At 62.7% G+C, this 111,378-nt stretch carries 105 protein-coding genes, 2 pseudogenes and 1 riboswitch (1 of these 108 cut by a window edge); of the genes and pseudogenes, 59 read left to right on the plus strand and 48 right to left on the minus strand.

Features of this window, described 5'->3' with window-relative positions; translation table 11 throughout:
* On the plus strand, positions 1 to 712 hold a 712-nt coding region (locus AB5Y98_RS15705; protein ID WP_368232240.1), incomplete at its 5' end, for an FIST signal transduction protein.
* Positions 713 to 730: 18 nt separating this feature from the next.
* A complete protein-coding gene (locus AB5Y98_RS15710) occupies positions 731 to 2,827 on the plus strand; it encodes an ATP-binding protein (protein ID WP_368232241.1) in 2,097 nt (698 codons plus the stop codon).
* Positions 2,828 to 3,057: 230 nt separating this feature from the next.
* On the opposite strand, the gene AB5Y98_RS15715 is transcribed toward AB5Y98_RS15710, so the two are convergent.
* From AB5Y98_RS15715 to narQ, 3 genes are all read right to left on the minus strand, one after another.
* Positions 3,058 to 3,633 (minus strand): LON peptidase substrate-binding domain-containing protein, encoded by a 576-nt coding sequence (locus AB5Y98_RS15715; protein ID WP_005299312.1) that lies wholly within the window; start codon positions 3,631 to 3,633, stop codon positions 3,058 to 3,060.
* 104 nt (positions 3,634 to 3,737) lie between these two features.
* The gene (gene narL, locus AB5Y98_RS15720) at positions 3,738 to 4,376 is read right to left on the minus strand and encodes a two-component system response regulator NarL (protein ID WP_005299317.1); all 639 of its coding nucleotides are present in this window, start codon (positions 4,374 to 4,376) and stop codon (positions 3,738 to 3,740) included.
* Positions 4,376 to 6,088 (minus strand): nitrate/nitrite two-component system sensor histidine kinase NarQ, encoded by a 1,713-nt coding sequence (gene narQ / locus AB5Y98_RS15725; RefSeq protein WP_005299320.1) that lies wholly within the window; start codon positions 6,086 to 6,088, stop codon positions 4,376 to 4,378. The genes narL and narQ overlap by 1 nt, the downstream gene beginning before the upstream one ends.
* A gap of 79 nt (positions 6,089 to 6,167) precedes the next feature.
* A riboswitch (molybdenum cofactor riboswitch) is annotated at positions 6,168 to 6,307 on the plus strand.
* Between narQ and moaA the strand changes: the two genes are divergently transcribed.
* From moaA to AB5Y98_RS15825, 20 genes are all read left to right on the plus strand, one after another.
* Positions 6,295 to 7,290, plus strand: coding sequence for a GTP 3',8-cyclase MoaA (moaA, locus tag AB5Y98_RS15730; RefSeq protein WP_041203111.1), 996 nt, complete (start codon positions 6,295 to 6,297; stop codon positions 7,288 to 7,290). (Overlaps the previous riboswitch by 13 nt.)
* Positions 7,291 to 7,538: 248 nt before the next feature.
* The gene (gene napF, locus AB5Y98_RS15735) at positions 7,539 to 8,048 is read left to right on the plus strand and encodes a ferredoxin-type protein NapF (RefSeq protein ID WP_005299325.1); all 510 of its coding nucleotides are present in this window, start codon (positions 7,539 to 7,541) and stop codon (positions 8,046 to 8,048) included.
* A gap of 29 nt (positions 8,049 to 8,077) precedes the next feature.
* Positions 8,078 to 8,341, plus strand: a complete 264-nt coding sequence (locus tag AB5Y98_RS15740; RefSeq protein ID WP_017779249.1) for a chaperone NapD — start codon at positions 8,078 to 8,080, stop codon at positions 8,339 to 8,341.
* 147 nt (positions 8,342 to 8,488) lie between these two features.
* Positions 8,489 to 10,978: a nitrate reductase catalytic subunit NapA gene (gene napA, locus AB5Y98_RS15745; protein WP_368232242.1), complete on the plus strand. Its 2,490-nt coding sequence runs from the start codon at positions 8,489 to 8,491 to the stop codon at positions 10,976 to 10,978.
* A 15-nt stretch (positions 10,979 to 10,993) separates the two neighbouring features.
* Positions 10,994 to 11,728 carry a ferredoxin-type protein NapG gene (gene napG, locus AB5Y98_RS15750; protein ID WP_005299334.1) on the plus strand — a complete coding sequence of 245 codons (735 nt, stop codon included), beginning with the start codon at positions 10,994 to 10,996 and terminating at the stop codon, positions 11,726 to 11,728.
* A complete protein-coding gene (napH, locus tag AB5Y98_RS15755) occupies positions 11,725 to 12,600 on the plus strand; it encodes a quinol dehydrogenase ferredoxin subunit NapH (RefSeq protein ID WP_368232243.1) in 876 nt (291 codons plus the stop codon). Before napG ends, napH begins: the two co-directional genes overlap by 4 nt.
* A complete protein-coding gene (locus AB5Y98_RS15760) occupies positions 12,600 to 13,055 on the plus strand; it encodes a nitrate reductase cytochrome c-type subunit (protein ID WP_005299342.1) in 456 nt (151 codons plus the stop codon). The genes napH and AB5Y98_RS15760 overlap by 1 nt, the downstream gene beginning before the upstream one ends.
* 11 nt (positions 13,056 to 13,066) lie before the next feature.
* A complete protein-coding gene (locus tag AB5Y98_RS15765; protein ID WP_274182443.1) occupies positions 13,067 to 13,657 on the plus strand; it encodes a cytochrome c3 family protein in 591 nt (196 codons plus the stop codon).
* 268 nt (positions 13,658 to 13,925) lie between these two features.
* Positions 13,926 to 14,432, plus strand: coding sequence for a molybdenum cofactor biosynthesis protein B (gene moaB, locus AB5Y98_RS15770; RefSeq protein ID WP_368232244.1), 507 nt, complete (start codon positions 13,926 to 13,928; stop codon positions 14,430 to 14,432).
* A gap of 9 nt (positions 14,433 to 14,441) precedes the next feature.
* Positions 14,442 to 14,966, plus strand: coding sequence for a cyclic pyranopterin monophosphate synthase MoaC (gene moaC, locus AB5Y98_RS15775; protein WP_005299350.1), 525 nt, complete (start codon positions 14,442 to 14,444; stop codon positions 14,964 to 14,966).
* Complete coding sequence (gene moaD / locus AB5Y98_RS15780; RefSeq protein WP_324039041.1) at positions 14,963 to 15,208, plus strand: molybdopterin synthase sulfur carrier subunit; 246 nt, start codon at positions 14,963 to 14,965, stop codon at positions 15,206 to 15,208. Before moaC ends, moaD begins: the two co-directional genes overlap by 4 nt.
* A 2-nt stretch (positions 15,209 to 15,210) precedes the next feature.
* Positions 15,211 to 15,684: a molybdopterin synthase catalytic subunit MoaE gene (gene moaE / locus AB5Y98_RS15785; protein WP_368232316.1), complete on the plus strand. Its 474-nt coding sequence runs from the start codon at positions 15,211 to 15,213 to the stop codon at positions 15,682 to 15,684.
* Positions 15,685 to 15,786: 102 nt separating this feature from the next.
* Entirely contained in the window at positions 15,787 to 16,515 is a 729-nt protein-coding gene (modA, locus tag AB5Y98_RS15790) for a molybdate ABC transporter substrate-binding protein (RefSeq protein WP_201899201.1), read from the plus strand.
* A 153-nt stretch (positions 16,516 to 16,668) separates the two neighbouring features.
* The gene (modB, locus tag AB5Y98_RS15795; protein WP_368232245.1) at positions 16,669 to 17,349 is read left to right on the plus strand and encodes a molybdate ABC transporter permease subunit; all 681 of its coding nucleotides are present in this window, start codon (positions 16,669 to 16,671) and stop codon (positions 17,347 to 17,349) included.
* Positions 17,346 to 18,422 (plus strand): molybdenum ABC transporter ATP-binding protein, encoded by a 1,077-nt coding sequence (modC, locus tag AB5Y98_RS15800; protein WP_368232246.1) that lies wholly within the window; start codon positions 17,346 to 17,348, stop codon positions 18,420 to 18,422. Before modB ends, modC begins: the two co-directional genes overlap by 4 nt.
* Before the next feature lie 64 nt (positions 18,423 to 18,486).
* The gene (locus AB5Y98_RS15805) at positions 18,487 to 19,263 is read left to right on the plus strand and encodes an alpha/beta fold hydrolase (protein WP_005299368.1); all 777 of its coding nucleotides are present in this window, start codon (positions 18,487 to 18,489) and stop codon (positions 19,261 to 19,263) included.
* A gap of 102 nt (positions 19,264 to 19,365) precedes the next feature.
* On the plus strand, positions 19,366 to 20,409 hold the full coding sequence (gene parM / locus AB5Y98_RS15810; protein ID WP_236672607.1) for a plasmid segregation protein ParM domain-containing protein: 1,044 nt from the start codon (positions 19,366 to 19,368) through the stop codon (positions 20,407 to 20,409).
* Complete coding sequence (locus tag AB5Y98_RS15815; RefSeq protein ID WP_241658651.1) at positions 20,399 to 21,220, plus strand: hypothetical protein; 822 nt, start codon at positions 20,399 to 20,401, stop codon at positions 21,218 to 21,220. Before parM ends, AB5Y98_RS15815 begins: the two co-directional genes overlap by 11 nt.
* 33 nt (positions 21,221 to 21,253) lie before the next feature.
* Positions 21,254 to 21,547, plus strand: coding sequence for a Bor family protein (locus tag AB5Y98_RS15820; protein ID WP_021470286.1), 294 nt, complete (start codon positions 21,254 to 21,256; stop codon positions 21,545 to 21,547).
* A 173-nt stretch (positions 21,548 to 21,720) separates the two neighbouring features.
* Positions 21,721 to 22,011: a Bor family protein gene (locus AB5Y98_RS15825; RefSeq protein ID WP_005299381.1), complete on the plus strand. Its 291-nt coding sequence runs from the start codon at positions 21,721 to 21,723 to the stop codon at positions 22,009 to 22,011.
* Positions 22,012 to 22,088: 77 nt separating this feature from the next.
* Here the strand turns inward: AB5Y98_RS15825 and moeB are convergent, their stop codons facing one another.
* The gene (moeB, locus tag AB5Y98_RS15830; protein WP_368232247.1) at positions 22,089 to 22,844 is read right to left on the minus strand and encodes a molybdopterin-synthase adenylyltransferase MoeB; all 756 of its coding nucleotides are present in this window, start codon (positions 22,842 to 22,844) and stop codon (positions 22,089 to 22,091) included.
* The gene (moeA, locus tag AB5Y98_RS15835) at positions 22,841 to 24,067 is read right to left on the minus strand and encodes a molybdopterin molybdotransferase MoeA (RefSeq protein ID WP_368232248.1); all 1,227 of its coding nucleotides are present in this window, start codon (positions 24,065 to 24,067) and stop codon (positions 22,841 to 22,843) included. Before moeA ends, moeB begins: the two co-directional genes overlap by 4 nt.
* Before the next feature lie 304 nt (positions 24,068 to 24,371).
* On the opposite strand from moeA, the gene folE reads away from it, so the two are divergent.
* The gene (gene folE / locus AB5Y98_RS15840) at positions 24,372 to 25,028 is read left to right on the plus strand and encodes a GTP cyclohydrolase I FolE (RefSeq protein ID WP_005299391.1); all 657 of its coding nucleotides are present in this window, start codon (positions 24,372 to 24,374) and stop codon (positions 25,026 to 25,028) included.
* Positions 25,029 to 25,422: 394 nt separating this feature from the next.
* Positions 25,423 to 27,078: a methyl-accepting chemotaxis protein gene (locus tag AB5Y98_RS15845; protein WP_010634431.1), complete on the plus strand. Its 1,656-nt coding sequence runs from the start codon at positions 25,423 to 25,425 to the stop codon at positions 27,076 to 27,078.
* 96 nt (positions 27,079 to 27,174) lie between these two features.
* Here AB5Y98_RS15845 and AB5Y98_RS15850 read toward each other — a convergent pair whose 3' ends face one another.
* Entirely contained in the window at positions 27,175 to 28,905 is a 1,731-nt protein-coding gene (locus tag AB5Y98_RS15850) for a formate--tetrahydrofolate ligase (protein ID WP_368232249.1), read from the minus strand.
* Between the two features lie 66 nt (positions 28,906 to 28,971).
* Here AB5Y98_RS15850 and AB5Y98_RS15855 point away from each other — a divergent pair, with 66 nt between their 5' ends.
* A complete protein-coding gene (locus tag AB5Y98_RS15855) occupies positions 28,972 to 29,388 on the plus strand; it encodes a hypothetical protein (protein WP_368159352.1) in 417 nt (138 codons plus the stop codon).
* A 25-nt stretch (positions 29,389 to 29,413) separates the two neighbouring features.
* Here the strand turns inward: AB5Y98_RS15855 and AB5Y98_RS15860 are convergent, their stop codons facing one another.
* Positions 29,414 to 30,316, minus strand: a complete 903-nt coding sequence (locus tag AB5Y98_RS15860) for a LysR family transcriptional regulator (RefSeq protein WP_010634428.1) — start codon at positions 30,314 to 30,316, stop codon at positions 29,414 to 29,416.
* A 111-nt stretch (positions 30,317 to 30,427) separates the two neighbouring features.
* Here AB5Y98_RS15860 and AB5Y98_RS15865 point away from each other — a divergent pair, with 111 nt between their 5' ends.
* From AB5Y98_RS15865 to AB5Y98_RS15880, 4 genes are all read left to right on the plus strand, one after another.
* Positions 30,428 to 30,988, plus strand: a complete 561-nt coding sequence (locus AB5Y98_RS15865; RefSeq protein WP_017781777.1) for a YceI family protein — start codon at positions 30,428 to 30,430, stop codon at positions 30,986 to 30,988.
* The gene (locus AB5Y98_RS15870) at positions 30,988 to 31,725 is read left to right on the plus strand and encodes a hypothetical protein (protein ID WP_368232250.1); all 738 of its coding nucleotides are present in this window, start codon (positions 30,988 to 30,990) and stop codon (positions 31,723 to 31,725) included. Before AB5Y98_RS15865 ends, AB5Y98_RS15870 begins: the two co-directional genes overlap by 1 nt.
* Positions 31,726 to 31,911: 186 nt before the next feature.
* Positions 31,912 to 33,033, plus strand: a complete 1,122-nt coding sequence (locus AB5Y98_RS15875) for an adenosylhomocysteinase (RefSeq protein ID WP_016350268.1) — start codon at positions 31,912 to 31,914, stop codon at positions 33,031 to 33,033.
* Positions 33,034 to 33,070: 37 nt separating this feature from the next.
* Positions 33,071 to 33,382: a SelT/SelW/SelH family protein gene (locus AB5Y98_RS15880; RefSeq protein WP_368232251.1), complete on the plus strand. Its 312-nt coding sequence runs from the start codon at positions 33,071 to 33,073 to the stop codon at positions 33,380 to 33,382.
* Between the two features lie 62 nt (positions 33,383 to 33,444).
* Here the strand turns inward: AB5Y98_RS15880 and AB5Y98_RS15885 are convergent, their stop codons facing one another.
* Positions 33,445 to 35,169: a lysophospholipid acyltransferase family protein gene (locus AB5Y98_RS15885; protein ID WP_368232252.1), complete on the minus strand. Its 1,725-nt coding sequence runs from the start codon at positions 35,167 to 35,169 to the stop codon at positions 33,445 to 33,447.
* 146 nt (positions 35,170 to 35,315) lie between these two features.
* Positions 35,316 to 36,539, minus strand: a complete 1,224-nt coding sequence (gene pepT, locus AB5Y98_RS15890) for a peptidase T (protein WP_368232253.1) — start codon at positions 36,537 to 36,539, stop codon at positions 35,316 to 35,318.
* A gap of 33 nt (positions 36,540 to 36,572) precedes the next feature.
* On the opposite strand from pepT, the gene AB5Y98_RS15895 reads away from it, so the two are divergent.
* Positions 36,573 to 36,872 carry a hypothetical protein gene (locus tag AB5Y98_RS15895; RefSeq protein ID WP_123245907.1) on the plus strand — a complete coding sequence of 100 codons (300 nt, stop codon included), beginning with the start codon at positions 36,573 to 36,575 and terminating at the stop codon, positions 36,870 to 36,872.
* A gap of 735 nt (positions 36,873 to 37,607) precedes the next feature.
* Complete coding sequence (gene speA, locus AB5Y98_RS15900) at positions 37,608 to 39,509, plus strand: biosynthetic arginine decarboxylase (RefSeq protein ID WP_368232254.1); 1,902 nt, start codon at positions 37,608 to 37,610, stop codon at positions 39,507 to 39,509.
* Between the two features lie 78 nt (positions 39,510 to 39,587).
* Here speA and AB5Y98_RS15905 read toward each other — a convergent pair whose 3' ends face one another.
* From AB5Y98_RS15905 to AB5Y98_RS15915, 3 genes and pseudogenes are all read right to left on the minus strand, one after another.
* Positions 39,588 to 40,106: a hypothetical protein gene (locus AB5Y98_RS15905; protein ID WP_368232255.1), complete on the minus strand. Its 519-nt coding sequence runs from the start codon at positions 40,104 to 40,106 to the stop codon at positions 39,588 to 39,590.
* A pseudogene (locus AB5Y98_RS15910) lies at positions 40,103 to 42,086 on the minus strand (alkyl/aryl-sulfatase). Before AB5Y98_RS15910 ends, AB5Y98_RS15905 begins: the two are co-directional and overlap by 4 nt.
* Positions 42,087 to 42,395: 309 nt before the next feature.
* On the minus strand, positions 42,396 to 43,316 hold the full coding sequence (locus AB5Y98_RS15915) for a LysR substrate-binding domain-containing protein (RefSeq protein ID WP_244365375.1): 921 nt from the start codon (positions 43,314 to 43,316) through the stop codon (positions 42,396 to 42,398).
* A gap of 313 nt (positions 43,317 to 43,629) precedes the next feature.
* Here AB5Y98_RS15915 and AB5Y98_RS15920 point away from each other — a divergent pair, with 313 nt between their 5' ends.
* A complete protein-coding gene (locus AB5Y98_RS15920; protein WP_010634417.1) occupies positions 43,630 to 43,818 on the plus strand; it encodes a hypothetical protein in 189 nt (62 codons plus the stop codon).
* 55 nt (positions 43,819 to 43,873) lie between these two features.
* On the opposite strand, the gene AB5Y98_RS15925 is transcribed toward AB5Y98_RS15920, so the two are convergent.
* From AB5Y98_RS15925 to AB5Y98_RS15935, 3 genes are all read right to left on the minus strand, one after another.
* A complete protein-coding gene (locus tag AB5Y98_RS15925; protein ID WP_368232256.1) occupies positions 43,874 to 44,164 on the minus strand; it encodes a hypothetical protein in 291 nt (96 codons plus the stop codon).
* 277 nt (positions 44,165 to 44,441) lie between these two features.
* Positions 44,442 to 46,448, minus strand: a complete 2,007-nt coding sequence (locus AB5Y98_RS15930) for a methyl-accepting chemotaxis protein (RefSeq protein WP_368232257.1) — start codon at positions 46,446 to 46,448, stop codon at positions 44,442 to 44,444.
* 193 nt (positions 46,449 to 46,641) lie between these two features.
* Positions 46,642 to 47,937 (minus strand): amino acid permease, encoded by a 1,296-nt coding sequence (locus tag AB5Y98_RS15935; protein ID WP_005299451.1) that lies wholly within the window; start codon positions 47,935 to 47,937, stop codon positions 46,642 to 46,644.
* A gap of 258 nt (positions 47,938 to 48,195) precedes the next feature.
* On the opposite strand from AB5Y98_RS15935, the gene AB5Y98_RS15940 reads away from it, so the two are divergent.
* The 4 genes from AB5Y98_RS15940 (at position 48,196) to AB5Y98_RS15955 (ending at position 51,333) form a co-directional block, all read left to right on the plus strand.
* Positions 48,196 to 48,579: a Rid family detoxifying hydrolase gene (locus AB5Y98_RS15940; protein ID WP_005299455.1), complete on the plus strand. Its 384-nt coding sequence runs from the start codon at positions 48,196 to 48,198 to the stop codon at positions 48,577 to 48,579.
* A 22-nt stretch (positions 48,580 to 48,601) separates the two neighbouring features.
* Complete coding sequence (locus AB5Y98_RS15945; RefSeq protein ID WP_368232258.1) at positions 48,602 to 49,891, plus strand: serine dehydratase subunit alpha family protein; 1,290 nt, start codon at positions 48,602 to 48,604, stop codon at positions 49,889 to 49,891.
* A gap of 58 nt (positions 49,892 to 49,949) precedes the next feature.
* Positions 49,950 to 50,603, plus strand: a complete 654-nt coding sequence (locus tag AB5Y98_RS15950) for a transcriptional regulator (protein WP_017779224.1) — start codon at positions 49,950 to 49,952, stop codon at positions 50,601 to 50,603.
* A 142-nt stretch (positions 50,604 to 50,745) separates the two neighbouring features.
* Positions 50,746 to 51,333, plus strand: coding sequence for a histidine phosphatase family protein (locus tag AB5Y98_RS15955; protein WP_368232259.1), 588 nt, complete (start codon positions 50,746 to 50,748; stop codon positions 51,331 to 51,333).
* A 57-nt stretch (positions 51,334 to 51,390) separates the two neighbouring features.
* Here AB5Y98_RS15955 and AB5Y98_RS15960 read toward each other — a convergent pair whose 3' ends face one another.
* Entirely contained in the window at positions 51,391 to 52,068 is a 678-nt protein-coding gene (locus AB5Y98_RS15960) for an HNH endonuclease signature motif containing protein (protein WP_274182463.1), read from the minus strand.
* A 349-nt stretch (positions 52,069 to 52,417) separates the two neighbouring features.
* Here AB5Y98_RS15960 and AB5Y98_RS15965 point away from each other — a divergent pair, with 349 nt between their 5' ends.
* Positions 52,418 to 52,786, plus strand: coding sequence for a VOC family protein (locus AB5Y98_RS15965; protein ID WP_368232260.1), 369 nt, complete (start codon positions 52,418 to 52,420; stop codon positions 52,784 to 52,786).
* Positions 52,787 to 52,909: 123 nt separating this feature from the next.
* Here the strand turns inward: AB5Y98_RS15965 and AB5Y98_RS15970 are convergent, their stop codons facing one another.
* Positions 52,910 to 54,493 (minus strand): alpha/beta hydrolase, encoded by a 1,584-nt coding sequence (locus AB5Y98_RS15970; protein WP_368232261.1) that lies wholly within the window; start codon positions 54,491 to 54,493, stop codon positions 52,910 to 52,912.
* Positions 54,494 to 54,963: 470 nt separating this feature from the next.
* On the opposite strand from AB5Y98_RS15970, the gene rluF reads away from it, so the two are divergent.
* Complete coding sequence (gene rluF / locus AB5Y98_RS15975; protein WP_324051937.1) at positions 54,964 to 56,013, plus strand: 23S rRNA pseudouridine(2604) synthase RluF; 1,050 nt, start codon at positions 54,964 to 54,966, stop codon at positions 56,011 to 56,013.
* Positions 56,014 to 56,090: 77 nt separating this feature from the next.
* Here rluF and AB5Y98_RS15980 read toward each other — a convergent pair whose 3' ends face one another.
* From AB5Y98_RS15980 to AB5Y98_RS15990, 3 genes are all read right to left on the minus strand, one after another.
* The gene (locus AB5Y98_RS15980) at positions 56,091 to 57,971 is read right to left on the minus strand and encodes an exotoxin A binding domain-containing protein (RefSeq protein WP_368232317.1); all 1,881 of its coding nucleotides are present in this window, start codon (positions 57,969 to 57,971) and stop codon (positions 56,091 to 56,093) included.
* A 344-nt stretch (positions 57,972 to 58,315) separates the two neighbouring features.
* Positions 58,316 to 59,536: a cyanate transporter gene (locus AB5Y98_RS15985; protein WP_368232262.1), complete on the minus strand. Its 1,221-nt coding sequence runs from the start codon at positions 59,534 to 59,536 to the stop codon at positions 58,316 to 58,318.
* Complete coding sequence (locus AB5Y98_RS15990) at positions 59,529 to 60,032, minus strand: nucleoside deaminase (RefSeq protein ID WP_368232263.1); 504 nt, start codon at positions 60,030 to 60,032, stop codon at positions 59,529 to 59,531. The genes AB5Y98_RS15985 and AB5Y98_RS15990 overlap by 8 nt, the downstream gene beginning before the upstream one ends.
* A gap of 110 nt (positions 60,033 to 60,142) precedes the next feature.
* On the opposite strand from AB5Y98_RS15990, the gene AB5Y98_RS15995 reads away from it, so the two are divergent.
* On the plus strand, positions 60,143 to 60,991 hold the full coding sequence (locus tag AB5Y98_RS15995; RefSeq protein WP_368232264.1) for a LysR family transcriptional regulator: 849 nt from the start codon (positions 60,143 to 60,145) through the stop codon (positions 60,989 to 60,991).
* Positions 60,992 to 61,013: 22 nt separating this feature from the next.
* Here the strand turns inward: AB5Y98_RS15995 and AB5Y98_RS16000 are convergent.
* From AB5Y98_RS16000 to AB5Y98_RS16025, 6 genes and pseudogenes are all read right to left on the minus strand, one after another.
* A pseudogene (locus AB5Y98_RS16000) lies at positions 61,014 to 62,212 on the minus strand (MFS transporter).
* A 111-nt stretch (positions 62,213 to 62,323) separates the two neighbouring features.
* Positions 62,324 to 62,791 (minus strand): GyrI-like domain-containing protein, encoded by a 468-nt coding sequence (locus tag AB5Y98_RS16005; RefSeq protein WP_368232265.1) that lies wholly within the window; start codon positions 62,789 to 62,791, stop codon positions 62,324 to 62,326.
* Between the two features lie 39 nt (positions 62,792 to 62,830).
* The gene (rsmS, locus tag AB5Y98_RS16010) at positions 62,831 to 62,986 is read right to left on the minus strand and encodes a pleiotropic regulatory protein RsmS (RefSeq protein ID WP_010634402.1); all 156 of its coding nucleotides are present in this window, start codon (positions 62,984 to 62,986) and stop codon (positions 62,831 to 62,833) included.
* Positions 62,987 to 63,068: 82 nt separating this feature from the next.
* A complete protein-coding gene (locus AB5Y98_RS16015; RefSeq protein ID WP_017781751.1) occupies positions 63,069 to 63,539 on the minus strand; it encodes an acyl-CoA thioesterase in 471 nt (156 codons plus the stop codon).
* 20 nt (positions 63,540 to 63,559) lie between these two features.
* Positions 63,560 to 63,859 carry a hypothetical protein gene (locus tag AB5Y98_RS16020; RefSeq protein WP_368232266.1) on the minus strand — a complete coding sequence of 100 codons (300 nt, stop codon included), beginning with the start codon at positions 63,857 to 63,859 and terminating at the stop codon, positions 63,560 to 63,562.
* Positions 63,856 to 64,707: a DMT family transporter gene (locus AB5Y98_RS16025; protein WP_258116424.1), complete on the minus strand. Its 852-nt coding sequence runs from the start codon at positions 64,705 to 64,707 to the stop codon at positions 63,856 to 63,858. The genes AB5Y98_RS16020 and AB5Y98_RS16025 overlap by 4 nt, the downstream gene beginning before the upstream one ends.
* 62 nt (positions 64,708 to 64,769) lie before the next feature.
* Between AB5Y98_RS16025 and AB5Y98_RS16030 the strand changes: the two genes are divergently transcribed.
* Both AB5Y98_RS16030 and AB5Y98_RS16035 read left to right on the plus strand, forming a co-directional pair.
* Positions 64,770 to 65,420, plus strand: coding sequence for a tellurite resistance TerB family protein (locus AB5Y98_RS16030; protein WP_368232267.1), 651 nt, complete (start codon positions 64,770 to 64,772; stop codon positions 65,418 to 65,420).
* 137 nt (positions 65,421 to 65,557) lie between these two features.
* Positions 65,558 to 66,076 carry a GNAT family N-acetyltransferase gene (locus tag AB5Y98_RS16035; protein WP_081852301.1) on the plus strand — a complete coding sequence of 173 codons (519 nt, stop codon included), beginning with the start codon at positions 65,558 to 65,560 and terminating at the stop codon, positions 66,074 to 66,076.
* 40 nt (positions 66,077 to 66,116) lie between these two features.
* Here AB5Y98_RS16035 and AB5Y98_RS16040 read toward each other — a convergent pair whose 3' ends face one another.
* Positions 66,117 to 67,556: a PLP-dependent aminotransferase family protein gene (locus AB5Y98_RS16040; protein WP_368232268.1), complete on the minus strand. Its 1,440-nt coding sequence runs from the start codon at positions 67,554 to 67,556 to the stop codon at positions 66,117 to 66,119.
* Positions 67,557 to 67,678: 122 nt separating this feature from the next.
* Between AB5Y98_RS16040 and AB5Y98_RS16045 the strand changes: the two genes are divergently transcribed.
* From AB5Y98_RS16045 to AB5Y98_RS16080, 8 genes are all read left to right on the plus strand, one after another.
* A complete protein-coding gene (locus AB5Y98_RS16045; RefSeq protein ID WP_279974394.1) occupies positions 67,679 to 69,250 on the plus strand; it encodes a cytochrome ubiquinol oxidase subunit I in 1,572 nt (523 codons plus the stop codon).
* Complete coding sequence (gene cydB / locus AB5Y98_RS16050; protein ID WP_368232269.1) at positions 69,250 to 70,389, plus strand: cytochrome d ubiquinol oxidase subunit II; 1,140 nt, start codon at positions 69,250 to 69,252, stop codon at positions 70,387 to 70,389. Before AB5Y98_RS16045 ends, cydB begins: the two co-directional genes overlap by 1 nt.
* Before the next feature lie 16 nt (positions 70,390 to 70,405).
* Positions 70,406 to 70,528 carry a cytochrome bd-I oxidase subunit CydX gene (cydX, locus tag AB5Y98_RS16055; protein WP_017766001.1) on the plus strand — a complete coding sequence of 41 codons (123 nt, stop codon included), beginning with the start codon at positions 70,406 to 70,408 and terminating at the stop codon, positions 70,526 to 70,528.
* Positions 70,529 to 70,606: 78 nt separating this feature from the next.
* The gene (locus AB5Y98_RS16060; RefSeq protein WP_139753777.1) at positions 70,607 to 71,566 is read left to right on the plus strand and encodes an MBL fold metallo-hydrolase; all 960 of its coding nucleotides are present in this window, start codon (positions 70,607 to 70,609) and stop codon (positions 71,564 to 71,566) included.
* On the plus strand, positions 71,559 to 71,888 hold the full coding sequence (locus AB5Y98_RS16065; RefSeq protein WP_010634393.1) for a hypothetical protein: 330 nt from the start codon (positions 71,559 to 71,561) through the stop codon (positions 71,886 to 71,888). The genes AB5Y98_RS16060 and AB5Y98_RS16065 overlap by 8 nt, the downstream gene beginning before the upstream one ends.
* Positions 71,876 to 72,736, plus strand: coding sequence for a DUF692 domain-containing protein (locus tag AB5Y98_RS16070; RefSeq protein ID WP_368232270.1), 861 nt, complete (start codon positions 71,876 to 71,878; stop codon positions 72,734 to 72,736). The genes AB5Y98_RS16065 and AB5Y98_RS16070 overlap by 13 nt, the downstream gene beginning before the upstream one ends.
* A 43-nt stretch (positions 72,737 to 72,779) precedes the next feature.
* Positions 72,780 to 73,523, plus strand: coding sequence for a putative DNA-binding domain-containing protein (locus AB5Y98_RS16075; protein WP_024942205.1), 744 nt, complete (start codon positions 72,780 to 72,782; stop codon positions 73,521 to 73,523).
* A complete protein-coding gene (locus AB5Y98_RS16080) occupies positions 73,520 to 74,125 on the plus strand; it encodes a DoxX family protein (RefSeq protein WP_010634390.1) in 606 nt (201 codons plus the stop codon). The genes AB5Y98_RS16075 and AB5Y98_RS16080 overlap by 4 nt, the downstream gene beginning before the upstream one ends.
* A gap of 83 nt (positions 74,126 to 74,208) precedes the next feature.
* Here the strand turns inward: AB5Y98_RS16080 and AB5Y98_RS16085 are convergent, their stop codons facing one another.
* From AB5Y98_RS16085 to AB5Y98_RS16110, 6 genes are all read right to left on the minus strand, one after another.
* On the minus strand, positions 74,209 to 75,390 hold the full coding sequence (locus tag AB5Y98_RS16085) for an MFS transporter (protein WP_005299532.1): 1,182 nt from the start codon (positions 75,388 to 75,390) through the stop codon (positions 74,209 to 74,211).
* A gap of 565 nt (positions 75,391 to 75,955) precedes the next feature.
* Positions 75,956 to 76,759 carry a 2,5-didehydrogluconate reductase DkgB gene (gene dkgB, locus AB5Y98_RS16090; protein WP_368232271.1) on the minus strand — a complete coding sequence of 268 codons (804 nt, stop codon included), beginning with the start codon at positions 76,757 to 76,759 and terminating at the stop codon, positions 75,956 to 75,958.
* A gap of 46 nt (positions 76,760 to 76,805) precedes the next feature.
* A complete protein-coding gene (locus AB5Y98_RS16095; RefSeq protein WP_368232272.1) occupies positions 76,806 to 77,102 on the minus strand; it encodes a putative quinol monooxygenase in 297 nt (98 codons plus the stop codon).
* A 130-nt stretch (positions 77,103 to 77,232) separates the two neighbouring features.
* Positions 77,233 to 78,204 (minus strand): hypothetical protein, encoded by a 972-nt coding sequence (locus AB5Y98_RS16100; protein ID WP_157835336.1) that lies wholly within the window; start codon positions 78,202 to 78,204, stop codon positions 77,233 to 77,235.
* A 282-nt stretch (positions 78,205 to 78,486) separates the two neighbouring features.
* The gene (locus tag AB5Y98_RS16105; RefSeq protein ID WP_368232273.1) at positions 78,487 to 78,852 is read right to left on the minus strand and encodes a VOC family protein; all 366 of its coding nucleotides are present in this window, start codon (positions 78,850 to 78,852) and stop codon (positions 78,487 to 78,489) included.
* A 20-nt stretch (positions 78,853 to 78,872) separates the two neighbouring features.
* Positions 78,873 to 79,259 (minus strand): DUF6404 family protein, encoded by a 387-nt coding sequence (locus tag AB5Y98_RS16110; RefSeq protein ID WP_010634385.1) that lies wholly within the window; start codon positions 79,257 to 79,259, stop codon positions 78,873 to 78,875.
* A gap of 168 nt (positions 79,260 to 79,427) precedes the next feature.
* Here AB5Y98_RS16110 and AB5Y98_RS16115 point away from each other — a divergent pair, with 168 nt between their 5' ends.
* Complete coding sequence (locus tag AB5Y98_RS16115) at positions 79,428 to 80,330, plus strand: LysR substrate-binding domain-containing protein (protein ID WP_139725641.1); 903 nt, start codon at positions 79,428 to 79,430, stop codon at positions 80,328 to 80,330.
* 92 nt (positions 80,331 to 80,422) lie between these two features.
* Here AB5Y98_RS16115 and AB5Y98_RS16120 read toward each other — a convergent pair whose 3' ends face one another.
* The 4 genes from AB5Y98_RS16120 to AB5Y98_RS16135 form a co-directional block, all read right to left on the minus strand.
* Entirely contained in the window at positions 80,423 to 80,659 is a 237-nt protein-coding gene (locus tag AB5Y98_RS16120; protein WP_042050833.1) for a hypothetical protein, read from the minus strand.
* A 186-nt stretch (positions 80,660 to 80,845) separates the two neighbouring features.
* A complete protein-coding gene (locus AB5Y98_RS16125; RefSeq protein ID WP_054545139.1) occupies positions 80,846 to 82,822 on the minus strand; it encodes a methyl-accepting chemotaxis protein in 1,977 nt (658 codons plus the stop codon).
* A gap of 197 nt (positions 82,823 to 83,019) precedes the next feature.
* Positions 83,020 to 84,522 (minus strand): glycerol kinase GlpK, encoded by a 1,503-nt coding sequence (gene glpK / locus AB5Y98_RS16130; protein WP_005299552.1) that lies wholly within the window; start codon positions 84,520 to 84,522, stop codon positions 83,020 to 83,022.
* A 54-nt stretch (positions 84,523 to 84,576) separates the two neighbouring features.
* Entirely contained in the window at positions 84,577 to 85,425 is an 849-nt protein-coding gene (locus tag AB5Y98_RS16135; RefSeq protein WP_005299554.1) for an MIP/aquaporin family protein, read from the minus strand.
* A 487-nt stretch (positions 85,426 to 85,912) separates the two neighbouring features.
* Between AB5Y98_RS16135 and glpT the strand changes: the two genes are divergently transcribed.
* Together glpT and AB5Y98_RS16145 are read left to right on the plus strand one after the other, a co-directional pair.
* Entirely contained in the window at positions 85,913 to 87,268 is a 1,356-nt protein-coding gene (gene glpT / locus AB5Y98_RS16140; RefSeq protein WP_005299556.1) for a glycerol-3-phosphate transporter, read from the plus strand.
* Positions 87,269 to 87,369: 101 nt separating this feature from the next.
* Positions 87,370 to 88,128: a DeoR/GlpR family transcriptional regulator gene (locus tag AB5Y98_RS16145; RefSeq protein WP_005299558.1), complete on the plus strand. Its 759-nt coding sequence runs from the start codon at positions 87,370 to 87,372 to the stop codon at positions 88,126 to 88,128.
* 79 nt (positions 88,129 to 88,207) lie between these two features.
* On the opposite strand, the gene AB5Y98_RS16150 is transcribed toward AB5Y98_RS16145, so the two are convergent.
* On the minus strand, positions 88,208 to 88,345 hold the full coding sequence (locus tag AB5Y98_RS16150) for a hypothetical protein (protein ID WP_017765987.1): 138 nt from the start codon (positions 88,343 to 88,345) through the stop codon (positions 88,208 to 88,210).
* A 104-nt stretch (positions 88,346 to 88,449) separates the two neighbouring features.
* Here AB5Y98_RS16150 and glpD point away from each other — a divergent pair, with 104 nt between their 5' ends.
* From glpD to tyrA, 4 genes are all read left to right on the plus strand, one after another.
* Positions 88,450 to 89,937, plus strand: a complete 1,488-nt coding sequence (gene glpD, locus AB5Y98_RS16155; RefSeq protein WP_017765986.1) for a glycerol-3-phosphate dehydrogenase — start codon at positions 88,450 to 88,452, stop codon at positions 89,935 to 89,937.
* Between the two features lie 99 nt (positions 89,938 to 90,036).
* On the plus strand, positions 90,037 to 91,116 hold the full coding sequence (gene glpQ / locus AB5Y98_RS16160) for a glycerophosphodiester phosphodiesterase (protein WP_201892142.1): 1,080 nt from the start codon (positions 90,037 to 90,039) through the stop codon (positions 91,114 to 91,116).
* 319 nt (positions 91,117 to 91,435) lie between these two features.
* Entirely contained in the window at positions 91,436 to 92,509 is a 1,074-nt protein-coding gene (locus tag AB5Y98_RS16165; RefSeq protein ID WP_017779394.1) for a 3-deoxy-7-phosphoheptulonate synthase, read from the plus strand.
* Positions 92,510 to 92,627: 118 nt separating this feature from the next.
* Positions 92,628 to 93,767, plus strand: coding sequence for a bifunctional chorismate mutase/prephenate dehydrogenase (gene tyrA / locus AB5Y98_RS16170; RefSeq protein ID WP_206865417.1), 1,140 nt, complete (start codon positions 92,628 to 92,630; stop codon positions 93,765 to 93,767).
* Between the two features lie 70 nt (positions 93,768 to 93,837).
* Here tyrA and hdfR read toward each other — a convergent pair whose 3' ends face one another.
* The 10 genes from hdfR to AB5Y98_RS16220 all read right to left on the minus strand — a co-directional run bounded on the left by hdfR (position 93,838) and on the right by AB5Y98_RS16220 (position 107,181).
* Positions 93,838 to 94,713 (minus strand): HTH-type transcriptional regulator HdfR, encoded by an 876-nt coding sequence (hdfR, locus tag AB5Y98_RS16175; RefSeq protein ID WP_005299567.1) that lies wholly within the window; start codon positions 94,711 to 94,713, stop codon positions 93,838 to 93,840.
* A complete protein-coding gene (locus AB5Y98_RS16180) occupies positions 94,713 to 95,069 on the minus strand; it encodes a DUF413 domain-containing protein (protein WP_010634377.1) in 357 nt (118 codons plus the stop codon). The genes hdfR and AB5Y98_RS16180 overlap by 1 nt, the downstream gene beginning before the upstream one ends.
* A 302-nt stretch (positions 95,070 to 95,371) precedes the next feature.
* Positions 95,372 to 95,854, minus strand: coding sequence for a serine protease inhibitor ecotin (gene eco / locus AB5Y98_RS16185; RefSeq protein ID WP_148113239.1), 483 nt, complete (start codon positions 95,852 to 95,854; stop codon positions 95,372 to 95,374).
* A gap of 230 nt (positions 95,855 to 96,084) precedes the next feature.
* Complete coding sequence (locus tag AB5Y98_RS16190) at positions 96,085 to 96,642, minus strand: DUF1566 domain-containing protein (protein ID WP_005299575.1); 558 nt, start codon at positions 96,640 to 96,642, stop codon at positions 96,085 to 96,087.
* Positions 96,639 to 98,018 (minus strand): DUF1566 domain-containing protein, encoded by a 1,380-nt coding sequence (locus tag AB5Y98_RS16195; RefSeq protein WP_368232274.1) that lies wholly within the window; start codon positions 98,016 to 98,018, stop codon positions 96,639 to 96,641. The genes AB5Y98_RS16190 and AB5Y98_RS16195 overlap by 4 nt, the downstream gene beginning before the upstream one ends.
* Positions 98,019 to 98,076: 58 nt before the next feature.
* Positions 98,077 to 100,491 carry a proprotein convertase P-domain-containing protein gene (locus AB5Y98_RS16200; protein WP_368232275.1) on the minus strand — a complete coding sequence of 805 codons (2,415 nt, stop codon included), beginning with the start codon at positions 100,489 to 100,491 and terminating at the stop codon, positions 98,077 to 98,079.
* A gap of 32 nt (positions 100,492 to 100,523) precedes the next feature.
* Positions 100,524 to 102,590, minus strand: a complete 2,067-nt coding sequence (locus tag AB5Y98_RS16205; RefSeq protein WP_368232276.1) for a prolyl oligopeptidase family serine peptidase — start codon at positions 102,588 to 102,590, stop codon at positions 100,524 to 100,526.
* A complete protein-coding gene (locus AB5Y98_RS16210; RefSeq protein WP_368232277.1) occupies positions 102,590 to 104,752 on the minus strand; it encodes a TonB-dependent hemoglobin/transferrin/lactoferrin family receptor in 2,163 nt (720 codons plus the stop codon). Before AB5Y98_RS16210 ends, AB5Y98_RS16205 begins: the two co-directional genes overlap by 1 nt.
* A gap of 307 nt (positions 104,753 to 105,059) precedes the next feature.
* A complete protein-coding gene (locus tag AB5Y98_RS16215; RefSeq protein WP_368232278.1) occupies positions 105,060 to 106,910 on the minus strand; it encodes a DUF3413 domain-containing protein in 1,851 nt (616 codons plus the stop codon).
* A 43-nt stretch (positions 106,911 to 106,953) separates the two neighbouring features.
* On the minus strand, positions 106,954 to 107,181 hold the full coding sequence (locus tag AB5Y98_RS16220) for a YejL family protein (protein WP_005299589.1): 228 nt from the start codon (positions 107,179 to 107,181) through the stop codon (positions 106,954 to 106,956).
* A gap of 73 nt (positions 107,182 to 107,254) precedes the next feature.
* Between AB5Y98_RS16220 and yejK the strand changes: the two genes are divergently transcribed.
* From yejK to malF, 3 genes are all read left to right on the plus strand, one after another.
* Positions 107,255 to 108,316: a nucleoid-associated protein YejK gene (yejK, locus tag AB5Y98_RS16225; RefSeq protein WP_026140927.1), complete on the plus strand. Its 1,062-nt coding sequence runs from the start codon at positions 107,255 to 107,257 to the stop codon at positions 108,314 to 108,316.
* A 395-nt stretch (positions 108,317 to 108,711) separates the two neighbouring features.
* A complete protein-coding gene (gene malE / locus AB5Y98_RS16230) occupies positions 108,712 to 109,893 on the plus strand; it encodes a maltose/maltodextrin ABC transporter substrate-binding protein MalE (RefSeq protein WP_368232279.1) in 1,182 nt (393 codons plus the stop codon).
* Between the two features lie 75 nt (positions 109,894 to 109,968).
* On the plus strand, positions 109,969 to 111,378 hold the 5' portion of the coding sequence (gene malF / locus AB5Y98_RS16235; RefSeq protein WP_368232280.1) for a maltose ABC transporter permease MalF. 243 nt of this gene lie beyond the right edge of the window; only the first 1,410 of its 1,653 coding nucleotides appear in the window; the start codon lies at positions 109,969 to 109,971; its stop codon lies beyond the right edge, outside the window.

Raw genomic sequence — 111,378 nt, forward strand, 5'->3', positions numbered from 1 at the left:
CGGCGGCTCCGCCGCCGACAACAGCGTGAGCGGGGAGTGGCAGTTGTGCTGGGACGAGGGCAGTACTCGCGAGGGGGTGGTGCTGGCGGTGCTCTATCCCGATTGCCAGCTGGCGTTCCAGTTCCACTCCGGCTATGTCCCCACCGAACAGCGCGGCATCATCACGGCGTTGGCAGGACGTGAGATCCTCACCATTGACGATGAAGCGGCCGCCGCCGTCTATGCCCGCTGGACCGGACGCACGACGCCCTGGCCGGTGGGGCCCATCCTGCGAGAAACCACCTTGTCTCCGCTGGCCAGGCAGGTTGGCACCCTGGATGACATGCCCTATTACAAGCTCTCCCACCCCGAAGCCGTGACAGAAGGTGGCGGATTGCGCCTCTTTACCGATACTGAGGTCGGGGAGCGGTTGCTGCTGATGTACAGCAGCCAGGAGGGCCTGTTGCAGCGCTGTCTGAATGCGACCCGTATCGAGCCCGAGTACGGCATGGCCACCGAGATGCAGCCGTTTGGTGCCCTCGTGATCTTTTGTGCTGGTTGCCGCTTGGCTCTTGGTGATAGCTTATGCCAATTTGTCGATCAATTTCATACCCGGCTGGGGGACATTCCCTTCATCACCCCGTTCACCTTCGGCGAGCAGGGACGTCTGCCACACGGTGAGCTGGCACACGGCAACCTGATGATATCGAGCGTGATCTTTCTCGACAGCTGACACTGCGCTGGAAACAAGATGATTGGTAATACGGAACTGGAAGCCCTTGGCGACAAGCTGCAGACCACCCTGGTGGAGTTGGTGCGCTGTCGGGAGCGCGAGGCCAAATACCGGCAGGAGTCGCAAACCCTGCTGTGCGGGGTGGCCACCCTGGCCGATGCCCAGACGCTGGAGCAGGTGCTGGACAGCCTCATCCAGGTGCTGAAACCCTTCATCGGCTTTGAACACGCGGATGTGGTGGCCTGGGAGGGCGAGGGGGGGCTGACCCACCTCAGCACCCAGGAGGGGGAGGTGGGCCGTCCCTGGCAGCTGACACCTATCTTCTCCCGGGCCATCGAGGGTGAGACCCTGGTTATCTATGACCCGACCCAGTTGCCCGAGCTGGCGCCGCTGGCCGATGTGACGGGCTGGGCCAGCGTCATGATGACGGGGCTGCGGGCCCCCGGTTTCTCCGGCGTGCTCATCTGCCGCCACTCCCTGATGGGTACCTTCGATCTCAAGAGCAAGGCCGCCATGCAGCGCTGCCGGCCACTCATCTCCCAGGCATTGGTCAACATCGCCTATCGGGCCCGCTTGCAGGAGCAGGTTGAACTCAAGACCCTGGCGTTGCAGGCGGGTGAGCAGCGTTTTCGCAGCTTTGCCGGCATGGCTTCCGACTGGTTCTGGGAGACGGATACCGAGCACAGGCTGAGCTACGTCTCGGCCCCTGGCCAGCAGGAAGAGATGCTGGTGCATCAGACTGGCCAGAGTCTCTACGACTACGCCTATGACAGGCGGGATCCCGAATGGGGCAAGTACCGCCGGCTCATCGGCCTGCACCTGCCGGTACGGGCGGTGCGGGTGCAGGTCAGCCTGGCGCGGGGGCCGCACTGGATGGAGATCAACGCCGAACCCTGTTTCGACGGGGCCGGTGTTTTCATCGGCTATCGGGGCACGGCGCGGGATGTGGGCAACCAGATCCGCCGTGAGCAGGAGCTGGCCAGGGCGCGGGACGAAGCGGAGGCGGCCAACCGCGCCAAGTCGCAGTTTCTGGCCATGATGACCCATGAGATCCGCTCCCCCATGAACGCGGTGCTGGGCATGCTTGATCTGCTGCAACACGCCCAGCTCGAACCCCAGCAGCAGACGCTGCTTGGCCATGCCACCCATGCGGCGCGCCTGCTGCAGACCATCATCGACGACGTACTCGATTTTTCGAAGATTGAGTCCCACACCCTGGAGTTTCACTGCGAGACGCTGCAGCCGGCCCAGCTCTGCCAGTCCCTCATCGAGCCTTTGCTGGCGCGGGCTGTCGCCAAGGGCATCGATCTGCGCTGGCAGGTCGATGAGGCTGTGCCGGCCCAGTTGCAAGGGGATCCGGTGCGCCTCTCCCAGGTGATCAGCAACCTGCTTGGCAACGCGGTGAAATTCACCAGCGCGGGTCGGGTGTTGTTGCAGCTGGAGTGGCATGATCAGCAGTTGCGGGTGACGGTGACCGACACCGGGATCGGCATCTCGGCCGAGGATCAGGCCCTGCTGTTTGAGCCCTTCTCCCAGGTGGACAGCTCGGCGACCCGCCGTTTCTCCGGCACCGGACTGGGGCTGGCCATCAGCAAGCGGCTGGTGGAATTGATGGGGGGCAGCATCCATCTGCGCAGTGCCCCCGGCGAGGGCAGCTGTTTCTGGTTTGATTTGCCGGGCATGGCGCTGCCATGCGAGTGCAGCAGCCGACCCGAGCCGGATCAGCAGCCCATTCAGGCACTGGATGTGCTGGTGGTGGAAGACAGCCCGGTCAATCAGCTGGTGGTCTCGCTCATGCTGCAGAAGCTGGTGAGCCGGGTCAGGGTGGCCGCCAACGGACTGGAGGCGCTGGCGCAGGTCGCGCAGCAACAGCCGGACCTCATTCTGATGGACATGCGAATGCCGCAGATGGATGGACTGGAGGCGACCCGCCGCTTGCGGGAGCTGGGTTACCGCATGCCCATAGTGGCGCTGACGGCCAACGCCATGGCGGAAGACAGGGCCCGTTGCCTGGCGCAGGGCATGGATGATTTTCTGGCCAAGCCCATCAGTCTGATGCGGCTGCGAGAGTGCCTGCAACGCCATTTTCATCCCGCATCAGCGAATCGCAGCTAAAAAAAATGGTCAACCTGGGTGGTTGACCAATTCTTCAGCAAATACTGAAGAGAGCACGGGATAAATCGGGTTGTACGATTCTATATGAAAAAGTCGTGCCAACTTTTCAGAACCGGTTTTACAGGGCTTGCAGCGCGATTATCGGTTTTTATTGCGTCCTGCAATTTGCAAAATGCGAAATTGATATTTTCATTATCGGAATATTTGCATTTTGCAAAGCCCGAATTGACTCACTGTGCGATCAGTCGGCGCAAGAATTGACGAGCCGCTTCGCTATTTTGTTTGGCAATCAACATCTGCTTCTCATAGATCGGCATTGGCAGGATCTCGAGCCAACGTTGGCAGAGCCAGGCTGCATCGTCAAACCGCTTGTCCGGATAGAGCTCGTCGAGCTCCGGATATTGTTCGAACACTTCCTGCAACCGGGTGACCAGCGGCTTGTCGCTGAAATTGGAGTGGGTGCTCGGCCAGTTGGGCAGGGCCTCGACCTTGGCCCGGCGCAGACCCAGCTCGTCCGTCTCCATCTCGTGGATGCAGAACCGTTCCATGCCGAGCACGGTGACACCGAGCAGGCCGTCATTCAGGGTGTAAAAGTCGGTGACTTTGACCCGGGTGCCGACCGGCAGGATCCGACCCGACTTGCCCGAGGTGGTTGCCTCTTCCATCACGATGCCAAACCCCTGGTCATTGATGAATGACTCTTTGAGCATCTGCAGGTGTCGCGGCTCAAACAAACGCAGAGGAAGCTTGCCACCAGGCAGGATGTGGGAAGGCAAGGGGAACAGTGCCAAAGGTTGAAGTTTCATGTTCCATCCTCCATTCAGTTGTTACTGAACAGGACAATGCAGCGACTGTGCCAGAGGATAAAAAAAGCCACCGGACGGTGGCTTTGGCTGGGTAAAAAGGGGGCTTAGTTGCGCTGCTCCAGGTACATGACAGCCGCTTCCACGCGGCTTTGCGCCTCGAGTTTCTTGAGCAGGCTCTTGACGTGTACCTTGACCGTGCCTTCGGAAATATGGAGCACGGAGGCGACCTGTTTGTTGGAGAGGCCCTTTGCAATTTCACGCAGGATTTGCATTTCGCGACGCGTTAAGCTCTCCAGCTTCTGCTGCAGGTGATCCAGCTCGTAGATGTTCTCGAGGTAGGGGCGCAGCGGTTCGCTCAGGATCTGCTTGCCGGTCATCACGTCTGCCAGCTGGGCCAGCAGCATATCGGGCTCGGTGTCCTTGAGCAGGTAGCCGTCGGCGCCGGCCTTGAGCAGGGCCACCACATCCTGACGGGCATCGGAGACGGTCAGGATCACCACCCGGGAGGTCACCTCCTCGGCACGCAGCGCCTTGAGGGTGTCCAGGCCCGAGAGACCTTTCATGTTGAGGTCGAGCAGGATCAGGTCCGGTTCGGACTCCTTGGCCATGGCGACGGCGTCGGTACCATTGGAAGCTTCACCGACGACCTCGATGTTCTCTTCCAGTGCCAGCAGTTGCACAATCCCTTTGCGCATGAGGGGATGGTCATCCACGACCAGAACACTATATTTCATCTCGTCCATCAGGCGTCTCTTGTTAGGCTGGTGGGAAAGGTCAGATGTACGCAGGTGCCTCTGGGCGGCCTTTCGCTGATGGTCAGCAGGCCATGCAGCTTGTTGGCACGCTCGTTCATGATGCTAAGGCCGTAGTGGTTGACCGCCGAGCTTGCGATCCCTATTCCGACACCATCATCTGAAATCTGAACCTGGATGTTACCATCGGCGAGGGTCTCACAGCTAACATCAATCACTTGTGCGCTGGCATGTTTGATGGCATTGAGGACTGCCTCACGGATCAGCTGCAAAATGTGAATGTGCTGACCCGCCTCGAGGTCGGTATCGGCCAGACCGTAATGGAGCCTGATCTCGGCCTGGGTCTGCGGCTTGAGCTGCTCCAGCATCACCTTGATGGCTTCGCCGAGATTGGCGTCACCAATGCTGAGGCGGAAGGTGCCGAGCAGCTCGCGCAGCTGGGTGTAGGCGCTGCCAAGCCCCTCGTCGATCTGCTGCATGGCGGCTTCGGCCTTAGCGGTATCCCCCTTGGCAAACGAACGCTTGAGCAGGGTAGCCTGGATCTTGAGATAGGAGAGTGCCTGGGCCAGAGAGTCGTGCAGCTCGCGGGCGATGACGGCCCGCTCTTCCATCAGCAGCAGGCGCTGGTGTTGCAGCAGGGTCTGATCCTTGTGCAGCACCTGGGCCAGCAGCATGGAGAAGTTCTTCATCAGCCGCTCGTCGATGGGGTGGCTGCTGATGACGTCGAGCCGGCCATACTCCTGCTCGTCCATCTGCAGATAGAAGCTGACCACCGCCTCCAGATCGCCGGGCCAACCCTTGCGACCAGTGATGTAGTCCGGCATGGCATTGTGCTCGAAACGGGTCAGCCGGATGTAGTCGATGTGCTGGTGGGCCGCCGCCCGCTCCAGCAGCTTGAGCAGGGTGCGCCGGCTCAGCGGCGCTGCGTGCAGCTTCTGGGCTGTGCTGTAGAGGAAGGAGAGGGTGTCGTTGGCCTGCTGCAGCTTGGCAGTCTTCTCTTCCACCTTGCTCTCCAGCTCCCGGTAGAGCTTGCCGAGCTCATCGGCCATGGTGACGAAGGCCCCTGACAGCTCCCCCAGTTCGTTTTCGCAGCGGGGGGGCAGGGTCAGATCGAACTCCTGGCGCTGGATCTGGCGGGCGCAATAGACCAGCTGGTTGAGCGGTGCCACCACCTGCTGGCGGGTAAAGCGCACCGTGAACCAGGCGATGGTGATGATGGAAAGCAGCCCGAGCCCCTCGGCCAGCGCCAGCATGCGCACCTTGAACTCCACGTGATACTGCATCTGGTTGACGAAATCATCGATGGCGGCGACGAACTGCTCTGTGTTGTCGGTGTAGCGCCGCGGGGTGGCATTCTCGATGTGTTCGCGCATCACCTGCCACTGCTGCAGCACCTCGCCATAGGTGCGACGCAGGGAGGCGGGGGTGATCCAGCGCTGGGTCTCCTGCAACTCGGCGGCGTGCAGGGTCTGCTCGAACTGATCGAGCCGGCTCAGCACCTGCTGGCCCTGCTCAATCTCGTAGGCCATCCGGTAGGCCTGCATCCGCAGGGAGCCGGAGAGGTTGATCGCCTTGGCATCGGGCACCGAATAGAACAGGGTCACCATGGCCACCACGGCGATAAGGCTCGCCATGAACAGGATGAGCACCATGGAGCGCCCGATGGCGCTGCTGACCGAATGTACTTTGAACCACTTTCCCATGCCGGCTCTCTTCCTTCACTGCAGACAATAACCCCACAAAGTAGCATGGGAGTGTACTCCAACTTGTGCTAGCATCGAAAAACTAGATGAACTCCGAGCGGTTTTGCCTAAGTCCTCATGATAGGGGGAAACCGCCGTCAGCCGATGTTCGAGCTGTAAGGGTCAGGAAAGAAATGCCCTGGCCTCCCGTATTTGGAAAGGTGTTTATGTCGCCACTGCAAGATGGTTTTTCCCGTCGTTTTTACTATTTGCGCCTGTCGGTCACCGACGTGTGCAATTTTCGCTGTACCTACTGTTTGCCGGATGGCTATCGGCCACCGGCCGGTGGCAAGGCGGGGCGTCAGCCCTTTCTCTCTCTCGAAGAGATCCGCCGCGTCGTCGGTGGCTTTGCCGCCATGGGCACTCGCAAGGTGCGTCTGACCGGCGGGGAACCCTCCCTGCGCCGGGACTTCACCGCCATCATAGAGACGGTGGCCAATACCCCCGGCATCGAGAAGGTGGCCATGACCACCAATGGGTATCGTTTGAAAGAGCGTGCCAAAGAGTGGTTTGATGCGGGCCTGACCGCCCTCAACGTCAGCGTCGACAGCCTGGATCCGCGTCAGTTTCACCAGATCACCGGCGAGAACAAGCTGGCTGAGGTGATGGAGGGGATCGAAGCTGCGCTGGCTGCCGGCTTCAAGTCGGTCAAGATCAACGCCGTGTTGCTCAAGGGTCTCAACGACCATCAGCTGGATGCCTTCCTGGCCTGGATCCGGCACCAGCCCATCGAGCTGCGTTTCATCGAGCTGATGCAGACCGGCGAGATGGATACCCTGTTTCGCGATCACCACGCCAGCGGGGCGCTCATCAAACAGCGTCTGCTCGATGCCGGTTGGTTGCAGCAGCTGCGTGGCGACGACGATGGCCCCGCCCAGGTATTCATGCATCCGGAGTCGATGGGGGGGGTCGGACTCATCATGCCCTACAGCAAGGATTTCTGTGCCGGCTGCAACCGGCTGCGGGTCTCTTCCCTCGGCAAGTTGCACCTCTGCCTGTTCGGCGACCACGGGGTGGAACTGCGGGATCTGTTGACGGATGACGGCCAGCAGGATGAATTGCAGCAGCGGATCCGCAGCGCCCTTGCCGGCAAGGCGGCGACCCACAGGCTGCACGAAGGCAATGCCGGCATGACCCCGCATCTGGCCTCCATCGGTGGCTGAGCGGCCTCGCTCGAAAAAATAGCCATCGATTAATAAGCAATCCTCAAATGGGGGTATTTTGTCTTGCCCCCGTTGTTCATTCCTGCGCCAAGGGTTTGATCCAGCGCAAGAATCCCCCCTGTTTATCTCCCTGGTGGTATATCCCTGAACTTGTCAGGGCCGCAATATACACCCACTCTTATAATAGGTATTGAAAATACCTGTCATGGGACTCACTCGTGCGCCATCACCAGCAACAAGGAGCCGTTATGCCGGATGGGGTCAACCTGTCGCGTCGCAGTCTGTTTCGGGGTCGTCTGACATCGAATGAACCTCGGGTACAACTGCCCTGGTCTGTCGCCTGGTCCGACTTTGCCGCCGACTGCACCCGCTGCGGTGACTGTCTCACGGCCTGCCCAGAGCAGATCCTGGTAAAGGGCGATGGCGGTTTCCCGACCGTGGATTTTCTGCGCGGCGAGTGCACCTTCTGCGGGGAATGTGTCGCCGCTTGCAAAGTGCCGATATTTCGTCCGACCACGGAGGCGCCCTGGCAATACATCGCCCATATTGAAGCCAGCTGTCTGGCTCAGGGTCAGGTGTTCTGCCAGCGCTGCCAGGACAGCTGCGAGCCCAGGGCAATCCATTTCTCCCCCGTGCTGGGCCGGGTGCCGACCCCCAGCATCGAGGCTGCAGCCTGCACCGGTTGCGGTGCCTGTGTGAAGGATTGTCCGGTCGGCAGCATCCGGGTGGGAGCCCCCGCCAGCGAGGAGTCCAGATGAAGCAGGATGTGTGTGAAGCAGGAGCCACAATGAAACAAGAGTTCCATGTATCGAGCCTGGTGGTGCTGACCCAGCCCTCCTTGCGTCACCGGCTCGCAGAGCAGATTGCCACCCTCGAGGGGGCCGAGATCCATGCAGTCAGTGATGAGGGCAAGCTGGTGGTGACCCTGGAAGGCCCGAGCCAGCGGCCCATCATGACGGCCATCGACGCCATCAATGCGATGCCGGGCGTGCTGTCCGCCGCCCTGATTTACCACCAGTTCGATGAGCTCGATGCCCAGTGCAAGGAGTAGTGCCATAAGGCCGAGCCTGCGTGACTCATCATGATGGCCGCCATGGATGCACAGAAAAACGACGCCAGGGTTCTAGTTCGCCGCCCTGAGCCAAAACCAGTTCGATACACTCGACAACTTACGCGATAAGCAATGTGAGGATATGCCATGAAGCTGAGTCGACGCGACTTTATGAAGGCCAACGCGGTGGCGGCAGCCGCTGCCGTGGCTGGTGTCAGTGCCCCCACGCTGGCGGCCAATCTGATCACCAGTACCGACAAGACTGCCATCACCTGGGACAAGGCGCCGTGCCGTTTCTGCGGTACCGGCTGTTCCGTGCTGGTGGGTTCCCAGGATGGGCGCGTCGTGGCGACCCAGGGCGATCCCGATGCACCGGTCAACCGCGGTCTTAACTGCATCAAGGGTTACTTCCTGTCCAAGATCATGTATGGCCAGGACAGGCTGACCCAGCCCATGCTGCGCATGACCAACGGCAAGTTCGACAAGAACGGCAACTTCGCCCCCATCAGCTGGGATCAGGCCTTCGACATCATGGCCGAGAAGTTCAAGGCCACCCTGAAAGAGAAGGGCCCGACCGCGGTCGGCATGTTCGGCTCCGGCCAGTGGACCGTGTGGGAAGGCTATGCCGCCGCCAAGCTGATGAAGGCCGGTCTGCGTACCAACAACCTAGATCCCAATGCCCGTCACTGCATGGCGTCCGCGGTAGTGGGCTTCATGCGTACCTTCGGCATGGATGAACCCATGGGCTGCTACGACGATATCGAGCAGGCCGACGCCTTCGTGCTGTGGGGCTCCAACATGGCCGAGATGCACCCCATCCTCTGGTCGCGCATCTCCGATCGCCGTCTTTCCCACCATGACGTGCAGGTGCACGTGCTCTCCACCTTCGAGCACCGCAGCTTCGAGCTGGCGGACAACGGAATGGTGTTCACCCCGCAGACCGACTTGGCGATCCTCAACTACATCGCCAACTACATCATCCAGAATGACAAGGTGAACTGGGAGTTCGTCAACAAGCATACCCAGTTCCGCAAAGGCACCACGGACATCGGCTACGGCCTGCGTCCCACCAACCCGCTGCAGCAGAAGGCCAAGAACCCGGACAACGGCGATTCCACCCCGATGAGCTTCGACGACTTCGCCAAGTTCGTGGCGGATTACGATCTGGAGTCCGTCTCCAAGCTCTCCGGCGTCTCCAAGGACAAGCTCGAGAAGCTGGCCCAGCTCTATGCCGATCCGAGCAAGAAGGTGGTCTCTTACTGGACCATGGGGTTCAACCAGCACACCCGCGGTGTCTGGGCCAACAACCTCTGCTACAACATTCACCTGCTGACCGGCAAGATCTCCCAGCCGGGCTCCGGTCCCTTCTCCCTGACCGGTCAGCCCTCCGCCTGCGGTACCGCCCGTGAAGTGGGTACCTTCGCCCACCGTCTGCCGGCCGACATGGTGGTGACCGAGCCCAAGCACCGTGCCATCGCCGAGAAGATCTGGAAGCTGCCGGAAGGGACCATCCAGGAGCAGGTGGGCTACCACGCCGTGCTGCAAAACCGCATGCTCAAGGACGGCAAGCTCAACGCCTACTGGGTGATGTGCAACAACAACATGCAGGCCGGCCCGAACATGAACGAAGAGGGGCTGCCCGGTTACCGCAATCCGGCCAACTTCATCGTGGTCTCCGACCCTTATCCGACCGTGACCGCCCAGGCGGCCGACCTCATACTGCCGACCGCCATGTGGGTGGAGAAAGAGGGGGCCTACGGCAACGCCGAGCGTCGCACCCAGTTCTGGCACCAGCAGGTGAAGGCACCGGAAGGGGCCAAGTCCGACCTGTGGCAGCTGATGGAGTTCTCCAAGCGCTTCACCGTGGAAGAGGTGTGGCCGGCCGAGCTCATCGCCAAGATGCCGGAAGTGAAGGGCAAGACCCTGTTCGACGTGCTCTATGCCAACGGTCAGGTCAACCAGTTCCCGAAAGAGCAGAGCAAGGGGGCGCTCAACGACGAGGCAGAGCACTTCGGTTTCTACGTCCAGAAGGGGCTGTTCGAAGAGTACGCCACCTTCGGTCGCGGCCATGGCCACGATCTGGCGCCGTTCGATCAGTATCACGAAGCCCGTGGCCTGCGCTGGCCTGTGGTGGATGGCAAAGAGACCCTGTGGCGCTATCGCGAAGGGTTCGACCCTTACGTGAAAGCGGGCGAGGGGGTGCGTTTCTACGGCAAGCCCGACGGCAAGGCGGTGATCTTCGCGCTGCCCTATGAGCCGGCCGCCGAGGCACCGGACAAAGAGTACGACATGTGGCTCTCCACCGGTCGCGTACTGGAGCACTGGCACACCGGCACCATGACTCGCCGGGTCCCCGAGCTCTATCGCGCCTTCCCGGATGCGGTGCTGTTCATGCACCCGGAAGATGCCAAGGCTCGCGGCGTGCGCCGTGGCGAAGAGGTGATCGTCTCCTCCCGCCGGGGCGAGGTGAAGACTCGGGTCGAGACCCGCGGTCGCAACCGTCCGCCCAAGGGACTGGTGTTCATGCCCTTCTTCGACGCGAGCCAGCTGGTCAACAAGTTGACCCTGGACGCCACCGATCCGCTCTCCAAAGAGACGGATTACAAGAAGTGTGCCGTCAAGGTCGTCAAGGCATAAGGCGGGGAGCGCGAGATGAGTCGTAGTCGGCGCCAGTTTCTGGCCGACATGGCCAAGGGGGCCTGTGGTGTGGGCCTGCTTGGCGTGGGGCTCGGCGGCATGGCGCGCCAGCAGGTGCAGGCCGTGCCTGCCCAGGCGCTGCGCCCGCCGGCCGCCCTCGACGAGGCCGAGTTCCTCGGCGCCTGCGTGCGTTGCGGGCTCTGTGTCGAGGCTTGCCCCTACGACACCCTCAAGCTCGCCCGGTTGTTTGAACCCGTGACCACCGGCACTCCCTACTTCAAGGCGCGTGCCGTGCCGTGCGAGATGTGTGACGACATCCCCTGCGTGGCGGCCTGCCCGAGCGGGGCGCTGGATCAGGCCATGACCGACATCGATCAGGCGCGGATGGGGGTGGCGGTGCTCATCGATCACGAGACCTGCCTCAACTACCTGGGGCTGCGTTGCGACGTCTGCTACCGGGTCTGCCCGCTGATTGACAAGGCGATCACCCTGGAGCTGCAGCACAACCAGCGCACCGGCAAGCACGCCATGTTCCTGCCCACGGTGCACAGCGATGTCTGTACCGGCTGCGGCAAGTGCGAGCATGCTTGCGTGCTGGAGGAGGCGGCCATCAAGGTGGTGCCTCGTCAGCTCGCCAAGGGAGAGCTGGGCCACCACTACCGGCTCGGCTGGGAAGAGAAGGCGAAGGCGGGCAAGTCGCTCATCGGCGACAGGCTCACCCTGCCAACCCGCAAACCGGAGGGGCTATGAGTCGTTATCCGGGAGCCGAAGCCACGGCTAGGCTCGGCTGGTGGCGGTCACACCGCTTCCTGCTGTTGCGCCGGCTCAGCCAGTTTGGCGTGCTGGGGTTGTTCCTGCTGGGACCGCTGGCGGGCATCTGGATCCTCGAGGGCAACCTCTCCAGCTCACTGTTGCTGGAGACGGTGCCGCTCACGGATCCGCTGACCCTGCTGCAGTCGTTGGCGGCGGGACATTGGCCTATCCCCACCCTCTGGCTGGGGGCCGGGCTGGTGCTCGCGGGTTACTGGCTGGTCGGGGGGCGGGTGTTCTGCTCCTGGGTCTGTCCGGTCAACCTGGTCACGGATGCCGCCGCCTGGCTCAGGGGAAGGCTAGGTCTCAAGGGCAACGGTCAGTTCAACCGCTCCACCCGCTACTGGCTGCTGGCCATGGTGCTGGTGGCGCCGGCCATCACCGGTGTGCTGGTGTGGGAGCTGGTCAATCCGGTGTCGCTCACCCTGCGCGGCCTGCTGTTCGGCATGGGGGCGGGCTGGGCCTTGCTGGCGGTGCTGTTCCTGTTCGACCTCTTCGTGGTGGAGCGGGGCTGGTGCGGTCATCTCTGTCCGGTGGGGGCCTTCTATGCCCTGGTCAACCGGGTCGGGTTCATCAAGATTTCTGCCAAGGGGCGCGAGCGGTGCAGCAACTGCATGGATTGTTATGCGGTCTGCCCGGAACGTCCCATCCTGCGCGGCCCCGTTCACGGTGCCAAGCGTGGTCACGGGCCCTTGATTGCGGCTCAGGAGTGTACCAACTGCGGCCGTTGCATCGATGTCTGCGCGGAGCAAGTTTTTGAAATCACTGTAGGTTTTGCCGTCAAGGCAGAGAAAACGTCGGAGAACAAATAATGAAGAAGCTGATTGGAGCAATGCTGGCCTGTCTGATGGCAGGTTCCTTGATGGCGGCAGTCCCCGAGATCACCAACAGCACGGGGGGCATCAAGTCGGAACGGGGGAGCACGGATCTGGTGACGGATGCCGACGCGGCCCCCATGAAGAACTTTCGCAAGGATGGTGATCTCTACGATCGCCAGTACATGCATCAGCCCCCGCTGATCCCCCACGACACCCGCAACTATGAAGTGGACAACAAGGTCAACAAGTGCCTAGCCTGTCACAGCTTCAAGAACGCCAGCGCCATGAAGGCCCCCAAGATCAGCCCGACTCACTTCGAGACCCGTGACGGCATGACGTTGGGAGAAGTATCCCCCCGCCGCTACTTCTGCCTGCAGTGCCACGTGCCGCAAGCGGATGCCAAGCCGCTGGTGGAAAATACGTTTAAACCAGTTGAAGCCTTGAACTGAGGAACCCATAGATGAAATTACCCGGCTTTATCCAGCGTCTGTGGACCACCTTCAAGTCCCCCTCGAAGGCAGCCCTCTGGGTACTGCTGCTGATGGGCTTCTTTGGCGGGGTCATCTTCTGGGGCGGTTTCAACACCGCCATGGAAGCCTCCAACACCGAAAAGTTCTGCACCAGCTGCCACGAGATGAAGGACAACGTGTTCGTGGAGTACCGCGACACCATCCACTATGCCAACCGTTCCGGCGTGCGGGCCAGCTGCCCGGATTGCCACGTGCCGCACGAGTGGACCTACAAGATCATCCGCAAGGTGCAGGCCTCCAAGGAGTTGTGGGGCATGATCACCGGCAAGGTGGACACCCGCGAGAAGTTCGAGTCGCACCGGCGCGAGATGGCCGAGCGGGAGTGGAAGCGGATGAAGGACACGGATTCGAGGGAGTGTCGCAACTGCCACAACTTCGAGTACATGGACTTCTCCCTGCAAGGCAAACGGGGTGCCCAGATGCACTCCACCAGCCTCGCCAACGGCGAGAGCACCTGTATCGACTGCCACAAGGGCATTGCTCACCAGCTGCCCGACATGACAGGGGTGAAGGGCTTCTAAGCCAGTACCAGCAACGAGGCCGGGTTCACCCGGCCTCGTTCATATTTCGCCCGGCCAGGGCAAAAGCACCACTGTGCCTCCTTTAAATCCCCCCTCTGGTGCGAGTTTTGATAGAATCGGCCCGCCGTGAGTCGCAGCGCATGACAGCAAGGTCAAAGGTTCAGCCCGGGCGGGCATGGACCGTGCCACCAGCGAGCGCTGTCAGCCGGGATCCTGGCCGCTTTTCTTCTTCTCTTTGCTCACGGTCCTTTGCCATCAGGAGCTGCCCATGGGACAGAAACACAACGCATTCATTCCCCTCAAGATCGCCGTGCTGACGGTCTCCGACAGCCGCACCGTTGCCGATGACAGCTCGGGCGACTATCTGATTTCCGCCCTCGCTGAATCGGGCCATCAGCTGGCCGACCGGGCGCTCTGCCCCGACAATCTGTTTCGTATTCGCGCCCAGGTGAGCGACTGGATCGCCGATGAGGGAGTGCAGGTGGTGCTCATCAATGGCGGCACCGGCTTCAACGAACAGAACCGGGTGCCCGAGGCGGTCGGGGTATTGTTCGAGCGCACCGTGCAGGGCTTTGGCGAACTGTTTCGCCAGCTCTCCTTCGCCGACATCAAGGGTGCCGCCATGCAGAGCCGCGCGCTGGCGGGTCTCGCCAATCGCACCCTGATCTGCTGCCTGCCTGGCTCTACCGGTGCCTGCCAGCTGGGGTGGGAGAAGCTTATCCGTGATCAGCTCGATGCCCGCACCAAGCCGTGCAACTTTGTCTCCCATCTTTGAGGGCCTCTGATGAACCCGACCGAATCCAAGCAGCCTCAGCCCGGCCTGACCCATCTCAACCAGAGCGGCGAAGCCCACATGGTGGATGTGACCGACAAGCTGGTGACCGAGCGTGAAGCCCGCGCCGAGGCGTTTGTCGCCATGGCTCCCGACACCCTGGCCCTGATCCTGAGCGGTCAGCACCACAAGGGGGACGTGTTCGCCACCGCCCGCATCGCCGGCATCATGGCGGCCAAGAAGACCTCGGATCTCATTCCCCTCTGCCATCCGCTGGCATTGACCCGGGTGGAGGTAGAGATAGAACCCCAGGCGGCGCAAAATAGGGTCCATATTCGCACCCTCTGCAAGCTCTCGGGCAAGACAGGGGTTGAAATGGAAGCGCTGACCGCCGCGTCGGTGGCGGCACTGACCATCTACGACATGTGCAAGGCGGTGCAAAAGGACATGGTGATCGAACAGGTGCGGCTGGTGGAGAAAAAGGGCGGCAAGTCCGGTCACTTCCAGTTGAATGCCGGTGCAGGAGAAAACGCATGATCAAGGTACTATTTTTTGCGCAAGTCAGAGAGCTGGTGGCCTGCGACGAGCTGAGCCTGCCCTGTGACTACGCCAGTGCCGAGGCGCTTCGCGCCGCCTTGTGCGAGCGCGGCGACAAGTGGGCGCTGGCGCTGGAAGCGGGCAAACTGCTGGTGGCGGTCAACCAGACCCTGGTGCCGCTGGGTACGCCCCTTCATGATGGCGATGAGGTCGCCTTCTTCCCGCCGGTGACCGGAGGCTGATGATGAGCGAGGCAACCATGACCGATCGCATTCTGGTGCAGCGGGATGACTTCTCGCTGGCCGACGAATATGCCCGTCTCGCCGCCCGGCAGGACACCGGTGCCGTGGTCAGTTTTGTCGGCAAGGTACGCGACTTCAATCAGGGAGAGCACGTGAAGGGGCTGGCCCTCGAGCACTACCCCGGCATGACCGAGAAGGCGCTGGCCACCATCGTGCAGGAGGCCCGCAGCCGCTGGCCCCTGCAGGAGTGCACCCTGATCCACCGCATCGGCGAGCTGCTGCTCGGCGATCAGATCGTGCTGGTGGTGGTGAGCAGTGCCCACCGCGAGGCGGCCTTCGAGGCCTGCCACTTCATCATGGATTTCTTGAAAACCCGGGCGCCGTTCTGGAAAAAAGAGCTGACCGCCGAAGGAGTACAACGCTGGGTCGAGGCCAAGGAGAGCGACAACACTGCCGCCGCCCGCTGGCAAGCTTGACCTGTTCAAGGGGCCGGCTCATCGGGAGCCGCGGCCCCTGTTTTCGGGGCCGCCCCCTTGGCTGGGGATTGATAGAAGCGGCCCCAGTCAGGAGGTAAAGGAATGAAACCGCTGTTATCCGTTGTCATCGCCGGGGTCTGCGCCAGTGCGCTGCAGGCAGGTGCCGTGCAGGCCGACGAGGTCAAGGTGGCCGTGGCCGCCAACTTCAAGGGCACTATAGAGCGCATCGGCAAGGCGTTCACCGCCAAGACCGGCCACACCCTGGCCATCTCCTCCGCCGCGACCGGGGTGCTCTACACCCAGATAAGCCACGGCGCCCCGTTCGACCTCTTCCTCTCCGCCGACGTGAAAACCCCGCAGAAGCTGGAGCAGGAGGGCAAGGGCAGCGAGCGTTTCACCTACGCCATCGGCCAGCTGGGTCTGTGGCAGAAGGGGGGGCCGGCTCCTGACGAGGCAACCCTGCGCAGCTGGAAGGGCAACCTCGCCATCGCCAACCCGAAAACCGCTCCCTACGGCACCGCCGCCATGGCGACTCTCGATCATCTCAAGATCGATCCCAAGCAGTACCGCCTGCTGACCGGCACCAACATCGGCCAGACCTGGCAGTTCGTCGACACCGGCAACGCCGAGCTGGGCTTCGTCGCCTGGGCCAACCTGGTGGAGGCGGGCAAGACCGGTGAAGCCTGGGCCGTGCCGGCCGACTTCTATCCGCCCATCGAACAGCAAGGGCTGGTATTGAAGAAAGGGGCTGCGGTCGAGGCGCTGGTGGCCTGGCTCAAGGGGCCGGGTCAGGCAGAGATCAAGGCGGCGGGTTATGCGCTGCCCCAGTGATGGCGCAACCATACACCTGACTGATGAGTGGCCGGCCCTCGGGTCGGACCACTCTTGCGATAAGGATGCACACCATGCCGTTGCCTGAATTCATCTGGAAATGCGGCTCAATCGATGTGCCTGGTGCTGGATCTGGCATTGGGAGTGAGTCTGATGAGTGAAGGGGATCTGCTGGCGGTCTGGCTCACCCTGAGGCTGGCAGCCAGCACCACCGCCATCCTGCTGCTGTTCTCGCCGCCGTTGGCCTGGTGGCTGTCGCGCAGCCAGCACAGGCTCAGACCCGTGGTGGAGGCCCTGGTGGCCCTGCCGCTGGTGCTGCCGCCGACGGTACTCGGCTTCTATCTGCTGCTGGCTTTTTCCCCCTCCTATGGCCTGGGCGCCTGGTGGCGCGACACCTTCGGGGCGCCGCTCGCCTTCAGTTTTACCGGTCTGCTGCTCGCCTCCATCCTCTACTCGCTCCCCTTCGTGGTGCAGCCCCTCACCTCCGCCTTCGTCAACATGGGCAACAAGGAGCTGGAGGCCGCCGCCACCCTGGGGCTCGGCCCGCTGGAGCGCTTCTTTCACATCATCTTGCCGATGACGCTGCCCAGCTTCGTGATGGCGGCGGCGCTCGGTTTTGCCCACACCCTGGGGGAGTTCGGGGTGGTGCTGATGATTGGCGGCAACATCCCGGGTGAGACCCAGGTGCTCTCCATCGCCCTGTTTGATCACGTGGAGACGATGGACTATCAAAACGCCCACCTGCTGGCGGGCGGCCTGATGGGCTTCTCGCTGGTGATGCTGGTGCTGGTGTACGGGGTGCTGCAGCGCCGGCAACGGAGGCTGTTCGGATGAACGACACCGGCAAGGCGAAACCACTGCATCTCAAGGCGAGGCGGGCGTTCGGCGCCTTTACCCTCGACTGTGAACTGGCCCTGGAGCTGGGGGGCATCCTCGGTCTGTTCGGCCCCTCCGGCTGCGGCAAGAGCAGCCTGCTGCGCATCATCGCCGGGCTGGACAGGGCGCCGGGCGACAAGCTGAACTGGCAGGGCAGGGCGCTGAGCGATCAGCTGCCAGAAGCGCGCCGCATCGGGCTGGTGTTTCAGGATTCGCGCCTCTTTCCCCATCTGAGTGTGCTCGGCAACCTGCAACTGGCGGCCCGCAAGGGGCGAGGGCGCTGGCAGCCCGAGGCGCTGGCGACTCGGCTCGGCTTTGCCGAACTGCTGCCCCAGCCGGCCCACGGCCTCTCCGGCGGCCAGCGCCAGCGGGTGGCACTGGCCCGGGCTCTGTTGGCCGAGCCTGATCTGCTGCTGCTGGATGAACCTTTTTCTGCGCTGGACAGGCGCAGCCGCATTCACCAGGCCCATGTGCTCAAGGGCTTGCAGCAGGAGAGCGGCATTCCGATGATCTTTGTCAGCCACGCCATGGAGGAGGTGAGCCTGCTCTGCGATCAGCTGGTGCTGCTGGCGGATGGCCGGGTGGAGGCGCAAGGGAGGCCGAGCGAGATCTTTGCCCGCACCGATCTCTCGCTCGCCAGTCGCGACGACGCCGGGGTGATGCTGGCGGCGAGCCTCTCTCACTACGATGAAGAGGAGCAGATGGCGACCCTGCAGCTCGGCGAGCAGCAGTTGCGAGTCACCATGACCCAGGTACCGGACGACGGTGGCCCTCTGCAGATCAAGGTGGCCGGGCGGGACGTGGTGATTGCCACCGCCCCCATCGAGCACTCCAGCCTCTCCAACTGCCTCACCACCCGACTGCTGGCCGAACGCGAGGTACGCCCCGGCCAGACCCTGTTGCAGTTGGCGCTGGGTCAGCAGATACTGCTGGCCCGGATCACCAGCCGCTCCGCCAGACGGCTGGCGCTCGCCCCGAACCAGCAGATCTACGCCTACATCAAGGCGGTGAGCCTGGTCAGCGAGGGTTGAGCGGATTGCAGAAGAGGCAGAAAATCAGGATGGTTCAGCGGATGAGTCGAGAGGCAATGAACTGATGCGCCGCAATCAGGTGATGAAATCCAACGGCCTTGCCCTGCGCAGCGCGGGGGAGGGCCCCTTGCTGTTGCTGCTGCACGGGCTGGGCTCCTCCAGCCTCGACTGGCAGGCGCAGATCGAACGCTTTTCCGAACACTACCGGGTGGTGGCGCTGGATCTGCGCGGCCACGGCCAGAGCATGCAGGAGGGGCCGTTCGACGTGGCGACCCTGGCGGCGGACGTGGTGAACTGGCTCGATGAACAGCCTGAGCCCGCCTGGGTGGTGGGGCTCTCTTTGGGGGCCATGGTAGCGCTGGAGCTGGCGTTGCAGTTGCCGCACAAGGTGCAGGGGCTGGTACTGGTCAACGGCTGCAGCGAATTTCTGCTGGAGACACCGAAAGAGCAGGAGCGCTTTGCCCAGCGGCTCAAGTGGCTGCGCTGGTTCGGCCTGCGGCCGCTCGCCTGGTGGCTCGGTCGCGAGCTTTTTCCCGGCCCCGACCTTGCCCAGGTGCGTCACACCTTCCGGCTGCGTTTCGTGCGCAACAAAAAGAAAACTTACAAGGCGCTGCTGGAAGCGCTGCCAGGCTGGTCGGTGCGCGCCCGGCTTGGCAACATCTGGCAGCCGGTGGCCATCATCTCCACCAGTCACGACTATTTGCCGCTGGCCAAACGGGTGGAACAGTTCGCCTCCCTGCCCAACGCCACCATTCACACCCCCAATGGCCACCACGCCTGGCCGGCGGAAGATCCCTCCGGCTTCAATCATTTGCTTCACCGGATTTTAGAAACTCATTAAACTGGTCGCCCTTTTATCCCGTGTATGTATTGGTCCGATCGCCTTGCCACGCAAAAGGCAAGGCAATCGGACCCATTTTGCTCTATCAACAGGTATTTCCTCATGTCTGAAGTAATGAAAATGGCCATCGATGATGGTTCAACCAACGTCAAGGTGAGCTGGATTGAGAACAAGGTGCTCAAGACCATCATCTCTCCCAACTCCTTTCGCAAGGACTGGAAGAGCGCCGCCTTGCGCAAGGACAAGAAGATCTACAACTACGAAATAGGCAATACCAAGTACACCTATGACGCCACGTCCGACAAGTCGCTGGCAACCACCCACGTGGAGTACCAGTACGACGATCTCAACCTGCTCTCCGTGCATCATGCCCTGCTGCAGACCGGTGTGATCCCTTGTGACGTAGCCATCACCGTGACTCTCCCCATCACCGAGTTCTACAACCCGGACGATTGTCAGCGCAATGAAGAGAAGATCGAGAAGAAGCGTCGCAACCTGATGCGGGCCATCTCCCTCAACAAGGGTGAACTGTTCAACATCGTCAGCGTGGAAGTGATGCCGGAGAGCCTGCCTGCGGCGCTCTCCCGTCTGATCGGTTCGGGCTGCAACGAGTTCACCAAGACGCTGGTGATCGATTGTGGCGGCACCACCCTGGACATGGGGATCATCGTCGGCGAGTTTGACGATGTCTCCGATGTCTACGGCAACAACGAGATCGGTGTCTCCATGGTGACCGACGCGACCCGCAAGGCGCTGGCAGCGGCGGACAGTGACTCCAGCTACCTGGTGGCCAACGAGTTCATCAAGCGCCGTCACGACATGAGCTTCGTGCGCGACGTGGTGAATGACGAGAGCCAGATCCCCAAGATCCTCGAGAAGATGCAGAACAAGATTGACGAGCTGGGCTCCCAGGTGGCGCATGAAGCGAAGAAGTTTGCCAAGAATCCGAACCGCGTTTACTTGGTCGGGGGCGGGGCATCGCTTATCCACGAAGCAATCAAGAACGCTTACCCGACTCTGGGCGACAGGGTCGAACTGCTGGACGATGCCCAGTCAGCTCTGGCGCGCGAGATCTGCCTCTACACCACGGAAGAAGAGGAAGTGTACCGTGAAGCTGCCGTGATGGCCGAGGTCGATGATGAGTAGTCAACTCAAGCGCATGACCTTCTCCATCTATATGGATCCGGGCGCGCTGGAGTCTGATCGTTACGCGGTCGGGGTATTGCAGAACTGGTATCAGCGGGCTCGCAAGATCCAGGATGGCAGTGAGGAGTTCGACTTCTCCAAGAGTCGTTTTCATAAGGATATCTATCTCTCCGGCATGTTCATGTATGTGCTGGCGCCCAACCTCTGCAAGGCGATTGCCAATGCGCTGGGACCCGACCAGGTAAGCATGACCACCTTGCGTCATGCCTTCGCCAGTTGTGGCTTCAACCTGGGAGAGGGGAGTGCCTCGGCGCAGCCTGCTGCCGATCTCATGATCGAGCAGATAGTGGCCAGATTATCCCCCCGGCTTGGCCAGGGTGATACCGGCGGGCTGGTGGATGAAATCGTTCAGCGTCTGGGTCAGCAAGCAGCTGTGCCCTCTTCGGACAGTCTGGTGGAAGAGATTGTCAGCCGACTTGGGGAGCAGCAACCAACCGAGCTGTGGGATGAGTTGCGGCAGGGAATGCCGGCTCCTCTTGACCATGAACAGCTGGCCGAGGCGATCGCAGGCAAGCTGCCATCTGCTGCCGGCGAGCAGGACCTGGCGCCGCTGCAGAGCAGCATTCAACAGCTCTCTCGTCAACTGGAAGAGCAGTCTCGGCTTATTCGTGAGCAGCATCGGCTGATCCAGCGTCTGGCCAGTGCCCCTGCTCGCCAAATGACGGCCGCGGGGGACACCGAGCCGCTGGTGGAAGATCTCTCCAACCAGGTGGCCAACATGAAAAAGGTCAAGGCCAAAGGGATCTTCTAAGGCTTTCTACTGACCATCGCCAGAGTAAGAGAGATGAAAAAAATAGTATGGATGGCATGCGGCACCTTGCTGTTGTCGGGGTGTGCCCAGCAAACCTTTTTCGTGCACGAGGGTAACCCGGGTCAGCCAACCCGAGAAGTGAGCCATGATTTCGTACTGGCGGGGATTGGCCAGAGTGAGATGGTCGATGCTGCCCTGGCCTGCCATGGTGACCCGAAAAAAGTGGTGCGGTTGGAAATGCAACAGAGCCCGCAGGATACCTTGATGACCGTCTTGACGTTGGGAATATATACCCCGAGGACGGCCCGGGTTTATTGCAGTCTGTGATTTTTGGGTTGACATTATAAAGTCTCAAATAAAGCCTTGTTGCCCTCTCTGGATTTTGATAGTGTGCGCGCACCTAGGAACACCCCTTTATTTATATTGTTGATAACTAACGGGAATGCTTCTTTGCGTGGCACCGGCATAGCCGGAAAAATAATATTGTCAGGGATAATAAAATGAAAAAAATGGTATTGACTGCAGCCGTTGCAATGATGATGGCGGGCTGTGCTCAGCAAGGTTTTACCGTGCATTCCGGTAATGCAGTGAAACCCACCAAAGAAGTGACCCACCACTTCTTCATCTCCGGCCTGGGCCAGAGCAAAACCATCGATGCTGCTGCCGTTTGCAACGGTGCTGACAAGGTAGTGCGTGTCGAAGCGCAGCATACCTTCATCAATGGTTTGCTGGGCGCTGTGACCTTTGGGGTCTACACCCCGCGCGAGGCGCGTGTTTACTGCGCCGGTTAATTTCCGCCGTACGCATGCTGCAAAAAGCCGACCCATGGGTCGGCTTTTTTGTTGGCGCAAAGGCTCGTTGAGGTGATTCACCCGTGCGAGCAGACCGGGCAGTCGGGGCGTTTGGGCAGCTTCATTTCGCGAAAGGTGCCGCCCAGACCGTCGATCATCAGCAGGCGGCCGCTGTAACTGCGGCCCATCCCCGCCAAGAGTTTGATGGCTTCGAGCGCCTGCAGGCTGCCCACCAGTCCCACCACAGGGGCCAGCACCCCTGCCTCGACGCAGGTAAGGGCCTGCTCGCCAAACAGGGCGCTGAGGCAGGCGTAGCAGGGCTCATCCTGCTGCCAGGTGAAGCTGCAGATCTGGCCCTCCAGCCGGATGGCGGCGCCGCTGACCAGCGGCACGCCGTGCTGGCGGGCCTTTTGGTTGAGCAGGTTGCGAATGGCCAGGTTGTCGGTGCAATCCAATACCAGCTGGTGGCGGGGCAACAGGGCATCGAGCAGCGCCTCGTCGGCCACGGCGGCGTGGGTCTCCACCTCAAGCCAGGGGTTGAGGGCTCGCAGGGAGTGGGCGGCGGAGTCTACCTTGTCGTGGCCGATGCGCTCATCTGTGTGCAGCACCTGGCGCTGCAGGTTGGATAGCTCCACCTTGTCGAAATCGACCAGGGTGAGCCGGCCGACCCCGGCCACCGCCAGATACTGGCTGGCAGCGCAGCCAAGGCCGCCGGCTCCGATCAGCAGCACGTGAGCCTGCTTGAGCGCCTCCTGCCCCTCGAAATCGAAAGACTTGAGGATGATCTGGCGGTTGTAGCGCAAGAGCTCGGCGTCGCTCAGGATTTCGCTCACAGCAGCAATCCCCCGAACGGTTCGATGGTGACGGTTTCTCCTGTGGCGACCCGGCCCCGCTCGCGCTCAAGGACTATGTAGCAATTGGCCCGCGACAGGGAGCTGAACACGGCGGAGTCTTGCGAGCCGGTGCTGCGTACCTCCAGGCCGTTTGGCCCCTGAGTCAGGATGCCGCGCTGGAAGTCGAGCCGGCCCGGCGCCTTCTTGAGCGGCTCTGCGGCAATGGCTTGCAGTTGCAGCGGGCGCTCGAAACGCTGACCCGCCAGCTTGGCCAGCGCCGGTTGCACCAGCTGATCGAAGGTGACCATGGCCGAGACCGGGTTGCCCGGCAGGCCGAAAAACCAGGCGTGGGGCAGGCGACCGAAGGCAAACGGCTTGCCCGGCTTGATGGCGAGCTTCCAGAAGCCGATTTCGCCAAGCTCCTCCAGCAGCTGTTTGGTGAAGTCTGCTTCCCCCACCGAGACGCCGCCGGTGGTGATGAGGGCGTCGGCCTCGCGGTCGGCTTTCAGGAAGGCGGCGCGTAGCTGGGTGGGATCGTCCGGGATGATGCCAAGGTCGAGGCAATCGCAGCCCATGCGATCCAGCATGGCCCGCACTCCGTAGCGGTTGGAGTCGTAGATATCGCCGTGGGCGAGGGGGGTACCGACCGGTTTGAGCTCGTCACCGGTACTGAAGATGGCCACTTTCAGCGGTCGGCGCACCGACACGGTGGCAATGCCGAGGGAGGCCAGCAGCGGCATCTCCCGGGCGGTGAGGCGAGTACCGGCAGCGAGCACGCTGGCGCCCTCGCGGATGTCTTCACCGCGGCGGCGAATGTTCTGGCCGGGCACAGGGGGGGTCAGAAAGGTGATCCTGTCGCCGTCCGCCTGCGTTTCTTCCTGCATCACCACCGCATCCGTCCCGGCCGGCACCGGGGCGCCAGTCATGATGCGCACGCAGTGGCCGGCGGGCCACTCACCCTGGTAGGGCTGACCGGCAAAGGCCTTGCCTGCCATGATGAGGGGCGCGCCGCTGGCGAGATCCGCCAGCCGCACCGCATAACCGTCCATGGCGGAGTTGTCGAACGGGGGCACGCTGAGGGGGGAGGCGATATCCGCGGCGAGTACCCGGCCAAGGGCCTGCGGCAAGGGCAACTGTTCGCTGTCGCAACAGCCGTCAAGCTGTGCCAGCATGCCCTGCAGGGCGTCGCTCAGGGGGAGTAGTCCGCTGGTATCAAATCCCATGTCATGACCTCATTGTGTGATGGAGGGGGTGTGAAGGGCGGATTATCCCAAAAATCCATGCCGATGGGCAGGTTGCAGCAGGATAAAACCGTTTGGCTGTACAGATAGGCAGCGACCGGGCAGCGCGCCTCCCCCCGTATGGGTAGCGCCGGCGAAGTAAAAGCCGCCAGATTGGCATAAAGTCAGGGAACGGGCTTGAGTTAGCTTGAATTATGACAATAATCGCCGTCTACTATTGCGCCACAACCGAGTGCCGTCATAGCGAGGCGGCCATCATAGTCCCTGAGCGTGGGAGAGGAACAAGATGACGAGCTTAAGTCGGGAAGCCCTGTTGGTCAGGGCAGCCCTCGAGGCCGAGGGCCTCGAAACACCTCTGGTGGCCAATACCCTGGACGGCCAGCAGAAGCGGGAGAAGATCGAGGGCCACATGCGCGCCATCATGGAGACGCTGGGGCTGGATCTGGCCGATGACAGTCTGGCAGAGACACCGCACCGCATTGCCAAGATGTACGTGAACGAAATCTTCTCCGGCCTCGATTACGCCACCTTCCCCAAGGTGACGGTGATCGAGAACAAGATGAAGGTGGACGAGATGATCATGGTGCGGGACATCAGCCTCACCAGCACCTGCGAGCACCACTTCGTCACCATCGACGGGCTGGCCCACGTGGCCTATATCCCCCGCGGCAAGGTGATCGGGCTCTCCAAGATCAACCGCATCGTGCAGTTCTTTGCCCGCCGCCCCCAGGTACAGGAGCGCCTGACCCAGCAGATCCTGCTGGCGCTGCAGACCCTGCTCGGCACCAAGGACGTGGCCATCAGCATCAAGGCGACCCACTTCTGCGTGAAGGCCCGCGGCGTGATGGACTCCACCTCCTACACCACCACCACCTCCCTGGGTGGCGTCTTCAAGACCCAGCCTGATACCCGTGCCGAGTTTCTGGCCGGTCTGAAAGGCTGATCTGCCAGGAGATGTGTCGCCACTGCGGCATGTCTCCTCGCTTTCCCCTCTTTTTTCACTGCCCCTGACGGCCCGCTGGCTGTCGGATGGTCGCACCGACAATTTTCCTCAAGGGATGGACCCCCCCGGTCGATATATCCCGTTATGGCTTGTGCGCATCTTTCGGGAGTGCGTTCAAGTCTTCAAGGTGCCAGGCTTTGGCTGCTCTCTTGGCCGGGTGGGTCTGTCGATAAGAGACCTGCGCTCAGCCGGGCATCTTGTAAAAATGTCGCCTCGTTCATGCAAGGACATATATTCATCAAGGCTGGATGAGCCGCCATGGAGGCGGTGACAGCGGGCCGTATGCGTACGGTTCAGACGAGCGTTATCTGTTCACTCATATCCAGGACATGCCATGAATACCAGTACCATGACCATTGGCAAGAAACTCACCGCGGGTTTTGCCATGCTCGGCCTGATGATGGCCTTTATCGGCGGCTTCTCGCTGCTGCAGTTTGGCAACATGAACCGGGCCGCCATCGGCTTTACCGACAGCATTTTGCCCGCCGTGGTGCGCACCAGTACCCTGGGCGAGACCATCAATACCCTGCGCCGCTATGAACTGGATGTGTTTCTGGTGGCGGCCGATCCGCAGCAGAAAGCCCACTATCGCGACCTTGGCGAGCAGACCCTGCAAGAGGTCGCCCGGCAGGTCAAGGCGCACGATGCCACCATCTGGGCGGAGGACGTGGAAGAGCGGCGCACTTTCGACATCGTCAAGCAGGACTGGGACAAGTACGTGGCCCTGCACCAGCGCATCCGGCAGATGCAGGATGGCGGCCAGCTGGCCGAGGCCCAGCAGCTGTTCATGAGCGAGGGGATCACCCTCTACACCAACCTGGCCAAGTCGGTGGGGGATCTGATCCGCATCAACCACGGCTACTCAGTGGGCTCCCGTGCCCAGGTGGTGGCTGCGTTTGACAGCGCCAAGCTGAGCATCATAGTGGCGCTGGTACTGGGTCTGGTGCTGGCGGGGGCGCTCTCCACCGTGCTGACCCGCCAGATCCGCGATCCGCTGGTGATGCTGGCCCGCCAGGCCCAGCGCATCGCGAGCGGTGATCTGGGCAAGAGCGAGTTGCAGGAGTGGATCCGCGGCAATCGCTTCAAGCGTGACGAACTGGGTCAGCTCGGCGCCGCCATCGACCGCATGCAGGGTTCGCTTGCTGATCTGGTGAGTGAGATCGCCGGCTCCGTGAGCCAGCTCAGCAGCGCGGTGGAGGAGGTGAGTGCCATCTCCGAGCAGTCCGCCACCGGCATGGCCCGTCAGCAGAGCGAGGTCTCCCAGGTTGCCACCGCCATGAACGAGATGCAGTCCACCGTCAACGAGGTAGCCCGCAACACCACGGACGCCATGAGCGCCGCCAAGGATGCCTCCCGCACCTCGACCCAGGGCAACCAGGTGGTGCGCAGCGCCATCAGCAGCATCGAGGAGGTGTCGGTCAAGATTGAGCAGGCGGGCGCCGTGGTGCAGCAGCTGGAGCAGGACAGCACCAACATCAGCATGGTGCTTGACGTGATTCGCGGCATTGCCGAGCAGACCAACCTGCTGGCCCTCAACGCGGCCATCGAGGCGGCGCGCGCGGGCGAACAGGGGCGCGGCTTTGCGGTCGTGGCCGATGAAGTGCGCTCCCTGGCCCAGCGTACCCAGAACTCCACCGCCGAGATCAGCAAGATGATCGAGGTGCTGCAGGAGCGTACCGCCGAGGCGGGCAGCGCCATGCAGCTGAGCCGTCAGCAAATGCAGGAGAGCGTGGGGCTGGCGCGGGAGGCGGGCAACAGCATCGACACCATCAACGGTGCCGTTACCCAGATCACCGACATGAACACCCTGATCGCCACCGCCACCGAGGAGCAGAATGCGGTGACCGAGGAGCTCAATCGCAGCATCGTCAACATCCACAATGCGGCCGACGAGAACGCCCTGGGGGCCCAACAGACCGCCCAGGCCTGTGTCGAGCTGAGCAAGCTGGCCAATACGCTGCACCATATGACCCAGCGTTTTACCCTCTAAGAGCGTTTGGCAGATAGCAAAAGGCCCCGTCCAGTGACGGGGCCTTGTTGTTTCTGGCGTTTGCAGGGGGCTGCTGGTCAGGCATCAAAGCCGATATCAGCTCAACCCGACGATGTCGCCGTTCTCGTCGATATCGATATGACGGTAGGCCGGCAGGCTGCCAAGGCCCGGCATGGTCATGATGGGGCCCGCCAGGGCATAGACGAAGCCGGCGCCGGCGCACAGCTTCACCTCCTCGATGGGCACCTCGAAGTCGGTCGGTACCCCCTTGAGGGCCGGATCATGGCTGATGGAGAGCGGCGTCTTGGCCACGCAGACCGGCAGGTGGCCCCATCCCTCGGCAGAGAGTTGCGCCAGCTGGCGGCGCGCCTTGTCCGAGAGTCGCACGCCGCGCCCGCCATAGCCGCACTCCACCAAAGTGGCCAGTTTGGCGTCCAGACTCGCCTCGTCGGGGTAGAGCAGCTTGACCTGGCCCGGTTGCTCACAGGCGGCCACCACGGCCCGGGCCAGCTCGCTGGCGCCAGCCCCGCCCTGGGTAAAGGCGTGTGAGATGGCACAGCCAGAGGCGCCGGCTTGCATCGCCTCGCGGGCCAGCAAGGCCAGCTCGGCCTCGCTGTCGGTGGGGAAGCGGTTGATGGCGACCACCACCGGCACGCCGTAACGGCGGGCATTGGCGATGTGCCAGCCGAGGTTGGCGCAGCCCTGCGTCAGGGTCGGCAGATCCTCGCCCAGCAGGCTTTCCGGCAGCGGCTGGCCCGGGCGGATGTCGAGCAGGCCGCTGTTGGCCTTGAGCCCGCGCACCGTCGCCACCAGCACCACGCAGGCCGGGGTCAGGCCGGATTGGCGGCTCTTGATGTTGAAGAACTTCTCCAGCCCCATGTCGGAGCCAAAGCCTGCCTCGGTCACCACGTAGTCGGTGAGGCCGAGGGCCATGCGATCGGCGATCACCGAGGAGTTGCCGTGGGCGATGTTGGCAAAGGGGCCGGCGTGCACCAGCACCGGGGTCTGCTCCGTGGTCTGCATCAGGGTCGGCTGCATGGCCTCTTTGAGCAGCACCGTCATGGCGCCCGCCACTTCCAGCTGCTCGGCGGTGATGGGTTTGCCGTGCAGATCGCGGGCCAGCTGGATGCGGCCGATGCGCGCACGCAGATCGTTCAGATCGCTCGCCAGCGCCAGAATGGCCATCAGCTCGGAGGCGGCGGTGATGACGAAGCGATCGCTGCGCTCGACGCCGTCGGCGGCGCCCCCCTGGCCGATGGTGAGGTGGCGCAGGGCGCGGTCGTTCATGTCGAGGGTGCGCGGCCAGAGGATGTTGTCTGCATCGATATCGAGCCGAGGCAGGCCGGTTCTGGCGCTGAACTGGTCACCGAGTTTGCGCTCATGGAACAGGCGGGCATCGAGGGCCGCCGCCGCCAGATTGTGGGCGGCGGTGAGGGCGTGAAAGTCACCGGTGAGGTGCAGGTTCATCTCCTCCATCGGCACCACCTGGGCGTGACCACCACCGGCGGCGCCCCCCTTGACCCCGAATACGGGCCCGAGGCTCGGCTGGCGGATGGTGGCGATGCTGGGCTGGCCGATGTGGTTGAGTCCCATGGAGAGGCCCAGGGTGGTCACCGTCTTGCCCTCGCCAAGCGGGGTGGGGGTGATGGCGCTCACCAGCACCAGCTTGCCCGCCGGTTTGGGGAGCGACTTGAGCAGGTCGAGGCTGAGTTTGCCCTTGTAGTGGCCGTATGGGTTCAGCTGGTGCGAAGGGATGGCGAGGCGCTCGGCCAGCGCGTGAATGGAGAGACGGGGGGACTGGCGGGAGATCTCGATATCGCTTAGCATCAGCACCTCGTTGGCATGTCAGGTCAAATATGCGGCGAAGTCTAGTGGAATCAAGAGGGTTATCCAATGAGTAATAATATTTTGTCCGGCAATCGTGAGCTGCATCTAACGCCCATCGAGCTGGATCTCAACGCCCTCTATCACCCGCCCAAGCAGCCACTCACCGCCCTTGGCATCGTCAGCGCCTTCATTCCGCTGTTTGGCTACGGCTGGCAGGCGATGACCCAGGATCCGGAGACCCACTTTCGCCACGAGCTGGCCAAACGCATCAACAAGCACAAGACCGATGAGGCCAACCTCATCCTGATCCTGCAACTGGCCGGCATGCTCGATTGCCACTGCCTGCACATCACTCTGCCCTATGCCCTCGGCGATGAGCAGCTGGCGACCCTGCGCCAGCGCCTGCCGCGCTGGCAACTGAGCCTGCGCGACGTGCTGCTGGTGGCCGAGCTGCCGCTGCCTGCCGATACCGCCGCCTCATAGCCATCCCGTCACTGCCGCAAAGGTGTTAAGCCTTGCGATCCCAGTAGTGGGGGGCGAGATAGCGCTCCTGCACAAACTCGATAAAACAGCGCACCTTGGCCGAGACGAAGCGGCGGTGCGGATAGAGGGCATAGAGCCCCACCTGCCCCTTCTCCCACTCCGGCAGCAGTGACACCAGGGCGCCGGAGCGCAGCGCATCGCCGACGATGAAGGTGGGCTGCAAGATGATGCCCTGATCGTCGCAGGCCGCCCGGGTCAGGGCCACCCCGTTGTTGGCCCGCAGCGGCCCCTGCGGGCGCACGCTCAGCTGCTCGCCATCCCGTTTGAACACCCAGTCCGGCTGGGTCAGGGTATAGAGCAGGCAGTCGTGCTGCTTGAGATCCTCCGGGCTGTTCGGCGTGCCCCGACGGGCCAGGTAGCCCGGGCTGGCGCACACCTCCAGCCGCATCATGGCCAGCGGCTTGGCCACCAGGGAGGAGTCCGGCAGATTGCCGATGCGCAGCGCCAGATCGAACCCCTCTTCCACCAGCGCCACCCGCCGGTCGCTGTACTCTATCTCCAGCTTCAGATCCGGGTAGCGTTCGCGAAACAGCGGCAGGGCGGGGGAGAGGTGCAGGTAGCCAAAGTCCATCGGCACCGACAGCTTGAGGGTGCCCTGGGGCTGCTGGTTGTTGCGGGTCAGCTGGCTGTGGGTCTCTTCGAGCTCTGCCAGCAGCGCCTGGGAGCGCTGGTAGTAGAACTGGCCCGCCTCGGTGGGGTTGACCTGGCGGGTGGTGCGCGACAGCAGCCGGGTGGAGAGCGACTCCTCCAGCTGCTGCATCAGCTTGGAGGTCATGGCGACCGAGATGCCGAGCTGGTTGGCGGCCTTGGTAAAACTCTGACACTCCACCACCTTGATGAAGGTGCGCATGGCGGCTATCTGGTCCATCTTTCACTCTCAGTTGATAATTATTTTAATAAATCGCTGATTATCTATGTCCGGTATGGAGGTTAGCATCTTGGCTGTTGTTGTGAACCCCCAATATGAAGGAACGAACGGATGAAGATGACCAAGGCCCTGCTGGCCTCCTGCCTCTTTATGGCGACGCCCCTGATGGCAGCCGATTACGACGTCGACGCGGCGCACACCACAGTCCAGTTCAAGGTGGGACACCTCGGCTTCTCCGAGCTGGTGGGTCGTTTCAACACCTTCAGCGGCACCTTCAGCATGGACGATGCCAACCCGGCAGCGGCCAAGGCAAGCTTCGAGATCGATGCCGCCAGCGTGGACTCCAACCACGAGCCACGCGACAAACACCTGCGCAGCCCCGATTTCCTGGACGTGAAGCAGTATCCCAAGATGACTTTCGTCAGCTCCGGCTACGAGGGCACCAAGGATAAGGGCGTGCTGAAAGGCACCCTGACCCTGCACGGCGTGTCCAAGGAAGTGGCCTTCGATCTGGTCCACATCGGTGAAGGCAAGGATCCCTGGGGTGGCTACCGCAGCGGCTTCAACGCCACCACCACCATCAAGCGCAGCGACTTTGGCGTGAACTACATGGTGCCGAACATCCCGGACGAGATGACCATCGCACTGTTTGTCGAAGGTGTGCGCAAGTAATGGGCGCGGCACTCCTGCTTCAAACCCTGGCGGCTCCTTTGGGGGCCGCTTTGCTGTCGTGGCGCTGGCCGCGGCTGGGGTATCTGTGGGGCGCCCTGGCGCTCTGGCTGGTGGGCAGCCTGCTGGGCGGTGCCTACGGGTTGCCGGTCAAGGCATGGCAATGGCTGCCGTTGACCCTGCTGGTGCCTGCCCTGGCGGCGCAGCTGGCCGATCAGCGGGCCGCGCTTGCGCTGTTTGCCGCGCTCGGGGCGCTGGTGTGGTGGCAGGGGCTGGCCTCGGTGCTGGCAAGCGAACCCGCCATCTGGCTGGCGCTGTTGCCCGCCATCGCCTGGCTGGGGTGGACCGGACTGCGCGGTGACAGCCGCGAGGGGCTCGGCTTTGCCCTCGGCTTCATCTGGCTGGCACTGGTGATCGGCATCGACGGCAGCCTGCTGATTGCCCAGCTGGCTGGTGCGCTGGCGGCCTTCGCCGGTTTCCGTGCTCTGCTCGGGGCCTTTGCCGGCAGCCAGGTGGCGCCTGCGGCGCTCGGGTTGGTGCTGGCCTTTATGCAGATGCTCGCCTGGCAATACGTGGAGGTGCCGCTGCTGGTGTTGCTGCCGGTCTGGCTGCTGCCGCTGCTGGAGTGGGCACTGCGCAACAAACCCTGGTTCCAGCGCTGGGCCCTGCTGATCCTGCTGGCGGGCGTCGGGGCGGGTCTGAGTCTGTGGAAGGTGTGGCCAGAGGCCTCTCTTTACTGATTTTTAGCATAAAAAACAGGCAATTACCCCAAAGGTTGCCGACTTCGTCATAGTCTGTACAGATAAAGATTGAGCCCCATAGTGGTTTCAGATAAAAAGGTTTTTCAATTATCTGAACACACACAGAACCCGGTCTGACCGGGTTCTGTTTGCCTGCTTGTTTGCGGCGCGCTAAGGAGGCCACAGTTGCGCAGTCAAGGATCTGAGCATCTGTTTTTTCGCCATTTCACCGAGCAGGGACGTCTCGACGGGCTCTGTATCCTGCTGGTTACCCATCTGCTTCCCGATCGCCCCCAGTTTATCCAGGCCCTCGATCAGATCGGGCGGATCGGCGCCATCCTGCCCAAACCCAAGTCAGTGCATGGACCGACCCTGACCTGGGCCCAGCAACACTATCCGGTACTGCCCCTCAATCGCCAGTGGACCAACACCCCGCAGGGAGTGATCGAGCACATAGCCCCGCTGGTGGCGCCCCATGAGCGGCTGATCATTCTCGATATCGGGGGCTATTTCGCCAGAACCCAGGTCACCCTCAGCGAGTATTTCGGCCCCCGCTTCCTCGGGGTGGTGGAGATGACCGAAAACGGCCATCAGCGCTACGAGCAGGAGGTGCTGGCCACCCCGGTCATCTCGGTGGCGCGCAGCCCCCTCAAGCAGGCCGAGGATATCCAGATTGGCCTGAGCGTGGTCTACTCCGCCGAATCCCTGGCCCGCACCCTCAACCGTACCTTCAATGTCTGCCAGGCCGCCCTGTTCGGCTATGGCAAGGTGGGGCGCAGCATCGCCCGCGAGCTCAGGTGCCGCAACCTGCACCTGGAGCTGGTGGAGACCGACGTGCTGCGCCAGGTGGAGGCGCTCTCCCACGGCTTCAAGCTGGTGGGCAAGGCCGAAGCCCTCGGTCGGGCCGAGCTGGTGATCTGCTCCACCGGCAATGGCGCGCTGGACCTGGCGGATCTGCAGCAGCTGCGCCCCGGCACCATGGTCGCTTCGGTCACCTCGGCGGACGACGAATTTGCGTTCTGCCTCGCCCAGCTGCCCTGGCCGAGCGAGGAGGTGTGCCCCCATGTGCTGGCGCTGACCCGCCCCGACGGCAGCACCATCTTTCTGCTCAACCGGGGCGAGGCGGTCAACTTCGTCCACGGCGCCGTCATCGGCGAATATGTCTATCTGGTGCTGGCGGAGATCATCGAAGGGGTGCGTCAGCTGGCGCTGCAGCCGCTGGCCCCCGGCCTGTTTGACCTGCCGCAGTCGACCATGCGCACCATTGCCCGCCACTGGCTGGCCGACTTCCACGGGGTCGCCCAGTGAGTGCCTTTTTCTTAGCCGCCATTGATGGAGTGACGACATGAGCGAGACGACACTGCCCACCCCCAAACCCCGCATCGAGATCCGCTACTGCACCCTCTGTCGCTGGATGCTGCGCGCCGCCTGGCTGGCCCAGGAGCTGCTCTCCACCTTCGACAGCGAGCTGGGGGAGGTGGCGCTGGTGCCGGCCAGCAAGGGGGAGTTTCGCATCCTGGTGGACGGGGTGCTGGTGTGGGATCGGGTGGCCGATGAGGGCTTCCCCGAGGCCAAGGAGATCAAGCAGCGGGTACGCGATGTCATCGCCCCCGAGCGAGACCTGGGCCATGCCGATCGCAAGCCGGTTGCAGAGTAAACCGCAGCATCAATGACAAAGAGAGGGAGGCGCAGGCCTCCCTCTCTCGTTGTGGCGTCCGCTCAACGGTCGGCAGCTGTGCCCGGCTTATCTTTGGCGGGGAGGCCGATATAGCGGGCCCGCTTGTGGGGCTTGAGGCGGCTCACATCCACCCACACCAGGCCGTCGATGCAGTGGTTGAAGTCGGGGTCGATGCCAAAATCCATGAACTGCACGCCGCCCGGCTCGCACAGCTCGGAGTACTGCTTGTAGAGGGTGGGGATGGCGCAGCCCAGGTTGTCGAGGCGAGCCTTGAGCTCCTTGAGATCGGCGCCGTAATCCATGCCTGCAAACAGCGGCGGTGTGGCCGGATAGGGGCGGCGCGAGGGGGCGAGCGCGAGCTCGGGGGCAAAGTGCTGGCGATAGAAGCTCACCAGCAGATCCTTGGCCGCCGCCGGCAGGCTGCCGGAGAGCGACACCGGGCCGAACAGGTAGCGGTAGTCGGGATAGCGGGCCAGATAGGCGCCGATGCCAAACCAGAGGTAATCGAGCCCCCGTTTGCCCCAGTAGGCGGGCTGGATGAAGCTGCGGCCAAGCTCGATGGCAAGCTCCAGCCTGGGCAGCAATTTCTCTTCAAAGCCAAACAGGGTGTGGCTGTAGAGGCCGTCGAGCCCCTTGCTGGCCAGCAACTCGGCCACCGGGGCGAAACGGTAGGCGCCGATGATCTCGAGCCTGGCCGGATCCCAGAGGATGAGGTGGTGATAGTCATCGTCGAAGGCGTCGAGATCCCGCCGTCTGCCGGAGCCTTCCCCCACCGCCCGAAAGGCGATCTCCCGCAGGCGTCCCAGCTCGCGCAGGATCACCGAGTGGCTCAGCTCGTGGCGTCGGTAGAGGTAGATCCCCTGACCGTCCGGGGTATGGCCGAGGGCCTCGCAGGATTCGATGGCCTGCTTGAGCTGGCGGCGCTCCTCCGGCAGGGCGATGGGGGCTTCGGTGGCCAGCAAGCCCCGCTTGCCACGCCCGACTCGGTAGAGGTGGCTGCGCACCAGCCGGGCCGCGCTCTTGGCGGGCAGCTCCTGCACCCCGCTCACCGGGATGCGGGCACCTATGGTGATGGCGATGCGCTTGCCCTGCTGGCGAAACAGCTGCTTGACCAGCAACAGCCCCGCCCAGTCGTTGTTGAGCCAGGCGGCGAGATAGAAGGAGAGCCCATTGCGCCCGTCCAGATGGATCGGCACCAGCGGGGTGCGGGTGCGCTGGGCCAGCTTGATGAAGCCTGATTGCCAGGGGCCGTCCTTGACCCCCTTGGGGCCGAGGCGCGACACCTCGCCGGCGGGAAAGATCACCAGCGCCCCTTCTCCCGCCAGGTGTTCCCCCATCGCCAGGATGGCGCGCCTGTCCGTCTTGCCCCCCAGGTTGTCCACCGGCAGCAGCAGGGGGCGCAGCGGCGTCAGCTGGGACAGCAACTGGTTGGCCACTATCTTGACGTCCGGCCGGATGCGGCCGAGCAGACGCAGCAGGGCCAGCCCGTCGAGGGAGCCGATGGGGTGGTTGGCGACTATGATGACCCGGCCACTGGCCGGAATGTGCTCGAGCTGGGCCTCGCTCACCCGGTAGTCGAAGTCGAGCTCGGTCAGCGCCTGCTCGACGAAGTCGAGTCCGCGCAGATGGGGGTGGCATGCGGCGAAGCGTTGAAACGCCTGCTCGTGCAGCAGCCAGCGCAGCCCTTGTCGGAGCAGGGGGCGCAGCAGGTCGTTGGCCGACAGGCGGGGCAGGTGTTGTTGTAGCAGGGCATCGACACTGAACATGGGCTGGGCTCCGATGAGTCGTTGCCCTAGCGTGACGCCCTTTTGTTCCCGCCCCATGGCAGCGGGATGACAGTTTGATGGCAAAGAGGGGGGAGCTGGTTAACCGGCTCCCCCCTCTTGTGGTCATGGCGGTGACGATGGCCGGTTTAGCCGCGCCAGGCCGAAGTCAGGCGCACCAGCTCCACCAGGGTGGCGACCGCTTTTTCCATGGATTGCAGCGGGATGAACTCGTGCTTGCCGTGGAAATTGTGGCCACCGGTAAAGATGTTGGGACAAGGCAGTCCCATGAAGGAGAGCCGGGCGCCGTCGGTGCCGCCGCGAATGGGTTTTATCTTTGGCTCCACGTCGGCGGCCAGCATGGCGGCCTTGGCCAGCTGGACTATGTGCATGTGCGGCTCGATCTGGCTGCGCATGTTGCGATAGCTGTCGGTCAGGGTGAGCTCGATGCGCGCTTTGGGCGCCTCCAGCTGCAAGGAGGCGACCCGCTCCTTGAGCTGGGCCTTGCGGGCGGCAAAACCCTCGTCGTCGAAGTCGCGGATGATGTAGTGCAGGCAGGTCTCCTCCACTGTGCCGTTCATCTGGGCAAGGTGGAAGAAGCCCTGATAGCCGTCGGTACACTCCGGAGTCTGCTCGGCGGGCATGGCGGCGTGGAAGCGGGCGGCCAGGGTCTGGCTGTTGATCATGCTGCCCTTGGCGGTGCCGGGGTGCACGTTGTTGCCGATAAAGCGCACGGTGGCGCCGGCGGCGTTGAAGTTCTCGTATTCGAGCTCACCGAGCTCGCCGCCGTCCACCGTGTAGGCCCAGCGGGCCGGGAAGCGGTCCAGCGGGAAGCGGTCGGCGCCGCGGCCTATCTCCTCGTCCGGGGTAAAGCCGACCCAGACATCGCCGCGGGGGATCTCGGGGTGGGCCAGCAGGTGGTCGATGGCGGTGAGGATCTCGGCGATGCCCGCCTTGTCGTCGGCCCCCAGCAGGGTGGTGCCGTCGGTGGTGATGAGATCCTGGCCCAGGTAGTGCTTCAGGAAACGGTAGTCGCGAATGGCCAGCACCTCGTCACCCTTGCCCAGGCAGATGTCCCCCCCCTGATAGTTTTCGATGATCTGGGGCACCACCTGCTCAGCCTCGTAGTCGGCGGTATCCATGTGGGCGATGAGGCCGATGGCCGGCGCGTCCGGCTGGTTGCCCGGCAGGCAGGCGGTGAGGTAGCCGTGCTCGTCCAGGGTGACCCGGCTCAGTCCCATCTGCGTCATTTCATTACAGAGGGCGCGGGCGAAGACCAGCTGTCCCTCGCTGCTGGGACAGACGGGATTGGTCGCATCGGAGCGGGTATGAAAAGTCACGTAACGCAGAAAACGCTCAAGCAAGGTATCCATTGGCAAGCCTCAAACCTGTGGTGGAGGGTCATTGTGGCCAATCTGGCGGCGGGGCTTTTTGCGTCAGCTCAGTTTTTGCCACATTTTTTGGCGAAGATCGGGTTGGAAAGGTGTAAGGTGGTTGAGGCTGTGGTTGTTGATATCAATAACAGCATAAAATGGTCCATCAACCGCATTTTTAAGCGGCTTGTGATGGGACTCATTTTTCCGTCAATGCCCTTGGTGGCGGGGGAGGGGCGAGGACGGGCCAGACGGGGTTATTTTCAGGGTGAAAAAAGGTGCGTGGCGGGACTTCTCCCCCCGCTTGCCAGGCCCGCTGGCGGCAAGATTTGATCGCCTTATGAAAAGCTGTTTTTGAACACTATTTTTTATTGTCACCGCTGGCGGTAAGTGTGTACACTCCGCGCCGATCCAAGGGCAACCCTGAGCAGGCAGAGGCCGCCAGACTCCCGCAGGATCATACGCCTATAGGGCGAGGCACGCAGAAACGACAGACACTGCTAGGGTATGGTTTCTTTAATACCGGTTAGGCTCCGGTATCAGGGAGAACAACGGACTCTCATTTTCCGGCTGACCGAGTGAGCCATCGGCTCATCATCTTCCCTTGTCATGGGCGGTCACTGGCGGTGAGCTGGCTGTGGTTGTTGTCGTCTATCAACACGCTTGCGTGCTGACGCCTTCGCATCTCTTCCTTGAAACCCTCCCCTGCTGTCGTGACGGCTGCCGAATGATGAACGAACGACGTGGCTGATGTCGTTGGTCATCAAAGTACCGCGGCGCTGATTGCAGCACCGCATACCGTTGAGCTTGATGTAAAGCCACCAGCCCCACATCAAGACTCGTTACTTCCCCAAGATCCACCAGGCAGCCTAGGCTTGCCGCGATGAACCAGGGAGGTGGCGACAGGTGAACGTTCAGGTCAACCCGCGGCGTCAGCGCCCGGTGCCGGACTTCTTGCCTTGCTCGCCCGCAGGCCGCTTCGGCGCGCCACACCTGCTCATCGATGGTCTGGATGTGATTGAGGGTAACGAAGGCGGCCACCGGCCGCTCATTTGCGAGGCATAGCCCATGACTAACTGGTCCAGCAAGGACTCCTTGAAGGTCTACAACGTTCCCTACTGGGGTGCGGGTTTTTTCAACATCAATGACGCCGGTCATGTGACCGTCGCTCCCGACAAGTCACGCCCTGACGCACAGATCGTGCTCTCCGATGCCATCGAACAACTGCGTCAATCCGGGCTGACCACTCCGGTACTGCTGCGTTTCCCCGACATCCTCAAGAGCCGGGTCGATGCGCTGTTCAACGCCTTCGGTCAGGCCATCGAGAAGTCAGGCTATGAAGGGGACTACCTGTGCGTTTACCCGATCAAGGTAAACCAGCAGCGTCGCGTCATCGAGACCATCAGCCAGTCCTACAGCGACAAGCCCCGGCTTGGCCTGGAAGCTGGTTCCAAACCGGAACTGCTGGCCGTGCTGTCCCATCACCATGAGCAAGGCTCGGTGATCGTCTGCAACGGTTACAAAGACCGCGAATATATCCGCCACGCCCTCTTGGGCAACCTGATGGGCCACAAGGTCTACATCGTGGTGGAGAAGCCCTCCGAGCTGGAAATGGTGCTGGACGAGTCAGCTCGCCTCAACATCAAGCCCAACATCGGGGTGCGTGCCAAGCTCGCCTCCACCGGCTCCGGCATGTGGGAATCGAGCGGCGGCTCCATGTCCAAATTCGGTCTGTCCGCCTCCCAGATCCTGGCGCTGATCGAGCGTCTGCGCGGCCTGGGCAAGCTGGACTGCCTGCAGCTGCTGCACTTCCACCTGGGTTCCCAGATCGCCAACATCCGCGACATCCAGGGCGGCATCCGCGAGTGCGGCCGTTTCTACGCCGAACTGCGTCGCCTCGGTGCCAACATCGAAGTGGTTGACGTGGGTGGCGGACTGGGGGTGGACTACGAGGGAACCCGTTCCCAGAGCCACTGCTCCGCCAACTACAGCCTCTCCGAGTACGCCAACAACGTGGTGTGGGGCATCGGCGACGTGTGCCGCGAGTTCGACCTGCCGCACCCGACCATCATCAGCGAGTCCGGCCGTGCCCTGACCGCTCACCACGCCGTGCTGGTCACCAACATCATTGGTGCCGAAGGGGTGGAGATGAACGACATCAGCGCACCGGACGAGGATGCGCCCACCATTCTGCAGAACATGTGGAAAGGGTGGCTGGACCTACGCGGCGAAGATCCCTCCCTGCTGGAGATCTTCCACGACTCGGTGGCAGATCTGGGTGACGTCAACACCCAGTACACCATGGGTCTGCTCAACCTCGAGCAACGCGCCTGGGCCGAGATGCTGCACCAGAACACCTGTCTGGCGCTCAAAGAGATGCTCAACCCGGTCAACCGCAACCACCGCGCGCTGGCTGACGAGCTCTCCGAGAAGCTGGCTGACAAGTGCTTTGCCAACTTCTCCCTGTTCCAGTCCCTGCCGGATGCCTGGGGTATCGGTCAGGTGTTCCCGGTGATGCCGCTGGCCGGCCTCGAGCGCCCGCTTACCCGCCGTGGCATCCTGATGGACATCACCTGTGACTCCGACGGTCAGGTGGAGCACTACGTCGACGGTCTGGGGGTCGAGAGCACCCTGCCGATGCCGGTGTATGGCGAGAACGAAGAGTGCCACGTCGGCTTCTTCCTGGTGGGTGCCTATCAGGAGATCCTCGGCGATCTGCACAACCTGTTCGGTGACACCCACTGCGCGGAAGTGTGGCTCGATGACGAAGGCAAGATGGACATCCGCAACGTGGTGCGCGGCGACACCGTCGATCAGCTGCTGCGTTACGTCAACATCGACCCGTCCGTCATTCGCGAGAACTATCAGCGGATCGTCTCCCACCCGGCGCTGGACGACGCGGCTCGCAAGGCCCTGCTCGAAGAGCTGGAGCTGGGTCTGCAAGGCTACGCCTATCTGGAAGACGAATAAGCGCGCGCGCTGGTTCGTTGCCCCGATGGCAGCAAAGAAAAGGGAGGCATATGCCTCCCTTTTTTCATGTCTGAACGGTCATGAGCCCAGAGCCAGGTGCAAGTCGTGCTGCAATTGCCGGCCCTCCTCGCCCGGCAAGGCAACCACCTCCAGTCGCAGCGCCTCCTCTATGGTGAGGGTGCCGGCCAGCAGGGCGTCGAGGGCCGCTTCGCTTAGCAGCATCATCCGATCCTTGGGGTGCGGGCCGGCAGTATGGAGCTGGAGCAATAGCGACTCCTTGCCACGCAGCCTCGACCAGAGCCCGGAATCGACCAGCAGAATGGAGACGCCGCCCCTGACGCCGGCCTGCTGGAAGCGGCTCTTCAGGGTCTGCAGCCAGGCCTGGCTGCGGGCAAACCCCGCCTCACCGGTGAGGGTGGGCAGACGGGCCACCCTGTCATCATTGACCGCTGCCGCGGTCGCCATGGCAACGTCGAGTGCGCCGGGCCAGCTCTGTTCAAACGGATTGGGGTAGAGTGCGTCATAACCGCAGGTCTGCCCCATCCCGGGGATGAGGCAGAGCAGGGTCATGCACACGCGCAGGGTGCGTCGCATCATGGGGTCACTATGTTGAACCAGAAGTTGAACTTGTCGAGCAGGCCGACGAAGTCGCTGAAGGTCTGCGGGTTCCCCTGAACCTTGATCTCGCCGCTGGCGATCTTCTGCTCCAGCGTGCCCTGGCCCAGCTGGATGTCGTCCAGGGTCTGCTTGCTCAGGGTGAGGGTGACATCCGGCTTGGCGGCATAGTGGGTGGTGTGGTTGAGCACGGCGTTCTCCAGGCTCAGGGTGTGTTTCTCCCCGATGTCGGTGAAGTCCATGTTGATGACCATCTTCTTGCCGGCCGCTTTCTCCGGATTGATCCGCACCGCCAGATAGTCGAACAGCATGCTGGGGCTCATGGCGCGAATGGTGTCCGGCGAGGCGGTGACGGTACCGCCAGCGGTGGGCACGCCGTTGCGCAGCTCATAGGCCCCCTGCAGATAGACGGAGCGCCATGGGCCGGACTCGGCCTGATAGCCCAGCTGCTCGAGCGCATCGGCCAGCAGCAGCTTGCCCTCCTGGTTGTTCGGGTTGGCGAACACCAGATGCTTGAGCACTTCCGCGACCCAGCGATATTCCCCCTTGTCGAACGACGCCTTGGCTTTCTTCAGGAGCGCCTGCTCACCGCCCATGAACTCGACGTATTTGGGACCGACCATCTCGGGTGGCAGGTTGTCCAGATCGGAGGGGTTGCCGGAGTACCAGCCCATGTAGCGCTGATAGACGGCCCGGCTGTTGTGGCGCAGGGTGCCGTAGTAACCGCGGTTCGGCCAAAAGTCGTTGAGCTCGGGGGGCAGGGCAATCTTCTCTGAAATCTCCTCACCCGTGTAGCCCATGTTCATCAGCCGCACCGACTGGTCGTGGATGTACTTGTAGAGATCCCGCTGCTTCTTGAAGTAGTCGACGATGCTGGCATTGCCCCAGCGCGGCCAGTGATGGCTCTGGAACTTGACCTGGGCCTGGTCGCCCCAGGTCTCGATGGTCTCGTTGAGGTAGCTGGACCACTTGAGGGCATCACGTACCTGGGCGCCGCGCAGGGTGAGGATGTTGTGCATGGTGTTGGTGGTGTTCTCGGCCATCCAGAGCGCCTTGCTCTCCGGGAACCAGGTGTTCATCTCGGCCGGCGCTTCGGTGCCCGGGGTCATCTGGAAGACCATCCGCACGCCGTCCAGGGTGACCTCTTCCCCACTCTTGGTGATGAAACGGGTCGGCAGCAGCAGGGAGGGCACGCCGGTGGAGGTAGTCTGCCCCAGGCCGCCATTCACGCCTCCCTGGGCATTGCGCGGCAGCAGGGCGCCATACATGTAGACGGCGCGGCGGGCCATGGCGTTGCCGGCGATGACGTTTTCCGAGACCGCATGCTCGGTGAACCCTTCGGGGGCGATGATCTGAACCCCGTTCTTTTTCACCTCGTCCGGCGAGTTGAAGAGGCCGGCGGCCCCGCCGTAGTGATCCACGTGGGAGTGGCTGTAGACCACGGCAGTGACCGGCCGCTCGCCCAGGGTCTGGTTGATGAAGGCGAGGGCAGCCTTGGCGGTCTGCGGCGAGATCAGCGGGTCGAAGACGATCCATCCCTTGTCACCCTGGATGAAGGTGATGTTGGAGAGATCGAAGCCGCGGATCTGGTAAATCTTGTCGGTCACCTTGAACAGCCCGTACTCCATGTTCAGCTGGGCATTGCGCCACAGGTTCGGGTTGACGGTATCCGGCGCCGTCTTGTCCAGGCCGATGTAGGTCTTGTTATTGCTCCAGATCCCACACCACGTTGCCCTGCTCATCCTTGATGGTGAGGGTATCCGGTTTGGCGATGAAGCCGCGCCGGGCGTCCTCGAAATCCTGCTTGTCGTTGAATGGCAGGGTGTGCAGCACATTCTGGTTGGCCTGGATGGTAAATTCGCTGGCTGGCTTGGGGTTGATGACGGCCCAGGCCGGCTGCAACAGCAGGGAGCCACAGAGGCATAGGGTGACAATGGTGTGCGTCGAGAACTTGAGCTTCATCTGTCTTTCTCCAGATTGTGGTGGGTAGGCAGGACCAAGTGTAGTCAGACTCTGATGCCTCCCAGTAAACAGGGTGAGTGACGGGTAGCCGAGATGACGCCAGCCATGGCAGGCGCTATCCAGACCCGGAGTGAAACGTTGGGCGAGAGATGCCCCCTGACGACATGTCCCATGAACATGGTCAGCATCGATTGGTTAGTCGGGCGTTGCGGCATTGCGCCGAGGGCACGGCAACGGGGTCGGCACCAGAGTAGTCAAGCCGGCCGCAACAATCATGGCAGCCGGCAATAAACGACAGTTAAGCGGTGGTTAAATGAGGGGGACGCCGGCGCTGATAAGGTGCAGTTGGCGGATAAACCACTGGAGGGCGGGATCCCGGCCCTGCGCCTGGTGCCAGCTGATGTAGACGGGACAGTGGCTGGAGGCCCAGGGCAGCGGAAAATCCTTGAGCCGCAGGGTGTCGCGCACCTGTGCGACATGCCACTGGCTGACCACGCAGAGCCACTCGGTCTGGCTGACCAGGGAGAGGGCGGTGAGCAGGGCGTTGCTCTCATAGGCAATCTTGCGGGGAGGCAGGGCCTGCTCGCTGAGGCTGCGGATGACCCAGTCGTCCTTGCGGCGCACATCCCAGACCACGTGCTCCTCGGCAAAGAAGGTTTCGAAGTCGAGGCTCTCCCCGATGCGCGGATGATCGGCGCGACAGGCCACCCTGAGCTCCAGGGTCAGCAGGGATTCGTTGCAAAAGCCGGTCTCTTCCAGCGCCGTGCTGGCCAGCACCAGGTCGATGTTGCGAAGGCGCAGCGCCTGCTGACGCAGATGCTCTTCAAACATGCCGGGCACCGACTCCACCCGGCAGTGGGGCGCCACCCTGGCCAGATGGGCGAGCAGCGCCGGCAACAGCAGGAGATCGAGGTCCGGGTGGCTGGCGATGCGAAAGATACGCTGGCTGGTGAGGGGATCGAACGCCTGATTGAGCAGCAGGGAGCGTTCCATGGTATGCAGGGCGGTGCGGATCTCCCGGTGCAGGGCGAGGGCACGGCTGGTGGGGATGATCCCGCGGCCATCGCGGCGAAACAGGGGCTCGCCGATGAGATCGCTGAGCCTGCGAATGGCCTGACTGATGGCGGCGGGGGTCATCTCCAGGCTGGCGGCCGCGGCCGATACCCCCTTCTCGGTCATGACGCGATCGAAGATGCGAAACAGGTTCAGATCTATGTGGGAGTGGCTCATCTATACCTCCTCTGCGGGCCTGGTCGTGTGGCGCCAGGCGCTGGCTGTCGCCGGGCCCCGCCATGGGGTGAAGGGCGCCTGAGGGGCTGCGCAGGATCCGCTGCCCCAGCTCACATTGTGGCGGGCGTGGCTGACTGAGAACTTAACGAGCAGCATATGACCATCGCTGAGGCAGAAGAAGCGCCTTTCGGGGCTCTTTTACCGAGAAATGGTGGCGTCGGCAACCTGGCTTGATCTGCATCAAGTTTGTAACGCTCTGGTTACTTTACGGTCGAAAAAGGATGTGGGTAGTAGGTAACAGAAGGATGGATGTATGGAACTTGAAAGGGACCCGAGATGTTATACCGACGTCTGTATCGACGGTAAGTGGTATCACTATGACCACTGCAGCACGCACGTTTACATGCTGATGGGAGGGGCGGCGCCGAGCATGACGCTGGCTTATGAGCCCAGCAGCGAGGAGGAGCTTATCGAGATGCTCCGCCAGCTCGCCTGCGGTTGAACCATATTGCTGCGGCCATCGGCAGCTTGCTGATGGCCGCGCTTCATCTACTTACTCAATTGCCCCGCTTCTGCCCCAGCAGTGTCTTGCCGAGCCCCTGCACGGCGACGGCCGCGGCGTAACCGGCGTCCGATTTGCCTAGCTCATCGGCCACGTAGAGGAAGTTGGAGCCATACTTCTCCACCGCCTCGCGCGGGTTGGCCGCGTCGATGAAATCCTCTTCCACCTCGAACCCCTGCGCCAGCAGCGCCTCTTTCTCGGGCAGGAAGGTGGGGGAGGCCATGTCGATAAAGGTGTACTGCTGCCGGTTGGAGGCCGGGATAGAGAAAAACTGGTACTTCGCCATTTGCGATACCTCGCCTGAACGGTTGTGTCGTGATGCGAGCTGCCTCTCGCCGAACTCTCGTCGAACTGTTTCTCGGGCGTTGAACTGATCCCCGGGCCTGTGGCAGGCGAAAAGGTAACGTTCGAATCTTGTTGTGGCTAAAGATTACTCCGCTTTATCCTCATCGCACAATGGGTAGTCGATACTTTTTTCGCCAAGAAAAACAATGCGGCACAACCGTCTGAATTTGCAAAAAAACCAGCCCGGCAAGGGGCTGGCGTGGGTGACGGGCGCCGGCTCAGAGCACGAAGCTTTGCACCATGGCACGCAGCTGCTCGGTGAGCTGGTGGATCTGGCGGGCGGCGTCGCGGGCCGCGTTGGCTACCTGCAGCGCCTCGTCGCTACCATCGGAGATGCGCACCACGTTGCGCTCTATCTCGTTGACCACGGCCCCCTGCTGCTCGATGGCGCTGGCAATGACCGAGTTGGTGTCGACCATGCTGCCCACCCGCTCGGTGATGGCGCCAAAGGCCTGCTGGGCCTCCTGGGCCAGACCGACCCCCTCCTGCGCCTCGCGGCTGGCAGCGGACATGGCGCTGACCGAGGCGCGGGCGCCGGTTTGCAACTGCTCGATCATCTGCTGGATCTCGACCGTGGCCCCCTGGGTGCGACTGGCCAGCGAGCGCACCTCGTCGGCCACCACCGCGAAGCCGCGCCCCTGCTCGCCGGCGCGGGCCGCCTCGATGGCGGCGTTGAGGGCCAGCAGGTTGGTCTGCTCGGCGATGCCGCGGATCACCCCGATGACGCCACCAATCTGGCTGCACTGCTGCTCCAGCTGGCCGATGGTCTCGGCAGTGCGCAGCACCTCGCGGTTGATGTGGTCGATGGCGATGATGGTGCGCTCGACCACCGCCTCGCCCTGGCCCACCACGGCCTGCGCCTCCTGGGTCATGCGGGCGGCCTGCTGGGCGTTGCCTGCCATGTCGTGGGAGGTGGCGGCCAGCTCCTTGATGGCGGTGGCCACCTGGTGGGTCTCCCCTTGCTGATCGGCGATCACCTCCTGGGAGCGGCAGGTCCGCGCTTCGATTTCGGTGGCGCTCTCCACCACGCTGACGCCGTTCTCCCGCACCCGCAGCATCAGGGTGCGCAGGGTCTGCAGGGTCACGTTGTAATCCCGGCTGATGGCCGCCAGCTCATCCTGGCCGACGATTTCGATCTGCTGGCCGAGATCCTGGGCGTTGACCCGGGCGGCGATCTCCCGCACCCGGCCCACGGTGGCGCGCAAGGAGAGATAGGCGCCGATCATCAGGTAGAGATAGACCAGCAGGATAGCGGTCAGCGGCCCGGTCACCCACCAGAAGTGGCGCTGGTTGGCGGTCATGCGCTGGTGCAGATCCGCCTCCAGCCGCTGGCGCACCTGACCGGCCAGCGCCGTGATGGCGGCATCCAGCCCATCTCCCAGCGCCAGCACCTCCTTGCTGGAGAGCTGCACCTGCTGATCCTTCATCATCTTGTTTTCCAGGGTATCGACCCCCTGATGGGCCTGCTGCAACAGGGCGTCGGTCTGCTGGCCAAGCTCGCTGCGATAGGTGGGCGCCATCTCGTAGAGCAGGGTCAGGTCGGCCTCCAACTCCTGCAGGGTGGCGTTGATGAGGTCGAGGCGAAAGCGCAGGGCGCTATACCCTTGCGCCTGAAACAGGCCGAAGTCGGCGATGGTGGCGGCGCGATCCCGTACCTGGGCCAGCAGATCGCGCAGCTGCGGCAACCGCTCGCTGGCGAGCACCACCATGTAGTAGGTGCCGAGCGCGGGATCCTGCACCAAGCTGCTGGCGGCGGTAATGCTCTTGTAGAGGTGGCGCACCTCGGTCAGCAGCTTGTCGTGGCGCAGGTTGCTCTGATCCACCTCGAGCTCCAGCGCCTCGTTTTGCAGGCCGGCCCAGCCCTGGGCGAGGGCATCAAAGGTGGGGTTTTGCTGTCCACTGGCGGCAAAGGCGGCCAGGCTCGCATCGACGGCCCGGGCCGCGGCCTTGACCTCCTCCTCGCCGACCGGGTTCTGCTCATAGCCGTGCCGGGTAACCAGGTTGCGATGGGTCAGCAGGGCCTGCTCGATGGCGGGCAGCGGCGCCAGCTTGACCACGCCGGCCAGCTCCTTGCGGGCCTGGGCATTGTCGTCCTGCAGCCGGCCCAGCAGGTTGGTCATGCTGTAGGCGAGCGGCAGCAGCATCAGGCAGGACCAGAGCAAAAACTTGTACTTGAAGGAGAGCTGATTGCCGAGCCGGATGGCGGGCATGAATATCCATTTCATATGAAGCCTCGGGCCCCGATGGGGGCATGTAGCGGGATGGCTGGATATTACTCCTCGCCGGGGAGGCTCGGTTGGAAGGGTGGTGGAAGTTGTGATCCTCTTGGCTTTTTCACTCTGGAAGGGGGCTGAATGGGTCAAACAGACGGGCCACCCTCAGGGTGGCCCGCCGCCGATGACACAGGGTGCCGGCAGATCAGTTGAAGGCGAGGAAGGGCGAGACGCAGAGCAGCAGACCGGTGACGATGATGATGTAGAGGGAGACCCCCTTGTACTTGTGCAGCGCCGGCACCTGATAGACCAGGTAGGCCGGGATGAGGCACCCTACCATGCCGAAGATGGGGCTGCAGATGGAGGTGAAGCTCAGCACCGGGGCATTGAGCACGATGGCCCCCCAGGAGAGCAGCACGGTGAACACCATGATCCCCTTGCCCACCAGCCCTTTGTTGATGCGATCTTCCGGCATCACCCGGCGCAGCAGGTTCATCGCCAGCCCCTGGCAGGCTTCACGAAAGCCCAGATAGACGCCGAAGTAGGCGGTCATCACCGCGAAGATGTTGAGGGTGAGGCTGAGCAGCTTGAGGGTCTGGCCCGGCATGCCCTGGGCCACCATGGCCAGCGCCGAGATGTTCTCCTCGGAGGCCTTGACCGCCTGCTCGTGGCCCATGGCGAGGGTGAAGGAGACGGCGTAGAAGAACACCACCACGAACAGGATGCCGAAGGCGATGTTCATGGCGCGCATCGCCTTGAAGCGGGCCACTTCCAGGGATTTTTCCCGGGAGCGGTAGGAGATCACCATGGGGCTCAGACTCTGGATGAAGAGAATGGAGGTGAGGGTGAAGGGGAGCATGACGATGGCATCCTTCAGCCAGTCACCGCTGGCCGGCATGGCGGTGATGTTGGCGGCATCCCACTTGCCCACCATCATCAGGCCGAGCACAGCCACCACGCTGATCTTGGTCAGTACCATGAAGGTGGAGATCTTGAACAGCAGGTTTTCGCCGCGCGAGGCCAGTGCCACCAGGGCGCAGATCAGTACCAGCCCGTAGAAGGGATTCTCGGAGAGCAGTTGCTGGGTGACCCCGAAGCTTTGCAGGAAGGAGGCGCTGTCATTGGTGATGGCGGTGGAGTAGACGAACACCCAGATCACCAGCATCACGAAGTAGAGGGCGCCAAGCAGCACGCCCCAGTTCTTGCCGAGGTAGCCGCTGATGACGCTGGGGTAGTCCTTGCACTCGGGCGAGGTGGCCAGGGTATTGATGAAGAGGCGCTGGAACATGTACATGGCCGGGTAGCCGATCACCGCCGACAGCAAAAACACCCACAGCCCCATCAATCCCACCTGCACCGGCAGGAAGACGATCCCCGCCCCGATGGCCATGCCGATGCTCATGATGACCCAGCCCCAGTCGGTGCTGTCAAAACGAACCGCTTCTTTCCATTCCAGCGTGCCCATCACGGGCCGGGTGAGTGTCGTACTGTGCGCGTCCATAAAATACCTTGTTTTTGTAGGGGTAAAAATCAGGCGCAAATATAGTTGAATAAAAAGCGGCAAAACAATGCTTTTTATCGCTCTTCTACCTAAAGAGGGAGACAGATCACGCTTTCAATTTGCGTCTGCTACCGAATTTATCGCTGTTTTTGCAGGTTTTAGTTGAATGGAATGCCTAATAAGCAAATAATGTTGAACAAGACAAGACTGTTGATTACAAATGATTGCAAAAATAATTGCATTTTAAGGAGTGGCGATATGAAAAAGATCATAGTGGCGGATGCCGCACCCGATGCCATCGGTCCCTACAGCCATGGCACTGCCTATGGCGACCTCATCTTTACCTCTGGCCAGCTGCCGGTGTGCAAACAGCAGGGCGGCGTGGTGGAAGGGGGCATCGAAGCCCAGAGCCGTCAGGCGCTGGAGAACCTCAAGCATGTCTTGGAGGCCGCCGGTGGCAACCTGGATACCGTGCTCAAGACCACCTGCTATCTCGCCGAGATCAGTGATTTTGCCGCGTTCAACGAGGTTTATAAACGCTATTTCCTGAAAGATTGCCCGGCCCGCAGCTGCTTTGCCGTGAAGGATCTGCCGATGGGTGTCAGGGTTGAAGTGGAAGCGATCGCTCACATCGCTGGTTAATGTTGATAGAAAGGGTGTTCTGATGAAGCAAGCGTGGCAGCAGTATCTGCAGATTATTCAACAGGTTGTCAAACCGGCGCTGGGCTGTACCGAGCCCATCGCCGCCGCTTATGCCGCCGCCGTCGCCGCCCGGCAACTGGGCTGCAAGCCCGTCCGGCTGGAGGTGGTGGTGTCGGACAACCTCTACAAGAACTCCATGGGAGTCTATGTGCCGGGCACCGGCAAGATTGGGCTGGCCATCGCCGCCGCCGCCGGTGCTCTCGGCGGTAACGCCGAGGCCGGGCTGGAGGTGCTGGCCGCCATCACGCCGGCCCAGGTCGCAGAGGCGCAGGCGCTGATCGATGCAGGCCAGGTGCAGGTGAGCCGCACCTCGGCCCCCGAGTTCATCTATTGCCGGGTCCGCTTGCTGGGCCTTGATGCAGAGAGCACCGAGCACAGCGCCGAGGTGACCCTGTGCGGCGGCCATACCCGCATCGTCGAGCAGCGCCGCAATGATGAAGTGACCTTCACGGCCGAGCAGGGCCAGGGGGGCGCCACCGGCGCCATCTGCGACGGGGTCGACATCAGCATCGCCGCCATTCATGAGTTCGCTACCCAGGTGGAGTTCGAGCAGATCCGCTTTATCCTGCAGGCCTCCGAGCTCAACGGCAAACTCTCCGACGAGGGGATGAACAACCCCTACGGCCTCGAGATCGGCCGCACCATGCAGCAGAACATCCAGGCCGGCCTCATCGGCGAGGACGTGATGAACCGCATCGTGATGCGCACCGCGGCGGCCTCCGATGCCCGCATGGGGGGCGCCAGCCTGCCGGCCATGAGCAACTTTGGCAGCGGCAACCAGGGCATCGCCGCCACCATCCCGGTGGTGGTCATCGCCGAGCGCTTCGGTGCCAGCGAAGAGCAGCTGGCCCGCGCTCTCATCATGAGCCACCTGGGGGCCATCTACATCAAGTCCCACTATCCGCCGCTGTCGGCCTTTTGTGGCAACACGGTCACCAGCGCGGCGGCGGCCATGGCCATGGTCTATCTGGCGGGCGGCAGTTTCGAGCAATCCTGCCACGCCATCCAGAACGTGCTGAGCGACAGCGCCGGCATGGTGTGCGACGGCGCCAAGGCCTCCTGCGCCATGAAGGTGAGCACCTCCTCCGGGGCGGCGGTGCGCGGCTTCCTGATGGCGCTCAACAGCCATGCTGTGTCGGGGCAGGGGATTGTGGCGGGCAACGTGGAGCAGACCATTCGCAACGTGGGCCAGATGGTCAAAGACGGCATGTCTGCCACAGACAGCACCATTATTGATATCATGTCCGCCTGAGTGTCCCTGTCGGCTGCCGCCCTTGCCCGGGTCGGCAGCCCTTTTATAAGGTTTCAATGTGAAGCTGCAAGAGCTGAGTCCGACCGATTTCGAGATCCTCAAGGCGATGGAGATCATCGTGGACGGCATCGCCGCCATGTATGGCCAGCACACCGAGGTGCTGCTGCACAGCCTGGATGCGCGCAATCCGTCGATCATCAAGATTGCCAACGGCCATATCACCGGGCGCAGCGTCGGTGCCCCCATCACCAACCTGGCGATGATGAAACTCAAGAGCGGGCAGGATATCTCCAGCCCCTACATGACCAAGTGCGCCACCGGCAAGACGCTGCGTTCGCTCACCACCGTCATTCGCAACGGCGAGGGGCAGGCCATCGGTCTGCTCTGCATCAACACCGACATGGATGCCCCGCTGCAATCCGTGCTGCGCACCATGATGCCGGAGTGCCTGCACGGCCACGATGGGCATGCCACCCCTGAGGTGTTTGCCCGCAACATCGACGAGGCCCTCAACAGCACCATCGACACCGTCAGTGCCGAGGTGCGCGGCAACGAGGCGGTGCCCCCGTCCCAGAAGACCCGGGTCATGGTCAACCAGCTGCACGAGCTCGGCATCTTCGAACTCAAGGACAGCGCCCAGATAGCGGCTCGCCAGCTCGGCATCTCGGTTCACTCCATCTACCGCTATCTGCGGGAGATCAAGAAGGGCTGAGCACGGAGCCTGCCGGCATAAACGGGTCAGCAGTGACCCGTTTTGTTTTTTTCTTTCCCCCGTCTGTGCCTTGGCTGCCCCGGCACATCTGCTACCATGCCTCTCTTGTTTTTGTTATCTCGTTGAACCTGCTGGAGAAACCATGTCCCGTACCCTCTATCTGCTGCGCCACGGCCAGACCCGTTACAACGCCGAACTGCGACTGCAGGGGCGCTGCAACTCCGAACTGACCGCCAAGGGCGAAGCCCAAGCCCTCGCCATGGGGGCCCGTCTGGCCAAGCTGCTGGCCGAGCCCGCCGACTGGACCATTTACGCCAGCCCCCTCGGCCGGGCGCGCCAGACCGCGGAGCGGGTGTGCCAGCAGCTTGGCTTGGACCAAGCGCGTATCGTCTGGGACGAGCGGCTGGTGGAGTTGGGGATGGGAGAGTGGGAGAGTCGCCGGGTATCCGAGCTGCTGGCGGCCCACCCCGAGCTCGATCTGGAGCAGCCGGACTGGTACCTGCAGGCCCCAGAGGGGGAGAGTTTTCAGAGCATTCAGGGCCGGGCGCTGAGCTGGCTGCAGGATGAGCGCATCGCTGAGCGCGCCATCGTGGTCTCTCATGGGCTGTTTGGCTCCATGTTGCGCGGCGCCTATGCGGATTTGGACTACACCACCACCTGGCTGCAGGAACTGCCGCAGGATGCCTTCTTCAAACTGAGCGATGGCCGCATCGAGCGGATCCCCTGCTGACCCCAACCAAAAGGGCTCGCCATTGGCGAGCCGTTTTTTATGAGCGACGAAGGCGCGTTATTCTCGCACCAGCCTGGGTAGCGCCTGATAAAGGGCCTCACGCTTTTGTGCTTGGTTGACGCCATAGTGCAGCTCACGGTGGCAATTAGGGCAGAGCGCCACCGTGTTGCTGATGGTATCCGAGCCCCCTTCGGCGAGTGTGCGCAGATGATGCACCTCTAAAAAGGCCTCCCCCGTGGTGGCATGAAAAGGGGCTGGTTGTGCGCAGCTTTCGCAATGGCCTGCCGCCGTCATCAATACCCAAGCCTTCACCTTTGGATCTCGCCCATAGCCAGGACTGGCTCCATAACGCTGCTTTGGTTCTTGAATGCCTGTGGGCATGGGGAGTGTTGGCTTGGTCTGGTAGCGGCTCACTTGATGCTCAAAGGCAGCCTTGCCGGTATAGGGTTGGCCATCGAGTTCACAGAGCAGGCGCTCTATGATGGGGGCATTGTGGGGGCCCACGTTCTTAGCCGGCTTGAGACCTGATACCCAGATTCGTCCTAGCAGGGCGCAGATATAGGAGATGTTCTGCATTCGATATTCGAATGCCTTCTCGGTGCGGCCAAACTGGTTAGCGAGCTCGGTGTAATAGCGCTTTTTGACGAAGGGGATGCCATTTTGCTCCATGGTGCGCATCGCCAGATAGGCGCTGACCGTCGCCCTTAGTTCCTCTTCTGTCCATGACTCGCGCAAAACTGGTTCCTCAGCCCTGTTTCTCGGTCGCCCTGAGCCCCGACATGATCGGGATGGCCCCATCCGAGTTACCTGATATGGCGCGCATCTTAATCCAATCGACACCTTATTTCAGCTGTGTCGGTACAATAATGTGTTCATCATCAAACAATTACGTTAGTTGTGGCCTGTAAGAGACTTATCATACGCAGTGATCAGGCCACCGCCGCCTTCACTCAGCTAGCGGCTTTGCTCGGCCATCTTTGCACCATTCGGCACAGTTGATTGGTAGACAATTGGGTATGATGAGGGTGCCCACAGATTAGTCTGTCGGGCTAGCGCTATCGACATACATCAGCCAGGAGGGGACATGATCAGCCATATCGACCATCTGGTATTGACGGTCAGTGATATCGAGCGGGCCGTCGCGTTTTACAGCTCGGTGCTCAACATGGAAGCCATCACCTTTGGGGCGGGGCGCCGGGCCCTGCGCTTTGGCAACCAGAAGATCAATCTGCAACTGCTGGGGCAGGAGCCGCGCAACCGGGCGCAGGTGGGCTCGGGGGATCTCTGCCTCATCACCCGCTGGCCGCTGGAACAGGTCATCGCCCAGCTCCATTGGCACGGGGTGGAGATAGTGGAGGGGCCGGTGACCAAGAGCGGCGCCTGCGGCCCCATCGAGTCGGTCTACTGCCTGGATCCGGATCACAACCTGATTGAGATCAGCCGCTATCCCTGATGGCGCTTGGCATCGGGTGAGTGCCGGTGGATACCGCTCTGCCGGGGCGATTGGGGCTAGTGGTGAGAGGCTCCGCGCTGGCCCTATCTTGACACACAGCCGCAACGGGTCCTGGCAAGGGCCCTAGAAGGGAGCCTCGCTCTCCTGCGCATCCTGTAGAAACTGTTCCCGCTCCGCCTGATAGGCGGCTTCGTCTTCGCTGTCCCAGACCGGGGTTGGCTGCTTGCCGGCCGGCGGTTGGGCAGGCGCTGTCAGCGTCTCTATCACCTTCTGCTGCAGATAGGGGTAGAAGGGGTTGGAGGAGGTACGGGTGAGGGCGCCGGGGTTGACGATCAGTACCCCGCGCTCACCGCGCAGGGCCAGGCCCCCCAGGTTGATGCCGTATTGCTCGCGCTGCTCGGGCCGTGGCGCCATGCCATAGAGGGGGTCATCCATCGGGAAGGGCAGGGCCACGTGGGAGAGGGAGTAGATCTCCCTGGGGTAGTCGATGTCGAGAGGTTGGATCTGCTCAGGCCCACCGCCGGCCGGCAAGCTGCTGGCCTGGGTGCGGGTGCTGGCGGGAGCCTGATTGCCCACCACCGTCAGCCGGTAGGAGAGCGGCGGGCGCGGCAGCAGGTGGCTCAGCGCCAGCTCGGAGGCGCTGCTCAGCAAGGGGCCGAACAGGGTGCCGCGGTTGATGTCGAACAGCACCAGCTCGCTGCCGTTGGCAGGCAGGAAGTGGTAGAGATCGGCGATGATGGAGCGGGTGCTGACGGTGTAGTCCATCACCGACTGGAAGGTGAGGGTGGGCGGGAAGGCCGCCAACTCGCCGCTGGCGGCCTGCTCACGCACCTGCTGCTGGATGGCGTGGGTCAGCCGGTAAGACTGGCGCGCGCCGTTGACCGGAAACGAGTTGTACTTGAAGGGATTGAACTCCGGCATGGTGTCGAGCCAGGCGGCGCTGGCAAAGGCGGGCAGCAGGGCGGGCACCGCCTTGAGGCCGGCGAAGCGGGCAAAGCGGGTCACCCCTATCATGGGGGAGATAAGTACCAGCCGATCGGGCCTTGCCAGTGCCCCTGTCTTGTCACCTTCCGCATCGAGCGCATATTTCACCGCCAGTGCGCCGCCGTTGGAAAACCCCACCAGATGTAGTGGCAGCGGGCTTGGCGCCAGTACCCTGGCCTCGCGCACCGCCAGCCGGGTGGCGGCCAGCCAGGTCTCCCAGTCGATGTCGACCAACCCGGCCGGCACGGTACCGTGGCCCGGAATGCGTAGCCCCAGGGCGATGAAGCCCTGCTCGCGGTAGCGCTGGGCCAGGTGGCGCAGGCTGTAGGGGGAGTCGGTCAAACCGTGCAGGAACACCGCCACCCCTTTCACCTCGCCGCTCGGGCGCAGCAGATAGGAGCGGTTCCAGTCAGTTTCGAAATGAGCCGGATTGATGGGGGCATCCTGATAGTAGCGATTGCTGTCGAGCTGCTGCTCCGGCGGCGTTCGGGCCACTACCTCCCTGGTCACCAGCTCGAACAGCTGCTGCTCGTGGGCCAGATAGGCCTGCCAGTCGCTGCCATCGAGCTGCTCGGCGCTGAGCTCGGGCGGCACCAGGGTGTGCCAGGGTTGCAGCGGTTCGGCCTGCCAGGCGAAGTAGGCGATCAGTGCCCAGCCGAGCAGCAGCAAGCCCAGCAGGCTGAGAAGAAGGCGGCGAACGAGGCGGCGGGTGCGAGCCAGCATGGGCGAGTCCTTGGCACTGATAAAAGAGGGGCGGCCCCGCGTCCACGACGGCCGTACTAAAGCTCGAAAGCTGGCTTAAAGCCTAATGGAAACAAGATGATAAGTACAGGCAGCAGGCCGGGATGAGGTTGATGAGGGGCGCCAGGGGGTGAGGCATGGGGCATTGTCCGGGCTGGGGATAAGGCGCTTTCATGGCGGCACTTGCCGCCTGCTGCGCCGTTATATGGGGACGCATTGCGCACCGTTTTGGCGTGACGCGGCGCGCATTTTGCGGGAAGCGAGACGGGCCGGGTGCAACTATCCTGCGTGTGCGGCAGAGCAATGTGCTAATGTGCCGGCGTTTTTTGCTGACAAGGCCGACCTCGGCCGGTTTTAAAGATGGAGTGATATGCACAATTTTGACCTGGTGAGCCGGCCATCCCGCGCTCTGATGAGACATGCGCAGGCCGTGGGCCGCTGGCAGGTGACCCATGCTGGCTGATGAATCCATGCGTCTGAACAAATACATCAGCGAGAGCGGCATCTGTTCGCGTCGCGAGGCCGATCGCTTCATCGAGCAGGGCAGTGTCTTCATCAACGGCAAGCGGGCCGGGGTGGGGGATCAGGTGTTTGCCGGGGATCTGGTCAAGGTCAACGGCCAGGTGATCGAGCCGCGCGAGGCGGACAGCCTGGTCTTCATCGCCCTCAACAAGCCGGTGGGCATCGTCTCCACCACGGAAGCGGGGGAGAAGGACAACATCGTCGACTTCGTCAACCACAGCACCCGCATCTTCCCCATCGGCCGGCTCGACAAGGACTCCCAGGGGCTCATCTTCCTGACCAATCACGGTGATCTGGTCAACAAGATCCTGCGGGCGGGCAACGATCACGAGAAAGAGTATCTGGTGACCGTCGACAAGCCGGTGACCGACGAGTTTATCCGGGGTATGGGTGCCGGGGTGCCGATCCTCGGCACCGTCACCAAGAAGTGCAAGGTGAAGAAAGAGGCGCCGTTCGTGTTTCGCATCACGCTGGTGCAGGGGCTGAACCGCCAGATCCGCCGCATGTGCGAGCACTTCGGCTTCGAGGTGACCAAGCTCGAGCGTATCCGCATCATGAACGTCAGCCTCAAGGGGCTGCCGGTGGGCGAGTGGCGCGATCTCGACGGTGACGAGCTGATCGAGCTGTTCAAGCTGATTGAAGACTCCTCCTCCGAGGTGAAACCGGCCAAGGGGGCGCAACCGGCCAATGCTCAGGGTGGCAAACCCAAGGCGCCTGCGGCGCAAGGCAGCAAGTCGGCACCGGGCAAAAAACCGCGCCGGGATGATGACCACGAGATTGGCGGGCGTCCCAATGTGCCGGGCCCGGAGGCGTTCGAGAAACGGACCCCGGCAGGCAAGGGGGCTGCGGGCAAAGGCGGCGCAGCAAAAGGCGGCTCGGCCAAAGGTAGCGCAGGCAAAGGCGCCCCGAACAAGGGGAGCAAACCGGCCGCCGGAAAACCGCGCGCCGGTCAGGGTGGGCGGCAGAAGAAGGGGCGCTAGGCGCCCTCTCACTCCCCGCGTTGACAGTAAAAAAACACCGGCCACAGGCCGGTGTTTTTGTATCGATGACCCGCGATTCAGAGGTCTTCGCGGGGTTGGGTGGCGTAATCAGGCAGGGTGCTGATGGCGCTCTCTTCCTGAGGCACGCTGGCAGGGTCAAGATCGCCGCCGACGTTGCGCGGATCCGTCGGTATGGTGGAGGGGATCACTACCGCCTGCTCCGCCAGTCGCCAGCCCAGAATGGTTTCCAGGCGGCCGCCCTCCTCTTCCGGTCCTGTGATGGCTTCCAACTGCAGCGGCAGAGGGTGACCAATCAGGCGGCCGACCTCATCGACGGCGCCGGGATCGGCCAGGGTCTGCTGGGTCGCGTAGAGGCGGGGCAGTGCGGCGCGCGGCACATAGACCCGCAGCAGCACGCCATTGCGGATACGGCCACGGGCATCCGCTTCCTGATCCTGGGCGTAACCGTAGGCGAGGGCCGGATCGCCGGCGACATAGAAGCCTTGCCAGGGGGCGATGGAGGATTGATCCCGTTCATGCACCCCCTCAAACACTATGCTGTGGGCGGCTTCGAGGAAGGTGCCGTGATAACCGACGAAGAGATAACCGTGCGCCAGCAGTTGGCGATGGGCCTGCTCCAGGCGGGTCACCGACCAGTTGCGAGTACCGGCCGTGCTGAAGCTGACCTCGTCCCCGTCACCCAGGAAGCTGGCACCGTTCGGATAGTCCCGCTCCTGCAGGGCATCGGCACTGTCGGCCGGCGCCAGGCAGTTGAGATCGGCGGCGGGGCAGGTGAGATTGACCACGTCAGCGCTGGCGGCCTGCTCTTGGCTATTGCCCGCCTGCTGGTGGCTGAAGGCATCGCTCTGGGCGGCCGCCATGCTCAGGGCCAGCCGTGCCTGGGCCGGGTTCTCCCGAATGGCTTGCGCCAGCTGCCCTCGTGGCGTTGAGCCATCCTCTGGCGTGGTGTTGGCCAGCGCCTGGGTGATCACGGTATCAAGCTGGGACCATGGCAGGCGGGTCAGCAGATAGAGGGTGACGAGATTGTGGACCGGATAGCCGCACTGGCTGAGCTCTTCCCAGCCTCTGGGTTGACGGCTTCTGGCCAGGGATTCAAGGGGGATGGCGCAAACTTGATGGGTGGTGAGGGCCGCCAGACCGTCTCCCTTGGCAAAGTGCAGACGATGACTGATGGCGGTCGGCACGATATGGGTGTCGTGAGAGGCGGGTGCCCCGGCCAATACCCGGTAGACCTTGCCTTCCCAGGTATCACCCAGGTTGCAGGTACGCTGCGACAGGTAGTTGTAGACCGCATCCAGCGGATCCAGCAGGCACAGCACCTTGCCGGTATGCCACTCGCTCCAGCGCTTCTGACGGCTGTGCTGGGTGGGCGCCGCCACGAAGCCGACCCCAGCCGCACTGAGGGTGAGGCTGCGATTGATCTCGTTGTTTTCCACGTGCCTGACGAAGAGTGTCGAGTTGCTGGCCATGGTGCGCAGCAGGTCGTCGCTCACTTCGATGCTGTAGATGGGGGAGATATGGCTCACCTCGGATCCTGCATCCAGCTCATGGAAGAAGACCTTGATGCTGGCGGGCGCATCGTCGCCGACGGGAACCAGCCAGTGCAGCGACCAGTTGCCGCGTCCCTGGCGGGTATAGCTGTAGGTGCGTGGGCCCTTGCCCGCGGTGGCGCTGGTCAGGGTGATGGTGGTGCCATCCGTGCGCAGGGTCAGCGCATTGCCGAGGGCCAGCTTGAGGCTGTCTCCCCCTTCTTCCAATACCATGGAGTAGTGCAGTACCCCTGATCCCGCCTGGTCACCCAGCAGGCTGGCGACATCGAGCTGGCTGGCGCGCACCCCCTGGGCCAGATCCAGGGTGCAGCGGGTGGCGCACTCCTGCCACAGGTTGAATGACTCGTCGGCCATGACCGGTGAGATGGCACCGCCTAGCATGGCCAAGCCACCGAGTAGAGAAGCCCATTTTGTGTTTGTCTGCATGTGATTTCCTTTGTGTGATAGCAAAGCCACTGGCGCGTGGCGCTCTCCTCCCTGAGGAATACCGCCTCTTCCCTGTCAGACGAAACGAGATTAATTCTCGTCTGAGTGCCTTACCTTAATGGGCTCATATGGCAGCACAACCCTCCATATGGGAAGATTTAATGTGTTATAAATCAAATGGATATGAAGTGATTTGCTGATGATTTGCTCAGCTGGCCCGATACCGGAAAGCGAGCAAAGGATGGGAAGGAATAGCAGGGGGGTGAGCTTGCCTCCTCATTCGGGAAAGAGGAGGCGAGCGCAGATCAGTTGATGGGGGCAGGAGCAGGAGAGGCCGTGGCCAGCTTCATGGCACGCGGGTAGCGGCGCGGATCCAGTCGCAGCACCAGCAGGCTCATCAACACCAGGCCGGCCAGCTGCCACTGCCAGGCGGCGGCGAAGTCACCGCTCAGGTGATGCAGGCGGGCCGCTACCCAGGGGCCGGTGGCCGCCAGCATGAAGCCGAACCCCTGCATCAGGGCGCTGAGGGTGCCGGCGCGGCGCGGATCCGGCAGGTGATCCAGCGCGATGACCATGATGAGGGAGAAGCTGCCGCCAAGCCCGGCGCCGCACAGCATGCACCAGAGGATGGGGGCGGCAGTCGGCGCCAGCCAGAGGCCGCCAAAGCCCGCCAGCTGCATGGCGATGGCCAATCCCATCCAGGGGCGCCGCTCGAGCCGGCGGGCGGCCAGCAGCGGCAGGCCGAGGCCGCTCACGGTCTGGGCCAGTGCCAGCCAGGCCACCAGCTCGCCTCCCTGTTGGGGGCTCCAGCCCTGTGCCATGTAGGCCGGCGCCAGCCAGGCCACCACGATGCCGTAACCGCTGTTGATGATGCCAAAGCAGCTTATCAGCAGCCAACTGCGGGGCAGGCTGATGAGGCGCTGCTCGCCACCGCCGGAGACCGCCACCGGCGCTGCTGGCAGCCGTACCCGCCAGCCGAGCCAGCCCATGGCCAGCAGCACCGGCAGGCTCCACAGCGCCAGCGCCTGGGACCAGTCGAGCCGGGCGGCGAGCTGCGGGGTGAGGCTGGCACCCAGCGCCCCGCCCCCCATCATGCAGGCCGAGAAGATGCCCATCACCAGCGGCACCTTCTGGGCAAATGCCTGCTTGATGAGACCGGGCAGCACCCCCTGCACCAGGGCCGAACCCAGCCCGCAGAGGGCGGCGCTGGCGATGAGCAGGGCGCCGCTGGCTGCCTCGAAGCGCATGGCGCTGCCCATTCCCAACAGCAGCAGGGCCGCCCCCAGCAACTGGCGCGGCCCGCTGCGACTGCGCAGGGCCGGGGTGAGCAGCACGCCGCCACCGATGAGCCAGAGCGGCAGCAGGGTCAGCCAGGCCAGGGTATCCATGCCGAGCCCGAGCGCCTCGGCAATGTCGCGGCTCAGGGGGCCGATGGCGGTGAGAAACGGCCGCAGGTTGAGCCCGATCAGGATCACCAGCACCAGCAGGGCCTGCTGCTGGCGCGTATCGATACGGGCCTCAAGCATGACTTTGTGCACCATAGAGCTCGGCGGCGGCCAGCGGGCTCGGCAGCTTGATGAGCGGCAGGGGGGGCGGCGCGAGGGGCAGGCCCAGCTTCTGGTAGGCGGCCGTGCTGTCAAAGCCGAACGGGGCTGCATCCTCGTTATCGAAGGCGTAATAGACGGCGGCGATGCCGTTCATCACCAGGGCGCTCAGGCACATGGGGCAGGGGTGACCGCTGGCGTAGACGATGGCCCCCGCCAGCGGCCCGACCTGGCTGGCCTGGCGCAGGGCCTCCAGCTCGGCGTGGCGGGTGGGGTCGCCATCCTGGTGCATGGTGTTGACGGCGCTGGTCACCAGCTGGTTACCTTGCACCAGCAGGGCGGCAAAGGGTCTGCCCCCCTGCTGGCGGTTATGGAGGGCCAGTTGCAGCGCTTGCTCCAGCCACTCCTGATGAGTGGGATTGGTGGTGAGCGAGGCGATCAGGCGTGAGCCGGCGGGTTCGACAAGGGAGTGGGGCATGACGGATCCTCGAGGCAAGGGAATGGGAGGAGACCAGCCTAGCGGGGAAGCCAGTCATGGGGAAATTAAATGATAGAATGGCATGCAGTGGTTTTGTAAATGGAGTCACCATGCTGGATCCCCTCTTGCTGCGCAGCTTTGTCGCCATCGTCGACAGCGGCAGTTTTACCCGCGCCGGTGAACGGGTGCACCTCACCCAGTCCACCATCAGCCAGCAGATGCGGCGCCTCGAACAGCAGCTCGGCTGCCCGCTGCTGGACCGCTCCGGTCGCCAGGTGGTGACCACGGCAGAGGGGGAGAAGCTGCTGGGGCTGGCCCGCAGCATCCTGGCCTTGCTGGCCCGGGCCGAGGAGCAGGTGGCCGAGGCCAGCCTGCAGCTGAGCCTGGGAGTGCCGGAGGATTTTGCCGCCGGTGCCATCGCCCCTGTGCTGGCGGCCTTTGCCCGCGATTACCCGCAGGTGCGGCTGGAGGTGCACAGCGGCCTCAGCCACGAGATCTGGCAGCGCTTCGAGGCCGGCGAGCTGGACTTGGCGCTGATCAAACAGGCACGGGGACAGGGGATGCCGCGCGCCTGCTGGCGCGAGCCGCTGGCCTGGGTCGACAGCCGTGCCTGGCCCGCCAGCGAGCGGGATCCCCTGCCACTGGTGGTGTTCCCGAGCGAAGGGCTCTATCGGCGGCAGCTGACCGAGGCACTCGATGCTCTGGGGCGGCGCTGGCGCATCGCCTACGTCAGCGCCAGCCTGGCAAGCCTGCAGGGGGCGGTGAGCGCCGGGATCGGGGTCAGCCTGCTGCCCCGGCGCCTGCTCCAGCCGGATCAGCAGGAGCTGACCCACTGGCCGGCAGTGGCGCCGGTGGAGCTGGCGCTGCACCTGGGAGCGGAGCGTGGCGAGCCGCTCACGCGCCTTAGTGAGGCCCTCACCAGCCTGTGTGATCGGGTGATGGGGCCCGCTGAGCGGTGAGGGGACACAGGCAGAGGCCTGCTTAGCGCACCCTGGTGCGCACGATGAGCAGGGTGACGAGCGCCAGGGTGAAGATGAGCGGAGCCCAGGCGCCGTGATGGCTCACCAGGGTGGAGCCGGCGGCGGCCACCCCGGCTACCCCCTGCTGCAGGAAGCCGCACAGGGTCATGGCGTAGGCGCCGTGCTCGCGGCCATCGCTCACCGCCAGCGCCATGCTGTTGGGAAAGAGCACCGCCTGCCCGAAGATGATGAGGCAGTAGCAGGTCATCATGGCCACCAATCCACCGCTGCCCTGCAGGGCGCCAAGTGCCCAGAGCAGCAGCATGCCGCCGGCCGCCAGCAGTATGAGCGCGGCCCCCTGGCGCATCAGCTGGCGGCCCCCCACCAGGGCGACCCGCCGGTTGACCGTCATGGCGCCGGCGAAGTAGGCGATACCGATCAGCAACCCCAGGCTGCCGAAGGTGGTGACCTCGAGGGCAAACCCCTGCTGCAGCACGAAGGGGCTCACCTCCTGCAGGGTCACCGTGATGGCAAAGCCGATGCCGCCGGCGCAGGCCGGCCAGAAAAAGCCGGGGCGGCGCAGCAGGCTGGCGTAACGGGCCCACATGCCGCCGCTCGCCGCCGCCGGATTGGGTCCCTGCAGCGGCAGGCTGCTCATCAAGAGCAGCGCCAGCACGCCGACCCCGGCCATCAGCACGAACCCCAGCTGCCAATGGGCATAGCGGCTGATGAGGCCGCCTATCCACTGACCGCCGCCAAGAGCGGTGATAAAGGCGATGGAGAGCACCGAGAGGCGGCGCGCCAGCTCATCGCCGTGCCAGTGATCCCGCACCAGGATACGAGCGATGATGGCTGCCCGCCGGCCGCCACTCCTTGCAGGGTGCGCAGGATCAAGAGCAGCGGCCCCTGGTTGGTGGTGGCCAGCAGCAGGCTGAGGCCGACAAACAGCAAGAGTGACAGGGCGAGGGGCAGCCGGCGACCGTAGCGATCGGCGGCGGCGCCCCAGAACAGCACCGGCAGGGCGGCGCCGATGACGAACAGCGAGATGGAGAGTTCGGCCCCCTGCCGGGTCATGGCGAGATCCGTCATCACCACGGGCAGGGAGGGGAGGTAAACGGTGGTGGCCATCTGGGCCATGAAGACGATGAGGCAGGCCAGCGTCATGATGTGGGCGGAGCGGCTCCAAAGACCGGCCTGGTCGAGACATTCCTGGTTATCCATAACAACTCTCGGGCAGTAGGGGAGCCATATCCTTGCACCGCCCGTGCACCGAGTCAGCCCCTTGTCTGGGTTAAACCTTGCCGGTTTATCAGGTCAGATAACGCGGGATGCTCAGGCGATGGCCTGGCGCGGCAGCACGGCGAACCAGAGTTCGACCTCGCCGCTGCCGGTCTCCGGGTCAAAGGCGGCGCCATAGCGCTCGAAATCGGGCTGGTGGGCCGACTGGTAAGCGGACTGCGCCAGCCACTCCAGCGCCAGCTGCCAGGTGTGCGGCATGGTCGAGACATGCCCCCGGTGCAGGAAGACGGCATAGGTCTGGGGCTCAATGCGCATCCGCCCCAGCGTCTTGGGCAGCACCTCCAGCGCGGCGACCTCCACCGCACACATGTATTCGCACTCGGTGGCGGTCACGCCGCAGATGACGCCATAGGCATGCTCGCCCAGCTGGCCCGGCAGCGGACCCAGGGCGCTGAAATCGCGCCATTGGCCGCCGAAGTCGGCGTGGGCGAAGGCATGGTGACGACGCAGGCCGGCAAGCTGCATGGGGCGGCCGGTTTCAAAACGGATGGGGTCAGCCATGACACCTCCTGTACGCGATGGATGGCAAGGCAACCTTGCTCAGCACTCCTTGCCTTCACTGAGCTTGCGCTGATAGTCCGCGGAGACGATGGCCAGTGCCGCCAGGGCGAGGGCCGGCTCAATCCGGTTGGTCTCCAGCAGTTCGATGAGATCCACCGCGAGCTGGACCTCGGGCGGGGCAGTTTCCAATGACATGACAGACTCCGTAACGGGGAAAACGCCATTATACAGGGCCGCTCCCGGATGGGGACCTGTCTGGTGTTGCGGGCGACCCGGCTTAGAGGTGCTGGCGCATCTCCTGGTCGATCTGCTCGCGCAGGGCCATCAATTTGAGGGCGTACTGCTGCAGCTGCCGATCGCTCTCGTTTTGCGGTTGCCACTGGGGCACCGGGGTCGGTTTGCCGTGCTCGTCCATGGCCACGAAGATGATGATGCAGTGGGTGGTCTTGTGACGCTCCTGCTGGGTCGGGTGGCGGCTGTAGACATCCACCGCCAGGTGCATGCTGGTGGTGCCGGTGTGGATCACCTGGGCGTGCACCTCCACCAGCTGGCCTATCTGAATGGGGCGCAGAAAGCGGATCCCCCCCACATAGACGGTCACCGCGTAGCCGCCACACCAGCCGGCGGCGCAGGCGTAGCCGGCCTGATCGATCCACTTCATCACCATGCCGCCGTGCACCTTGCCGCCAAAATTCACGTCGGCGGGCTCGGCCAGAAACTGCAGGGTCAGTTCGCGGGGTGGGGTCATGGGGTCTCCTTGATTGAGGGTCATTGCCGGTAGCTCTTGCGATAGGCGTCAGCCTGCTGGCAGGGGGGCAGGTTGTTGAGATCGGGCCGCTTGTTGCCCTCGCGCTGGCCGAAGCTGGCGAACTCCTGCTGGCATTTGGCAGCCTTGCCGTCCGCCTTGATGCAGGCGTCGATCCGCTGTTGTTTGCCCTGTTCGACCAGCTGTTGCTGGGCCTGCTGGCAGGCGGCATCCAGCTTGGCCTGTTTGGCATCTCTGTCCTCCACTGCGGCCAGCAGGGGGAGCGAGAGGGCACAACCGAGCAGCAATACGAGCATCTTCATGATGATTTTTCTCCTGATGGGGGGCGTCCGGCAATGACCAGGGCGATCCCCCCCAGGATGCCCAGGGTCGACAATACCAAGCGCAGCGACCAGGACTCATCCAACCAGATGAGCCCGGCCAGGGCGGCGAGCAGGGGCACCAGCAGCTGGACGCTGGCGGCCAGGGTGCGGCCAAGGTGGGGCAGCACCAGATACCAGAGCGCATAGCCAAGGCCGGAGGCCAGCGCCCCCGAGGCCAGGGCATAGCCGATGGCGGCGAGGCTGGTCTGCAGCTGCCCCAGCAGCAGATAGAGCAGGGCGGCCGGCAGGCTGGCGCGCAGAAAGTGGCCGGCGTTGGCGGCGACCGGGTCGGCAAAGCGTGAGGCCCGCAGGGTATAGCCGGCCCAGGCGATGCCGGCCACTATCATCAGGGCCGCCCCCAGCGGATCCGGCGCGCTGAGGCCGGGCAGCAGCAACACCACCAGGCCCGCCATGGCGAGCAGCAGACCGAGCCACTGGCGGCGGGGCAGGGGCTCCCCGCGCAACAGGGGCGGTGCCAGCATGCTGAGCTGGACTGCGGCAAACAGCAGCAGGGCGCCGGTGCCCGCGGTCAGGGTGAGGTAGGAGAACGAGAACGCCGCGCCATAGGTGACCAGAGCCAGGGCGCCGCCCCAGTCCCCCTGGCGGGGGGATTTTTTGCGCGCGCCGCACAGCAGCACCAGCACCAGGGCGCCGCTGGTCAGGCGCAGCAGGGTGAAGAGGGCGGGATCCATCCGCTCTTCGAACAGGGCGAGCCGGCAGAGCACCGAGTTGGCGGCGAACGCCATCAGGGTCAGCAGGGTCAGCGACAGCAGGCGGGGCAGTGGCATCCATTCACCTTGAGTTCAGTGGGGCAGGTTCAGCATGGTTCACCATCCAACGAGGAGGTCCCATGAAACAAATGCTGGAGCAATTGATGGGAGCTGGCAAGGGCTGGCTCAACGAAGGTGGCGACAGCCGCAAGGCGCAGATGAAGGGGATGGCGCAAGGGGGCCTCGCCGCCGGTGCCATGGCCCTGCTGCTTGGCAACAAGAAGGTGCGCAAATATGGCGGCAAGGTGGCTGCGGTGGGCGGCGCGGCGGCCCTCGGCGGCCTGGCCTACAAGCTCTATCAGGACTGGCAGGCCCAGCAGTCTGCCCCGGCCCAGCCGACCCGGCCCCTCGATACCCTGCAGGGCAATGCGCTGGATGCCAGAGCCGCCCTCCTGGTGCGCGCCATGGTGGCGGCGGCCCGGGCCGACGGCCATATCGACGCCGACGAGCGTCAGAAGATCCAGCAGTACCTGACCGAGCAGGGCCAGAGCGATGCGGCGCGCTGGATTGATGCCGAGCTGGCTCGCCCCCTGGATCCCCACGCCCTGGCGCGGGAAGTGACCGACATGGAGCTGGCCACCGAGGTCTATCTCGCCTCCCTGCTTGCCATCGACGTGGATCACTTCATGGAGCGCGGTTATCTGGACGAGCTGGCGCGCGCCCTCAAGCTCGATGAGAACCTCAAAGGCAGCATTGAGCGCCAGGTAGCTCAGCTGGATGCCCCCGCCTGATCCCCGCTCAGTACATGGATTGTCGATAAGGCCCCGTGACGGGGCCTTGTTGTTTTCAGATGCCTGCCAAAGGCTGTTGCGGCACTTCTTGTCTGGCCGGGCAGCCACTATGATGGAGCCCTGGTCAAAGGGAGCAGATGAGACCGTCTCATCGCCAGGACACATCATCGTCAGGACACAGAGGCAAGGAGCATTCATTGGAAATACGCAAGGCACGTGAGCAGGACATAGACGCCATCCTCGAGCTGAACCGGCAGATAGGGGAGATCCACTTCGCGCAGGCGCCGCAGGTATTCTGCCCGCCATCCCCCGAGGAGCGGGCCTTTCTGCTGGCAGCCATCGCCGCCGAAGGGCGCCTGTTTTGCGTGGCCGAGCAGGAGGGGGCCGTGGCGGGCTTTCTGACCGCCCGCATCGATATCAACGAGACCATCCCGTTTCTGAGCAAGGAGCCCATCTGCCGTATCGGCACCCTGGTGGTCGATGAGGGGCAGCGCTCCCGGGGGATCGGCAAGGCGCTGATCGCCCATTGCGATGAGTGGGGCAAGGCGCAGGGCGCCAGCCAGTTGCGGCTGGAGGTGATGGCATTCAACGAGCGCGCCAAGGCGCTCTACGAGAGGTTGGGGTTCAAGATGCTGTCACAGACCATGGTCAGATAAACCCGTTTCAACCGGATAATTTCGCAAGAAAAAGGCCCCGTCATGGGGCCTTTTGGTCTTTGACGGGAGTAGTGTCCAGCTGTTGGTGGATAAGTTCGGCCAACCGGGTGAGGGCCGCCTCCAACTGCTCGCTCCAGGGATGGGAGCTGTTGAGTCGCAGGCAGTGGTTGTGCAGTCCCTTGCTGGAGAAGAGGGCGCCGGGGGCCAGCGAGAAACCGCTGGCCAGCGCCCGGGCGTGCAGGGCTCGGCTGTCGAGGCGCGGGTCAAACTCGAGCCAGAGAAAATAGCCGCCATCGGGGGAGGAGATGCTCACTTCCCCCGGCAGCAGGCGCAGCAGGGCGGCCCGCATCTGCTGCTGGCGCTGGGCCAGGGTGTGGCGCAGCCGGCGAAAGTGGGCATCCACCCCGCCCTGGCGCAGCATCTCGGCCAGCGCCAGCTGGCTGGGCACATTGGTGGAGAGGGTCGACATCAGCTGCAGCCGCTGCACCCGCTCGGCGTGGCGACCCGCCACCACCCAGCCGACCCGAAAGCCCGGTGCTAGGCACTTTGAGAAGGAGCTGCACAGCAGGCTCTCGCCCCGGGTATCCCAGTATTTGATGGGCCTTGGCCGCTCACGGCCAAAATAGACCTCGGCATAGACGTCATCCTCCACCAACGCCACCCCGCGTCGGTTGAGCAGCGCCATCAGCGCCTGCTTGTGCTCATCCGGCATGGTGTGACCCAGCGGGTGCTGAACATTGCCCATCAGCCAGCACGCCTTGATGGGGCGCTGGGCAAGGGCCTCCTCCAACAGGGCGAGGTCGATGCCTACCCCCGGGATCACCGGGATCTCCACCGCATTCAACTTGAGCCGCTCGATGGCCTGCAGGGCGCCATAGAAGGTGGGGGACTCCACCACCACCCAGTCACCGGGCTCGGTCAGCACCTGCAGACTGAGGGAGAGCGCCTCCATGGCGCCGGTGGTGATGATGATCTGCTGGGGATCCACCGCCAGCCCCTCGCTGGCGTAACGCTGGGCGATGGCCCGGCGCAGCGCCTCGTTGCCGGGGGGCAGGTCTGCCACCGTGCTGAAGGGGTCGAGCCGGCGCATGCAGCTGGCCAGCGCCCGCCCGAGCTGGGGATGAGGGAACAGGGTGGGGTCGGCCACCGACATGCCAAGGGGCACCAGCTCCCGTGACTTGCTCGCCTGCAACACCTCGAACACCAGATCGTTGATGTCCACCGAGCCGCTGTAGTGCGCCTGCTGGGGCAGGCTGGCGGCAGGGCGGGAAGGCGCCGCCTTGACGTAGTAGCCGGACTGGGGGCGGGCGAGGATCCGCCCCTGGCTCTCCAGCAGCTGATAGGCCTGCAGCACCGTCATGGGGCTCAGGCCATGGGTCTTGCAGCTCTGGCGGATGGAGGGGATGCGCTCGCCGGGTTGCCACACCCCGGCTTCAATCTGCTGTTGCAGGCGGTCGGCCAGTTGACGGTAAAGGGACATGTGATGCAGTAACTGTTATAGGTGTAATTCAATATAACTGCATCTGTTATAGGTGTCATGCTCCGTGGTGTACTTGTCTCGCACAAAACGTGCAAGGTAAATACAACAAAAGAGAGTGACGCATGATCAATCCGGATGACGTGGTCAGCCTGTCGCGCCTGCAATTTGGCGCCACGGCCATGTTCCACTTCCTGTTTGTGCCCCTCACGCTGGGGCTGTCCTGGATCCTGGTGATCGCAGAGTCGGCCTATGTGATGACCGGCAAGGTGATCTACAAGGACATCACCCGTTTCTGGGGCAAGCTGTTTGGCATCAACTTCGTGATGGGGGTGACCACAGGCATCACCCTGGAGTTCCAGTTCGGCACCAACTGGGCCTACTACTCCCAGTATGTGGGGGACATTTTCGGCACCCCGCTGGCGGTGGAGGGGTTGATGGCTTTCTTCCTCGAGTCGACCCTGGTGGGGCTCTTCTTTTTCGGCTGGGACAAGCTCTCCCGCGGTCAGCATCTGCTGGTGACCATGCTGGTGGCGCTCGGTTCCAACCTCTCCGCGCTCTGGATCCTGATCGGCAACGGCTGGATGCAGAACCCGGTGGGCGCCGAGTTCAACCTGGTGACCCAGCGCATGGAACTGGTGGACGTGGCCGCGGTGATCTTCAACCCGGTGGCCCAGGTCAAGTTCGTGCACACGGTGGCGGCGGGCTACGTGGCCGCCTCCCTGTTCGTGATGGGGGTGAGCAGCTGGTATCTGCTGCGCCGCATGGAGGTGCGCTTCGCCCTGCGCTCCTTTGCCATCGCCTCGGGCTTTGGGCTGGCCGCCATCCTCTCGGTCATCGTGCTGGGTGACGAGTCGGGCTATCGCACCGGCGAGGTGCAGAAGGTCAAGCTGGCCGCCATCGAGGCGGAGTGGGAGACGGAGCCCGCGCCGGCCGCCTTCACCCTGTTCGGCTTCCCGGATCAGGGGGCCGAGACCACTCACGCTGCGGTCAAAATACCCTATCTGATGGGCATCATCGCCACCCGCTCCCTCGATGAGGCGGTGACCGGCATCAAGGATCTCAAGGCCCAGCACGAGACCCGCATTCGCAGCGGTATGGTGGCCGCCGGGGCGCTCGAGCAGATCCGCGCCGGCAACGACTCGGCCGAGAACCGTGCGCTGTTCGACCAGCACGGCCAGGATCTCGGCTACGGGCTGTTGCTCACCCCCTATGCCAGCAACATCGCCAAGGCCGGTGAGGCCGAGATCGCCAGGGCGGTGGAAGACTCGGTGCCGCAGGTGGCGCCGCTGTTCTGGGGCTTTCGGATCATGGTCGGGTTGGGGGTAGTGATGTTCGGACTGTTCGTGGCGGGCTTCGTCCAGCTCTGCCGCAACCGGCTGCTCGCCTCGCCCCGCCTGCTCAAGGCGCTGCTGTGGAGCATTCCGTTGCCCTGGATTGCCATCGAGGCGGGCTGGTTCGTGGCCGAGTTCGGTCGCCAGCCCTGGACCATCAGCGACGTGCTGCCGGTGTCGGCCTCGGTGTCGCTGCTGCAGCCGGGCCAGCTCTGGTTCAGCCTGATCTCCATCTGTCTCATTTACTCCTGCCTGCTGGTGGTGGAGCTGTTCCTGCTGCGCCGCGTGATCCGCCAGGGGCCCGCCGTGCTGCATACCGGCCGCTACAGCGGTGAACAACCCGAACTTGCGAGGATCGCCTGATGGATTATGAAACCCTGAAACTCATCTGGTGGGGGCTGGTGCTGTTCATGCTGGTCGGCTTCATCGTGATGGATGGCTTCGACCTCGGTATCGCCATGCTGCTGCCGGTGGTTTCGAAAGAGGATGAAGACCGCCGACTGGTGATCAACAGCGTGGGGCCGGTGTGGGAGGGCAACCAGGTGTGGCTCATCGCCGGTGCCGGCGCCCTGTTCGCCGCCTGGCCGCTGGTCTATGCCGCCGCCTTCTCGGCGCTCTATGTGCCCATGATAGTGCTGCTGCTTGGCCTCTTCCTGCGCCCGGTGGGGTTTGACTATCGCAGCAAGCTGGCCGATCCCCTCTGGCGCCGCTGGTGGGATCGCGCCCTGGTGGCCGGTGGTCTGGTGCCGACCCTGGTGCTCTCTGCCGCCATCGCGCTGGTGATGCAGGGCCTGCCGTTTCGCTTCGACAGCGCACTGCGCCTGCACTACGGGGCCTTCGACTTCCACTGGAGCTGGATTGCCAGCGCGGTGGCGACCGGGGTGAGCCTGCTGCTGCTGCACGGCGCCAGCTTCCTGCAGGCCAAGGTAACGGGGACCCCTGCACTGCGGGCCCGTGGCCTCGCCATCCTGTTGGCACCGCTGGTGACCCTCTGCTATCTGCTGGCCGGCTGGCATCTGTTGGGGTTGCCGGGTTATCAACTGACCGGCCTGGCGGGCCAGCCCTTTGACCCCAATGCCGCCATCAGCCCGTTGATGAAGGGGGTGATCCCCCACGCCTGCGGCTGGCTTGGCAACTACTTTGACTACCCGCTGCTGTGGCTGGTGCCCCTCATCGGCGCCCTGGCACCGCTGGCCAGCGGCATCGCCGCCTGGCAGGAGAAGGGTCGGCTGGCACTGCTGGCCAGCGGCCTGGCCTGCGCCGCCATGCTCTGCTCGGTGGCCATCGCCCTGTTCCCCTTCGTGCTGCCCTCGTCGCTGGATCCGGCCAGCAGCCTGACCCTGTGGGACGGCACCTCCAGCTTCAAGACCCTGACCATCATGTTCGGGATCGTGCTGGTGCTGATGCCCATCAACCTCGGCTACACCGGCTGGGTCTACCGGGTGGTGCGCGGCAAGCTGGATCGTGCCGGCATCAAGCGCGACAGCCATCAACTCTACTGACCCCAAGGGAGCCGCTATGTGGTACTTCACCTGGATTTTGGGCCTGGGTTTCGCCCTGCTGCTGGGCCTGTGCAACCTGCTCTGGCTGGAAGCACGCTGGGAAGCCGATGAACGGGATGAGCCCCGCTCTCAACCCTGATCCCCCTCGGTCGGGGAGGGCAGACACTGCCTCACCCCGACCCCTTTCTCTTGTCATCCAACCGACAGGTAATCCGTTATGAAACAGACAATCAAAGCGGTGACGCTGGCCATCGGCTGCGCGCTCGCCACCGCGCCGGCCTGGGCCGAGCCCGTACAACTGACGCCACTGGACAAGGCATTCACCCTGCAGGTGCTCGGCAGCGGCGGCCCCATCTCCGACGATCTGCGCGCCTCCTCCAGCGAGGTGATCTGGTGGAAGGGCAAATCGCGCATCCTGATCGATGCCGGTGGCGGCGTCTATCTGCGCTTCGGCCAGGCGGGCGCCAAGCTCGAAGAGGTCGACTTCATTGGCATCACCCACTTTCACACCGACCATGTGACCGACCTGCCTGCGCTGCTCAAGGGGGCCTACTTCTTCAAGCGCAGCGATCCTCTCGATCTGGCGGGGCCGCAAGCCGGCTCGGCCTTCCCCAGCATGAGCGGCTACTTTGACGCCCTGTTCAACCCGAGCAAGGGGGCCTATGCCTACCTCGGCGGCTTCAAGGATGGCACTGATGGTCTCTTCCCCATCAATGTGCGCGATGTGCCCTACCAGACACCCAGGCCGCAACAGGTCTATCAGCAGGATGGCCTGACCATCACGGCGCTCGGCATCCCCCACGGGGACGTGCCCTGTCTGGCCTATCGCATCGAGAGCGCCGAGGGGACCATCGTCATCTCGGCGGATCAGAACGGCAGCAATCCGGCTTTTGTGCCGTTTGCCAAGGGGGCCGACATCCTGGTGATGCCGCTCGCCATCCACGAGGGCGCCGATCCCGTCTCCGCCTCGCTCCATGCCAAGCCCTCGGTGGTCGCCAGGATTGCCGCCGAAGTGAACCCCAAGCTGCTGGTGCTGAACCACTGGATGGGGGTCGGTCTCAATCACAAGAAGGAGGCGATGGCCATCGTCAAGCAGCAGTTCCACGGCCAGGTGGTGGCCGCCCGCGATCTCTCCAGTTACCCCGTTTCATCCGTCAAGGAGTCCAGCCATGAGTAACGCAAGCAGCATCAAAACCTCCTGCAAACTGAGCCTCTCCATCGCCATGACCGGCCTGATCGCGCTGACCCCTGGGCTTGCGCTGGCGGCCACCCCGAGCGAGGCGCCGGTGAAGGCGGCGCCGAGCGAACAGCACGGCGGCAAGTGTGCGGCCGGCAAGTGCGGCACCGAGAAGCGCTTCGAGAAGCAGGCCCTCGACAGCGATCCACAGGGTCGGCTGGTGCGCGCCCGCGATGGCAAGTGTGGTCTGGCGGAGCAGGGGATCAACGGCGAGACCCAGCGCCAGGAGAGCAAGATGACGGAGGGGGTATGCGGCCAATAAGCGCCAGCAGCCGTGGCGTAGGGCTGCGCCAGGAGCATCTGGCCCAGCTCTGTGCGGCGCCTGCCCGCCCCGGCATCGACTTTCTCGAGCTGGCACCGGAGAACTGGATGGCCATTGGCGGCGCCAGGCGGGAGCAACTGCAGCAGATCGCCGCGCGCTATCCACTGGTGGCCCACGGGCTCAGCCTCTCCCTCGGCGATTGCCAGCCGCTCAATATGACCCTGCTCGGCCAGATCCGCGCCTTTCTCGACGAGTTTGCCATCGAGATCTATAGCGAGCACCTGAGCTTTTCCCGGGATGCCCGGGGCTATCTCTACGAGCTGCTGCCGGTGCCGCGCCAGTGGGAGAACCTCACTTATCTGGCGGATCGGATCCGGCAGGTACAGGATGCGCTGGCCCGCCCGCTGGTGCTGGAGAACATCTCCTACTACCACGGCTATGAGCACGAGATGGCGGAGGAGGCGTTTCTGACCGAGCTGGTGGCGCGCAGCGGTTGCGAGCTGCTGCTCGACATCAACAACGTTTTTGTGAACAGCCGCAACCACGGCTACTGCCCCGAGCGGATGATTGCCGGGCTGCCGGGCCAGGCGATCCGCTACTTCCATATCGCCGGCCATCTGGAAGAGGCGGACGGCACCCTGCTGGATACCCATGGTCGTCCGGTCTGCGAGGAGGTGGTGGCGCTGGCCCGTTATACGGTGCAGACCCACGGCCTGCGCCCCCTGCTGCTGGAGCGGGATCATCATCTGCCCCCCTTGCCCGTGCTGGAGGCCGAGCTGGCCCGGGTCCATCAGGCCTGCTGCGAGGTGATGGCGCATCCTGCGGGTCGGGAGGTGTGTCATGACTAGGCGAGAGCAAGCGGCATGGCCTGCCGCAGCGGTCCCGCCCCGGCTGTGGCAGCAGACCGAGTGGCTGGCCGGTTGCATACGGGAGTCGGCAGTCGAGCTAGCCCCCCACTATGTGCGCAGTGTGCGGGCCAATGTCGAGGCGGTGCTGGAGAGTACCTTCGCGCTCACTCTGAACCACCTGACGCCGGTTGAGCGCGATGCGCTGGTGAATGGCTTCGTCGCCCACCATGGCGCGATCGAGCCCGCCTTTCACCAGATTGCCACCGAGCTGGTGCGCCATGTGCAACTTCGCCAGGGGGAGGGTTGGCTCAACTGGCCCGGGCTGCGGCTGGCGCTGCTGGAGTATGAGTGGGCCTGCCTGTGCGTCGAGATTGACGAGGCGCAGGTGCCGCACCCGCTCGCAGGGGAAGCGGTGGAGATGGGCAGCCCGCTCTGGCTCAATCCCACCCTGCAGTTGCTGACGCTGCCCTTTGTGATCCAGCAGGGGCGGGTGGTGGCAGCCGGTCAGGCGCCTCAGCTCTGCGCCCTGTTTCGCTGCCCTGCCCATCAGCTGGTCAGCCAGGCGCTGCGCGAATTCGATGTGGCCCTGCTGCAGCTGCTTGGGCAGCAGCAAGGGGTCAGCGTGGCCGGGTTGGCCGCCCAGGTGCACCCCTATCGCAGCGGTTTTGATCTGCTGGGGTGGGCCCGCCATTTTCACCGGCTCGGCCTGCTGGTCACTCAACCGCCATCCATAGAACCCCCATCCATTGAACGTCAGGTACCCCCTTTCCAAGGAGACATCCCATGAACAACACCCTTATCCATTGGTACGAGCGGGCCGTGGCCCAGTGCAAGCGGCTCGATTTTCTGGCCCTGCTGGCCATTCGCCTCTACCTCATCCCGGTCATCTATGTGGGGGCCCACTCCAAGGTGGTGGGGTTTGCCGGCACGGTCGCCTGGTTTGGCGCGCCAGCCTCGGAAGGGGGGCTCAACCTGCCGTTCCCGACCCTGCTTGCCTTTCTGGCGGCGGGCACCGAGGTGCTGGGCTGCATCTGCATCGCCCTTGGTCTCTTTACCCGAGTCATGGCCATTCCGACCATCTTCCTGATGAGCGTGGCGAGCGCCATGGTGCACTGGAAGCACGGCTGGGATGCCATCGCCACCGGCAGCATGGAGGCGACATTGCGCCTCAACGGCTTTATCGAGTGGCTGGCCGCCAACTTCCCCGGTCGTTACAACTACATCACCGAGCTTGGGGATCCGGTGATGCTCAACAACGGGATGGAGTTTGCCGCCACCTACTTCGTGATGCTGCTGGTACTGCTGGTGTACGGCGGCGGGCGCTACGTCAGCCTCGACTACTGGCTGGCACGCGCCGTGACGGGCAAGGCCGGGCCGCAAGCGGCATAACAAAAACGAATGAGCAGAGCGTGAAAGCGAGACGAGCGGCATCAGCCGCTCGTTTTTATTTTGCAGAGCAAAGGCCTGCGGTTTCAGTACTGGGGGCAGGCTTGTGCCATCCGGGCGGCTTGCCGCTCGCTGACATGGGTGAGGCCGTAGGCCAGCAGCACGATCAGCGCGCCGATCCAGGGGGTGTGCATCAGGCCAAGGTGCTCCACCACCAGGCCGCCGACCACGGAGCCCAGCGCGATGCCGACGTTGAAGGCGGCGATATTGAGGCCGGAGGCCACATCCACCGCCCTCGGCGTGTGCTGCTCGGCCTGTTTCACCACCAGCACCTGCAGGCCCGGTACGTTGCCAAAGGCAAAAGCGCCCCACACCAGCACGGTGAGCACCGCCAGCACCGGGTGTGGCGCGGTGAAGGTGAGCACCAGCAGCACCAATGCGAGACCGGCAAACAGCAGCTTCAACGCAGGCAGCGGGCCCATGCGATCGGCCAGCTTGCCGCCCCAGATATTGCCGACGGCGACCGACACTCCGTACACCAGCAGAATGAGGCTCACCGCGCCGGCGCTAAAGCCGCTCACCTGCTGCAAGATGGGGGCGAGGAAGGTAAAGGCGGTGAAGGCGCCGCCGTAACCGAGCGCTGTCTTGGCGTAGACCAGCAGCAGCGGCTTTTTGGTGAGCACCGAGAGCTGCTCGCGGATAGTCGAGGCGGCTCCTTTGGGCAGGTTATTGGGGATCAGCAGCAGGCTGCCCACCATGGCGACCAGCCCCAGCAGGCTCACCACCAGAAAGGTGTCGCGCCAGCCGAAGACCTGACCAATCCAGGTGCCGAGCGGGACGCCGGTCACCAGCGCGATGGTGAGGCCGCTGAACATGATGGCGATGGCGCTGGCCGCTTTCTCTTTGGCCACTAGGCCGGTGGCGATGGTGCTGCCTACCGAGAAGAAGACCCCGTGGGCCAGCCCGGTCAGGATGCGGGCCAGGATCAGGCTCTCGTAACCGGGGGCCTGCCAGGCCAACAGGTTGCCGGCGGTAAAGAGCGCCATCAGCCCTACCAGCAGCCACTTGCGCGGTACCTTGCCGGTCAGCGCCGTGAGCACGGGGGCGCCGATGGCCACCCCAAGGGCATAGAGGCTGACCAAGAGGCCCGCCGAGGGGAGCGAGACATTCAGCTGTTCTGCGATGGTGGGGATAAGCCCCACGATCACGAATTCGGTGGTGCCGATCGCAAAGGCACTTAAGGTGAGGGCAAACAACGCCAGTGGCATAACAACTCCTTGGATGGTGACTCCCGACGGGAGAGTGGCGCCAGTATGCCGAGGGCGTTTGTTGGCAAAAATGACGGCGACATCAAATTACTTTTGCCAAATCAGCAGCAATGCGCCGTGAAATGGGGTTGCTGGAGTGGCTGAGGCAACGCGGCAAGTACAACTGGTAGCGCACGAGGTGGGTGCAGAGACAACGCGCACGGCAGCAATCCGTGCATAGCGAGCCCAGACAAAGAGAAAAGAGGAAAGAGGTAATAAGTAAAGGGTTGAGGGAAGGCGCTGGGAGATCGGCACGGGCGGCTGTGGTGCTGTGTTGGAGACAAAAAAGCGGGAGGCATGATGCCTCCCGCTCAGGTTCTCGTCGATGTTGTCGGGTTTTCTTTGCTCCCTTCTCCCCTTGCGGGAGAAGGGTTGGGGATGAGGGGGGCCTGATGACCCAAAAAGAGGAGCTTGCCCTCACCCTGACCCTCTCCCACAGGGAGAGGGGATAGTCCGTGGCTGCAATAGGCTCGTGAGGGTTGCCGCTATCCGCCGCCTAAGCGAGAGGCCATGGCTCCACTTCCCTTTAATCCCAATCTGGCGCAAAGTCCGGGTTGGCACAGCGCTCGCCCCGCTCCAGGGTGGCGATGGCGGCCAGCTCGTCGGCAGTGAGGGTGACCTTCAGCGCCGCCAGGTTGGCGGCCAGATTCTCCCGCTTGGTGGAGCTCGGGATCACCGTCATGCCCTGGGCCATCAGCCAGGCCAGCGACACCTGGGCCGCCGAGACGCCGTGGCGCTGGCCAATTTCCATCAGCAGCGGCTCGGTGAGCACCTTGCCATAGGCCAGCGGCATATAGGCGGTGATGGCGATGCCGTGATCCTTGCAGAACTCCACCACCTTGCGGTTTTGCAGCAGCGGGTGGATCTCCACCTGCTGGTGGGCGATGGCGCCCGGCCCCAGGATCTCGATGGCCTGTTTGAGCTGGGCCACGGTAAAGTTGGAGACCCCGATCTCGCGAGTCAGGCCCCGGGCCTTGGCCTCGGCCAGCTGCTCCAGATAGACCGTCATCGGCACCTCATCCCTGGGGGAGGGCCAGTGGATCAGCGCCAGATCCAGATAGTCGGTGCCCAGTTTTTCCAGGCTCACCTCCAGGCTCGGGATCACCTTGCCCGGACCAAACTCGCTGGTCCACACCTTGGTGGTCAGGTAGATATCCTGGCGGGGCACGCCGCTCTCGCGCATCAGCTGGCCCACTTCGGCCTCGTTGGCGTAGATCTGGGCGGTATCGATATGGCGGTAGCCAAGCTCGAGCCCCTGCAGCAGGGAGTCGCGCAGGGGTTGGCCGGTCAGGCGAAAGGTACCAAGACCCAGGTTGGGCATCTTCATCATTTATTCCTCGAATGGGTTGTAAAAATGCGCTCGGCGGCGCGGCACATCAGGCGTCCAGCGGTTGATAGCGGCGAATGGTGCTGCCGGCAAACCAGGGTTCGGCCGTGGCGACAAATTCGGTGAAATGGGGTTGGCCCTGATGGGCGGTAAGGGCGGCATCGCTCTCCCACACCTCGTAGAGCATCCAGCTGTGGGGATTGTCCAAATCCTGATGCAACTGGTAGCGCAGGCAGCCAGCCTCCTGCAAGGTGGCCGCGATCAAGGGATCCAGGGCGGCGCGAAACTGGGGGGCGAATTCGGGTTTGGCTTCAAGCTGGGCAATCACAATCACGGGGGATGACATCTGAACCTCCTTGCAAAAACGAAGGGTCAGTATGCCCGCCGTCTATCACAGGAAACAGGGCGCTGGCCACAAAACAGTATTGAAGGGAGAGCAGCAATCGCGGTAGTGAGATTTTTTATGACTGATTATCTTAATTTGTCATTAGTGACCCTGTTTCTGCTATATGAACCAGTCTTTTGATAATTGAGGATGAGTTCAACGATTGTGTCTGATCTATTTGTAATGAATACCTAAAAAGATTAGCTAGTCTATGTATCTCATCAGTAATAAATTCATTATCCATATCGATGTAGGCCATTAGAAAATATGCGGATATTCTACGGTTGATATTTTCAACATATTCTGAAGTCGTTGGTGCAATATCGCTAGCAACATATTCAAAAAGGCAATATATATAATAAAGTAAATATGGAAGCCTTGTGTATAAATATCGTTGCTGACTATAAATTTGTTCAACACCTGAAAAAATAAAATTTATGTTCAGTAAATCTGTTTTTATCGATGAGTGTTCGGTAAAAAGATGCATCGCATGATTACAAACTCTATCGAAGCTATCATAGCTCTTTTTGTCATACCGTAATTCAGAAATATATTGACTGCTGAATATTTCCCTTAACCCCATCTTATCTAAAACAATGTCTATTCGTTGAGCATGGCCTACTGGCCCACCTCCATTTTTAGGTCTGAGAAATAATGGGTTTTTAGATAAATGCTCTACAAATGAATTTTTATCTATCGCCATTGACTCAAGCAGATATAAGCTTTCCTGTAATGGTTTTCGCAACAACATAAAGGAAACTGCCATTTTACCTTTTTTGGATGTAGATAGGCATTCAAAAATACAATGTAACATGTCTGATAAGACTGCTGGCAGCACAACAGTTCGTATTACTAAATTTCTTTGCTCACTTCTGTTATTTTCTTCAAGCCAATCCAAGATATGTTGGTCGGTCTTTTCTAAAGAAGAAACTTCTTCTTCATTTATATTTATAGACTGATTGAAAACATCATGCATCTCCCCAGACTTAATAAATTCCACCATGACATCGTGAATATATAAACACAATTCATGAGAACGCTCAAATTCTGTCGGGAACATCATTTTTCAGTGTTATCCTGTAATAGTCCTAGCGCCGAAATATAATAGCATGATATCGCATAGAATAAGCAGCTGAAAAATGCTGACTTGCTTCCCCATAGGGGTTAGATGCAGTCTGGCCCAGACCAGACTGCAAATTCATTTTTCGGGGTTCAACAAAGTGGAAGCTGCAGCCAGCGGGAAAATCGAACAGGGACACTAACTATGGTGCCCCCGCGCTAGCTACCTTGCTCTGGGTCTCAGCAATATGGGGCTATAGAACACCAGCAGGGCGCCCTTTTGCCATCAGGCGCTGGCCGGCTCCGACCAGACCGCAAATTCATTGCCGCTGGGCTCGACGAAGTGAAAGCGGCGGCCACCGGGAAAGTCGAACAGGGGCCGAACTATGGTGCCCCCTGCGCTGGTCACCTTGGTCTGGGTTGCGACAATATCGGCGCTGTAGAACACCAGCAGGGCGCCGCCTTGCGCACTCTGGCTGTAGAGATCTGCGCGATAGAAGCCGCCATCCAGCCCTTCTCCCTCGAAGGCGCAGTAATCGGGGCCATAATCGGCAAATTGCCAGCCGAAAGCGGCCTGAAAGAAGGCTTTGGTGGCGGCAAGATCCCTGGCCGCAAACTCCACATAGTTCAGTTTTTCATGGGCCCTGGTCATGAGGATCTCCTTGTCGGTGATTATTTCGGTTGCCAGCGTTTTTGCGTGCGGATCGTGGAGTGGGGCAAGGCGTCCCAAGGGGTCAGCTTGAGCTGCTTGCGCCGAAACCAGAGCCAGGTTGCCATCAGCAGACCGACCCCTATGCCAAACAGCAGGCTCTGGCGCAGGGCAAATGCCGGGCTCACCTCATGTTGCCAGCCGAAGAACCACATCAACACCCCCCAGATAGCGCCAGTGGGGATCCCCAGAGCAAGGACATTGACCAGAAAGCGTTCGTAGTGGGGCGGCCTGATGGTGAACCCCGCCTTTCGCAGCAGCCAGGTGATCGGCGGGTTGTAGTTGAGCGTCTGCACGCCTTTCTCTGCCAGCTCCCGGTGGGCGGCGGCCAGCCTGTTGTCGAATATCATAGGTCGTCCTTGTAATAGCGTGGCGCCATACGATGCCAGTTGACGGCATTGTACTGACAAGGACGGAGATAAAACAGGCGGTATGTCACGATACGAAGCGACGCCTCACTTGCCAACCCAAGGACATTGCGCCTATAAAGGCCCATTACTCTTGTCGGGATTGCAGCAATGAAGACCCATTCTGATGAACTGACCCTGTTTGTGGCGGTGGTGGAGGCGGGCAGCTTTCGCCAGGCGGCGGAGAACCTCGGCATGGACAATTCGGTGGTGAGCCGCGGCATCAAGCGGCTCGAGGAGAAGCTCGCCACCGTGCTGCTCAATCGCACCACCAGGCGGGTCAGCCTGACCGAGGAGGGGGGCTGGTTCTATCAGCGGGCGGTGAAGATCCTGACCGAGATGAGCGAGGCGGAGGGGCTGCTGCTGATGCGCCGCGAGCAGCCGGAGGGGGTATTGCGGGTCGATGCCGCCACTCCTTTCATCCTGCACCGGCTGGTGCCCATCATCGGCGAGTTTCGCCGCCGTTATCCCGCCATCGAGCTGCAACTGCACAGCTCCGAGGGCTTTATCAACCTGATGGAGCGGCGGGTGGACATGGCCATTCGCATCGGCGAACTGACAGATTCTTCCCTGCGGGCGCTGCCGCTGGGCCGCTCGCGGCTGCGGCTGCTGGCCTCCCCCGACTATTTGCGCGAGCACGGCACACCGCGCCAGCCGGCGGATCTGCTGAGCGGGCACGAGCTGCTCGGCTTTTTGCACCCCGATCACCTCAACCACTGGCCGCTTCTGAGCCAGGAGCAGGGGGATCGCTTTCCCATCACCCCGACCCTGCGCGCCAGCAGCGGTGAAACCCTGCGCCAGCTGGCGCTGCGGGGGCAGGGGATCGTCTGTCTGTCGGATTTCATGACCGGGCCGGATCGGACGAGCGGGGCCCTGGTGGAGGTGCTGGCCCGCAGCAACAGCGGCGCCTCGCGCCCCATCAATGCGGTCTTCTACTCCGATGCCCAGCGCGACATCCGGCTGCGGGTCTGGCTCGATTTCCTCAAAGAGCAGCTGGGCTGTCATGCCCTGTGATCCCGCGGCCGGGTGAAGGGGGTAGGGGCTTCAGCGAATAAGCAGACGGCCGCCTCAAGGGGCGGCCGTCTGCCTGGGAAGGTGGGGAGGGCTTAGCGGGGCAATCTGCCCCATACCCGGCTGAGCAGAGCGCCACCCATGGCAGGCGGCACGGCCAGCAGCAACGTCCCATACCAGGGGAGCTCAGCCAGGGTGGCGGCCAGGACGATGCAGGTGAGCACCAGCAACTGGGCAACCATCATCAGCAAGGTGCCTTCACGGGGGGTCAGCGCCGCCTTGTGGGTGACACAGGTTTGGGCGGTGGGGGTGTGAGTGGTGGTCGGCTTCATGGCGATGTCCCTGGGTTGCGTCTGATATGACTCAACGATGACTAGCAATGGCCGTTCCAAAGTTTTTCGTGTTACTTATCAATCAGTTGTGTATGTGCATGCCATTCCCGTTTCGGGAGTGATGCAAAATCGTTCGCAAAATGAAAACGCCACCCCAGGGTGGCGTCTTGTTTGAGCTAAGGCGGTTCAGCCGATCCGGTATTGGCGGATCTGCTCGTCTATCGCCTTGGCCAGTTCGAACAGCTCGCGACTGGCGGCATTGCTCTCCTCTGCATGTTCGCGCTGGTGCTCGGCCACCATGGCCAGCTCGTCCAGCGCCGCTCTGGCTTGTCCCATCTGCTGATCCTGCGCCTGGGCCAGCGCACTGATCTCGTTTATCTCGAGGGCGGTCTGCTTGATCTGGCGGCTGGCATCCATCAACACCGCCCTGGCCTGATGCATGCGGTCATGGCTCTCTTCACTCAGGGTGCGGGAGTCAGCCATGGAGCCGCTGGCCTGGCGGGTACCCTCCTGCAGGCGCAGGATGAGATCCTGCACATCCTTGGTGGCGGTCTGGGTGCGCACCGCCAGCTGGCGCACCTCGTCGGCCACTACGGCAAAGCCGCGCCCCATCTCGCCCGCCCGCGCCGCCTCGATGGCGGCGTTGAGCGCCAGCAGGTTGGTCTGGTTCGAGACGTCACGGATGAGGTTCATGATCTGGGTGATGTTGTTGCTGTCCTTGACCACCTCTTCGAGCAAGGCGGAGGAGCTGCCGATGCTGCTGCGCAGGGTGTCGAGCTGCTGGGCGCTCTGACTGACGTCCCGCTCGATGGCGAGCATGTGATCGGCGATGCGGTGGGTCACCTCGTTGACCCCCTCCGAGCGACCGGCAATCTGCTCGGCATTGTCGCCGATGAGGGCGACCACGCTGCTCAGCTCCTGGATGCTCTGAGCCTGCTGGCAGGCCTCTCCTGCCAGGGCCTGCGCCTGATGCAGGGATTGGGAGGACTGGGCCGAGAGGGCGCTGCCTGACTGCTGGAAGCGGGAGAAACTCTGGTTCAGGCTCTGGATCAAGCGGTTGAAGCTCTGCGCCATCTGGCCCAGCTCCGACTGATCCGAGAAGTCGAGGCGGGTCGCCAGATCCCGATCGGCGGTGATGTGGTGCATGCCGTCGGCGGCCTGGCGAATGGGGCGGCTGATGGAGTGGGCGAGCCAGGCGGAGGCCAGCATGGCGAGCCCGCCGATAGCCAGCGACACCATGATGATAAGCCGGCGGGATTCGCTGCGTCCCTCCTCCAGTTCTGCTGCATTGATCTCGCCTATCAGCAGGCGATTGAGTGCCGGAATGTAGCGCACGGCGATCAGATAGGTCTCTTTCCCAAGCGTCAGCGCCTGGACCGCGACCTGTTCTCTGGCTGCCGGGATCAGCGTCCTGACGGTGTCGAGGAAGGCGCTCTGATGGTGGGCAGCCTCTTTGAGCTCCTGCTCTGGGTGGATCTCGATATGACCCTCCATGTCGGCCAGATAGACCTGCCCGCTCTTGCCTATCCGGTAGCTGCTGATGAGTTTGCGCAGTGCGCTCATGTCGATGGAGGTGCCGGCCACCGCCAGAGTCTTGCCCCCTGCCGTGACGGCGGTATTGATATAGAGGGAGGCACGCTTGTCAAAGTCGGAGATGTCGAGGTTCAGCTCGTAGGGCTTGCCCCGTTTCAGAAAGCCGTAAAACCACTCGTCTTTGGGATCCGATGCGCTCAGTCTCTTCTGGGCCGTGGTGCCGTTGCTGAAGTTGAGCAGGGTGGCGCTCTGGCGCGGCGCGATAAACACATTGCCCCCGATGCGTTGCTGCAGTGCCAGAAAGTAGCGCTCCATGACCGGCCACTGCTCGGCGGGCATCTCCTGGCTCAACCAGTCGATGACAAAGCTGTTGCCGGCCAGTGCCTCGGCTTCGGTCAGGTGCTGGGTCAGTTCGGCGGTCAGCTGGTTGGCGATGCGCTCCACGCTGCTTGGCAATTCATAGCGTTCCACCCGCTGCTGTGCCTGGTCGTGGGAGATCTGCTCCAGGATCAGGGTGATGCAGCTGATGGCAATGATCATCAGGATGGCTACTCCGAGCAGGATCCGGCTGCGGATCCCGAGCCCCGACCAGAGTGATTGCAATCTAACAAGGTGTATCGCCCGCTCCATAACGCTCTCCTGTATTAAATAAGGTCGCATATGCGACCCAAGAGATGATTATAGATAGATAGCTCAATTGAGAATGGCTGACATGAAATCGTCATCAAGGCAGGGGCGGCTGGCAGGGGACCGGCAGGCCATAAAACAAGAGGCCGACATTGCTGTCGGCCCCTTCAGTTTTTATTTCAAGGATATCGGTTGCCCGATCACTCCTCTTCGGCCCAGCGGCGTGAACGCTCCACCGCCTTCTTCCAGCCGTTGTAGCGCTTGGCGCGATCATCGCGGTCCATCTGCGGGATGAACTCGCGGTCCACGCTGAACTTGTCTTCCAGCTCTTCCGAGCTCTTCCAGAAGCCGACGGCCAGACCAGCCAGGAAGGCGGCACCCATGGCGGTGGTCTCGATCCGGGTCGGACGCACTACCGGGGTGTGCATCATGTCGGCCTGGAACTGCATCAGGAAGTCGTTGGCAACCGCGCCACCGTCCACCTTCAGGGCGGCCAGCTTGATGCCGGAGTCCTGCTGCATGGCGTCCAGCACATCGCGGCTCTGATAGGCGATGGATTCCAGCGCGGCACGGATGATGTGGTTGCGGTTGGCGCCGCGGGTCAGGCCGACCATGGTGCCGCGAGCATACGGATCCCAGTAGGGGGCGCCCAGACCGACGAAGGCCGGTACCAGGTAGACGCCGTTGGTGTCGCCCACCTTGGAGGCAAAGTAGTCGGTGTCGCGAGCATCGTGAATGATCTTCAGCTCGTCACGCAGCCACTGGATGGTGGCGCCGCCCATAAACACCGCACCTTCCAGCGCGTAGTTCACTTCCCCTTTCGGGCCGATGGCGACCGTGGTCAGCAGGCCGTTGCTGGAGCGAACCGGCTCGGTACCTGTGTTCATCAGCATGAAGCAGCCGGTGCCGTAGGTGTTCTTGGCCATCCCTTTTTCGAAGCAGAGCTGGCCGAACAGGGCAGACTGCTGGTCACCGGCGATACCGGCGATGGGGATACGGGAGCCGCCGCCACGGGTGGTGTAGCCATACACCTCGGAAGAGGGTTTCACTTCCGGCAGCATGGAGGCAGGGATGCCCAGCTCGTCCAGCATGCGCTGATCCCACTTCAGGTCGCGGATGTTGTAGAGCATGGTACGGGAGGCGTTGGTCGGGTCGGTGACGTGCACTTCGCCATTGGTCATCTTCCACACCAGCCAGGTATCGATGGTGCCGAACAGCAGCTCGCCGTTCATCGCCTTCTCGCGGGCCCCTTCGACGTTGTCGAGGATCCACTTCACCTTGGTGCCGGAGAAGTAGGCGTCCAGCACCAGACCGGTGTTTTCACGCACGTACTCTTCCAGGCCGCGGGCTTTCAGCTCTTCACAGATGGCCGCGGTACGGCGGCACTGCCAGACGATGGCGTTGTAGATGGGTTTGCCGGTGGCCTTTTCCCATACCACTGTGGTTTCACGCTGGTTGGTGATGCCGATGGCGGCGATCTCTTCGCTGCGCAGGCCAGTCTTGGCCAGCACTTCGGTGAAGACGGAGGACTGGGTCGCCCAGATCTCCATCGGGTCGTGCTCCACCCAGCCCGCTTTCGGGTAGTGCTGGGTGAATTCGCGCTGGGAGGTACCGACTATGTTGGCGTCCTGGTCAAACACGATGGCGCGGGAGGAGGTGGTACCCTGGTCCAGAGCGACGACATATTTCTTTTCAGCAGACATGATGTTCTCCACGTTTTTATTTTCCACGTTTTTACACGTTGGGGAGGGCCGCTCTTAGGCGGCGGCCTCTTCTTTAGCGGTTTGGGCAGCTTGCTCGGTGGCGGCAACACGGTTGCCCGGCACACAGGGAGCCAACACTTTCACATAGAGGGCGGTACCAATCTGGGCGCCGACGATGGGGCCGAGGATGGGGACCCAGAAGTAGGGGTTGTCACGACCACCGGTCAGGGCCACGTCACCCCAGCCGGCCAGGAAGGCGAACAGTTTGGGGCCGAAGTCACGAGCCGGGTTCATGGCAAAACCGGTTAACGGGCCAAGGGAGGCGCCGATCACCGCGATCAGGATACCGATCAGCAGGGCGGCGGCGAAGCCTTTGGGGGCGCCGTTGTTGTTGTCACCCAGTGCCATGATGCCCAGCATCAGCACGGCGGTGATCACCAGCTCGACGGTGAAGGCCTGCATGTTGGAGAGCAGGGCATTCGGGTAGGTAGAGAAGATGCCGGCGGTGCCGAGGCTCTCGACGCTGCCACGCACCACGTTGTGGGTCACTTCCCACTGGCTGAAAAGGTTACCATAGAGGAAGTAGACCAGCGCCGCGAAGCAGAAGGCGCCAGCCACCTGGGCGATGATGTAGGGCACCACCTTGCGCTTGTCGAAACCGCAGAAGGTCATTAGCGCCAGGGTGACCGCAGGGTTGAGGTGGGCACCTGAGATGCCGCCGGTCACATAGATGGCGATGGCGACGCCCAGACCCCAGGTAATGGAGATTTCCCATTGCCCGAAGTTGGCACCGGCTAGCACCAGTGCGGCCACGCAACCGACGCCGAAGAAGATCAGCAGGCCGGTTCCGATAAACTCGGCGATGCACTCGCCAAGCAGGGTATTGGGTCTTTGTATGCTCATACCGTTATTCCTTATATCCACCCAGAGTAGGTTTGATGTTCCGTTTTGTTGTTTTTCATTCCCATTGTTGCGCCCGAAAACGTTTCTTCTTGTTTTTTGAGCTGACGCAAACGTTATGCTCGTTTGCGCTCGTTCTCGGACGAGAGAGAAAATAAACCGAAATCGACCATTCACCACTCCCTCCCCGCAGGAAATGTGGACAAGATCCCACTCATTGCTAAGAAAATGTGACGGAAAGCAAGTTGATACCGTGATTATACCACTTAGTGGGTATCCAAAGGCCTTGCTACACAAGGGATTGCGGCTGATGAGTGATTACTCATCTGACACTTTCTTTTGTAATAAAACTGCAATATTTCCGACTACATCACAGATTAAATGTTCACATATGAGCACAATAGGCTCGCTTTCGAATCGGGACTCCTCTGATTGGTCAGCATGGACAGGGCACCCTCAACCGCCCACAACAACAATAAGGAAGCAGAACATGCTTAGTCTCTTCAGGCCTGCACCACACATAGACAGGCTCCCGGCCGACAAGGTCGACCCCTTCTACAAACGCATGCGTTGGCAGGTGTTCTTCGGGATCTTCTTCGGTTATGCCGGTTACTACCTGGTACGGAAAAACTTCAGTCTGGCGATGCCTTATCTCATCGAGCAGGGCTTCTCCCGCGGTGATCTGGGCCTGGCCCTGTCCGGCGTTTCCATCGCCTACGGTCTCTCCAAGTTCCTGATGGGGAACGTGTCGGACCGCTCCAACGCCCGTTACTTCCTCTCCGCCGGTCTGCTGCTGTCGGCCGGTATCATGTTCATGATGGGGACCATGCACTGGGCCACCTCCAGCATCGCCATCATGTTCGTGCTGCTGTTCCTGAACGGCTGGGCACAGGGAATGGGCTGGCCGCCCTGCGGTCGCACCATGGTGCACTGGTGGTCGCAAAAAGAGCGGGGCGAAATCGTCTCGGTCTGGAACGTGGCCCACAACGTGGGTGGCGGCATGATAGGCCCGCTGTTCATTCTGGGGATGGGCTGGTTCAACGACTGGCGCAGTGCCTTCTACGTGCCGGCCGCCGCGGCTGCCGCCATCGCGGTGATCGCCTTCTTCGTGATGCGCGATACCCCGCAATCCGTGGGCCTGCCGCCCATCGAAGAGTTCAAGAACGACTATCCGAAGGATTACAACGAGAGCCACGAGCAGGAGTTTTCCGCCAAGGAAATCTTCATGAAGTACGTGTTGCACAACAAGCTGCTGTGGTACATCGCGATCGCCAACGCCTTCGTCTACCTCATTCGCTACGGTGTGCTGGACTGGGCGCCGACCTACCTGAAAGAGGCCAAGGACTTCAGCGTCGACAAGTCCTCCTGGGCCTACTTCCTCTATGAGTGGGCCGGTATTCCGGGCACCCTGCTGTGCGGCTGGATCTCCGACAAGATGTTCCAGGGCCGCCGCGCCCCGGCCGGTATCCTGTTCATGGTGCTGGTGACCATTTCCGTGCTGGTTTACTGGTTCAACCCGGCCGGCAACCCGACTATCGACATGATGGCTCTGGTGGCCATCGGCTTCCTCATCTACGGTCCCGTCATGCTGATCGGCCTCTATGCTCTGGAGCTGGCGCCGAAGAAGGCGGCCGGTACCGCGGCGGGCTTCACCGGTCTGTTCGGTTACCTGGGTGGCGCGGTCGCGGCCAACGCCATGCTGGGTTACACCGTTGACCACTTCGGCTGGGACGGTGGCTTCATGGTGCTGACTGCCTCCTGCTTGCTCTCCATCGTGCTGCTGGCGATGACCCTCAAGCACGAGAACGAGTCGATTGCCGCCAAGGCTGCTGTTCATAAGGCATAAAACGTGATCCTGCCCTTATCGATTGGAAAAGGGATCAGGTAAACTGCCCAAGGCCCCGCATCTGCCGGGGCCTTTTTTCGTCTCATCATCGGAGTTCAAGCGTGAAGCAAACCCAACGACATCTGGAGATCCTGGACGTCCTGACGCGGCAGGGCTTTGTCTCGACCGAGGATCTGGTGACCCATTTTGACGTCAGCCCCCAGACCATTCGCCGGGATCTCAACGATCTTGCCGAGCAGAACAAGATCCGGCGCCACCATGGCGGGGCCTCCCTGCATTCGAGTACCGTCAACACCGCCTACAGCGCCCGCAAGGTGATGCAGCTCAAGGAGAAAGAGCGCATCGCCCGGGAAGTGGCCGCCAACATCCCCGACGGCTCGTCGCTGTTCATCGACATCGGCACCACCACCGAAGCCATCGCCCGCGCCCTGCTCGATCACCGCGAGCTGCGCGTGGTCACCAACAACCTCAACGTGGCCAGCATCCTCACCGCCAAGGATGACTTCACCGTCATCATCGCCGGCGGCGAAATCCGCAACCGGGACGGCGGCATCGTGGGGGAGGCGACCCGCGACTTCATCGGCCAGTTTCGGATGGACTACGGCGTCATCGGCATCTCTGGCATCGACAGCGACGGCTCACTGCTCGATTTTGACTACCACGAGGTGAAGATCGCCCAGGCCATCATCGCCCACTCCCGCCAGGTATTCCTGGCCGCCGACCACACCAAGTTCGGTCGCAACGCCATGGTCAACCTCGGCAACCTCAGCCAGATCCACGCCCTGTTCACCGATCAGGAGCCGCCGGAGAAGCTGATGCGGCTGATGTCCCAGCATCAGATCGAGTGTCACATCTGCTGAGTCGCCGTTAATCCGCTCCTGCATCAGGCCGCCATCGGGCGGCCGCTTCGTTTTCAGCCTCCCGCCTTTCTGCTTGCCCTCATTCCACTGCCGATGCTGCGCTGATCACCCCAAAAAGCGCGAACTCGCTCACAGCCTCGCCCCCGTTTTCCCCATGCCCTGCCGCTTTATCACCGACCGGCAGCATTTTTAGCATTGCCAAAACAATCGCGATCACATTTTCTCCATAAAATGTTCGTTTATCATTTTTTCATGCTCTAATATGAGCGAAATCAAACATTGCGACGGTTTCGCAAGATCAAAATAAGAAAGTAGGTGAACATGAGCGAACATTATGATCTGGTCGTCGTCGGCGGCGGCATCAACGGGGTAGGCATTGCGGCTGATGCGGCAGGGCGGGGTCTGAAGGTTGCCCTGTTCGAGGCGCGCGATCTCGCCTCTGCCACCTCTTCCAACTCCAGCAAGCTGATCCACGGCGGCCTGCGCTATCTCGAACACTACGAATTCCGGCTGGTGAAAGAGGCGCTGGCGGAGCGGGAAGTGCTGCTCGGCATGGCCCCTCACATCGCTCGCCCCATGCGTTTTCGCTTGCCCCATCGCCCGCACCTGCGCCCGGCCTGGATGATCCGCGCCGGCCTCTTCCTCTATGACAACCTGGCCAAGCGCGACAAGCTCAAGGGCAGCTGCGGCGTGCGCTTCCTGCCGCAGGACGGTCTCACCGCCGGCATCAGCAAGGGATTCGAGTACTCGGACGCCTGGGTCGACGACGCCCGGCTGGTGGTGCTCAACGCCATGATGGCGCGCGACAAGGGTGCCGACGTGCAGACCCGCACCCGCTGCGTCAAGGCGGTGCGCGGCTCCAAACACTGGACCCTGACTCTGGAGCGGGAAGGGGGCGAGCAGTTCAACGTCACCTGCCGCGGCCTGGTCAATGCAGCCGGCCCCTGGGTCAAGACCTTCTATGACGAGAGCCTGCACGAGAAATCCCCGCGCGGCATTCGCCTCATCAAGGGTAGCCACATGATAGTGCCGCGCATCCACGAGCGCGAAGAGGCTTACATCCTGCAAAACGAGGACAACCGCATCGTCTTCGTCATCCCTTATCAGCAGGACTACTCCCTCATCGGCACCACGGACGTGGAGCACAAGGGCAGCCCGCGCGAAGCCAAGATCAGCGACGCCGAGATCAACTACCTGTGCAAGGTGGTCAACGCCCACTTCACCCGTCAGATCGCCCCCAAAGACGTGATCTGGACCTACGCCGGTGTGCGCCCCCTGTGCGACGACGAGTCTGACTCGCCGCAGGCGGTGACCCGCGACTACACGCTGGAGCTCAGTGGCGAATCCGATGGCGCGCCGCTCTTGTCGGTGTTCGGCGGCAAGCTCACCACCTACCGCAAGCTGGCTCAGGCTGCCTGCAACAAGCTCAAGCCCTGGTTCAGCCAGATGGGGGATGACTGGACCGCCAGCAGCCGCTTGCCCGGAGGCGAGTTCGACTGCTCGGTGCGCGAACTGGCGCGCGCCTTTGCGCTGGAGTTCGACTGGCTCGATGATCGCAGCGCCCTGCGCATTGCCGAGGCCTATGGTGCCCATGCCCGCCTCTGGCTCAAGGAGCCCCGTGGTCAGCACTTTGGTGCCGGTCTGTACGAAGCCGAGGTGCGCTACCTTATCGAGCGGGAATGGGCCTGCACCCTGGAAGACATCCTGTGGCGCCGCAGCAAGCTGGGGCTGCGCCTCTCCGACGCCGAGCAGCAACAACTGGCTGCCTGGCTGAGCGAACACCATCACGCCCTGCCAAAAGCAAGCTGACCCCCTGCGGGCGGCCTCGGCCGCCCGCCGTAAAACTGCAATAAACCTCTGTTATAACAATAACCTACATCCCATAAACAATAACAAAGAGCACCGCGCATGAAAAAACATACTCGCTCCCTGATTGCCCTTGGTCTGGGGGCTGCCCTGGCATTGCCCGCGCTGGCCGCCGATGAAGGCAAAATCGTGATCGCCCACCGGGGTGCCTCCGGCTACCTGCCCGAACACACCCTGGAATCCAAGGCCCTGGCCTACGGCATGGGGGCCGACTATCTGGAGCAGGATCTGGTGATGACCAAGGATGACCAGTTGGTGGTGATGCACGATCACTTCCTCGATGGCATCACGGACGTGGCCGAGCGTTTCCCCGGCCGGGCCCGCCCGGATGGTCGCTACTATGTGGTGGATTTCACCCTGGACGAGGTGCGCTCCCTGCGCATGACCGAGCCGTTCCAGCTGGTGGACGGCAAGCAGGTGCCCGTCTATCCGGCCCGCTTCCCGCTATGGAAGTCCAGCTTCAAGATCCACACCTTCCAGGAAGAGATCGAGATGATCCAGGGGCTCAACAAGAGCACCGGCAAGAACATCGGCATCTACCCGGAGATAAAAGCCCCCTGGCTGTTCCGCCACGAAGGCAAGGACATCTCCAAGGCGGTGCTCAAGGTGCTGAAGGAGTACGGCTACACCAGCAAGAACGACAAGGTCTATCTGCAGTGTTTCGATACCAACGAGCTCAAGCGCATCAACAGCGAGCTGATGCCTGCCATGGGGATGGACTTGAAGCTGGTGCAGCTGATGGCCGAGACCGACTGGAACGAGACCATGGTCTACGACAGCAAGGGCAAGGCGACCCCCTACAACTATGACTGGATGTTCAAGCCGGGCGCCATGAAGGAGATCGCCGCTTACGCCGAAGGGATCGGCCCCTGGAAGCCGATGATAGTGCCGGAGCCGGGTACTCTGGGCAAGCCGACCTTCACCGGCATGGTGAAAGAGGCCCATGCGGCCGGCCTCAAGGTGCATCCTTATACTTTCCGTCAGGATGAGGGCCAGATCCCGGCCTACGCGAAAGACTTCACCGATCTGCTGAACATCTTCCTCTATCAGGCCGATGTGGATGGCGTGTTCAGCGACTTCCCCGACAAGGCGGTCGAGGTGATCAAGGCGCACGGCAAATAGTAAAAGAAGAGCAACACGGGAATGCAAGCGGGGCCAGGTGCCCCGCTTTTTTATGTCTGCTGGCAAGGGAAATCAGCAAGGGCGTAACTTTAAGTTTACGATTTTGGTGTTTTAAGCATGTAGATAGCACTACTTTCTGGTCGAAAGGGTCTCTTTTGTGGTCATTTATCCATCTGTCAGCGAATAAGTCCGCTAGTTTCACTTGATTGTTTGTTTTTAATTGGTAAGGTGGGGGCGGTTGCGTAACAAAGAGCTGACTTGTGTAAACAAAATTGAACGGTCGGCGCAGTTGGCTTGAAACAGTAGAGAGAATGAGAAAATGCAAAGAGACCCCCTGAACAACATCCATATCCAGTCCGAACAAGTGATGATCACGCCTGCCCAGCTCAAGGAGAAACTGCCCATCTCCGATCGCGCGCTGGCATTCGTGCAAGGGGCCCGCAATACCATCGCCGACATCATCCACCGTCGTGATCACCGTCTGCTGGTGATCTGTGGTCCCTGCTCCATCCACGACATGGACGCCGCCAAAGAGTACGCAACCAGACTCAAAGCGCTGCATGACGCCTATCAGGACACTCTCTACATTGTCATGCGGGTCTACTTTGAGAAGCCACGCACCACGGTCGGCTGGAAGGGCTTTATCAACGACCCGAACCTGGATGGCACCTTCGACGTGGAGCTGGGGCTGCACCGGGCCCGCGAGCTGCTCTGCTGGCTGGCCGAGCTGGAGTTGCCGCTGGCCACCGAGGCGCTCGACCCTATCAGCCCGCAATACCTGGCGGAGCTCTTCTCCTGGTCGGCCATCGGTGCCCGCACCACAGAATCCCAGACCCACAGGGAGATGGCGTCCGGCCTCTCCATGCCGGTCGGCTTCAAGAATGGCACCGACGGCAACCTGGGTACCGCCATCAATGCACTGCAGGCCGCCTCCAGCCCTCATGCCTTCATGGGGATCAACCAGCAGGGCCAGGTCGCGCTGCTGCAGACCCAGGGCAACCCGGATGGTCACGTGATCCTGCGCGGCGGCAAGCACCCGAACTACGATTCGGTCAATGTGTCGCTGGCGGAAGAGGCGCTGGAGAAAGCAGGCCTGCTGCCCGGCCTGGTGGTGGATTGCAGCCACGGCAACTCCAGCAAGGATCACCGCCTGCAGCCCAAGGTGGCTGACAACGTGATCCATCAGATTGAGGAGGGCAACCGCTCCATCATAGGGGTGATGCTCGAATCCAACCTGTTCGAGGGCAACCAGTCCAGCGAGCAGCCCAAGTGCGAGATGCGCTACGGCGTCTCCATCACCGATGCCTGCATCGACTGGGAGACCACGGACGCGCTGCTGGCCCGTTGCCACAGCCAGCTGGCGGCGCCACTTTTGGCCAGAACCAAGGCATAAGCCGTGGTATCTTGTCATCATTGACTGAACAATCGAGGTGTCACCGGCCGAGGCGGTGGCACCTCGTTGCCTCTTGAATCACAGGGCGTCGCTGCGGGCGGCGCCGCAGGGACCGGATATGGCTGAAGAGTTGAATGCCCTCAGGGACAAAATCGATGCGGTGGACAAGCAGCTGATTGATCTGCTGGCCGCTCGTCTCGCCCTGGTGGGGGAAGTGGGGGAAGTGAAGAGCCGGCACGGCCTGCCCATCTATGCACCGGATCGGGAGGCGAGCATGCTGGCCCGCCGCCGCGCCGAGGCCGAGGCTCTGGGAGTGCCGGGTGATCTCATCGAGGACGTGCTGCGTCGGGTGATGCGCGAGTCCTATATCCTGGAGTCCGCCAGCGACAAGGAGCACCACTTCAAGTGCATGAAGCCTGACCTTGGCAAGGTGGTGATCATCGGTGGTCAGGGGCAGCTCGGCCGCCTGTTCGGCAACCTGTTCAGCCTCTCGGGCTACCGGGTCGAGACCCTGGGTCAGGCCGACTGGCCGCGCGCCGACGAGATCCTGCAGGGCGCCGGGTTGGTGATGGTGGCGGTGCCCATCGACGTCACTTGCCAGGTGATCGACCGGCTCGGCAACCTGCCGGCGGACTGTCTGCTGGTGGATGTGACCAGCGTCAAGGGCGAACCGCTCGAGCATATGCTGGCGGTGCACAAGGGGCCGGTGCTGGGGCTGCATCCCATGTTCGGGCCGGACGTGGCGAGCCTCGCCAAGCAGGTGATCGTCTGCTGTCAGGGGCGCGACAACGATGCCAGCCAGTGGCTGCTGGAGCAGATGACCATCTGGGGCGCGCGTTTGCAGCAGGTGGAGGCCAGGGCCCACGACGAGGCGATGACCTTTATCCAGGCGCTGCGCCACTTTGCCACCTTCGCTTACGGCTGGCACCTTTCCCGTGAGCAGGCCAACCTCGACCGCCTGCTGGCGTTGAGCTCCCCCATCTACCGGCTGGAGCTGGCCATGGTGGGACGGCTGTTCGCCCAGGATCCCCACCTCTACGCCGACATCATCTTGTCGTCGCCGCAGAATCTGGCGATGATCCGCCGCTACTACCAGAACTTCGGTGAGGCGCTGGGGCTGCTGGAGCGGGGAGACAGGGAGGGCTTCATCGAGGCCTTCAGCCAGGTTTCGGGCTTCTTTGGCGAGCGGGCGGACGAGTTCCTGCGCGAGAGCCGCACCCTGCTGGCCCAGGCCAACGATCGTCGCCATCACGGCTGACGATGACCAAAAGCAAAAGGGGCCGACAGGCCCCTTTTGCTTTTGCATGCCAGCGCGCGTTGTGCTGCCTCTATTCCGGCTGTGGCAAGCGCAGATCGGCGCCATCCCAGCCCAGCGGCAGGGTCAGCAGCTGATCGATCAGCTCCCGCCGATCGGACTTTTCCAGATAGGCAAGGTAGAGAGGACGGCTCAAGGCCTGGGCGCCTTCCACCAGGTGCAGGCGCCCCTGCTCGAGGAAAGGGCTCACCATGCGCCTTGGCAGGTAGGCCGCACCGCCGTTGGCCAGCACGAACTGCAGCGCCATATTGGCGGAGCTCGAGTGCAGCACAGGGGTCTTTTGCAGGCTCTGCAGCCGGCTGGGCTGGGGCTCAAAGCTGGTGCCCCAATCCAGATGAATGTGCGGCATCTGCATCAGGCTGTCGGCGTTGGCCGCGCCATCCCGGCTCACCAGCTCGAACACCAGCTCACCGATGGGGTGCAGGGCAATCTCGTCGATCTTGGTCGGCTCGGAGAGCAGGGCGAGGTCGAGGGAGCGCTCCAGCAACTGGCGGCACAGGTGCTCGCGGGAGGCGGTCTCGAGCCGTACCGCAAGGCCGGGGGCCAGGGCATAGACATGGTTGAGCCAGTCATTGAAGTCGAGCTCCCAGAACACCGCGGGGGCGCCGATGGCGAGCTGCTGGCTGAAACCGGGGGAGAGGGCCACATCCTGCTTGGCGCGGCCCAGGGTATGTAAGATGGCGTCTGCGTAGGGCAGCAGACGCTCACCGGAGGCGGTCAGGCGGATGTTGTTGCGATGACGGGCAAACAGACTGACCCCGAGTTGCTGTTCGAGCTGGCGGATCCGAAAGCTCACCGCCGACTGGGTCAGGTAGAGATTTTCAGCAGCCCGGCCGAAGTGCCGGGTCTTGCTGACCTCGATAAAGGTCCGAAGCAGTTCGGTATCCATTAATCGATGGACTCGTCGCTACCGCTGCCACCTTCAAAACCGCCGCCACTCGCTTCCTCGTTGGCACCGCCAGCGACGGTGCACAGACGGTGCACGCGCTTGGGACCGATCACCTTCAGATACTTGAACCACACCTTGGCGTGGGGGTTGTTGCCGGCGGCGCCGGACTTGACCTGCTCGATGAAGGCGCTTTCCACGTCATCGCGCGCGGCCAGGTTGCCCTGATAGAGCGCCAGCATGGCGGTACCGTATTTTTCCAGACTGTCCGCTTCGGCCACAGTGAATTCGCCACTGCGACGCAGGCCACGGGGAAAATGTTTGAAGTCGTTGAAACGCTTGTCTGATTCGAAGCTCATAGTGCTCTTTTTCTGGTTAGTTTGACCTTTGCGGGCAAGTATCATCAGGCCGTCGCAGAGTGCAAAATCAATTTTTTCACTATATTGATAAATCTCTTTCATCGAAAGTGATTTGCCGCGGATCCATGGGCCCGGGTCGGCTGAAAAGGGCAAAAAAGTGAGAAAAAAAGCGGAGTTATGTCAGGTTCTGTAAAGGTTGGCGGGGTGGGAAACAGCACAATCTGTTACAAATAAAGCGCCATTCGGCGCTCTATTTGATGTCATTCATGAACCAAAGCGGGAGGTTTGGTCTCGGTAGAGACTCACTCGATCATGGCTGGCTGAGCCAGGGTATCGGCACGCCACAGACGGTAGCGCACTTCATACTCCTGCGGTACGTAGAGCACGAACGGCAGCTTGGAGTTGTAGTTCACGAAGAAGCCCTGACCGTAGATCTGGACGAAGGCCTCTTTCTTCTGGCCATCCGGGCAAGCCATCAGGGTGCTGATGGGATCGGACACCTTGCCGAGCATCAGGTAGTTGTAGCCCCAGCCTTTGACGCTGTGCTGTTCCAGGTTGCCGGCAAAGCGCGGCACATTGCAATCGACCATCATTTTCTTGCCGACCTGCAGCTCGACCATCATGTCGGCTTCGTTCTCGACTTCCGGCAGGCGGATCACCACACGTTCCTGGTTCACTTCGGCGGCCGGGAACATGCTGATATCAAATTTTTTCGGTTCGGCGGCGAAGGCATGGCCGCCCAGCAACAAGGCGCCCAGCAGGCTAAAACGCAATACGGTTTTCATCTGTACCTCATGGGGTTGGTTCAACGCCGCTAGACTAACCGCTCTGCCCGTTTCATGCCAGCGATCTGCTACGTAAAAACTGCGTAAAATGATGCAGATCCGGCACACAATGACGTGTTCTGGCTATTTTCTGACAGGGTGCAGATCCGCCGAACGACAGGCCGGGCTGAAAACGCGGGTGGCCAGCCGGGATCCTGTGTTCATCGGGATCCCCTGGCCACCCGACTCCATCAGCGCACCAGCAGCACCTGCTTGGCCCAGGCGCCGGGGGCCCGCATGCCGACGGCGCCGCTGGTGATATCCAGATAGGCGACCCCCTTGCTGGCCGGCACCGGGGTGGAGGACCAGAGGTAGACGTAACCGTCGTTCACCTCTTTGCCGTCACCGGCCATGGCGCGGGGGAATATGGTTTCGTTGAGCGCCGGCTTGTAGCAGGCGGACTCCAGCACGCTGGCCAGCTCCTTGATGGTAGGCAGGCGCCAGCCGCCGTGGCCGCCAAAGTTGTAGAGGGCATGGCTTGGCTCGGTGCGGATCCGCTCGGCGGTCAGCAGGGCCTGCTGCCAGTAAAGCCGGGTCGGTTCGCCTTGGCAGCTCTGGTTGCGCCAGGTCTGGCCGAGCTGGCAGCGCATCCAGGTCAGGCCGGTGGAGCGATCCGTGACGGTGCCGTTGCCGCGGTCGATGAAGCGGGCGGTGGGGCTGGTTCTGGGCATGTTGTCATCACAGATGGCGGTGGCCAGGGCGAGGGGGCTGCCAAGGGTCAGCAGCAGGGTCAACATCAAGCGGTTCATCGGGTTACCTCCGCCACCAGTCGCAGTTGCAGACCGTTGGCATCATCGCTGTTTTGAACTGTGGTGGCGTAGTCGGTGCCGGCGTCATCGCCAAGGAAGATGTGGGCGATGGCGCTGATGGGGGCGCTCTCCAGCCGACGCGAAGGGGTCAGGGTCTGGCTCCAGTAGTAGCCGCTGAAATCCTTGCTGGTGGTGCCGACATCGGGGAAGTAGCGCACGTCCATGCTCACCGGCTGGTCGTCCTGGCGGGCGAGGGAGCCGTAGTGCTGCAGGCTCATCAGCTCGCGCGAGTGGGGCATGCGCCAGTGAGTGATGCCGCACAGCTGCTGGGCGTTGAGCAACTGGCGGTACTGCTCCGTGGTGCAGATGGCCTCGCCATCCGGGCAGGCGTAGTCCAGCTCCTGCTGGGTGGGGTGATAGTCGTCAAGCTCCCAGGCGAAGGTGCGGTGCAGATCCCGCGGGCTGGCGGGATCATCGAGCTTCTTCTCCCAGACCAGGCCGGTATTGAGATCCTCCACGCACTCCCAGACGGGGGCGTCATCGGCCAGCGGCTGCCCCTTGCCGCCGAGCTTGCGATAGCGCAGCGGCGCCTTGTTGAGGCTGGCCTCCTGCCCCGGGTAGTCGGCGGGTTCCTGGGTGAGCAGGTAGTCGACCCCGTCCGTGTAGGTGGTGACGCCACTGCCGGTGATCAGTGGATGGGAATGCTGTTGCAGCAGCCGGGCGCGGACGTTTGCCTGCTGGCTGGCCAGCTCGCCATGCAGGGCAAAGTGGCTGGCCAGCTCGGGCAGCAGGCTGCCGATGGCAGGCCACACCAGCATATGCAGGGTGGCGGTGGAGAAGTCCTCCTGGGCCTGTAGATCGGTCTCGACGACCGCCTGCAGCAGCTGGCCCAGCGCCAGGTTGAAGTCGCTCAGCCGGGAGAGGGTGGCCAGATCCTGGCCCGGTTGCAGCGGTGCCAGCGCACTCAGCAGCTCGCCGAGGGCTTGCCTGGGGGGCTGCCCCTCGGCGATGCGGTATTGCAGCAGGGTGCTGAGCGGGCTGGGGGTCAGGTGCTGATCATCGAGCCGGGCGGCGGGATGCAGCAGCACGGGGGCGGCCGGGTTGCTTGGCAAGAACAGCAAGGTGCTGGTCAACAGGGCCGGGGCGCTGCCGCTCAGCCGGTGAGTACCGGCCGCGCCGCTGACACTGGGCTCCCCCGCATCACAAGATGCATTCTGGTTGAGGTTGACGCACAGGGTGCCGGCTTCGGGCAGGGTCACGGTCAGGCTGTAGTCGGGGACCGCCAGCGGCGCCTCGTCCGAGCCGCCACCGCCACCGCCACAGGCGGTGAGCAGGGGGGCCAGCAGGCAGGCCAGGCGGGAGTAATGTGGTGTCATCTCTAGTCCTTGGGGAGGGGGCCTTGGCCCCCTCTTCTTATATATGGATGGGGTGGATTCAGGTGCGCTGGCGCAGGCGGCGCCAGAGTGCCAGCGGTAGCAACCAGAGCAGGTTGGCTGCCCCGCCGCCGCTGCCGTCGTCCACCTGGAAGTGGATGATGCCGTCATCGGGTGGAGTGACCGGCTTGCTGCACTGGGCGCCGGTGCGCTGGCTGATGCTCCAGCCGTTGATGCGGCCCTGGTTGCCGGGCTTGCTGTCCACTATCTCCAGCGTCCAGCGACCGGCCAGCGGCTCGCCTTCCAGCGCGCTGAAGGGCTGCAGGGGCAGCAGCTCGGTGGGGAAGACCCCCTTGAGGCGCGGCAGCGGGCTGTAGCCCTTGTCCCAGATCTGGATGCGGGTGCCGGAGGGGGAGTTGAGCCAGATCTCCAGCTCATCGAGCGCCGGGTGCTGCAGATCCAGGTTCAGCTGCAGCCGGTTGCTCACCCTGGCCTCGCTGCTCTCTATCAGCAGGCTGGTTTCGCTGAGGCCACGCACCTCGTCGCTGATGGCATCGCTCAAGGTGAGCGGCTGACCACTGGCGCGGCTGACGATGGGGGCGCCGATGGGCAGGGTCAGCGACTGTTGCCACTGGCGCTCGGTCGGACTGGTGCCGCTCATGGCGAGGCTGACCGGCAGCGCCACCTCGTCGCCACAGGCGAGCGGGCTCTGGGCCAGCATGCGCAGGGTGGTGGTCATGCTGGCACCCGCCGCGAGGGTCGCCGGTTGCCAGCTGTAAGGATCGGCCTGCAGCCCGCTTGGCAGCTGGAGGGCCAGCTCGTTCAAGGTCACCGGCGCCTTGCCTTGGTTGGTGAGGGTCAGCTGCACCGACTGGCGCTGCCCCAGCTCGATGACGCTGCCATCACTCAGGCCCACATTGACCGGTGCCTGCAGCAGGCCGTGCTGGCGAAACGCCTGCTCCAGCAGCCTGGCATAGGGGCGCGCCGGGTAGAGGCGAGCGGCGGTATCCACCGTGATGCGGGCCAGCTGCGGCATGCGGATGGCCGGGCCAAGACCGAAGTGGGACTCGATGATCAGGCGATCAAACTCGTCCCGCACCCCTTCGCCCTGCTCGGCGACCGCGGCCAGCAGCGCCTGGAACAGCGGGGTGCCCCACAGCTGGTCGCCATTGCTGCCGTTGATGGTGCGGTGGGCCGGGTAGTTGTAATCCGGGTGGTAGCGGGCGCGCAGATCGTCCAGCTGACGCGGGGTGCGGTCGGTGAAGCGGGCATCCCAGTTGAACACCATGGCGGGCTCGAACTGGCGACCGGCTTCGCTGCGCTGGCGGTGGCTGGCGGCCAGGTAGTCGCTGAAGCCTTCGCCGATGGCGCCCCAGTCCGCCTCGTCCCCCAGATCCGGCACTATGTGATGCTGCACCGCATGGCCGAACTCGTGCCAGATCACCATGGGATCCTCGGCATCGGGCACGCCGCTGCGACCCAGTTCCAGCCGGCGTTCGAAAGGATCGTAGAGGGAGTTGTCCTGATAGCCGGCCTCGGTGTCGATGTCGAGCGCCCCCGGAATGAGATCGACAAAGCCGAGGTGCTTGAGGTGGCGCTGGGCCAGATCCAGATGGTAATAGGCGTTGATGTCGGCAAAGCCGCGATCATCGCGGGTGAGACGAAACGCCTGCGGGCTGTCGGCGCTGAAGGGGGCTGTATCCGGTTCCATCGCATCCACTACCCGGGCGTGGGGGCCGCTCAGCAGATAGCGTCCGCCCGCCAGGGTGACCGGCAGCGGCACCTTGTCCTGATAGGCGGCGTCCGCCAGTTGCAGGGCTTCGTGCCAGACCAGGCTGGCGTCGCGCAGCTGGGTGCGGGGATCCGGATCGAATACCCGAGCCTCCAGCTGGGTGTCGCCGGCGTCGGCGACGCGGCTGGCCCGGGTGGTGGCCGCATCCATCCAGCGACCGAGCTCGCGGCTGCCGTCACAGCTGGCGAAGAGCTGCACCTGGCTGGCCTTGGCGTTGCCCGCCTGATGCTCGCGTATCCGCTGGCGCAGGGCCGGCACCAGGGTGTCACCGTCGCGCCAGTACCAGGCTTCGACCGGACCAAGGGTGTCGATCTCGCTGCCGCCATCGCGCAGCTGTTCCAGCAGGGGATCCAGATTGCCGGCGGCGTCGCAGCCGGGTTCGCGGCTATCCAGCGGCCGGCTGTTGTGATAGATGCGCCAGGGCTTGCCTGTTTGATCGACGCTGACGGCGGCCTGGATGGTGGCCACCGGCAGGCCGTTGACCAGCTGGCGGAAGCTGTAGTGATGGCCGAGCAGGCTGGCCCGCTCGTAGTCGGGGGCCAGGCTCACGCCAAGGCGCTGCTCGAGCCACTTCTGGGGCGTCGTGGTCAGCGGCTGTTCATCGACAAACTGCAACTCGGCCGCCAGCAGCGGCTGGGAGAGCAGGGTTGCCGCCAGCCAGAGGGCCAGGGAAGAGGGTTTCATGGTTTACTCCAACACAAAAATGAGAAAAGGGATCACCGGCGGGCGCCCGCCAGGGTGAGCAGGAAGGCGTACTCGCGGGCCGCCTGCTGGCGCGCGTTGGCCGGGCTGATGCGGTGGCCGCCGTCGAGGGCCGTGCTGAGCAGATAGGGACCCGGCCCCGTGCTGTGTTCCCGCAGGCGGGCCACCCACTTGAGCGGCTCCCAGTAGGGCACCTGACTGTCGTGCAGCCCGGCCGTCACATAGACGGGGGGATAGGGGGCCGCATGCAGGTTGTCGTAAGGGCTCAGGCGGCGCATGGCGGCGTAATCGGCGGCAATGGCCGGGTTGCCCCACTCGGCGTACTCCTGGCGGGTAAGCGGCAGTTCGGGATCGCTCATGGTGCCGATGAGATCGACGAAGGGCACCTGCAGCACGACCCCGGCGAAGCGGGTCGGTGCCTGGTTGAGGGCCGCCGCCACCAGCAGGCCGCCGGCGCTGCCGCCCATGGCGAACAGCCGGGCGGGGTCGATGGCGGGATCCCGGGCCAGCGCCTCAGCCACGGTCAGGAAGTCGTCCACGCTCTGCTGCTTGTGGCGACCGCGCCCCGCCAGATACCACTCATCCCCCAGCATGCCGCCACCGCGCACGTGGGCGATGGCGTAGACGAAGCCGCGATCCAGCAGACTCAGCACCTGCGGCTGGTAGTAGGGGCGCATGGGGGTGCCATAGGCGCCATAGCCGTAGAGCAGCAGGGCCTTGGGGGTGTGGATGTCCTTGCGCCACACCAGGGAGACCGGCACTTTGACGCCATCCTTGCCCACCACCCAGCGGCGCTCGCTCTGGTAGGGGGAGGGGAGGGCGGCCCGGGCGTCCGGCAGCCAGCGGCCGCTGGCGAGATCGAGCTGGCGCTGGTGCGGCGGCTCGGCCATGCCCTGGCGGCGGATCAGGATCTGCCCGCTGGCGGGGTCGTGGGCGCCCTGGATCCAGGCCGTGCCGGCCCCCTCGGTCAGCAGCAGGCGATGGCTGAGCCGGCCGCGGCCATCCAGCACGTCGAGCCAGTCATCCCCTTTGTGGCGATACTGCAGCACCGTGTAGTCGGCAAACAGGCGCCACTTCTCGAGGCTCCTCTGCTCGCCGGACCAGAGCGGCTGCCACTCTCCCTTGGCCACCTGGCTCAGGTCGGCCACCTGATAGAGGCCGAGGGCACCGTCCCGGTTGCTCTTGAGCAGCACCCGTTCCCCCTGGGTATCCAGGTAATACTCGAGGCCGGCCTGACGGGCCTTGAGCAGAGCCGGTGTGCCCTCGTCCAGCAGGTACTGCTCGGCGCTGTCGTGGTTGTTGCTCTGTAGCAGCAGGTGGCGCCGATCCGTGGTGCGATAGAGGCTGAGCAGCCAGGCAGGGTCCGCCTCCTGGTGGATCTGCTGCTCCTTGCCATCGCGCCAAGCCCACAGCTGCCAGGGGCGCAGGGTGCGGGGTTCGTTGGCGATGGTGTAGAGGGTCTTGCCATCCAGGCTCCAGAGCAGATCGCTGGCCCGGTGGGTCAGGGTGGCCAGGGGTTTGCCGTCGGCCAAGTTGAGCAGGGTGATGCGGTAATCCCGATCGCCCTGCAGATCTTCAGCCAGGGCCAGCCAGCGCCCGTTCGGGTGCAGGGCCCAGCTGGCGAGCTCGTAGTAGCCGCTGGCCGGTTGGCGGGCCGCCAGCCGTTGACGGGGTTCAGCCTGCTCGCCGTCTCGCTGCCACAGGCTGCCGTCGGCTTCCATCCGCCACTGGCTGCCCGCCTCGCTCAGCCACTCTTGCGGCATGGGCTCGCCGCGCGCTTGCGCCTGCCACTCGGCCTGCAGAGCCTGCTCCAGCGGCTGCTGAGCGGCGAGCTGCTGCTCGGTCCAGCGGTTCTGCTCGCCCAGCAGGGCCAGCAGGGCGGGATCTTGGCGGCTGTCATCGCGCCAGCCACCATAGGAATCGAGCCGGGCCCGCTCCCCCGGCATCGGTAGCGGGCGGTGAGGAATAAGCGGCGCCGACGCGGCGACGGCCTGGCTCGGGGCGCCGGCAGGTGCAATGGCGGCAGGCTGGGTGGGCGCCGGAGTGGCCAGCAGGCTGGCCAGCATCAGGAGTGCGTGCATCAGAGCCCCACGAAGGTGTAGCGCAGGCTGGCGCTCAGGGAGCGGCCTGTCTGGGTGTAGAGCCCTGCATCCGTGCCTGCTTCCAGCCCGGCGACGTCCTGATAGCGGGTGTAGCGGGTGTCGAACAGGTTGTCGAGCTTGAGGTTGGCCTTGAGGGCGTCGGTGATCTGCCAGTCGGCGGTCAGGGCGAAGCTGAGCCAGCCGGCGGTTTTCAGACACTCGCCCTGCTGCTGGGTCAGGCTGTTGCCACAGGTGGGCACTCGGCTCATGGCGGCGGCGTAGTCGGCCTGCAGCCCCAGGCTCCAGTCGTTGGCCTGATAGCTAAGACGGGTGTTGCCCTCGAGCGGCGTGAGGTTGCGCGGCGATTCGCCCTGGCTGGTCTTGCCGTCGACCCAGCCCAGCTTGGTGGCCAGCTCCCATTGCGGGGTCAGCCAGTAGCTGGCGGCGACTTCGGCACCCCAGGTCTCGGACTTGGCGACGTTGCGATATTGACGGAGCATGACCCCGTCCCGCAGGCGGAAGCCCACCTGACGCCAGTCGACGAAGTTGTAGTAGCGGTTGTAGAAGAGGGCGGGCTTGATGCTCCACTCATCCCCTTCGCCACTCACCCCCCACTCGAAGCTGTGGCTGGTCTCCTCCTTGAGATCCGGGTTGGCGATGATCTCGAACGGCGGCAGGGCAAAGTAGTGGGGGATGTTGCCGTACACCTTGTCGTAGGAGGGGGCGCTGAAACCGTTGGCGTAGCTCAGCCAGCTGCGCCACTGCTCGTTGAAGCGGTAGCTGGTGGCCAGGCTCGGCGAGAGGTGCCAGCTGTGGTTGCTCTCGCCCAGGCCATCCTGCGGGCTCAGCCACTGCTGATCCATGCGCAGGGTCGGGGTGAACTGCCACTGGCCCAGGGTCGCCACGTCCCCCAGCCAGATGCCGGCCCGATCTGTGCGGGCACTGCTGAAGGGGGAGGACTGGGTGGGTTGGGGTATGCCGGCTTCCAGCATCAGCTTCTCCACCGGTCGCTCGTGCCGGGTGCGCGCCAGCTCGATGCCGTAGCTCAGCTTGTGTTCGATGGCGCCGGTGACCAGATCGCGGCGGATATCCAGCTCGCTGCCGAGCAGGTGCTCGGTGAAGGTGGCCAGCTCCCGCTCGCTGCGATAGCGGGGATAGCCGCTCAGCTCGTCATTTTGCAGCAGGCTGCGCTTGTTGGCGGTGTTCTTGGCGTAGTTGCCGTGCAGGTTCCAAGTAAAGCGATCGGCCAGCGGATGGCCCAGATCCTGCGCCTCCCAGCTCAGCTTGCCGCCCTGGGAGCGCTGGCTGCCGTTCTCGCGATACTGGCGCACCTGCCACTTGCCGTCGGGCTGGGGAATTTCGCGCGGCCCCTGATCCCGCTTGGCGTTGTCCTCGAAGTAGTCGAACTCGAGGCGCAGCAGATGCCGTTCATTGAGGGTCAGGCTGGAGCTGGTGGAGGCGCTGAGGCCATCGAGATCCGCCGGAATGCGGCTCTGGTCGTAGTTGGCAGTCTCGTGCCCCTGCCAGCCGGAGAGGCGCAGCAGGTGGGCGCTCTCGCCCCAGCGGGCGGCGCCGGTGGCGCTCAGTTTCTGCTTGTCGCTGCTGCCGTCGTGCAGCACCTTGCTGCTGAGGTAGCCATCCTGCCCCTGTAGGTAATCTTCCGGCTGCTTGGTGGTGATGACCACGGTGCCGCCGATGGCGTCCGAGCCGTGCAGGGCGGAACCGGCTCCCTTGGCCACCTCGATCTGCTTGACGTCATCGAGATCGAAGCTGAAGCGGCCCACCTTGTCGTTGAGATCGTCGGCACCGAAGCCGTCGCTGACCCGGACTCCGTCCTTGACGATCAGTACCCGGTTGCCACCGATGCCGCGGATGCTGATGTTTTGCGGCCGACCCGCCGAGCCGGTCACCGAGACGCCGGGTTCGTTCTTGAACACGTCGGTGAGCTCGGTGGCTATCTGGCGCTCCAGATCCTCTTCGGTGATGACGGTGATGGAGCCCGAGATGTCGGACAGTTTCTGCTCGACCCGCTGACCCTTGACGATTATGGTCTCGCGCGCCTTGGGCGGGGTGGTGCCGGAGGTGTCTATCCCTGCGGGATCGCCGGCGGCCAGCGCTGTACCGGACAGCAGCATGGGCCAGTAGTGAAGTAGTGTTTTCATTTTGAGAATAATTATTATTTAAGCCTGAAGGCCGCGGATTATTGCAGAGAGGTCCAATCAGATCAACGATTGATAATCATTATCATTTTGTTTTTATGATCCTGATCAGGCTGCATTTTTTGATGAAGACATCAGTAGCAAAGTGGGCCAACGTTTGTGCCTGCAGGACGCAGGGCAGGCAGACGGGGGGATGAAATGGGGGAGGGTGGCAAGGTGTTGGCTGAGGGTTTGGCAGCTCATGCCAAGGTTATGTCGGCAATAAAAAACCCGCTCGAGGAGCGGGTTTTCAACGGATACAGGACGGGCCTCAGGGGGCGCGGTAGAAGCGGTTCAGCTCGTTCATCACCTGGATCATGACCCCCATGTCCGGGGTACCGTGCTTGATGGGACGGTAGCTGTTGCGTTCCAGCAGCTCGAAGTCACCCTGCTTGTTGAAGTGGGTGATGGTGTTGCCCTGATAGATGGCAAAGTCGCGCTGATCCCCCGCCAGCAGCCAGTTGCGCGGGCTGTTGTCGAACAGGTTGCGACCTATGCTGTAGTCCCGCGGCGGGTTGCGCACCCCCAGCATCCCCTGCATCAGGGTGGGCACCAGATCCAGGTGGCTGCTCACCGGGCTCGTCGGCAGGGTCTCGTTGCCCGGCCAGGCCAGCACGAAGGGCACCTGCACCTGATAGGGCGAGTAGTTGGTGCCATAACCCCAGCTGTTGCTCTGGGTATCGTTGAACTCCTGGCCATGGTTGGCGGTGACCACGACGATGGTCTGCTCGCCAATGCCCTGCTGCTGCAACTGGGTCAGCATCTGCTCCAGCAGCTGATCGGTGTAGAAGACCGAGTTCTTGTAGCGGTTCTCCAGCTTTTGCAGGTTTTCGGCCTGATAGGCGGTGGCCGGGTTGAACTTGGTCAGCTCCGGCTGGAAGGGGCCCTTGATGCCGGCCGGCAGCTGGTAGTCGCCCGGGCTCGACAGATAGACCAGCGAGAACCAGGGGCGGTCAGGGGAGCGCTTGGTGAGCCACTGCTGCCAGTCGCCGACCAGCTGGGTATCGTCGGTCTGCTCGGAGACGAACACCTGCTTGCGCAGGCCGGAGAGGATGCTCTGGCGATACTGCTGGGCATCTTCCAGCGCGCCGAACAGGCCGAACTGGTAGTCCTGGCGCAGCATCTCGTCGAACAGCACCGGCGGGGTCTTGTCGTTGCGAATGTCGTCGTAGTAGTGGCCTGGCAGGCCGTAGAACAGGCTGAACATCCCCATGGCGTCATCGTTGCCGCCACTCATGTGGTTGGCAAAGTTGAGGTGCTGATCCGCATAGCGCTGCAGATTGGGCATGTTGATGTTGTTGAGCATGTCGGCCCGCAGGGAGTCGACCACCACGATCAGCAGGTTCTTGTGGGTCAGCGGGGCGTTGACGCTGAGCGGGCGCAGCGGGTAACGCAACCGGCTCGCACTGTCGCCATCCTGGGACTCGGCCTTCTTCTCGTACTGATCCAGATCCAGCCAGCCGTGCTTGGCGAGGAAGCTCTTGGCGGTCATGGGGTAGGAGAGCGGGAAGTTGGCGCGCTGCATGGTGATGGGCTGATACAGGGTGGCATCGGCCCAGCTGTTGACCACGTGGGTCAGGATGAAGCAGACCAGCAGGGCCAGCCCCACCTGATTGCCGTACTGGCGGCGCTTGCGCTTGTTGATCTTGCGCCAGACATAGGCCGACAGCAGCAGTTGCACCAGGAAGATGGTGGGCACCGCCACGAAGATGATGCTCCAGATCGAGCCCTCCTCGGTCTGGGCCTGATCCAGCAGCAGCTGCCACACCTGACCGTTGAGGTGGAACTTGAACAGCTGGAACACCTGGGTGTCGATAAGCAGCAGCACCAGCGCCAGGGTGGCGATGATGGCGGAGATGAAGCGCAATGGTTTCTCCCTGGGCAGCACGAAGCTCAGGGGGAAGATCGTCAACAGGTAGGTGACAAAGCTCAGAAACGAGAAGTGACCGATCCAGCTGATGATGAGATAGGTCACGCCGAGCGTGGTCGACGGCCAGCTGATCGCCCCCAGATAACGGGTGGCGATCAGCATGGCCAGAATGATGTTGAAGAAGGAGAACCAATGCCCCCAGGTGATCAGGCGAGAGACATTATCACGATAGGGGTTGCCGGTTTCGACCATAGTGATCCATCTGCTTGAAAAACATCAAAGAATGCGAAGAGACTCAATGAGCGTCGTGGCGATGATCGACCGAGGCGGTGAGCGCCTGGATGAATTTCTCGGTGATCGCCTGACGCTGGGCCGGGGCCATGCCATTGATGATGTTGGTGGTCAGGTTGCCGAGCACCATCAGACTGAGGTCCACCGGCGCCTTGTGCTTCTCCAGGGCGGTGATCAGGTCGTTCATCAGGGCGTCAAACTGCTCGTTATTGTACTTTGATACGATGGGCATAATCTTGGGTTCATCTCGGTTCAAAGCGCCTTATAATACTTCACCCTTTCGGCTAACACTATGGCTTTGTGACATGAGTCTCGATATCGACAAGATCATTCTTCACTCCCTGCGCCAGGGCGGCGATGGTCAACCTCACGCCGACACCCGCAGCCAGCTTCTGCCTGCCGATGAGGCGGTACAGGGGCTGATGGCGGAGCTGCACCGCATTTACAACGGCAAGGGGGGCAAGGGCTTTGGCTTCTTCGCCGACCCCGAGGCCGCCGTCGCCGAGCTGGCAGAGGGGGAAGAAGCCCCCAAACAGCCCTCTCCCCTGTTTCGCATCGCGCTGGAAAAGCTGCTGGACGAGCAGCTCGAATTCGTGCCCTTCTCGGTGGAGATGACCCAGCTGCTGGTCAAGCAGCTGGTGGAGCACGCCCTCGACGAGCAGGGGGTGCTGCTGTTTGCCAAGTACAACTACGTGGGTGTGGATTATCTGATGATCGCCCTGCTGGAGGGCAAGGAGAGCGTCACCGTCAGCGAGGCGCTGGAGCTGCGCCACATCCAGTATCTGGATATCGGCAAATTGAACCTGGTGGCCCGCATCGATCTCACCGAATGGAAAACCCAGGCTGATTCGCGCCGTTACATCACCTTCAGCAAGGGCCGGGTCGGTCGCAAGCTGGGTGATTTTTTCATGGATCTGCTGGGTGCCCGCGAGGGGATGGATGCCAAGATCCAGAACAAGGGGTTGCTGCAGGCGGTGGACGACTATTGCGACAGCCGCCAGCTCGAACCGGCCGAGCGCAACGACTACAAGAAACAGGTCTTCAAATATTGCACCGAGCAGGCCAGCGCCGGTGAAGAGATCGAGATCAGGGAGCTGTCGGCAGAGCTCTCGTCAAAAGAAGCAGGGGAAGGCGATCTCGATTTTTACAGCTTCATCGGTCAGGAGTACGAGCTGGAAGAGCGCTTCCCGGCCGACCGCTCCACCCTGCGCGGGCTGACCAAGTTCGTCGGCTCCGGTGGTGGGCTGACGTTGAGCTTCGAGCAGAAGCTGCTCAACAGCCGGATTTTCTACGATCCCCAGACCGATACCCTGACCATCAAGGGGGTGCCGCCCAACCTCAAGGATCAGCTGTTGCGCCAGTCGTAATGTGATCTGCTTTCCACTTTTGGCAAAAAGACACCGCAGCCTGCTGCGGTGTCTTTTTATTTAACGGGGTAGGTGGCAGCGAAACCAACTCGGTGATTTGTTAACAAATTAAACAGAATAATCCCTGTGAAAGGGTTTTCAATGAGGTGAAAACCCTTTCATTCACGTTTATTTATTTCTCTTTGGTAATTTAATTTCTTAATTTGGCGATAAATATGCCAATAAATGGCGTTAACCCCCTGAAATAAGAAAATGTTTTCAGAACTTTCCGGAAGAAAATACGTAATTGCGTTTCAAAAATGCGAGTTGCGTCATGTGAGGCGGTAACGGCTTGGGATAATATTCATCTCGCACACAATGCTCTTGCAGCGCGGAACTAATACAAGGAAAGGCTCATGAAAAAGAAATTGCTGTCATCCCTGATCGGTCTGGCTACTCTGGGTGTGGCTTGCTCTGCCACTGCCGCCATTGACGAAGGCCAACTGACCATCTGGATCAACGGTGACAAGGGATACAATGGTCTGGCCGAAGTAGGTAAGAAATTTGAAGCCGAAACCGGCATCAAGGTGACGGTTGCTCACCCTGATCAGGTGGAAGTGAAATTCCAGCAAGCCGCTGCCACCGGCAACGGCCCGGACATCTTCTTCTGGGCTCACGACCGTTACGGTGAGTGGGTCAAGGCCGGTCTGCTGGTCCCCGTGACCCCGAATGCCGCCACCAAAGCCAAGTTTGAACAGTTCGCCTGGGATGCCATGACCGTCGATGGCAAGACCTACGGTTATCCGGTTGCCGTCGAAGCCGTCAGCCTGATTTACAACAAGGATCTGCTGCCGGAGCCGCCGAAGACCTTCGAAGAGATCGCCAAGATTGACGAGACCCTGAAGAAGAGCGGCAAGCGCGCCATCATGTGGGCCTATGACACCCCCTACTTCAGCTACCCGCTGGTGGCTGCCAACGGTGGCTACGCCTTCAAGAAGACCGCTACCGGTTATGACGTGAAAGACACCGGCGTGAACAACGCGGGTGCCAAGGCCGGTGTCGGCTACATCTCCGAGATGATCAAGTCCGGTCACCTGGAAAAAGGCATCGACTACGGTGTGATGGACGCCAAGTTCAACAAGGGCGAAGTGGCCATGATGATCAACGGTCCCTGGGCCTGGAGCAACCTGGACAAGAGCGGCATCAAGTACGGCGTAGCGCCGCTGCCGACCCTGAAGGGTAAACCGGCCAAGGCCTTCGTCGGCGTGCTGGGTGCCACCATCAACGCCGCCAGCCCGAACAAGGATCTGGCCATCGAGTTCCTGGAAAACTACCTGCTGACCGATGCCGGTCTGGCGCCGGTCAACGCCGACAAGCCGCTGGGCGCCGTGGCGCTGAAGTCCTTCCAGAAGACCCTGGAAGCGGATCCGCACATCAAGGCCACCATGGTGAACGCCCAGAATGGCGAGCCGATGCCGTCCGTGCCTGAAATGAGCCGTTTCTGGTCCTCCTTCGAAACTGCCCTCAAGAACGTGACCTCCGGCCGTCAGAGCGTTGACGAAGCCCTGGATACCGCTGCCAAGCGTATCGTTCAGTAAGCACGCACTACCCGGGAGGCCGCAACGGCCTCCCACTCTCTCAAATCTCTCTTGGCGTTATAAAGGTTAATTGGCATGGAAGTAGTACCTTCTATCGAATCCTATGCCGGTCCGAAGGATAAGCACACCTGGCTTAAGTGGACCATTGCTGCCCTGGTAGCCATCCTCAACGGTTATGCAGCCGTGATGATGTACGCCAGCGGTGAGTGGGTATTCGCTCTGCTTGATCTGGTGGTGGTCTCCGTCGGTCTGTATGTCTTCATGAACAAGAAGACCTATGCCCACCGCTATATCTTCCCCGGTGTGGCTGGCATGGTTGTTTTTATCATCTTCCCTCTTGCCTACACGATCGGCATCGCCTTCACCAACTATTCGGGATCCAACCTGCTCTCCATCGAGCAGGCGCGGGATTACCATCTGAAAAAAACCTATAAGGTGGCGGGCGGTGAATTCGATTTCACCCTCCTGGGTGGTGAGAACAATCAGTTTCAGCTGCTGCTGAAACAGGACGACCAATCCTTTATCAGTCAACCCGTTATCCTGATGAACAACAAGGCCCGTGAGCTGGCTGTCCGCGAGGGCAGGGTTCATGACAAGGTACAAGTTGTTCAGCTGCAACCCCTGGCCGGTGAGGCCGTGGACCAGGTGGCACCCATCCGGGCCATCGTCGATCACCGCACCCACCTGAGCGCCCTCGATCTGGTGCTGCCGGATGGCGGCACTCACCTGACCCTGAGCAGCCTGCGCAAGTTCGCCGCCCAGAAGCAGCAGTACACCCGTCTGCTGGACGGTGCCGTGCTCAAGTCCGGGGTGGTGATCAAAGACAGCAACCTGCTGCGTGACAACCAGAGCGGCGAGCTGATGCTGCCCAATGGCGACACCGGCTTCTATCAATACATCGACGAGCAGGGCCAATTCGTCGGCAAGAGCGTGGCACCCGGTTTCGTGGTGAGCGTGGGCTGGAAGAACTTCGCCCGCATCGTCACCGACCCGGGCATCCAGGCGCCGTTCCTGCAGATCTTCGTCTGGACCGTGATCTTCTCCGCCTGTTCGGTGGGCTTTACCCTGGCCATCGGCATGGTGCTGGCCTGTCTGGTGCAGTGGGAGTCTCTCAAGGGGCGCGGCTTCTACCGGGTCATGCTGATCCTGCCCTATGCCATCCCGGCGTTCATCTCCATCCTGGTGTTCAAGGGCTTGTTCAACCAGAACTTCGGCGAGATCAACCTGTTCCTGGAAGCGGCGTTCGGCATCAAGCCGGACTGGTACACCAACCCCTTCCTGGCCAAGGTGATGATCCTCATCGTCAACACCTGGCTTGGCTACCCCTACATGATGATCCTCTGCATGGGCCTGCTCAAAGCCATTCCGGAAGATCTCTATGAGGCGTCCGCCATGGACGGTGCCGGTCCGGTGCAGAACTTCTTCAAGATCACAGTACCGCTGTTGATGAAGCCGTTGACGCCTCTGTTGATTGCCTCGTTCGCG

Origin of the sequence: Aeromonas sp. s3 (genome assembly GCF_040907805.1) — a bacterium.
GTDB lineage: Bacteria > Pseudomonadota > Gammaproteobacteria > Enterobacterales > Aeromonadaceae > Aeromonas > Aeromonas dhakensis.

Bases quoted from the DNA above. Each gene is read 5' to 3' on its own strand.
- AB5Y98_RS15710 (WP_368232241.1), top strand. From the start codon at position 731: ATGATTGGTAATACGGAACTGGAAGCCCTTGGCGACAAGCTGCAGACC.
- AB5Y98_RS15715 (WP_005299312.1), bottom strand. From the start codon at position 3,633: ATGAAACTTCAACCTTTGGCACTGTTCCCCTTGCCTTCCCACATCCTG.
- narL (WP_005299317.1), bottom strand. From the start codon at position 4,376: ATGGACGAGATGAAATATAGTGTTCTGGTCGTGGATGACCATCCCCTC.
- narQ (WP_005299320.1), bottom strand. From the start codon at position 6,088: ATGGGAAAGTGGTTCAAAGTACATTCGGTCAGCAGCGCCATCGGGCGC.
- moaA (WP_041203111.1), top strand. From the start codon at position 6,295: ATGTCGCCACTGCAAGATGGTTTTTCCCGTCGTTTTTACTATTTGCGC.
- napF (WP_005299325.1), top strand. From the start codon at position 7,539: ATGCCGGATGGGGTCAACCTGTCGCGTCGCAGTCTGTTTCGGGGTCGT.
- AB5Y98_RS15740 (WP_017779249.1), top strand. From the start codon at position 8,078: ATGAAACAAGAGTTCCATGTATCGAGCCTGGTGGTGCTGACCCAGCCC.
- napA (WP_368232242.1), top strand. From the start codon at position 8,489: ATGAAGCTGAGTCGACGCGACTTTATGAAGGCCAACGCGGTGGCGGCA.
- napG (WP_005299334.1), top strand. From the start codon at position 10,994: ATGAGTCGTAGTCGGCGCCAGTTTCTGGCCGACATGGCCAAGGGGGCC.
- napH (WP_368232243.1), top strand. From the start codon at position 11,725: ATGAGTCGTTATCCGGGAGCCGAAGCCACGGCTAGGCTCGGCTGGTGG.
- AB5Y98_RS15760 (WP_005299342.1), top strand. From the start codon at position 12,600: ATGAAGAAGCTGATTGGAGCAATGCTGGCCTGTCTGATGGCAGGTTCC.
- AB5Y98_RS15765 (WP_274182443.1), top strand. From the start codon at position 13,067: ATGAAATTACCCGGCTTTATCCAGCGTCTGTGGACCACCTTCAAGTCC.
- moaB (WP_368232244.1), top strand. From the start codon at position 13,926: ATGGGACAGAAACACAACGCATTCATTCCCCTCAAGATCGCCGTGCTG.
- moaC (WP_005299350.1), top strand. From the start codon at position 14,442: ATGAACCCGACCGAATCCAAGCAGCCTCAGCCCGGCCTGACCCATCTC.
- moaD (WP_324039041.1), top strand. From the start codon at position 14,963: ATGATCAAGGTACTATTTTTTGCGCAAGTCAGAGAGCTGGTGGCCTGC.
- moaE (WP_368232316.1), top strand. From the start codon at position 15,211: ATGAGCGAGGCAACCATGACCGATCGCATTCTGGTGCAGCGGGATGAC.
- modA (WP_201899201.1), top strand. From the start codon at position 15,787: ATGAAACCGCTGTTATCCGTTGTCATCGCCGGGGTCTGCGCCAGTGCG.
- modB (WP_368232245.1), top strand. From the start codon at position 16,669: ATGAGTGAAGGGGATCTGCTGGCGGTCTGGCTCACCCTGAGGCTGGCA.
- modC (WP_368232246.1), top strand. From the start codon at position 17,346: ATGAACGACACCGGCAAGGCGAAACCACTGCATCTCAAGGCGAGGCGG.
- AB5Y98_RS15805 (WP_005299368.1), top strand. From the start codon at position 18,487: ATGCGCCGCAATCAGGTGATGAAATCCAACGGCCTTGCCCTGCGCAGC.
- parM (WP_236672607.1), top strand. From the start codon at position 19,366: ATGTCTGAAGTAATGAAAATGGCCATCGATGATGGTTCAACCAACGTC.
- AB5Y98_RS15815 (WP_241658651.1), top strand. From the start codon at position 20,399: ATGATGAGTAGTCAACTCAAGCGCATGACCTTCTCCATCTATATGGAT.
- AB5Y98_RS15820 (WP_021470286.1), top strand. From the start codon at position 21,254: ATGAAAAAAATAGTATGGATGGCATGCGGCACCTTGCTGTTGTCGGGG.
- AB5Y98_RS15825 (WP_005299381.1), top strand. From the start codon at position 21,721: ATGAAAAAAATGGTATTGACTGCAGCCGTTGCAATGATGATGGCGGGC.
- moeA (WP_368232248.1), bottom strand. From the start codon at position 24,067: ATGGGATTTGATACCAGCGGACTACTCCCCCTGAGCGACGCCCTGCAG.
- folE (WP_005299391.1), top strand. From the start codon at position 24,372: ATGACGAGCTTAAGTCGGGAAGCCCTGTTGGTCAGGGCAGCCCTCGAG.
- AB5Y98_RS15845 (WP_010634431.1), top strand. From the start codon at position 25,423: ATGAATACCAGTACCATGACCATTGGCAAGAAACTCACCGCGGGTTTT.
- AB5Y98_RS15850 (WP_368232249.1), bottom strand. From the start codon at position 28,905: ATGCTAAGCGATATCGAGATCTCCCGCCAGTCCCCCCGTCTCTCCATT.
- AB5Y98_RS15855 (WP_368159352.1), top strand. From the start codon at position 28,972: ATGAGTAATAATATTTTGTCCGGCAATCGTGAGCTGCATCTAACGCCC.
- AB5Y98_RS15860 (WP_010634428.1), bottom strand. From the start codon at position 30,316: ATGGACCAGATAGCCGCCATGCGCACCTTCATCAAGGTGGTGGAGTGT.
- AB5Y98_RS15865 (WP_017781777.1), top strand. From the start codon at position 30,428: ATGAAGATGACCAAGGCCCTGCTGGCCTCCTGCCTCTTTATGGCGACG.
- AB5Y98_RS15870 (WP_368232250.1), top strand. From the start codon at position 30,988: ATGGGCGCGGCACTCCTGCTTCAAACCCTGGCGGCTCCTTTGGGGGCC.
- AB5Y98_RS15880 (WP_368232251.1), top strand. From the start codon at position 33,071: ATGAGCGAGACGACACTGCCCACCCCCAAACCCCGCATCGAGATCCGC.
- AB5Y98_RS15885 (WP_368232252.1), bottom strand. From the start codon at position 35,169: ATGTTCAGTGTCGATGCCCTGCTACAACAACACCTGCCCCGCCTGTCG.
- pepT (WP_368232253.1), bottom strand. From the start codon at position 36,539: ATGGATACCTTGCTTGAGCGTTTTCTGCGTTACGTGACTTTTCATACC.
- speA (WP_368232254.1), top strand. From the start codon at position 37,608: ATGACTAACTGGTCCAGCAAGGACTCCTTGAAGGTCTACAACGTTCCC.
- AB5Y98_RS15905 (WP_368232255.1), bottom strand. From the start codon at position 40,106: ATGATGCGACGCACCCTGCGCGTGTGCATGACCCTGCTCTGCCTCATC.
- AB5Y98_RS15915 (WP_244365375.1), bottom strand. From the start codon at position 43,316: ATGAGCCACTCCCACATAGATCTGAACCTGTTTCGCATCTTCGATCGC.
- AB5Y98_RS15920 (WP_010634417.1), top strand. From the start codon at position 43,630: ATGGAACTTGAAAGGGACCCGAGATGTTATACCGACGTCTGTATCGAC.
- AB5Y98_RS15925 (WP_368232256.1), bottom strand. From the start codon at position 44,164: ATGGCGAAGTACCAGTTTTTCTCTATCCCGGCCTCCAACCGGCAGCAG.
- AB5Y98_RS15930 (WP_368232257.1), bottom strand. From the start codon at position 46,448: ATGAAATGGATATTCATGCCCGCCATCCGGCTCGGCAATCAGCTCTCC.
- AB5Y98_RS15935 (WP_005299451.1), bottom strand. From the start codon at position 47,937: ATGGACGCGCACAGTACGACACTCACCCGGCCCGTGATGGGCACGCTG.
- AB5Y98_RS15940 (WP_005299455.1), top strand. From the start codon at position 48,196: ATGAAAAAGATCATAGTGGCGGATGCCGCACCCGATGCCATCGGTCCC.
- AB5Y98_RS15945 (WP_368232258.1), top strand. From the start codon at position 48,602: ATGAAGCAAGCGTGGCAGCAGTATCTGCAGATTATTCAACAGGTTGTC.
- AB5Y98_RS15955 (WP_368232259.1), top strand. From the start codon at position 50,746: ATGTCCCGTACCCTCTATCTGCTGCGCCACGGCCAGACCCGTTACAAC.
- AB5Y98_RS15965 (WP_368232260.1), top strand. From the start codon at position 52,418: ATGATCAGCCATATCGACCATCTGGTATTGACGGTCAGTGATATCGAG.
- AB5Y98_RS15970 (WP_368232261.1), bottom strand. From the start codon at position 54,493: ATGCTGGCTCGCACCCGCCGCCTCGTTCGCCGCCTTCTTCTCAGCCTG.
- rluF (WP_324051937.1), top strand. From the start codon at position 54,964: ATGCTGGCTGATGAATCCATGCGTCTGAACAAATACATCAGCGAGAGC.
- AB5Y98_RS15985 (WP_368232262.1), bottom strand. From the start codon at position 59,536: ATGCTTGAGGCCCGTATCGATACGCGCCAGCAGCAGGCCCTGCTGGTG.
- AB5Y98_RS15990 (WP_368232263.1), bottom strand. From the start codon at position 60,032: ATGCCCCACTCCCTTGTCGAACCCGCCGGCTCACGCCTGATCGCCTCG.
- AB5Y98_RS15995 (WP_368232264.1), top strand. From the start codon at position 60,143: ATGCTGGATCCCCTCTTGCTGCGCAGCTTTGTCGCCATCGTCGACAGC.
- AB5Y98_RS16005 (WP_368232265.1), bottom strand. From the start codon at position 62,791: ATGGCTGACCCCATCCGTTTTGAAACCGGCCGCCCCATGCAGCTTGCC.
- rsmS (WP_010634402.1), bottom strand. From the start codon at position 62,986: ATGTCATTGGAAACTGCCCCGCCCGAGGTCCAGCTCGCGGTGGATCTC.
- AB5Y98_RS16015 (WP_017781751.1), bottom strand. From the start codon at position 63,539: ATGACCCCACCCCGCGAACTGACCCTGCAGTTTCTGGCCGAGCCCGCC.
- AB5Y98_RS16020 (WP_368232266.1), bottom strand. From the start codon at position 63,859: ATGAAGATGCTCGTATTGCTGCTCGGTTGTGCCCTCTCGCTCCCCCTG.
- AB5Y98_RS16025 (WP_258116424.1), bottom strand. From the start codon at position 64,707: ATGCCACTGCCCCGCCTGCTGTCGCTGACCCTGCTGACCCTGATGGCG.
- AB5Y98_RS16030 (WP_368232267.1), top strand. From the start codon at position 64,770: ATGAAACAAATGCTGGAGCAATTGATGGGAGCTGGCAAGGGCTGGCTC.
- AB5Y98_RS16035 (WP_081852301.1), top strand. From the start codon at position 65,558: ATGAGACCGTCTCATCGCCAGGACACATCATCGTCAGGACACAGAGGC.
- AB5Y98_RS16040 (WP_368232268.1), bottom strand. From the start codon at position 67,556: ATGTCCCTTTACCGTCAACTGGCCGACCGCCTGCAACAGCAGATTGAA.
- AB5Y98_RS16045 (WP_279974394.1), top strand. From the start codon at position 67,679: ATGATCAATCCGGATGACGTGGTCAGCCTGTCGCGCCTGCAATTTGGC.
- cydB (WP_368232269.1), top strand. From the start codon at position 69,250: ATGGATTATGAAACCCTGAAACTCATCTGGTGGGGGCTGGTGCTGTTC.
- cydX (WP_017766001.1), top strand. From the start codon at position 70,406: ATGTGGTACTTCACCTGGATTTTGGGCCTGGGTTTCGCCCTGCTGCTG.
- AB5Y98_RS16060 (WP_139753777.1), top strand. From the start codon at position 70,607: ATGAAACAGACAATCAAAGCGGTGACGCTGGCCATCGGCTGCGCGCTC.
- AB5Y98_RS16065 (WP_010634393.1), top strand. From the start codon at position 71,559: ATGAGTAACGCAAGCAGCATCAAAACCTCCTGCAAACTGAGCCTCTCC.
- AB5Y98_RS16070 (WP_368232270.1), top strand. From the start codon at position 71,876: ATGCGGCCAATAAGCGCCAGCAGCCGTGGCGTAGGGCTGCGCCAGGAG.
- AB5Y98_RS16080 (WP_010634390.1), top strand. From the start codon at position 73,520: ATGAACAACACCCTTATCCATTGGTACGAGCGGGCCGTGGCCCAGTGC.
- AB5Y98_RS16085 (WP_005299532.1), bottom strand. From the start codon at position 75,390: ATGCCACTGGCGTTGTTTGCCCTCACCTTAAGTGCCTTTGCGATCGGC.
- dkgB (WP_368232271.1), bottom strand. From the start codon at position 76,759: ATGATGAAGATGCCCAACCTGGGTCTTGGTACCTTTCGCCTGACCGGC.
- AB5Y98_RS16095 (WP_368232272.1), bottom strand. From the start codon at position 77,102: ATGTCATCCCCCGTGATTGTGATTGCCCAGCTTGAAGCCAAACCCGAA.
- AB5Y98_RS16100 (WP_157835336.1), bottom strand. From the start codon at position 78,204: ATGATGTTCCCGACAGAATTTGAGCGTTCTCATGAATTGTGTTTATAT.
- AB5Y98_RS16105 (WP_368232273.1), bottom strand. From the start codon at position 78,852: ATGACCAGGGCCCATGAAAAACTGAACTATGTGGAGTTTGCGGCCAGG.
- AB5Y98_RS16110 (WP_010634385.1), bottom strand. From the start codon at position 79,259: ATGATATTCGACAACAGGCTGGCCGCCGCCCACCGGGAGCTGGCAGAG.
- AB5Y98_RS16115 (WP_139725641.1), top strand. From the start codon at position 79,428: ATGAAGACCCATTCTGATGAACTGACCCTGTTTGTGGCGGTGGTGGAG.
- AB5Y98_RS16120 (WP_042050833.1), bottom strand. From the start codon at position 80,659: ATGAAGCCGACCACCACTCACACCCCCACCGCCCAAACCTGTGTCACC.
- AB5Y98_RS16125 (WP_054545139.1), bottom strand. From the start codon at position 82,822: ATGGAGCGGGCGATACACCTTGTTAGATTGCAATCACTCTGGTCGGGG.
- glpK (WP_005299552.1), bottom strand. From the start codon at position 84,522: ATGTCTGCTGAAAAGAAATATGTCGTCGCTCTGGACCAGGGTACCACC.
- AB5Y98_RS16135 (WP_005299554.1), bottom strand. From the start codon at position 85,425: ATGAGCATACAAAGACCCAATACCCTGCTTGGCGAGTGCATCGCCGAG.
- glpT (WP_005299556.1), top strand. From the start codon at position 85,913: ATGCTTAGTCTCTTCAGGCCTGCACCACACATAGACAGGCTCCCGGCC.
- glpD (WP_017765986.1), top strand. From the start codon at position 88,450: ATGAGCGAACATTATGATCTGGTCGTCGTCGGCGGCGGCATCAACGGG.
- glpQ (WP_201892142.1), top strand. From the start codon at position 90,037: ATGAAAAAACATACTCGCTCCCTGATTGCCCTTGGTCTGGGGGCTGCC.
- AB5Y98_RS16165 (WP_017779394.1), top strand. From the start codon at position 91,436: ATGCAAAGAGACCCCCTGAACAACATCCATATCCAGTCCGAACAAGTG.
- tyrA (WP_206865417.1), top strand. From the start codon at position 92,628: ATGGCTGAAGAGTTGAATGCCCTCAGGGACAAAATCGATGCGGTGGAC.
- hdfR (WP_005299567.1), bottom strand. From the start codon at position 94,713: ATGGATACCGAACTGCTTCGGACCTTTATCGAGGTCAGCAAGACCCGG.
- AB5Y98_RS16180 (WP_010634377.1), bottom strand. From the start codon at position 95,069: ATGAGCTTCGAATCAGACAAGCGTTTCAACGACTTCAAACATTTTCCC.
- eco (WP_148113239.1), bottom strand. From the start codon at position 95,854: ATGAAAACCGTATTGCGTTTTAGCCTGCTGGGCGCCTTGTTGCTGGGC.
- AB5Y98_RS16190 (WP_005299575.1), bottom strand. From the start codon at position 96,642: ATGAACCGCTTGATGTTGACCCTGCTGCTGACCCTTGGCAGCCCCCTC.
- AB5Y98_RS16195 (WP_368232274.1), bottom strand. From the start codon at position 98,018: ATGACACCACATTACTCCCGCCTGGCCTGCCTGCTGGCCCCCCTGCTC.
- AB5Y98_RS16200 (WP_368232275.1), bottom strand. From the start codon at position 100,491: ATGAAACCCTCTTCCCTGGCCCTCTGGCTGGCGGCAACCCTGCTCTCC.
- AB5Y98_RS16205 (WP_368232276.1), bottom strand. From the start codon at position 102,590: ATGCACGCACTCCTGATGCTGGCCAGCCTGCTGGCCACTCCGGCGCCC.
- AB5Y98_RS16210 (WP_368232277.1), bottom strand. From the start codon at position 104,752: ATGAAAACACTACTTCACTACTGGCCCATGCTGCTGTCCGGTACAGCG.
- AB5Y98_RS16215 (WP_368232278.1), bottom strand. From the start codon at position 106,910: ATGGTCGAAACCGGCAACCCCTATCGTGATAATGTCTCTCGCCTGATC.
- AB5Y98_RS16220 (WP_005299589.1), bottom strand. From the start codon at position 107,181: ATGCCCATCGTATCAAAGTACAATAACGAGCAGTTTGACGCCCTGATG.
- yejK (WP_026140927.1), top strand. From the start codon at position 107,255: ATGAGTCTCGATATCGACAAGATCATTCTTCACTCCCTGCGCCAGGGC.
- malE (WP_368232279.1), top strand. From the start codon at position 108,712: ATGAAAAAGAAATTGCTGTCATCCCTGATCGGTCTGGCTACTCTGGGT.